Annotated in this window: 84 protein-coding genes and 1 pseudogene; 46 read left to right on the forward strand and 39 right to left on the reverse strand. The window is 70.8% G+C overall.

What is annotated here, in order from left to right:
- A partial coding sequence (locus JNK30_RS19135) for a hypothetical protein (RefSeq protein WP_293484715.1) occupies positions 1-298 on the forward strand: 298 nt, incomplete at its 5' end.
- Between the two features lie 69 nt (positions 299-367).
- Here the strand turns inward: JNK30_RS19135 and JNK30_RS19140 are convergent.
- The 4 genes from JNK30_RS19140 to JNK30_RS19155 form a co-directional block, all read right to left on the reverse strand.
- On the reverse strand, positions 368-1480 hold the full coding sequence (locus JNK30_RS19140; protein ID WP_293484717.1) for a serine hydrolase: 1113 nt from the start codon (positions 1478-1480) through the stop codon (positions 368-370).
- 16 nt (positions 1481-1496) lie between these two features.
- Positions 1497-2465, reverse strand: coding sequence for a cation diffusion facilitator family transporter (locus JNK30_RS19145; protein ID WP_293484719.1), 969 nt, complete (start codon positions 2463-2465; stop codon positions 1497-1499).
- A gap of 177 nt (positions 2466-2642) precedes the next feature.
- The gene (locus tag JNK30_RS19150) at positions 2643-4025 is read right to left on the reverse strand and encodes a bifunctional diguanylate cyclase/phosphodiesterase (RefSeq protein ID WP_293484720.1); all 1383 of its coding nucleotides are present in this window, start codon (positions 4023-4025) and stop codon (positions 2643-2645) included.
- An 87-nt stretch (positions 4026-4112) separates the two neighbouring features.
- Positions 4113-5360 carry a dicarboxylate/amino acid:cation symporter gene (locus tag JNK30_RS19155; RefSeq protein WP_293484722.1) on the reverse strand — a complete coding sequence of 416 codons (1248 nt, stop codon included), beginning with the start codon at positions 5358-5360 and terminating at the stop codon, positions 4113-4115.
- 102 nt (positions 5361-5462) lie between these two features.
- Between JNK30_RS19155 and JNK30_RS19160 the strand changes: the two genes are divergently transcribed.
- From JNK30_RS19160 to JNK30_RS19190, 7 genes are all read left to right on the forward strand, one after another.
- Positions 5463-6908, forward strand: a complete 1446-nt coding sequence (locus JNK30_RS19160; RefSeq protein ID WP_293484724.1) for an AMP nucleosidase — start codon at positions 5463-5465, stop codon at positions 6906-6908.
- 394 nt (positions 6909-7302) lie between these two features.
- Complete coding sequence (locus JNK30_RS19165) at positions 7303-8076, forward strand: tyrosine-protein phosphatase (RefSeq protein ID WP_293484726.1); 774 nt, start codon at positions 7303-7305, stop codon at positions 8074-8076.
- 80 nt (positions 8077-8156) lie between these two features.
- Positions 8157-9614: an MFS transporter gene (locus tag JNK30_RS19170; RefSeq protein ID WP_293484728.1), complete on the forward strand. Its 1458-nt coding sequence runs from the start codon at positions 8157-8159 to the stop codon at positions 9612-9614.
- Positions 9615-9790: 176 nt separating this feature from the next.
- The gene (locus JNK30_RS19175; protein ID WP_293484862.1) at positions 9791-9967 is read left to right on the forward strand and encodes a Flp family type IVb pilin; all 177 of its coding nucleotides are present in this window, start codon (positions 9791-9793) and stop codon (positions 9965-9967) included.
- A gap of 122 nt (positions 9968-10089) precedes the next feature.
- The gene (locus JNK30_RS19180) at positions 10090-10620 is read left to right on the forward strand and encodes a prepilin peptidase (RefSeq protein ID WP_293484730.1); all 531 of its coding nucleotides are present in this window, start codon (positions 10090-10092) and stop codon (positions 10618-10620) included.
- Positions 10621-10659: 39 nt separating this feature from the next.
- The gene (locus JNK30_RS19185; RefSeq protein ID WP_293484732.1) at positions 10660-12036 is read left to right on the forward strand and encodes a M17 family metallopeptidase; all 1377 of its coding nucleotides are present in this window, start codon (positions 10660-10662) and stop codon (positions 12034-12036) included.
- Positions 12033-12866, forward strand: coding sequence for an NlpC/P60 family protein (locus tag JNK30_RS19190; protein ID WP_293484733.1), 834 nt, complete (start codon positions 12033-12035; stop codon positions 12864-12866). Before JNK30_RS19185 ends, JNK30_RS19190 begins: the two co-directional genes overlap by 4 nt.
- Before the next feature lie 233 nt (positions 12867-13099).
- Here JNK30_RS19190 and JNK30_RS19195 read toward each other — a convergent pair whose 3' ends face one another.
- Entirely contained in the window at positions 13100-13852 is a 753-nt protein-coding gene (locus JNK30_RS19195) for a cytochrome c family protein (protein WP_293484735.1), read from the reverse strand.
- A 126-nt stretch (positions 13853-13978) separates the two neighbouring features.
- Here JNK30_RS19195 and JNK30_RS19200 point away from each other — a divergent pair, with 126 nt between their 5' ends.
- Genes JNK30_RS19200 through JNK30_RS19210 form a run of 3 tightly spaced genes read left to right on the forward strand, consistent with a single transcriptional unit; the run spans position 13979 to position 16352 of the window.
- Entirely contained in the window at positions 13979-14716 is a 738-nt protein-coding gene (locus JNK30_RS19200) for a 3-deoxy-manno-octulosonate cytidylyltransferase (RefSeq protein ID WP_293484737.1), read from the forward strand.
- A complete protein-coding gene (locus JNK30_RS19205) occupies positions 14713-15555 on the forward strand; it encodes a prephenate dehydratase (protein WP_293484739.1) in 843 nt (280 codons plus the stop codon). The genes JNK30_RS19200 and JNK30_RS19205 overlap by 4 nt, the downstream gene beginning before the upstream one ends.
- 41 nt (positions 15556-15596) lie before the next feature.
- Entirely contained in the window at positions 15597-16352 is a 756-nt protein-coding gene (locus JNK30_RS19210) for an enoyl-CoA hydratase (protein ID WP_293484741.1), read from the forward strand.
- 4 nt (positions 16353-16356) lie between these two features.
- Here JNK30_RS19210 and nudC read toward each other — a convergent pair whose 3' ends face one another.
- Positions 16357-17286, reverse strand: a complete 930-nt coding sequence (nudC, locus tag JNK30_RS19215) for an NAD(+) diphosphatase (RefSeq protein WP_293484743.1) — start codon at positions 17284-17286, stop codon at positions 16357-16359.
- 89 nt (positions 17287-17375) lie between these two features.
- Between nudC and yghU the strand changes: the two genes are divergently transcribed.
- Entirely contained in the window at positions 17376-18257 is an 882-nt protein-coding gene (gene yghU / locus JNK30_RS19220) for a glutathione-dependent disulfide-bond oxidoreductase (protein WP_293484745.1), read from the forward strand.
- 189 nt (positions 18258-18446) lie between these two features.
- A complete protein-coding gene (locus JNK30_RS19225) occupies positions 18447-19211 on the forward strand; it encodes an SDR family oxidoreductase (RefSeq protein ID WP_293484747.1) in 765 nt (254 codons plus the stop codon).
- A gap of 65 nt (positions 19212-19276) precedes the next feature.
- Here the strand turns inward: JNK30_RS19225 and JNK30_RS19230 are convergent, their stop codons facing one another.
- From JNK30_RS19230 to JNK30_RS19245, 4 genes and pseudogenes are all read right to left on the reverse strand, one after another.
- Positions 19277-20431 (reverse strand): hypothetical protein, encoded by a 1155-nt coding sequence (locus tag JNK30_RS19230; RefSeq protein ID WP_293484749.1) that lies wholly within the window; start codon positions 20429-20431, stop codon positions 19277-19279.
- A gap of 99 nt (positions 20432-20530) precedes the next feature.
- Positions 20531-22141 (reverse strand): annotated as a pseudogene (locus JNK30_RS19235) (ATP-binding protein); the annotation flags it as partial.
- A gap of 236 nt (positions 22142-22377) precedes the next feature.
- Positions 22378-22698 carry a 2Fe-2S iron-sulfur cluster-binding protein gene (locus tag JNK30_RS19240; RefSeq protein ID WP_293484751.1) on the reverse strand — a complete coding sequence of 107 codons (321 nt, stop codon included), beginning with the start codon at positions 22696-22698 and terminating at the stop codon, positions 22378-22380.
- Positions 22699-22721: 23 nt separating this feature from the next.
- Positions 22722-23948 (reverse strand): FAD-dependent oxidoreductase, encoded by a 1227-nt coding sequence (locus JNK30_RS19245; protein ID WP_293484753.1) that lies wholly within the window; start codon positions 23946-23948, stop codon positions 22722-22724.
- 137 nt (positions 23949-24085) lie between these two features.
- On the opposite strand from JNK30_RS19245, the gene JNK30_RS19250 reads away from it, so the two are divergent.
- The 3 genes from JNK30_RS19250 (at position 24086) to JNK30_RS19260 (ending at position 26948) form a co-directional block, all read left to right on the forward strand.
- Positions 24086-25360, forward strand: coding sequence for a cytochrome P450 (locus JNK30_RS19250; protein ID WP_293484755.1), 1275 nt, complete (start codon positions 24086-24088; stop codon positions 25358-25360).
- A 228-nt stretch (positions 25361-25588) separates the two neighbouring features.
- Entirely contained in the window at positions 25589-26161 is a 573-nt protein-coding gene (locus JNK30_RS19255; protein ID WP_293484757.1) for a TetR/AcrR family transcriptional regulator, read from the forward strand.
- 106 nt (positions 26162-26267) lie between these two features.
- Entirely contained in the window at positions 26268-26948 is a 681-nt protein-coding gene (locus tag JNK30_RS19260) for a PEPxxWA-CTERM sorting domain-containing protein (RefSeq protein WP_293484759.1), read from the forward strand.
- 81 nt (positions 26949-27029) lie between these two features.
- Here JNK30_RS19260 and JNK30_RS19265 read toward each other — a convergent pair whose 3' ends face one another.
- Genes JNK30_RS19265 through sdhC form a run of 5 tightly spaced genes read right to left on the reverse strand, consistent with a single transcriptional unit; the run spans position 27030 to position 31321 of the window.
- Positions 27030-27938: a tetratricopeptide repeat protein gene (locus JNK30_RS19265; RefSeq protein ID WP_293484760.1), complete on the reverse strand. Its 909-nt coding sequence runs from the start codon at positions 27936-27938 to the stop codon at positions 27030-27032.
- Positions 27938-28723 (reverse strand): succinate dehydrogenase iron-sulfur subunit, encoded by a 786-nt coding sequence (locus JNK30_RS19270; RefSeq protein WP_293484761.1) that lies wholly within the window; start codon positions 28721-28723, stop codon positions 27938-27940. Before JNK30_RS19270 ends, JNK30_RS19265 begins: the two co-directional genes overlap by 1 nt.
- Before the next feature lie 15 nt (positions 28724-28738).
- Positions 28739-30526, reverse strand: coding sequence for a succinate dehydrogenase flavoprotein subunit (gene sdhA / locus JNK30_RS19275; protein WP_293484762.1), 1788 nt, complete (start codon positions 30524-30526; stop codon positions 28739-28741).
- Between the two features lie 4 nt (positions 30527-30530).
- Positions 30531-30914: a succinate dehydrogenase, hydrophobic membrane anchor protein gene (gene sdhD / locus JNK30_RS19280; RefSeq protein ID WP_293484764.1), complete on the reverse strand. Its 384-nt coding sequence runs from the start codon at positions 30912-30914 to the stop codon at positions 30531-30533.
- Positions 30911-31321 carry a succinate dehydrogenase, cytochrome b556 subunit gene (sdhC, locus tag JNK30_RS19285; RefSeq protein ID WP_293484766.1) on the reverse strand — a complete coding sequence of 137 codons (411 nt, stop codon included), beginning with the start codon at positions 31319-31321 and terminating at the stop codon, positions 30911-30913. The genes sdhD and sdhC overlap by 4 nt, the downstream gene beginning before the upstream one ends.
- A 350-nt stretch (positions 31322-31671) precedes the next feature.
- Here sdhC and JNK30_RS19290 point away from each other — a divergent pair, with 350 nt between their 5' ends.
- Positions 31672-32553, forward strand: a complete 882-nt coding sequence (locus JNK30_RS19290) for a LysR substrate-binding domain-containing protein (RefSeq protein ID WP_293484768.1) — start codon at positions 31672-31674, stop codon at positions 32551-32553.
- 13 nt (positions 32554-32566) lie between these two features.
- Here the strand turns inward: JNK30_RS19290 and JNK30_RS19295 are convergent, their stop codons facing one another.
- Positions 32567-32770, reverse strand: a complete 204-nt coding sequence (locus JNK30_RS19295) for a hypothetical protein (RefSeq protein WP_293484770.1) — start codon at positions 32768-32770, stop codon at positions 32567-32569.
- A gap of 86 nt (positions 32771-32856) precedes the next feature.
- On the opposite strand from JNK30_RS19295, the gene JNK30_RS19300 reads away from it, so the two are divergent.
- Positions 32857-33069, forward strand: a complete 213-nt coding sequence (locus JNK30_RS19300; protein ID WP_293484772.1) for a DUF2945 domain-containing protein — start codon at positions 32857-32859, stop codon at positions 33067-33069.
- 3 nt (positions 33070-33072) lie between these two features.
- Here JNK30_RS19300 and JNK30_RS19305 read toward each other — a convergent pair whose 3' ends face one another.
- The 3 genes from JNK30_RS19305 to htpX form a co-directional block, all read right to left on the reverse strand.
- Positions 33073-33498: an SRPBCC domain-containing protein gene (locus JNK30_RS19305; RefSeq protein WP_293484774.1), complete on the reverse strand. Its 426-nt coding sequence runs from the start codon at positions 33496-33498 to the stop codon at positions 33073-33075.
- Positions 33499-33735: 237 nt separating this feature from the next.
- A complete protein-coding gene (locus tag JNK30_RS19310; RefSeq protein WP_293484776.1) occupies positions 33736-34107 on the reverse strand; it encodes a hypothetical protein in 372 nt (123 codons plus the stop codon).
- Positions 34108-34134: 27 nt separating this feature from the next.
- Positions 34135-35061 (reverse strand): zinc metalloprotease HtpX, encoded by a 927-nt coding sequence (gene htpX / locus JNK30_RS19315; protein ID WP_293484778.1) that lies wholly within the window; start codon positions 35059-35061, stop codon positions 34135-34137.
- A gap of 172 nt (positions 35062-35233) precedes the next feature.
- Here htpX and JNK30_RS19320 point away from each other — a divergent pair, with 172 nt between their 5' ends.
- Positions 35234-36334, forward strand: a complete 1101-nt coding sequence (locus JNK30_RS19320) for a GTP-binding protein (protein ID WP_293484780.1) — start codon at positions 35234-35236, stop codon at positions 36332-36334.
- Positions 36335-36353: 19 nt separating this feature from the next.
- Here the strand turns inward: JNK30_RS19320 and JNK30_RS19325 are convergent, their stop codons facing one another.
- The 3 genes from JNK30_RS19325 to JNK30_RS19335 all read right to left on the reverse strand — a co-directional run bounded on the left by JNK30_RS19325 (position 36354) and on the right by JNK30_RS19335 (position 37657).
- Positions 36354-36539, reverse strand: coding sequence for a hypothetical protein (locus JNK30_RS19325; RefSeq protein WP_293484782.1), 186 nt, complete (start codon positions 36537-36539; stop codon positions 36354-36356).
- 107 nt (positions 36540-36646) lie between these two features.
- Positions 36647-37072, reverse strand: coding sequence for a biopolymer transporter ExbD (locus tag JNK30_RS19330; RefSeq protein WP_293484784.1), 426 nt, complete (start codon positions 37070-37072; stop codon positions 36647-36649).
- Positions 37073-37213: 141 nt separating this feature from the next.
- Positions 37214-37657, reverse strand: a complete 444-nt coding sequence (locus JNK30_RS19335; RefSeq protein WP_293484786.1) for a biopolymer transporter ExbD — start codon at positions 37655-37657, stop codon at positions 37214-37216.
- Between the two features lie 151 nt (positions 37658-37808).
- Here JNK30_RS19335 and JNK30_RS19340 point away from each other — a divergent pair, with 151 nt between their 5' ends.
- Both JNK30_RS19340 and JNK30_RS19345 read left to right on the forward strand, forming a co-directional pair.
- A complete protein-coding gene (locus tag JNK30_RS19340) occupies positions 37809-38780 on the forward strand; it encodes a WD40 repeat domain-containing protein (RefSeq protein WP_293484788.1) in 972 nt (323 codons plus the stop codon).
- A gap of 50 nt (positions 38781-38830) precedes the next feature.
- Complete coding sequence (locus JNK30_RS19345) at positions 38831-39133, forward strand: putative quinol monooxygenase (protein ID WP_293484790.1); 303 nt, start codon at positions 38831-38833, stop codon at positions 39131-39133.
- A gap of 22 nt (positions 39134-39155) precedes the next feature.
- Here JNK30_RS19345 and ald read toward each other — a convergent pair whose 3' ends face one another.
- Together ald and JNK30_RS19355 are read right to left on the reverse strand one after the other, a co-directional pair.
- Positions 39156-40268, reverse strand: coding sequence for an alanine dehydrogenase (gene ald, locus JNK30_RS19350; RefSeq protein ID WP_293484792.1), 1113 nt, complete (start codon positions 40266-40268; stop codon positions 39156-39158).
- A 110-nt stretch (positions 40269-40378) separates the two neighbouring features.
- A complete protein-coding gene (locus JNK30_RS19355) occupies positions 40379-42160 on the reverse strand; it encodes an adenylate/guanylate cyclase domain-containing protein (RefSeq protein ID WP_293484794.1) in 1782 nt (593 codons plus the stop codon).
- Between the two features lie 265 nt (positions 42161-42425).
- Here JNK30_RS19355 and JNK30_RS19360 point away from each other — a divergent pair, with 265 nt between their 5' ends.
- The 3 genes from JNK30_RS19360 (at position 42426) to JNK30_RS19370 (ending at position 46433) form a co-directional block, all read left to right on the forward strand.
- Positions 42426-42968, forward strand: a complete 543-nt coding sequence (locus tag JNK30_RS19360; RefSeq protein WP_293484795.1) for an RNA polymerase sigma factor — start codon at positions 42426-42428, stop codon at positions 42966-42968.
- A gap of 94 nt (positions 42969-43062) precedes the next feature.
- Positions 43063-44019, forward strand: coding sequence for a FecR domain-containing protein (locus tag JNK30_RS19365; protein ID WP_293484797.1), 957 nt, complete (start codon positions 43063-43065; stop codon positions 44017-44019).
- Positions 44020-44051: 32 nt separating this feature from the next.
- On the forward strand, positions 44052-46433 hold the full coding sequence (locus tag JNK30_RS19370) for a TonB-dependent receptor (protein WP_293484799.1): 2382 nt from the start codon (positions 44052-44054) through the stop codon (positions 46431-46433).
- A 433-nt stretch (positions 46434-46866) separates the two neighbouring features.
- On the opposite strand, the gene JNK30_RS19375 is transcribed toward JNK30_RS19370, so the two are convergent.
- Both JNK30_RS19375 and JNK30_RS19380 read right to left on the reverse strand, forming a co-directional pair.
- Complete coding sequence (locus JNK30_RS19375; protein ID WP_293484801.1) at positions 46867-47775, reverse strand: alpha/beta hydrolase; 909 nt, start codon at positions 47773-47775, stop codon at positions 46867-46869.
- On the reverse strand, positions 47772-49388 hold the full coding sequence (locus JNK30_RS19380) for an NAD(P)/FAD-dependent oxidoreductase (protein ID WP_293484803.1): 1617 nt from the start codon (positions 49386-49388) through the stop codon (positions 47772-47774). Before JNK30_RS19380 ends, JNK30_RS19375 begins: the two co-directional genes overlap by 4 nt.
- A 105-nt stretch (positions 49389-49493) precedes the next feature.
- Between JNK30_RS19380 and JNK30_RS19385 the strand changes: the two genes are divergently transcribed.
- The 6 genes from JNK30_RS19385 (at position 49494) to JNK30_RS19410 (ending at position 56436) form a co-directional block, all read left to right on the forward strand.
- Complete coding sequence (locus JNK30_RS19385; RefSeq protein ID WP_293484805.1) at positions 49494-50297, forward strand: SDR family oxidoreductase; 804 nt, start codon at positions 49494-49496, stop codon at positions 50295-50297.
- A gap of 79 nt (positions 50298-50376) precedes the next feature.
- Positions 50377-51009: a TetR family transcriptional regulator C-terminal domain-containing protein gene (locus JNK30_RS19390; protein ID WP_293484807.1), complete on the forward strand. Its 633-nt coding sequence runs from the start codon at positions 50377-50379 to the stop codon at positions 51007-51009.
- A 178-nt stretch (positions 51010-51187) separates the two neighbouring features.
- Entirely contained in the window at positions 51188-51709 is a 522-nt protein-coding gene (locus tag JNK30_RS19395) for a VOC family protein (RefSeq protein ID WP_293484809.1), read from the forward strand.
- A gap of 57 nt (positions 51710-51766) precedes the next feature.
- Positions 51767-54058 carry a TonB-dependent receptor gene (locus JNK30_RS19400; RefSeq protein ID WP_293484810.1) on the forward strand — a complete coding sequence of 764 codons (2292 nt, stop codon included), beginning with the start codon at positions 51767-51769 and terminating at the stop codon, positions 54056-54058.
- A 47-nt stretch (positions 54059-54105) separates the two neighbouring features.
- Positions 54106-55143 carry an amidohydrolase gene (locus tag JNK30_RS19405; protein ID WP_293484811.1) on the forward strand — a complete coding sequence of 346 codons (1038 nt, stop codon included), beginning with the start codon at positions 54106-54108 and terminating at the stop codon, positions 55141-55143.
- Between the two features lie 102 nt (positions 55144-55245).
- Entirely contained in the window at positions 55246-56436 is a 1191-nt protein-coding gene (locus JNK30_RS19410) for an LLM class flavin-dependent oxidoreductase (protein WP_293484812.1), read from the forward strand.
- Between the two features lie 15 nt (positions 56437-56451).
- Here JNK30_RS19410 and JNK30_RS19415 read toward each other — a convergent pair whose 3' ends face one another.
- Positions 56452-58092, reverse strand: coding sequence for an acyl-CoA dehydrogenase family protein (locus JNK30_RS19415; protein WP_293484814.1), 1641 nt, complete (start codon positions 58090-58092; stop codon positions 56452-56454).
- An 85-nt stretch (positions 58093-58177) separates the two neighbouring features.
- Here JNK30_RS19415 and JNK30_RS19420 point away from each other — a divergent pair, with 85 nt between their 5' ends.
- Positions 58178-58804 (forward strand): glutathione S-transferase, encoded by a 627-nt coding sequence (locus JNK30_RS19420; protein ID WP_293484815.1) that lies wholly within the window; start codon positions 58178-58180, stop codon positions 58802-58804.
- Here JNK30_RS19420 and JNK30_RS19425 read toward each other — a convergent pair whose 3' ends face one another.
- Positions 58805-59602: an alpha/beta hydrolase gene (locus JNK30_RS19425; protein ID WP_293484817.1), complete on the reverse strand. Its 798-nt coding sequence runs from the start codon at positions 59600-59602 to the stop codon at positions 58805-58807.
- Positions 59603-59618: 16 nt separating this feature from the next.
- On the reverse strand, positions 59619-60533 hold the full coding sequence (locus tag JNK30_RS19430) for a D-alanyl-D-alanine carboxypeptidase family protein (protein WP_293484819.1): 915 nt from the start codon (positions 60531-60533) through the stop codon (positions 59619-59621).
- A gap of 46 nt (positions 60534-60579) precedes the next feature.
- Between JNK30_RS19430 and JNK30_RS19435 the strand changes: the two genes are divergently transcribed.
- On the forward strand, positions 60580-61680 hold the full coding sequence (locus JNK30_RS19435; RefSeq protein WP_293484820.1) for a L,D-transpeptidase: 1101 nt from the start codon (positions 60580-60582) through the stop codon (positions 61678-61680).
- Here the strand turns inward: JNK30_RS19435 and JNK30_RS19440 are convergent.
- Complete coding sequence (locus tag JNK30_RS19440) at positions 61677-62768, reverse strand: aromatic ring-hydroxylating dioxygenase subunit alpha (protein ID WP_293484821.1); 1092 nt, start codon at positions 62766-62768, stop codon at positions 61677-61679. The genes JNK30_RS19435 and JNK30_RS19440 overlap by 4 nt on opposite strands.
- Positions 62769-62906: 138 nt before the next feature.
- Between JNK30_RS19440 and JNK30_RS19445 the strand changes: the two genes are divergently transcribed.
- On the forward strand, positions 62907-63395 hold the full coding sequence (locus tag JNK30_RS19445; protein WP_293484823.1) for a nuclear transport factor 2 family protein: 489 nt from the start codon (positions 62907-62909) through the stop codon (positions 63393-63395).
- Here JNK30_RS19445 and JNK30_RS19450 read toward each other — a convergent pair.
- The 3 genes from JNK30_RS19450 to JNK30_RS19460 all read right to left on the reverse strand — a co-directional run bounded on the left by JNK30_RS19450 (position 63373) and on the right by JNK30_RS19460 (position 67340).
- Positions 63373-65010 (reverse strand): alpha-glucosidase, encoded by a 1638-nt coding sequence (locus JNK30_RS19450; protein WP_293484824.1) that lies wholly within the window; start codon positions 65008-65010, stop codon positions 63373-63375. The two genes, JNK30_RS19445 and JNK30_RS19450, sit on opposite strands and share 23 nt — an antisense overlap.
- A 133-nt stretch (positions 65011-65143) precedes the next feature.
- Positions 65144-65761 (reverse strand): ATP-dependent Clp protease proteolytic subunit, encoded by a 618-nt coding sequence (locus JNK30_RS19455; RefSeq protein WP_293484825.1) that lies wholly within the window; start codon positions 65759-65761, stop codon positions 65144-65146.
- 103 nt (positions 65762-65864) lie between these two features.
- On the reverse strand, positions 65865-67340 hold the full coding sequence (locus JNK30_RS19460; RefSeq protein ID WP_293484864.1) for a M20 family peptidase: 1476 nt from the start codon (positions 67338-67340) through the stop codon (positions 65865-65867).
- Positions 67341-67420: 80 nt separating this feature from the next.
- Between JNK30_RS19460 and JNK30_RS19465 the strand changes: the two genes are divergently transcribed.
- Positions 67421-68149, forward strand: a complete 729-nt coding sequence (locus JNK30_RS19465) for an extensin family protein (protein ID WP_293484827.1) — start codon at positions 67421-67423, stop codon at positions 68147-68149.
- 1 nt (position 68150) lies between these two features.
- Here the strand turns inward: JNK30_RS19465 and JNK30_RS19470 are convergent, their stop codons facing one another.
- The gene (locus tag JNK30_RS19470; protein ID WP_293484828.1) at positions 68151-70055 is read right to left on the reverse strand and encodes a PQQ-binding-like beta-propeller repeat protein; all 1905 of its coding nucleotides are present in this window, start codon (positions 70053-70055) and stop codon (positions 68151-68153) included.
- Between the two features lie 158 nt (positions 70056-70213).
- Between JNK30_RS19470 and JNK30_RS19475 the strand changes: the two genes are divergently transcribed.
- A complete protein-coding gene (locus JNK30_RS19475; protein WP_293484829.1) occupies positions 70214-71008 on the forward strand; it encodes an SDR family oxidoreductase in 795 nt (264 codons plus the stop codon).
- A 127-nt stretch (positions 71009-71135) separates the two neighbouring features.
- Positions 71136-71453, forward strand: coding sequence for a hypothetical protein (locus JNK30_RS19480; RefSeq protein ID WP_293484831.1), 318 nt, complete (start codon positions 71136-71138; stop codon positions 71451-71453).
- A gap of 46 nt (positions 71454-71499) precedes the next feature.
- Here the strand turns inward: JNK30_RS19480 and JNK30_RS19485 are convergent, their stop codons facing one another.
- Complete coding sequence (locus JNK30_RS19485; RefSeq protein ID WP_293484833.1) at positions 71500-72120, reverse strand: hypothetical protein; 621 nt, start codon at positions 72118-72120, stop codon at positions 71500-71502.
- 150 nt (positions 72121-72270) lie between these two features.
- On the opposite strand from JNK30_RS19485, the gene JNK30_RS19490 reads away from it, so the two are divergent.
- Positions 72271-73116, forward strand: a complete 846-nt coding sequence (locus tag JNK30_RS19490; protein WP_293484835.1) for an SDR family NAD(P)-dependent oxidoreductase — start codon at positions 72271-72273, stop codon at positions 73114-73116.
- Here the strand turns inward: JNK30_RS19490 and JNK30_RS19495 are convergent.
- Positions 73113-75434, reverse strand: coding sequence for a PAS domain-containing sensor histidine kinase (locus JNK30_RS19495; protein ID WP_293484837.1), 2322 nt, complete (start codon positions 75432-75434; stop codon positions 73113-73115). The two genes, JNK30_RS19490 and JNK30_RS19495, sit on opposite strands and share 4 nt — an antisense overlap.
- Positions 75435-75535: 101 nt before the next feature.
- On the opposite strand from JNK30_RS19495, the gene JNK30_RS19500 reads away from it, so the two are divergent.
- The 6 genes from JNK30_RS19500 to JNK30_RS19525 all read left to right on the forward strand — a co-directional run bounded on the left by JNK30_RS19500 (position 75536) and on the right by JNK30_RS19525 (position 79454).
- On the forward strand, positions 75536-76102 hold the full coding sequence (locus JNK30_RS19500) for a hypothetical protein (protein WP_293484839.1): 567 nt from the start codon (positions 75536-75538) through the stop codon (positions 76100-76102).
- Positions 76095-76505 carry a metallopeptidase family protein gene (locus tag JNK30_RS19505; protein ID WP_293484841.1) on the forward strand — a complete coding sequence of 137 codons (411 nt, stop codon included), beginning with the start codon at positions 76095-76097 and terminating at the stop codon, positions 76503-76505. The genes JNK30_RS19500 and JNK30_RS19505 overlap by 8 nt, the downstream gene beginning before the upstream one ends.
- A 106-nt stretch (positions 76506-76611) precedes the next feature.
- The gene (locus tag JNK30_RS19510; RefSeq protein WP_293484843.1) at positions 76612-77739 is read left to right on the forward strand and encodes a ferritin-like domain-containing protein; all 1128 of its coding nucleotides are present in this window, start codon (positions 76612-76614) and stop codon (positions 77737-77739) included.
- A gap of 178 nt (positions 77740-77917) precedes the next feature.
- Positions 77918-78448: a lipocalin family protein gene (locus JNK30_RS19515; protein WP_293484845.1), complete on the forward strand. Its 531-nt coding sequence runs from the start codon at positions 77918-77920 to the stop codon at positions 78446-78448.
- A 47-nt stretch (positions 78449-78495) separates the two neighbouring features.
- Complete coding sequence (gene mmcB / locus JNK30_RS19520) at positions 78496-78942, forward strand: DNA repair putative endonuclease MmcB (RefSeq protein WP_293484847.1); 447 nt, start codon at positions 78496-78498, stop codon at positions 78940-78942.
- 56 nt (positions 78943-78998) lie between these two features.
- Entirely contained in the window at positions 78999-79454 is a 456-nt protein-coding gene (locus JNK30_RS19525) for a PA2169 family four-helix-bundle protein (protein WP_293484849.1), read from the forward strand.
- Positions 79455-79499: 45 nt separating this feature from the next.
- Here the strand turns inward: JNK30_RS19525 and JNK30_RS19530 are convergent, their stop codons facing one another.
- Both JNK30_RS19530 and JNK30_RS19535 read right to left on the reverse strand, forming a co-directional pair.
- Positions 79500-80057: an ActR/PrrA/RegA family redox response regulator transcription factor gene (locus JNK30_RS19530; RefSeq protein ID WP_293484851.1), complete on the reverse strand. Its 558-nt coding sequence runs from the start codon at positions 80055-80057 to the stop codon at positions 79500-79502.
- A 76-nt stretch (positions 80058-80133) separates the two neighbouring features.
- On the reverse strand, positions 80134-81474 hold the full coding sequence (locus JNK30_RS19535) for an ActS/PrrB/RegB family redox-sensitive histidine kinase (RefSeq protein WP_293484853.1): 1341 nt from the start codon (positions 81472-81474) through the stop codon (positions 80134-80136).
- 39 nt (positions 81475-81513) lie between these two features.
- On the opposite strand from JNK30_RS19535, the gene JNK30_RS19540 reads away from it, so the two are divergent.
- From JNK30_RS19540 to JNK30_RS19550, 3 genes are all read left to right on the forward strand, one after another.
- Positions 81514-82125, forward strand: a complete 612-nt coding sequence (locus tag JNK30_RS19540; RefSeq protein WP_293484855.1) for an SCO family protein — start codon at positions 81514-81516, stop codon at positions 82123-82125.
- A gap of 145 nt (positions 82126-82270) precedes the next feature.
- Positions 82271-83602: a polyhydroxyalkanoate depolymerase gene (locus tag JNK30_RS19545; protein WP_293484857.1), complete on the forward strand. Its 1332-nt coding sequence runs from the start codon at positions 82271-82273 to the stop codon at positions 83600-83602.
- Positions 83603-83629: 27 nt separating this feature from the next.
- A complete protein-coding gene (locus JNK30_RS19550) occupies positions 83630-84373 on the forward strand; it encodes a M48 family metallopeptidase (protein WP_293484859.1) in 744 nt (247 codons plus the stop codon).
- 35 nt (positions 84374-84408) lie between these two features.
- On the opposite strand, the gene JNK30_RS19555 is transcribed toward JNK30_RS19550, so the two are convergent.
- On the reverse strand, positions 84409-86077 hold a 1669-nt coding region (locus tag JNK30_RS19555), incomplete at its 5' end, for a transglycosylase domain-containing protein (RefSeq protein ID WP_293484861.1).

Raw genomic sequence — 86077 nt, forward strand, 5'->3', positions numbered from 1 at the left:
CGCGCCCGCCTTCGGAAACACCGTGAAGGCGCTCTATCCGGACGGCCGGGCGCAGCGCCTTTGGTTCAAGGCGGACGGCACCTGGGAAGCCATCGGGCGGCGCGGCAAGTGGTCGGCCGGGAAATGGAGCCTGAAGGACGACAAGGTCTGCCTGAAGCAGTCCAAGCCGTTCCCGGCGCCGTTCAAGTACTGCACGGTCTTCCCCGCCAAGGGCGGCCCGGGCGTCGTCTGGACGTCCCGCGACATGAACGGCGAACCGATCCGGCTCACGCTGGTTAAGGGCATCGAACGACCCTAGGTGGAACCGGGCGCCGGCATTGCCGACCGGAAGCTGTTGAAATCGGTGCTGTCGGATCGAGGCCGGGCCCTAGTCGGCCGATCGTGCGTCCCCGTTCCACTCCTCGGCGACGGCGCGCGTGACCGCCTGCATGAGCGCGAGCCGCGCCGGCACAGCCTGTCGGGTGTGCCGCAGCATCACCGCCACGGCATAGGTGCGGCCGTCGGGCGCCGTGATCAGGCCGACGTCGTTGATGCCGACCGATGCGCCGCGGAAGTCCTGCCCGGTTCCGGTCTTGTGGGCGATGGTCCAGCCGGGGGGAAGGCCGCCCTTGAGCCGCCGCGGTCCGGTCCTGGCCTGGGTCATCAGACCGATGACGTACTGCGTGGACGCGGGCGAGAGCAGTTCGCCGCGGTGCAGGGCGGCCAGGGCGGCCGTGATCGCCGCGGGCGAGGCGCCGTCGGGAGGGTCGGCCAGGTAGGCGTCCATGGCGGCCTGCCGGGTCTCCAGCGGCAACGCCTGCCGCGCCGCCTGGAAGTTCCAGCCGAAGCCGTACGAGGCCTGCCACACGAGGCCCGCAGTGCGCGCCTGCAGGTCGCGCTCGTAGGCGCCCACCTTCACCTGGGTGAGGCCCATATCCTCCAGCACGGCCGACACGGCGTCGGGCCCGCCCAGCTCCCGCATCAGCCGGTCGTTGGCGGCGTTGTCGCTCTCGACCAGCGCCCGGCGCAGGAGCCCGGCCAGCTGGGTCTGGTAGCCCGACGCGCCGATATTGTAGGCGACCGGCTGGAAGAAGACCGAGCGGTCCTCGTCGGTGAGCGTCACCCACGCCTCGGTGTCCAGCCGCCCCTCGTCGACCGCCTTCATGATGGCGATGGCGACCCAGAGCTTGGACACGCTCTGCTGCGGGTAGGGTCTGTCCTGGTCGACGCCGGCGGTCCAGCCCGCCTGCACGTCGGTCACGGACACGCCGACCTCTTCCCCGTAGGCCGCCACGAGCTCGCCGAGGCGGGCCTGGAGCGCCGCGGGCGCAGGCGGGGCCTTGGTCTTCAGGATGTCGAAGCGGGTCTCGGTCAGCGCCCCGGAGGCCAGCCGCGCCGCCTTGTCCGCCGAGACGAGTCCGCCCGCGAGCCCGGCGGCGATGACGGCCGCGGCGACGGCCAGGCCGCGGCCGCCCCGCAAATGACGCCTCCAGCCGGCCATCCAAGCTCCTGCCTACTCAGTGGACATGACCATGGTGATGGTCGTCCGGTTCCCCGCTCGTCCGCACCTCGACCGTCACATGCGAGATCCCCGCAAGTCCAGCCAGTCGGGCGCGGTATGTCGCCACGGGCCGCGGTTCGCGGGCGGCGATGACCGCGATCACCGCATGATGCCCCGGTCCGAGGCGCCAGAGATGCAGGTCGATCACCCGTTCGCCCTCATGCGAGAGCCGGCGCCGGACCTCGTCGGTGAGTTCGCGCGAGGGATTCACGTCGAGCAGGGCGGCGCCGGCGCGGCGCACCAGCGTCCAGGCGAACCGGGCCACGAGCACCGCGGCGAGCACCCCGGCCAGGGGATCGGCGAAGCGCCAGTCCAGCCACTGCCCGGCCAGCACCGCGGCCAGCGCCAGCAGCGAGACGGCGGCGTCGGCGGTCAGGTGGAGGTGCGCGGCCGAGAGGTTCAGGTCGCCCTGGGGATCGTTGCGCGCCGCCGCGGCGCCCGTGGGCCGCAGCAGCCAGATGCAGACCAGGTTCACCAAAAGGCCGCCGACCGCGATGGGCAGGGCGTCGCCGAAGGCCACCGCTTCCGGCTCGAGCAGCCGGCCCGCGCTCTCCAGTCCGATGAGCGCCGCGGTCACCGCCAGGACCACGCCGTTGGCGAAGCCGGCCAGGTATCCCACCTTGCCGGTGCCGAAGCTGAAGGCCGGGTTCGTGGCGTGGCGGCGCGCCAGGGCGTAGGCGCCTGCGGCGACCAGCAGCGCCACCACGTGGGCGCCCATGTGCAGGCCGCTCGCCACCAGCGCCATGGATCGCGTGGCCGCGCCGCCCACCACCAGCACGGCCAGCGTCGCCGCGCAGATGGCCGTGACGATCCACGTGCGGCGTTCGTTCCGCCGGTGGTCCGCGCCCAGGTAGATGCGGTCCGCCCGGAACGCGTCCAGGGCGTCCTGCGGTTCCGTCCGGTCCGGGCTGGCGGTTGAGCTCAAGGGTCGTCCTGTGTCCGAAGGCCGCGCGTTATCTTGTAACATATGGGGGTGGTCAAGCGTCTGCGCCGGGCGTCGGCGTGCGCCGATTCACCCTGGACGGCGGAGCTTGTCGAGTCGAGGCCGGGCTGAAACCGGGGTCGGTCGGTCGGTCGGTCGGTCGGTCGGGGGCGGCGCGTGTCAGCTCGCGACGGCGAGGCGCAGCTCGGGCGTATTCATCTCCCGCAGGAGCGCCTCCATCTCCCTGGCCGGCATCGGCCTGGCGAAGAAGTAGCCCTGCATCCGGTCGCAACCGGCGGAGCGCAGGAACAGCGCCTGCCCCTCGTCCTCCACGCCCTCGGCGGTGATGCACACCCCGAGCGCCCGGGCGGCGTGAAGCATCGAGGCCACCAGCTTGGACACGCGCGGATCGCGCCCGACGTCGTCGATCAGCGAGCGGTCGAGCTTCACCGTCTGGATGGGCAGGTGCATCAGCGCGCGCAGGTTCGAGTAGCCGGTGCCGAAGTCGTCCAGCGCGACCCGCACGCCCTTCGACGCGAGCCGCTCGATGTGCCGCCGGGCGAGGCTGAGGTCCGACACCAGGAACGTCTCGGTGATCTCGACGCAGAGCGCCGTGGCCGGCAGCGCCGTCCTGGAGAGCCGTCCGATGAGCTTGCGCGAAAAGCCCGGGTCCAGCAGGTCGCGGGGACTGACGTTGCAGGCCACCAGCTCGATCAGGCCCTCGGCCACCCACGGCGCCGTACGGGCGCAGGCCGCCTCGAAGACCGCCTCGTCGATGGCGCGGATCAGGCCCAGCTCTTCGGCCATGGGGACGAAGGACGCCGGGCTCAGCAGCCCCTGGGTCGGATGCCGCCAGCGCGCCAGGACCTCGACGCCCACCATGCGGCCGGTCATCGCGTCCACGATCGGCTGGAACCAGGGTTCGATCTCGCCCGCGGGGATCGCCCGCCGGAGTTCGGCCTCGAGGTTGCGGCGCCGTTCGCTCTCGGCGCGGAGTTCCGCGTCGAAGGCCGACCAGACGCGGCCGCCGCGCGACTTGGCGCGGTAGAGGGCCATGTCGGCGAACCGCTGCAGGTCGGCGGCGTCCTGGGCGTCGCGCGGGAAGACCGCCACGCCGACGGAGCCGCCCGGGCTGACCTGGCGGCCGTAGATGGTCTGCTGCTGGCTGAGCGTCGCCACCAGCCGTTCGGCCCGCGTCGCGACCTCGGCGGTGTCGGAAACGACGGCGAACTCGTCGCCGCCCAGGCGCGCCACGAGTTCGCCGGGCAGGGCGTCCTCGTGCAGCCGCCGTCCCAGCTCGGCCAGGAGGATGTCGCCGGCATGGTGGCCGAGGCTGTCGTTGAGGTTCTTGAACCGGTCGAGGTCGATGACGAAGAGCGAGACGGTCCCGCCGGCGTCCCGCGCCGCGTCCAGCCGCTCGCACAGGCCCGAGGTGAAGGCGCCGCGGTTCACGAGCCCCGTCAGCGAGTCCGTCTGCGCCAGGCGCAGCGTCATCTCGCGCTCGGCCTCGAGCTCGGCCACGCGCGCGGCGAGCTGGTCCAAGGTGGGGCTGGGGTCCTTCACGGAGCGGCGGCTTCGGGGGTTCCTGGTGAAGCCGCCAGCTTGTCGGGGTGCGCCTAACGCCGCGTTGAGCGACGTGGTTTACGCCCCTTAAGCCCTGGCGGGCTCGGCCTGTGGCTCCTGGATCTCCTTCTCCCATTTGGCGACCACCGCGCTGGCGATGGAGTTGCCCACCACGTTGGTGGCCGAGCGGCCCATGTCGAGCAGGTGGTCCACCGCCAGGATCAGCGCGATCCCGGCCTCGGGCAGATCGAAGTAGGCGAGGGTGGCGGCGATCACCACGAGCGAGGCGCGCGGCACCCCGGCCATGCCCTTCGACGTGACCATCAGCAGGCCCAGCATGGTCACCTGCTGGGCGAGCGAGAGTTCGATCCCGTAGACCTGCGCGATGAAGAGGGTCGCGAAGGTGCAGTACATCATCGAGCCGTCGAGGTTGAACGAGTACCCCAGCGGCAGGACGAAGCTGGCGACCTTGCGGCTCACGCCCCACCTCTGCAGCTCCTCGAGCGTGCGGGGATAGGCGGCCTCGGACGAGGCCGTGGAGAAGGCCAGGAGGGTGGGGGCGCGGATCTGCGCGACCAGCTTGAGCACCCGCGGGCCGATGATCACCACGCCGGCGACGATGAGCAGGCCCCAGAGGATCCCCAGGGACAGGTAGAAGCCGCCGACGAACTTGGCGTAGGTGAAGATCACCTCGATGCCGCGCGTGCCGATCGAGGCGGCCAGGGCGGCGAAGATGGCGAAGGGCGCCGTCTTCATGACGTAGCCCGTCACCTTCAGCATGATCTGCGCGCCCTGCTCGACGGCCGCGAGCACCGCCGGCGCCCGGTCGTCGATCGCCGAGACGGCCACGCCCACGAACACCGAGAACACCACGATCTGCAGGATCTCGTTGCGCGCCATGGCGTCGAAGATCGAGCTCGGCACCAGGTGGGTCACGAACTCGCGGAGGGTGAACTTCGACATGTCGACGGCCGTCGCCGCCGCCGCCTCGCCGGGGGCCAGGTTCATGCCGACGCCGGGCTGCAGCAGGTGGACCATGACGAGGCCCAGCGTCAGCGAGACGATCGAGGCCACGATGAACCAGGAGATGGTCTTCACGCCGACGCGGCCGACCTCGGAGGCGTCGCCCATGTGCGCGATGCCGGCCACCAGCGTGGTGAAGACGAGGGGCGCGATGATCATCTTGATCAGCCGCAGGAAGATGTCGGTGATGATCGTGAGGTTGTCCGCGACCGCCTTCGCCTCGTCGGCCGGAAGGTTCACGTTGATCAGCCAGCCAACGAGGACGCCGAGCACCATCGCGCCCACGACAAGCCAGGTGAAGAGACGGTTCATGCGCACCTCAGGTCAATCCGGGGGTCTTTGTCGCCGGGTTGGGCGCGTCCGTAAAGCGAAGCGGATTCGCAAGCGTCACAAGCGGGCGCTATATACGGGCCGATGAAGAAGACAGAAGCAGCCGGCATCGTCGATCGGCTGGAGACCGAATACCGCAAGAGCGTCGAGAGTCTCCGCACCGCCCTCAGGACATTCCTCACCGGCGGACCGCCGCCCGACCCGGCCGTTCGCCGTTCGGGGGCCTACGTCTACCCCGAGCTCCGGCTCACCTGGCCGCCGGGCCTGCCGTACCCGCGCACCAGCCGCGCCTACGCGCGCATCCCGTCGCCCGGCCGCTACGCGGTGACCGTGACGCGGCCCGAACTCTACCGCGACTACCTGGTGGAGCAGCTCAGCCTGCTGCAGGAGGACTTCGAGATCGAGCTGGAGGTGGGCCGCTCGCAGCAGGAGATCCCGTTCCCCTACGTGCTGGACGCCGCCGACCTGGCGATGGCCGACGTCAGCTCGGTCGAGATCGCCCGCCACTTCCCGACCACCGAGCTCGCCTACATCGGCGACGAGATCACCGACGGCGCCTGGGTGGGCCTGGAGGACGAGCCGCGCCCGCTGGCGCTGTTCGACGGCCTGCGCACCGACTTCTCGCTGGCCCGCCTCAGCCACTACTCGGGCACGCCGGCCGAGCATACCCAGCAGTACATCCTCTTCACCAACTACCACCGCTACGTGGACGAGTTCGTGGCCTGGGGCTGCTCGCAGCTGAAGGCCGGCGGGCCCTACACCGCGCTGTCGGCCGCCGGGCACGTCTATGTGACCGCCGAGACGCCCGACCCCGTGGCGGCGGTGGCCGCCGGGACATGGCGCAAGCACCAGATGCCGGCCTACCACCTGATGGCCCCCGGCCGGACGGGCATCACCCTGGTCAACATCGGGGTGGGGCCGTCGAACGCCAAGACGGTCTGCGACCACCTCGCGGTGCTGCGCCCCCAGGCGTGGCTGATGATCGGCCACTGCGGCGGGCTGCGGGGCAGCCAGAAGATCGGCGACTATGTGCTCGCGCACGCGTACCTGCGCGACGACCACGTGCTGGACAGGGTCCTGCCCCCCGAGATCCCGATCCCGCCGCTCGCCGAGGTGCAGGTGGCCCTGAACGGCGCCGCCGAGCGGGTCACGGGCGAGACGGGCGACGTGCTGAAGCGGCGCCTGCGCACGGGCACGGTGGTGTCCACCGACGACCGCAACTGGGAGCTCAAGTACTCGTCGAGCGCGCTGCGGTTCAACCAGAGCCGTGCGGTCGCCATCGACATGGAAAGCGCCACCATCGCCGCCCAGGGCTATCGCTTCCGGGTGCCCTACGGGACGCTGCTCTGCATCTCGGACAAGCCGCTGCACGGCGAGATCAAGCTGCCGGGCCAGGCCAACGCCTTCTACGACCGCGCCATCGCCCAGCACCTGCAGATCGGGATCGCCGCGGTCGACTTGCTGCGGCAGGAGGGGAGCCGGCTCCACTCCCGCAAGCTGCGCAGCTTCGACGAGCCCCCGTTCCGGTAGGCCGCGTCTCGCGGGAGCGGGAGCCTCGCGCCGCCTTGCCCTGTCATCCCGGTTGCCACGCAGCGGAACACCGGGGCCCATAGACTCCGCCTTTCCGGATGAAGCGCGCCGCCGCCGCTCGGGGCCCGGGCCCACATCGGGCGCGTATGGGTCCGGTCTTCGCCTGCGGCGAAGCCGCGATGACAGCCGAGGCCGTGTGTAGGCCGATGGCCGCAGCAGGCGCTCGATTGAACCGCGGAAGACGCAGAGAAAACGCAGAGCGCGCGGAGATCTACGCGCCCTGCGCACCTCCCGCCGCAACCCGACCGGCTTGATGTCAGCCGGGGGGCTTGCGCAGTCCCTGACGTAGGGACCGCCTCGAATTCGTTGCGGAAGGCGGTTAGAAAGACGCCCCATGACCCGGCGCATCGTCTTCGAAGGCATCGACAACTTCCGCGACTTCGGCGACTACGCCGCCGGCCACCGGCGGCTGCGCCCGGGGCTGCTCTACCGCTCGGCCGGCCATGGGGCCGCCACCGACGCCGACCTCGAGCGACTCGCCGCCATGAACCTGCGGGTCATCGTCGACCTGCGGCGCGCCAACGAGCGCGAGCGCCAGCCCAGCCGCCGCTGGCAGGGCTTCGCCGCCGAGGTGATCGAGAACGACATCGGCCAGGACTCCGCCGACGAGTGGACGAGCTTCATCCAGAGCTCGGACCTGACCGTGGCCGCGTTCCACGACTACATGCTCGACTACTACCGCAAGGCCCCGCACCAGGCGCGGCACATCGACCTCTACACCCGCTACTTCCGGGCGCTCGCGGCGACGGACGGCCCGATCCTCGTCCACTGCTCGGCGGGCAAGGACCGCACGGGCATCGCCTGCGCCCTGACCCACCATGTGGCGGGGGTCCACGACGACGACGTCATCGACGACTACATGCTCACCAACGATCCCGAGCGCCTGGAGCGCCGCCTGCCGATGATGCGCGAGGTGATCCGCGAGGCGACCGGGCGCACGGCCGACGACGCGGCGCTGATGGTGGCGATGCGGGTCGAGCCCGAGTACCTCGCCCAGGCCTTCCAGGTGATGCGCGAGGCGCACGGGTCGCTCGACGGCTACCTGGACGAGGTTCTCGGCCTGAGCCCGGCCACCCGCGAGCGCATCCACGACCGCCTGCTGGCGTAGCGTCACCATCGACAACAGGCCTTTGCCCGCTACGGTGTGGCCGAAGGCCGACGAGAGAGCGGCGCCGGGGGAGTCGTCGCGTGCAGGACCCAGTCGCCGCCGAGATCCAAGGCGCCGCCGCCGTCGTCGACCCGCCCCTGGAGGCGGACGTCGTCGGGGACGGAAAGCTCGATCGCGGCGCGGTCTCCTGGGCCGTCTTCGAGGGCGGCCGCGACCCGCAGGTGATCCTGATCACCATCTACATCTTCATGCCCTACGTGGCCGCCGTGATGGTGGGCGACGCCGTGCGCGGGCAGGAGGTGATCAGCCAGTGGAACCAGTGGGCCGGCTGGGCGGTGATGGCCACCGCGCCGTTCATCGGGGCGTCGATCGACAAGCTGGGCGGGCGGAAGATCTGGCTCGCGCTCATCGTCGGCCTGATGATCCCGCTGACCGCCGCGCTCTGGTGGGCCAAGCCCGACGGGACCGGGCTCTCCATCGCGACGACCATGCTGTTCGCCATGACGGTGCAGGTGCTGTTCGCCTACTCCGAGATCCTGCACAACTCGCTGCTGGTCCGCGCCGCGGGCCTGGAGGGGGCGCACAAGGCCTCGGGGCTGGCCCTGTCGCTGGGCAACCTTTTCTCGGTGCTGGCCCTGGCGTTCACGGCCTGGGCCTTCGCCCTGCCGGGGCAGGTGGACTGGTCCTGGGTTCCGTCGACGCCGCTCTTCGGCCTCGACACGGCCATGCACGAGCACGAGCGGGTGGTCGCCTGGATGGCGGCGGGCCTGCTGCTGGTGGGGTCGATCCCGCTGTTCCTGTTCACCCCCGACGCGCCCCGGACGGGCATCCCCGTGGCGCGCGCCTTCGCGCAGGGGGCCGCCGAACTCGGCCGCATGCTGAAGACGATCACCCACTATAAGGATGCAGCGGTCTACGTGGGCTCGCGCATGTTCTTCGTCGACGGCATGAACGGCGTGCTCGTCTACGCGGGCGTCTATGCGGTGGGCGTGATGAAGTGGGGCGCGCTGGAGATGCTGGCGTACGGCATCCTGCTCTCGATGTTCGCCGTCCTCGGCGGGTTCGTGGCCCGCTGGCTCGACGCGGGCCTCGGGCCCAAGAACGCGCTGCGCATCGAGATCCTGATGTCGATGGTGGGCCTGGTGGCGTTCCTCGGGATGCGCCCGGACATGATCCTCTTCTTCTGGCCCTACGACGCGGCGGCCCACGCGCCGCTGTGGAACGGCCCGGTGTTCCAGCACCTGCCGGACGTGGTCTTCGTGATCGTGGGCTTTTCGAACGCCGTCTTCATCACGGCGCAGTACGCCACCAGCCGCACGCTGCTGACCCGGCTCACCCCGCCCGACCAGACGGGCACGTTCTTCGGCGTCTATGCGCTCTCGGGCGTCGCGACGGCGTGGCTCGCGCCCACGATGGTCAACCGCGGCACGGCCTGGACGGGGACGCAGCAGGGGGGCTTCGCGATGCTGCTGATCCTGCTGGCGATCGGGCTCGTCGGCCTAGCCTTCGTCCGGGGCGGCGGGCCTCGGCGCGCCTGAGCCGCCCAGGGTTTACCGGCGTAAACCCTTAATTTCCGTAGAGAATGAACTTGAGTTAGGCATTCGGATTCAGCGCTCCTTAAAGGCGGCGGCCCACTCTCGCTCCTGTGCTTAGGGGCGAGCAGGCGATGAGCTTGAAGCCCCGTCAAAGTCTGCTCGCCAAAGGAGAAAACACCATGTCGAAGTTCGTGACCCGCTTCCTGAAGGACGAATCCGGCGCCACCGCCATCGAGTATGGCCTGATCGCCGCGCTGATCGCCGTCGTGCTCGTCGGCGCCCTGCAAGCTGTCGGCGGCAGCCTCGGCGGCGCGTTCGACACGATCTCGAGCGAAGTCGACGGCGCGGTGTCGTAAGCCGGCTCGCATCGCGAAATCAGGGCCCCCGGCGGCGACGCCGGGGGCCCTTTCGATTCCAGCTTGGCTGCAACGATGTGTTCACGCGCGGGCGGGCATAACGCCCGGCAGGAAGGACTCCGATGTTTCCGCCGATCGCCGCCGCCGCTGCCGCCTTCGCCTTTCCGGCGCTGATGCTCGTGGCCGCCGCCAAGGATGCGACGTCCTTCACCATTCCGAACCGGATCTCGGTCGCGCTGCTTGGACTGTTCCCGCTCGCGGCCTTTGCGGCCGGCCTGCCGCTGGAGACGATGGCCGTGCACCTTGCCGTCGGTTTCGCCGGGCTTGTGGCGGGCATGGTCATGTTCTCGCTCCGGTGGGTGGGCGGCGGCGACGCCAAGCTCTTCGCCGCGGCGGCTCTCTGGCTCGGCTGGCCCGCCGTCATGACCTTCGTCCTGGCCGCCGCGGTCGCCGGCGGCGCCCTGGCGATGGCGCTGCTCACCGCGCGCTCGACCCTGGTGCGCCCGATCATGCTCATGGGGCCCAGCTGGGTCGCCCGCCTGGCGGAGCCGGGCGAGAGCGTGCCCTATGGGGTGGCGATCGCCGCGGGAGCCCTGTGGGCGCTCCAGGCCTCGCCGTTCGCCGCCGTGCTCGCGCGGGCTGGAGGCCTCTAGCTTGCGGCCGCGTCCCACATGGGCGACAGGAGAGGTCGCATGTCGGACGTGATCCTCGACGCCTGGGACGGCCCGTCCGTCCCGGTCCACGCCTTCACCGAGGCCGAAACCGCCGCGGCCCTGGAGGCCGACTCCTTCGCCGCGGCCCTCGCCCGCATCTCCGACTTCAAGGGCAAGGCCGGGCAGCTGCTGCTGGTCCCCGACGCGAAGGGCGACCTGGACCGGGTGCTGCTCGGCCTGGGCGAGGCCGAGCCCGAGGCGGCGTTCCGCGCCCTGGCGGCCCGGCTGCCGGCGGGCGTCTATCGCCTCGCCCGGGCGCCGCAAGGCGCGTCGCCCGACCGCGTCGCCCTGGCCTTCGCGCTCGGCGGCTACCGGTTCGATCGATACAAGAAGCCCGGCGGAGAGCGGCCCCGGTTGCTGGTCGAGGGCTGCGACGCTGCGGAGGTCCGTCAGGTCGCCCAGGCCTGCGCGCTCGCCCGCGACATGATCAACACGCCGGCCAACGACATGGGCCCGCTGCAGATCGAGACCATCGCCCGCGAGATCGCCGAACAGCATGGCGCGCAGATCACCGTCATCGAGGGCGAGGGCCTGCTCGAGGCCAACTACCCGGCGGTCCATGCCGTGGGCCGCGCGGCCGACCCCTCGCGCGCGCCGCGCTTCATCGAGATGCGCTGGGGCGAGGCGGGCAAGCCGCTGATCTGCGTGATCGGCAAGGGCGTGGTCTTCGACACCGGCGGCCTCGACATCAAGCCGTCGGCCGGCATGCGGCTGATGAAGAAGGACATGGGCGGCGCGGCGCACGCCCTGGCCCTCGGGCGGATGATCATGGCCGGTCGGCTGCCGGTCAGCCTAGCGGTGCTCGTGCCCGTGGTCGAGAACGCGATCTCGGGCGACGCCATGCGTCCCGGCGACGTGCTCGCCTCGCGCAAGGGCCTCTCGATCGAGGTGGGCAATACCGACGCCGAGGGGCGCCTCATCCTCGCCGACGCGCTGACCCGCGCCTGCGAGCTCGAGCCGGCGCTCACCATCGACCTCGCCACCCTGACCGGCGCCGCCCGCATCGCCCTGGGTCCGCAGCTTCCGCCGTTCTTCACGGAGGACGACGAACTCGCCGCGCAGATCGAGGCTGCGGCCCGGGCGGAATCGGACCCCCTTTGGCGCATGCCGCTCTGGAAGCCCTACGCCGACGCGCTCGACAGCGACGTGGCGGACATCAAGAACGACCCCGACGGCTGGGCCCAGGCGGGCTCGGTGACCGCCGCGCTGTTCCTGCAGCGGTTCGCGCCGCCGTCGCCCTGGGTCCATCTCGACATCTTCGCGTGGAACCCCCGGAATCGTCCGGGATTCCCTGCTGGCGGAGAGGCGCAGGCCGTCCGTGGCCTCTACCGCATGATCCGTGAGCGTTTCGCATGAAGCACGATCCGCGCATCACGCCCTGGCGCGACGGGATCGCCGCGCGCAGCCTGGAGGGCGTGGTCGAGGCCGAGGTCTACCTGGACCCGCGCGCCATGAGCTGCGGCGTCGCGGCCGCGGCCATCCGCTCGGCGCCCGACGCCGAGGCCGAGCAGGTCGATCAGCTGCTGTTCGGCGAGCGGTTCGAAGTCATCGAGGAAGAGGGCGACTGGCTCTGGGGCCAGGCGGCCCGCGACGGATACGTCGGGTTCGTGCAGGCCACGGCGCTCGCTCCGGCCGGCGCTGCGCCGACCCACCGCATCTCCGCGCTGCGGACCTATGCGTTCGCCGGACCCAGCATCAAGTCGCGCGCGAGCGGTCCATACTCGATCAACAGCCTGGTGACCGTCGAGGCCACCGAGGGGCGGCTCGCCAAGGTGACAGGCGCCGGCTGGATGACGGCCGATCACCTGTCGCCGATCGGGGTCTTCGAGGACGACTGGGCGGACGTGGCGCAGCGCTTCCTCGGCGCCCCCTACCTGTGGGGCGGCCGCGAGAGCCTCGGCGCCGACTGCTCGGGGCTCGTGCAGCAGGCCCTCTTCGCGTGCGGCCGCGCTTGCCCGCGCGACACGGACCAGCAGCAGGCGCTCGGCGCCCCGATCGAGGCCGCCGACTTCGGCCGCGGCGACCTGGTGTTCTGGAAGGGCCATGTGGCCATGGGCGTGGGCGAGGGCCGCATCGTCCACGCCAACGGCTTCCACATGGCCACGGTGGTGGAGCCCCTGGCCGACGCCGTCGCGCGCATCGCGGCGGCCGGATCCGGCGAGCCCACGGCCTACCGGCGGCCCTAGCGCCTTAGCCGCGAAGAGCCACCCTGAGCTGTCATCCCGGCTTCGGCGAAGCCGAAAGCCGGGATCCATACGCGCCGGCTGGCGGGGGCGGCCCGCGGGGGCGGCGCTGCGCCTCTTCCGGAACCGCGAAGTCTATGGGTCCCGGTGTTCGCCTTTGGCGAAACCGGGATGACAGCCAAAACGCAAATGGCCGGGACGAGCCCGGCCACTGCAGTCCGATGTTCAGAGACGTCTCAGCGCTTGGGCTGGGAGTCCGCGCCGGCCGTCGTCGGGGCGCCGGCGGTGGCGCCCTTCTGGACGGGCGCGGCGCCCGGGCCCTGCCCGGCGGCGCCTTGCGTCGCGGGCGCGGCCGTGACGCCGGTGGGTTCGCCAGCCGCGGCCGGAGCCGCCGCGTCCGCCGCCGCGGGAGCCGCGGCTGCGGCCGCGCCCGGCTGGCGGGTCGGATCGGGCGCCGGGATCGGCAGGGTGCCGCCCTGGGCGCGCAGGTAGGCGATCACGGCGACGCGCTCTTCCTGCTTCTTCAGGCCCACGAACGTCATCTTCGTGCCCTGGATGTGCTTCTGCGGGGCCTTCAGGAAGGCGTCGAGCTCATCGTAGGTCCAGACCGGATGGGCGCCGGCGTAGGCGGTCATCGCGGGCGAATAGGCGAAGCCGGCGTGGCTGGCGGGCTTGCGGCCGACCACCGCGTGCAGACCCGGGCCGGTGCCGTTCGCGTTCGACGCATCGGCCACGTGGCACGACTTGCACTTGGCGAAGGCGGCCTCGCCGGCGGCGACGTCGGCCGTCGGCAGCAGCGTGCCCCAATCCGGCGGGAGCTCGGCTTCGCCGCCGCCGCCGCCCGCCTCTTCGGCGACTTCCACGGCATAGCCGGCCTTGGTCGGCTTGCTCGGCTCGAACACCCCGATCGAGAGCTCGCGAAGGCCAACGATGGCGAGCCCGGTCGCCAGCACTGCGCCGAAGATCTTGTTCAACGTCAGGTCGCTCATAGTCCCCTGGTCACGCCTCTCAAACGGCCACGGGTCGAAGCCCCGCGCGCGCGCGGGAATCCCGCCCCTTGTTGCGTGCGGCTCTCTTACACGCTACCGGCGCTCGCGCAACCTGCCACGACACCCATGAACCCGATCGTCCTCATCCCGGCGCGCATGGCCGCGACCCGCTTGCCGGGCAAGCCGCTCGCCGACATCGGCGGCACGCCCATGATCGTGCGTGTCCTGCGCCAGGCGCTGGCCGCGGACATGGGTCCCGTGGTCGTGGCCGCGGGCGATCCCGAGATCGTCGCGGCGGTGGAGGACGCCGGCGGCCGGGCGGTGCTCACCGATCCCGGGCTGCCATCCGGGAGCGACCGGATCCTCGCCGCCCTGGCAGAGGTCGATCCGGCCGCACGCCATGACGTGGTCATCAACCTGCAGGGCGACATGCCCTTCGTGGGGGCCTCGGTGCTGCTGGACTGCGGCGCACTCCTGGCCACCCACGCCAGCTGCGACATCGCGACACTGGTCGCGCCCGAGACGTCGGCGGCCGACCGCGCCAACCCCGATGTCGTGAAGGCCGTCCTGGCCATGGAGCCCGACGGCCGCAGCGGCCGGGCGCTCTACTTCACCCGCTCGACCCTCTATGGCGAGGGCCCGGTCTGGCGGCACATCGGGATCTACGGCTACCGCCGCGGCGCGCTGCAGCGGTTCAACGCCGCCCCGCCGTCGCCCCTGGAGCGGCGCGAGAAGCTGGAGCAGCTCCGCGCCATGGAGCTGGGCCTCACCATCTGGGCGGCCGTGGCCGACGCGGCGCCCATCTCCGTCGACAGCCCCGCCGATCTCGAGCGGGCGCGGGAATTCGCAAGGACCGTGGCATGAGCAAGCAACGCATCGCCTTCCAGGGCGAGCTGGGCGCCAACAGCCATGAGGCCTGCGTGGCGGCGTTTCCCGACATGGAGCCCGTGCCGCACGCCACCTTCGAGGAGGCGTTCGAAGCCGTCCGCGGCGGCGACTGCCAGCTGGGCATGATCCCGGTGGAGAACTCGATCGCCGGCCGCGTCGCCGACGTGCACCACCTGCTGCCCTCGTCGGGGCTGAAGATCATCGGCGAGCGGTTCAAGCCGATCCACTTCCACCTCATGGCCAACCCCGGGGTGACGCTGGACCAGGTGACCACCGCCGTCTCCATGCCCATCGCGCTCGGCCAGTGCCGCCGCACGCTGCGTCGCATGGGGCTGAAGACTGAGGCCGCCGGCGACACGGCCGGCGCCGCGAAGCGTCTGGCCGAGCAGCCGGACCCGACCCGCGCGGCGGTTTCTCCGGCCCTCTGCGCCGAGATCTACGGGCTGGATATCCTCGCGCGCGACATCGAGGACGAGCACCACAACACCACGCGCTTCCTGGTGATGACGGCCGACGCCAACCCGCCGCCGCCGCCGTTCACCCAGCCCTGCGTCACCAGCTTCATCTTCCGGGTGAAGAACCTGCCGGCGGCGCTCTACAAGGCCCTCGGCGGGTTCGCGACCAACGGCGTCAACATGACCAAGCTCGAGAGCTACATGGAGAACGGCGCCTTCACGGCCACCTTCTTCTACGCCGAGGTGGACGGGCGGCCCGAGGACATCGGCCTGGCCCGGGCGTTCGAGGAACTGTCGTTCTTCTCCGAGCGGTTCGAGATCCTGGGCGTCTATCCCGCCGACCCGTTCCGCAGCCGCTGAGCGGCTTGCCTGCCGCCCCGGCAGGGGCGGAGCATGCCGCCATGTCCGAACCCGTCCTTCTCTCCGAGCGCCGCGGCAAGGTGGCGCTCATCACCCTGAACCGGCCCGAGAAGCGCAACGCGCTGAACGCCGAGCTCTCGCAGGCGCTGTGCGACGCGGTCGCCGCCGCCCAGGACGCGGGCTGCATCGTCATCACCGGCGCCGGCCCCGCCTTCTGCGCCGGACTGGACCTCAGGAACCTGGGCGCCGAGCGGCTCGCCGACTTCCCGTCCTACACGCACGCCATGGCGGCCTCGCAGATCCCGATGATCGCGGCAGTGAACGGGGCGGCGGTGACGGGCGGATTCGAGGTGGCGCTGCTGTGCGACTTCATGATCGCCTCCGAGCGCGCGGTCTTCGCGGACACCCACCTGCGGGTGGGCGTCTATCCGGGTCCGGTGGTCGTCGACCTGCCGCGCCGGGTGGGCGAGGCGTGGGCGCGGCAGATTTCGCTGTCCGGGAACTTCGTCGACGCCCAGACCGCGCTGCGCATCGGCCTTGTCAACCAGCTCGTCCCGCACGACCAGCTCATGGCGGAGGTGATGAAGGTCGCCGACGCCATCGCCGAGCAGCCGCGCGACATGGTCGTGGCCCTGAGGGCGGACTGGAACGAGAGCATGGGCGTGCCCGTGGCCGAGGGCCGTCGGGTGCACGCGCGCCACGCCGTCTCCGGCGGTTTCGGGGGCAACCGGGGCGAGGAGATCGCCGCGCGCCGCGAGGCCGTGCTGGCGCGCTCGCGCGAGCAGCGGAGCGGCTGAACCCTCAGCTCTCCCCGAACGCCCAGGCCTTGATGAGCTGGTGGGCGATGGCCATCGGCTGCGGGCAGAAGGTGTCGGGGATCTCGCCGCGGATCAGGGCGCGGGCCTCGTCGCGGCTGAACCAGCGCACCTCCGACAGCTCGGTCTGGTCGGGCCGGGCGTCCTCGTCCTCCACTTCGGCGATGAGGCCGATCATCAGCGACGACGGGTAGGGCCACGGCTGGGTGGAGTGGTAGCGGACGGAGACGGTCTTCAGCCCCGCCTCCTCGGCCAGCTCGCGCGCGCAGGCCTCCTCGATGGATTCGCCGGGCTCCAGGAACCCCGCCAGCGCCGAGAACATCCCCTTGGGCCAGATCTCCTGGCGGCCGACCATGCACCGGTCGCCGTGCACCGCCAGCATGATCACGACCGGGTCGGTGCGCGGGAAGTGCTCGGCCTCGCACGCGGGGCACTGCCGCTTCCAGCCGCCCTCGCGCGGCTCCGAAGGCTGGCCGCAGGCGGCGCAGTACTGGTGGCGGCGGCGCCACTCGAACATGGACTTGGCGGTGGCCAGGATGGCGGCGTCGGTGTCGGGCAGCCGCAGCGCCACCTGCCGCAGGTCGGCGAACTCCCCCAGCCCCTGCAGCGGCCCGAGCGCCGGGTCGGACGTGCCCTCGAGGTCGACGGCGAAGACCGCCGTCTCCTTCCACAGGCCCATGAAGAGGAGCCGCTCGGGACCACCAGCCAACTCGCCGGCGAGCTTCGCCGGCAGATAGGCGATCTGGACGCCGCCCTCCTTGGTCTTCTCCACGAACGGCTTGCCGTTCCAGAGCGCCAGCCCGAGCGACTCGGACGACGCCAGGCGCGACGCCAGCCAGTCGGCGTCGCCGCGGCGGTCGGACGCGCGGTCCAGGGGGTTTCCGGCGAAGGTGTTCTGGAAGAAGGAGAGAGCCATGGCCGTGTTCTAAGCGCCAAGCTGCGGACTCGCCAAACCCGTCGTTCTGCCCCACATCGTCGGATGAAGAGGAAACGGGAGCGCCCACCATGGCCGACGACGCCGCACCGCCGCAGAACCACCCCGCCGACTACGTCCCGCCCAAGGTCTGGCAATGGAACAAGGGCAGCGGCGGACGCTTCGCCAACATCAACCGGCCGATCGCCGGGCCCACGCACGAGAAGGTCCTGCCGGTCGGCGAGCACCCGTTCCAGCTCTACTCGCTGGGGACGCCCAACGGGGTGAAGGTGACGGTGATGCTCGAGGAACTGCTGGCCGCCGGACACAAGGGCGCCGAGTACGACGCCTGGATGATCAACATCGGCCAGGGCGACCAGTTCGGCTCGGGCTTCGTCGAGATCAACCCGAACTCCAAGATCCCCGCGCTGCTCGACCGCTCCAACCCGGACAAGCCGTTCCGCGTGTTCGAGTCGGGCGCGATCCTGCTGCACCTGGCCGAGAAGTTCGGCGCCTTCCTGCCCACCGAGCCGGCGGCGCGGGCCGAGGTGATGTCGTGGGTGATGTGGCTGATGGGCTCGGCGCCCTACCTGGGCGGCGGCTTCGGCCACTTCTACGCCTACGCGCCGTTCAAGATCGAGTACGCCATCGACCGCTTCGCCATGGAGGCCAAGCGCCAGCTCGACGTGCTGGACCGGCGGCTGGCCGAGGTCGAGTACCTGGGCGGGTCGGACTACACCATCGCCGACATGATGGTCTGGCCCTGGTATGGCCTGCTGGCCAAGGGCGGCGCCTACGAGGCCGGCGAGTTCCTGGACACCCAGAGCTACAAGAACGTCCAGCGCTGGACCGACCAGATCGGCGCCCGCCCGGCGGTGAAGCGCGGCCGGGTCATCAACCGCGCGCTGCCCGAGCGCCACTCCGCCGCCGACATCGACAAGTTCCTCGCCGATCAGGACGCGGCGAAGAAGTAGGCGTCATCGGGAGCGCCGGGTCCGAAGCCGCGGAGCGGCGCTTCCCTTCAACCAACCGTGGAACACGCGGAACTTCGCGGAAGGATGCCCGGGCCGGCGTTCCGCGTGGTTCCGCGCATTCCGCGGTTCAAGACCGACTGAGCCTCCGCCCGTGCGAGGGCTCGAAGAATCCTCCGGGGAGAGAACGCCGTGGAACTCAAGGACAAGATCGTCGTCGTCACCGGCGCGGCGAGCGGGATCGGGCGGGCGCTGTGCGTGCGCTTCAAGGCCGAGGGGGCGAAGGCCATCGTCTGCGCCGACCGTGACGAGCCCGGCGCCAAGGCCACCGCCGAGATGGTGGGCGGCCGGGCTTTCAGGACCGACGTCTCGAAGGAAGCCGACATCAAGGCGCTGATCGACACGGTCGAGGCCGAGGTCGGGCCCATCGACCTCTTCTGCTCCAACGCCGGCATCGGCGTGGGCGGCGGCGCCGAGGCCCCGAACGACGACTGGCAGCGCATCTGGGACATCAATGTGATGGCCCACGTCTGGGCCGCGCGCCACCTCGTGCCGCTGATGGCCGCACGGGGCGGGGGCTACCTGCTCAACACCGCCTCGGCGGCGGGCCTGCTCTCACAGATCGGCTCGGCCCCCTATGCGGTCACCAAGCACGCGGCGGTGGGCCTGGCCGAATGGCTGGCCATCACCCACGGCGACCAGGGCATCAAGGTCTCGGTGCTGTGCCCGCAGGCCGTGCGCACGGCGATGACCGCGGGCAATCCCGACGGCGTGGCTTCGATCGACGGCATGATGGAGCCCGAGGTGCTGGCCGAGAGCGTGGTCCGCAGCCTGGAGAAGGAGGAGTTCCTGATCCTGCCGCATGCCGAGGTGCTGCAGTACATGCGCAACAAGACCAACGACTACGATCGCTGGATCGGCGGCATGCGCAAGCTGAACCGGCGGTTCGCTGGCTGACCTGCGGGCGCGCCGGCCGGGGAACCGACCGGCGCGCGCGAGGCTGGCGACCCTGCCCGCGCCGCTCAGTCCGCTCCGGACTTGGCCTTGCCCTTGCCGGCCGGCGCCGCCTTGGCGGCGGCTGCGGCGGCGTCGGCGGCGGCCTTCGCGGCGGCCTCGGCGGCTTCCTTCTCCTTCACCCGCGCGCCGGCGAGGATGCCGGGCAGCGCGTAGTTCCCCTCGTGGCAGGCGTACTCGTAGACGCGGCCGTTCAGGGTGTTGAAGGTGTATTCGCCGCCCCAGGGCGCGTCCCAGAGCTCGGGATCCTCGAGCTGGAACCGGTAGAGGATCTTGTCGGGCGCGACCCGGGTGAACCACTCGGTGATCTTGAGGGTCTTCCACGAGCCCATGAACTGCTGCGACTCGGGCAGGTTGGTGGTTTCGACCACCAGGGTGTCGCCCTCGTAGCGGCCGATGGAGTCGCCCATGTACGGCCGCAGGCCGTCGGTCCGGTGCTGCCCGCCCAGGCGGATGATCCGCGCGTCGTGGATCAGCTCGACCTCGATCACCACGGCGTCGGGCGTCTGAATGATCTGGTAGTTGTTGTTGTAATAGCCGTTCGGCAGCATGGGCGGGCCGGTGTTGCGGCCGAACCCCGTGATGCAGCGCTCGCCCAGCGAGCGGGTCTCGTAGCTGGTGTAGTCGTCGCGGAACGACCGCGGCGCCGCCGGCGGCGCCCCGGCCTTGCGGGCGGGCGGCATGCCGTTCGCGGTGGTCAGGATCGAGGTCCGGTACTGGCCGTCGATCTGCACCAGCTTGGTGCCCGGGTCGATCCAGAAGGTGTTGTAGCCGCCGGTGTCGCCGCCCGCGGCGGCGAAGTCGGGCCGGATCTCGAGGAGCTTTGCGAAGGCGGCCGTCTGCTCGACCGTCGCCGGCCCGGCGTTCTCCTTGGTGGGCTCGTTGGCCGCGGCCAGGGCGGTCGTCCAGATCTTCTCGAAGGCCTGGGCCTCCTCGGGCGTCAGCGTCGGCTTGTTCGAGATCCGCGGGTTGCGGAAGAGCGGCGTGAGCGTGGCGTTCGACCAGAACCCGGAAAGGTCCGGCTGGCCCATGGCGTTGCGCGGCGCCTTGTAGGCCTTGGCCGCCGCGGCCGCCTTCGCGGCCGGCTCGGCCGACTGCGCCGTCAGGGGCAGGCTGGTGATGGCGAGCGCTGTTCCCAGCGCCAGGACGGTCAATCGACGCATGGCGGCCTCCCAATTCGCGAGTCTCTGAAGGACCCTCGCGCGGAGGATACTACGAGCGGGCGGGTGACGTCAGGGCAAGGTTGCAGCCGGCCGGGCGGCTCAGGCGTCGGCCAGCATCCGGGTGACCCGGGACGTCAGTTCCTCCATCGGGAAGGGTTTCGTCAGCAGCTCCATGCCGTGGGCGATGTGGCCGTGGTTGAAGGCGGCGTTCTCGGCGTAGCCGGTGATGAACAGCACCCGCAGGTCGGGCCGGCGCGCACGGGCGGCGTCGGCGACCTGGCGGCCGTTGAGCCCGCCCGGCAGCCCGACGTCGGTGACCAGCAGGTCGATCTCCTGGCCGGCCGGCGATTCCAGGATCTTCAGGGCCGTCGGGCCGTCCGCGGCCTCCAGTCCGGTGCAGCCGATCTCGGCCAGGGCGTCGAGCACCACCATGCGCAGCGTCGGCTCGTCGTCCACCACCAGCACCGTCCATCGGCCCGACGTCGCCGGCCGGACCGGGGGCGGCGCGACGAAGTCGATGTCCTCCTCGCCGAGGTGCCGGGGCAGGTAGAGGCAGACCATCGTGCCCTCGCCCACCTCCGAATAGATCCGGACGTGCCCGTTCGACTGGCGCGCGAAGCCGTAGACCATCGACAGGCCGAGGCCGGTCCCCTGGCCGATCGGCTTGGTGGTGAAGAAGGGGTCGAACACCCGGGCGAGGGTCGCCTTGTCGATGCCCGTCCCGGTGTCCGACACGCAGACCGTCACGTACTGGCCGGGGTCGAAGCCGTGCTGGGCGGCCGCGTGCGCGTCGAGCCAGCGGTTGGCGGTCTCTATGGTGATCCGGCCGCCGTCGGGCATCGCGTCGCGCGCGTTGATGCAGAGGTTCAGGAGGGCGCTCTCGAGCTGGTTGGCGTCCACCAGGGTGCGCCACAGCCCCGAGGCGGCGACGGTCTCGAGGTGGATGCCCGGGCCCACCGTGCGCCGGACCAGTTCCACGAAGTCGGGCAGCAGCCGGTTCACGTTCAGGGATCGTGGGGAGAGCGTCTGGCGGCGGGAGAACGCCAGCAGGCGGTGGGTCAGCGCCGCAGCCCGCCGCGCCGCGCCCTGGCCCGCGGCGAGGTAGCGCTCGACGTCGCCGTGGCGGCCCTGGGCCAGCCGCGCCTCGATCATCTCGAAGGCGCCGGAGATCCCGGCCAGCAGGTTGTTGAAGTCGTGGGCGAGGCCGCCGGTCAGCTGGCCCACCGCCTCCATCTTCTGGGCGTGGCGCAGCGCCTCCTCGGTTTCGCGGAACCGCTCCTGCTCGCGCCGCTGCTCCTCAAGCGCCGCCTGGATCCGGGCCTCCAGCGTCTCGTTGAGCTGGCGCAGCGCCTCCTCCGCGCGATTGCGGGCGGTGATGTCCTGGAAGAGCACCGCCACCTGCTTCAGGTCCGGCGGCTCGATGCGGAAGGCGGAGAGCTCGAGGAAGCGCCCGGTGGCCACCAGTTCACGCTGGAAGCGGATCGGCTCGCCCGTGCGCAACACGCCGCCGTACAGTTCGACCCAACCGTCAGCCTCGTCCGGGACCATTTCGCGGACCTTCTGGCCCACCACGTTCGAAATGCCCGCGTGGCGCTCGTAGGCGGGGTTCGCCTCCACATGGATGTAGTCGGACAGGGGACCGTGTGGTCCGTCGAAGAACTCGATGACGCAGAAGCCCTCGTCCATCGAGTCGAAGAGCGCGCGGTAGCGCACAAGGTCCTGAGTGACCTGCGCCTGATCCAGGCCTTGTGTCGTTCCGCGCATCGCGTCCCCCGAAGCCAGGACAGGCTTCCGCCTTCCGGAAATGCGCAGCTTGGCAATTGGATGCATGGCGCGCGCACGAACGCGCGGTCGCCGCCAAGGGCGGGCGGCGGGTCGGGGGATCGAAGAGATGGACCGCGGTCAGCGGCCGGCGGCGAGCCGGCCGTCCGGGCGGGCGGCAGCCGTCAGTGCTGGCTTTCCGGCATCGTCACGACGAGGCCGTCCAGCGCGTCCGTGACCTTGATCTGGCACGACAGGCGGCTGTTGTCCTGGACGCCCTCGGCGAAGTCGAGCATCGACTCCTCCATGGCCGAGCGGGTCCCGGTCTTCTCCAGCCAGGCCTCGTTCACATAGACGTGGCACGTGGCGCAGGCGCAGGCGCCGCCGCAGTCGGCGTCGATGCCCGGGATGTTGTTCTTCACGGCGCCTTCCATGACGGAGAGGCCCGGCTTCACGTCGATCGTGTGCTCGGTGCCGTTGTGCTCGACGTAGGTGATCTTGGCCATGGACGCCCCTGACTTACCGCCGTTTAGGCGGCGACCTCTTTCATGGAAATGGACGGGTCCGCAAGCTTCGCCTTGTTCACGGGCTTGCGGGAAAGGATGAGCTGCTTGCCCATCATGAACTCGGGCGGCGCGTTGATCGCCTCCACGGACTGAACCTGGTCGCCCTTCAGGTGGAAGACGGCGAACCGGGCCGTGGCGGGGTCGCCGCGCACGACGATCTCGTCCACGTCGAAGGCGTAGCCCGCGATCTGGAGCTTCAGGTCGTACTGGTCCGACCACTGCCACGGGCATTCGCCCGGCGGCCGCGGGCGGCCGGTTATGGCGCAGGCGGCCTGCTTGGCCTGTTCCAGCGCGTTCGGGACGCTCTCCATCCGGAACATGCGGTCGTAGATCGGCATCGGCCGGTGGGCCACGTCGCCGATGGCGAACACGGCCGGGTCGGTGACGCTGCGGGCGTCCAGATCGACCACCACGCCGCGGGCGCATTCCAGGCCGGCGTCCTTCGCGAGTTCGTCGTTGGGCGTCGCGCCCACGCCCACCACCACCGCGTCGCAGGCGATCGTGCGGCCGTCGGCCAGCGTCACGCCGGTGACGCGGCCGTCCCGGCCCTCGAAGGCGGTGACGCTGCAGCCCAGCTCGAACGTGACGCCGTGCGCCTCGTGTTGGCCGGTGAAGAAATCGGAGAGCGCCTTGCAGGCGACCCGGGCCAGGATGCGGTCCTCCCGCTCCAGCACCACCACGTCCGCGCCCAGAGCGCGGCCCGAGGCGGCCACTTCCAGCCCGATGTAGCCCCCGCCCACCACGGCCAGCCGCTTGCCCGGTCCGACCGCGGCCTTGAGGGCCTCGGCGTCTGCGGCGGTCCGCAGGAAGAGGATGCCCTCGAGGTCCTTGCCCGCGATCGGCAGCGCGATCGCCCGCGCCCCCGTCGCCAGGATCAGATGGTCGTAGGGCAGGGTCGAGCCGTCGGACAGCGTCACGGTCTTCGCGCCGCGGTTCAGCGCCGACACGCTGGTCCCGGGGCGGAAGTCGATCCCCGCCTCGGCGTAGAACTCGGTGGGCTTCAGGGCGAGCGAGTCGGCGTCTGCCTCCCCCTTCAGCCAGGCCTTGGACAGGGGCGGGCGCTGGTAGGGCGGAATGGGCTCGTCGCCGATCAGGGCGATGGGACCTTCATGGCCGTACTGGCGAAGCAGCGCCGCGGCGGTTCCCCCCGCGTGTCCGGCGCCCACGATCACCACCCTGGCTTCGCTCATGGTTCTCCGATGCCCAAAAGTGACACTGGCGTCAACTTGCGCCGCGGGTTCACGCCCCGTGCGGCGCGCAAGAGCGCTTGCGAAACAGCGTTTGGATAGGCCCCATCCTCATCGGGAAACGCCGATGGAGAGCGCTCATGGACGACGGATCGCTGGATTTCAAGCAGGCCGCCGAAGCTGAGGCCTGGTCGACGCCCATCGAGGCCCTGAACCCGGCGCAGGCCGACCTGTTCGCCCATGACGCCATGTGGCCGATCTTCGATCGGCTGCGGAAGGAGGCGCCCGTCCACTGGAGCGCGCCGAACGAGGAGTTCGACGGCTACTGGTCGGTCAGCCGATACCAGGACATCATGGCCGTGGACACGAACCACGAGGTCTTCTCCTCGGCCGACGGCATCGTCCTGCAGACCCGCGAAGCCAAGATCGAGGCCGACAAGCGGCCGCGCGGCAACAGCTTCATCGGCATGGACCCGCCGGGCCACGACGTTCAGCGCAAGACCGTCAGCCCCGCCGTGGCGCCGGCCAACCTCCAGGCGCTGGCGCCGCTGATCCGCGAGCGCGCCGGCAAGATCCTGGACGGACTGCCGATCGGCGAGGAGTTCGACTGGGTCGACCTCGTCTCCAAGGAGCTCACGGCCATGACCCTGGCCACGCTCTTCGACTATCCGCAGGCGCGGCGGCGGGACCTGACCTTCTGGTCCGACATGTTCACCAACGCCCCGGGCTTCGGGCCGGCCAAGAGCTGGGAGCACAAGCGGGAGCAGGCCGACGCCTGCTTCGCCGCCTTCGACGACCTGTGGGCCGAGCGGGTGAACGCGGCGCCGAAGTTCGACCTGGTCTCGATGATGGCCCACGCCGAGGCCACCCGGAACCTCTCGGCCACCGACTATCACTCCAACGTCGTGCTGCTGATCATCGGCGGCAACGACACGACCCGGAACACCATCTCGGGTTCGGTCTACGCGCTCAACAAGAACCCCGACCAGTACGACAAGCTGCGGGCGAACCCGTCGCTGATCCCGTCGATGGTGTCCGAGACCATCCGCTGGCAGACGCCGCTGGCGCACATGGCGCGCACCGCGACGCGCGACTTCGAGCTCCAGGGCAGGACCATCCGCAAGGGCGACCGTGTCGTCATGTGGTACGTCTCGGGCAACCGCGACGACGCCCAGATCGAGAACCCCAACGCCTACGACATCGAACGCGCGCGGCCCCGCAACCACCTCTCGTTCGGCTTCGGCATCCACCGCTGCGTGGGCAATCGCCTGGCCGAGCTGCAGCTCACGATCATCTGGGAAGAGATCCTCGCCCGCTTCCCCGAGATCCGCCTGGTCCGCGAGCCCCTGCGCACCCACTCGGTGTTCGTGAAGGGCTACGAGACCCTCCCGGTGGTGATCCCGACGCGGAACTGAAAAATCCTCTCCCCCGCGCGCCGCCAGGCGCGACGAGAGGGAGAGGGTCGGGAGAGGGCGGCTGGGCGACGCTGTCGGTCCGGCGAGGGCCCGCCTGTGCTGCGGAGTTCGGGCCGCCGCCCTGCGGCCGCCTCGACAGCGCCGCCCTCACCCTTCCCTCTCCCTCTCCGCTTCGCGGGGGGAGAGGAGAATTGCGCGGCGCGCGTCAGCCTGACCTATAGTCGCCGCATGGAAGCGGGTCGGAAGTACCACGTGGGGGAGGTGAAGAGCCGGCTGCTGCGCGAGGCGCGGGGCATGCTCGAGGAGGGCCAGCCGCTGCACCTACGCGCCCTGGCGGCGCGGGCCGGGATCACCGCCGGGTCCATGTACCACCACTACGAGAACAAGACCGAGCTCCTGGGCGAACTGGCGGCCGGCGGGTTCAGGGAGCTGCGCCGCGATCTGGAGGCCGCCGAGCGCGCCGCGGTGGACGGCCAGCGCCTGCGCGCCTGGGCGACCGGCTATTTCCGCTACGCCCGCGCGGAGCCCGCGCTCTTCGCGCTGATGTTCGATCCCGAGGTGGCCGAGCTGGAGCCTGTGGCCGAGGCGCGGGCGGCCATGCTGGCCAGCCTCCACGCCCTCGTCGCCGACGTCGCCGCCGCCCTGGATCGTCCCGGCGCCCCGCTCGACAAGATTACGCTGGCCGTCTGGGCCGCCTCGCATGGGGCCGCCTCGCTGAGCCCGGCCGCCCGCGCCCAGTCCGACCTCATCGACGACGTCATCGCCGGCCTCGACGCCCTGTTCAGGCCGGAACGGGGATGACCGTAGAGCAGTTGAGCCTTCATTCGCCCAGGGGGCGAAGCTTGTTGTCGGCGCTCCGCGTTCGATCAAGGGTGGCCCGGAAACACGCATTGAGTGGGGATGACCTATGCGCAAATTCGGGTTCGCCGCGGTGGCGATCGCGGCATCACTGCTGGGCGCGGCTCCGGCCGGCGCGGCGGCGCTTCTGACGTCAGACGCCGGTTACACGGGGCCGATCCTGGACTTCGGCGCCTACAGCGGCCAGTTCTACGTCTTCACCGCCGGCCCGCTCTCGCTGCCGGGCGGCATCACCTATTCCTCCGAGAGCCCTGGTTCCGTTCTGGGGATCGGCGGCTACGGACTCAACGGCAACGGGAGCAGCGAGACGACCAACATCATCGGCACGAACGATCCGGGCGCGTTCGTGACCCTGGAGTTCGACACCGCCGTGGCGATGTTCGGGGGCGGCTTCAACTACGCCGCGGATGGCAACGGCACGCCCCTGTACGACGCCGTCATCATGCGGGCCTTCGACGACGCCGACGTGCTGATCGCCGAGTATGACATCGGCGATCTGGCGCCCATCTCGACGCCCGGCGCGGTCGACGCCTTCGCCTTCCGCGGGATCGACGGCGGTGGCCGACTGATCAAGCGCTTCGAATTCGGCGGCTCGTACGCGATCCTGGCGGCCCAAGCCACGGAAACGGGCGGGGTGCCCGAGCCGGGGACCTGGGTGCTCATGATCCTGGGCTTCGGCGCCGCGGGCGCCATGCTGCGCCGCCGCCGCCTGGCGCCGACCGCCGCCTGATCCGGTCCGGACGCGGCGGGCCAGCCTGCCGCGTCCGTCGCGATCCGCCCGGCCTCGACGCGCTGCTCAGGCCGACCGCGGCTAGCGTCGCTTGCGCATCACCCCGGCCAGCTGCCGGGCAAGGTCGCGGCGTTCGGCGGCTTCCTTGCGCTCGCTCGGGGCGCCCGCCTCGGCCGCCTTCGCATACCACTCCGCCGCCTCGTCCAGGCCCGACGGATCCCAGGCCTTCTCGCCGCGCTGGCTCAGCACCCACGCCGCGTTTCCGAGATGGAAGGTCGCATCCGCCCGCCCGCCTTCGTAGGCCAGCAGCCAGAGCTCCCTGGCCCTGCGCACGTCGCGGGGCACGCCGTCGGCGTTCCAGTAGATCTGGCCGAGCACGAAGGCCGCGTTGACCTGGCGCTGGGCGGCGGCCTTCTCGTACCAGGACCGCGCCAACGCCACGTCCTGCGCCACGACCTCGCCCATCAGATAGAAGTTGCCGAGGTCGGTCTGGGCGTCGCGGTCGCCGGCCTCCGCCCCCTCACGGCACAGCTGGACGGCCCGAGCCTTGTCGCCGCCGGTCTCCAGCAGAAGGTTGCCCTCGGCGCAGCGGGACTTGGGGATGCCCATGTCGCCGGCCTTGCGAAACGTCGCGATCGCCTTCTGGAGATCCTTCGGCCCACACTTGCCGTACTGATAGGCCTCGCCCAGGAAGTGCATGGCGTCGCCCCGCTGCTGTGCGGCGGTCTCGAGCCAGGCGCAGCCGCGGGCGGCTTCCGCCGCCGGGCGCGGCTCGAACGCCATGCGCAGGCCGGCGAACATCTGCGCCTCCGCCGCGCCGCCTTCGGCCAGCCGCAGCAGGCTGGACTCGTCGCCCGCCCGCGCGCGCGCCAACGCGGCGTCGACCTCGGCGCTGACGGGGCGTGCGCCGGCCATCAGAGACGTCTGCGCCGCCGCCGGCGCGGCCGCGACCCAGAGCGCGAGGGCGAGGATCGCGGCGGCCGGCCGCATCAGACCACCCGGTCGACCAGCATCTTCTTGATCTCGGCGATGGCCTTCGCCGGGTTCAGGCCCTTCGGGCACACCTGCGCGCAGTTCATGATGGTGTGGCAGCGGTAGAGCTTGAAGGGGTCCTCCAGCTCGTCCAGCCGCTCGCCGGTGGCCTCGTCGCGCGAGTCGATGATCCAGCGGTAGGCGTGCAGCAGCGCGGCCGGCCCCAGGTACTTCTCCTGGTTCCACCAGTAGCTCGGGCAGCTGGTCGAGCAGCAGGCGCAGAGGATGCACTCGTAGAGGCCGTCGAGCTTCTCGCGGTCCTCGGGAGACTGCTTCCACTCCTTCTGCGGCTCGGGCGTCTCGGTCTGCAGCCAGGGCTCGACCGACGCGTACTGCGCGTAGAACAGCGTCAGGTCCGGGACCAGGTCCTTCACCACCGGCATGTGGGGCAGGGGGCTGATCTGGATCTTCTCGCCGGGGCACTCCTCGTGGCCGTGGGTGCAGGCCAGCGTGTTGCGGCCGGCGATGTTCATGGCGCACGAGCCGCAGATCCCCTCGCGGCACGAGCGGCGGAACGTCAGCGTCGGATCGACGGTGTTCTTGATGTGGATGAGGATGTCGAGGACCATCGGGCCGCACTGGCTGGTGTCGACCTCGTAGGTGTCCCAGCGCGGGTTCTCGCCGGAGTCCGGATCGTAGCGGTAGATCCTGAAGGTCTTGACCTTCGAGGCGCCCGCCGGCGCCGGGTAGTGCTTACCCGTCGGCTTGATCTTCGAGTTCTTGGGAAGGGTGAGCTGGACCATTCGTCTATCCCTTCCTCAGTAGACCCGCGCCTTGGGCGGGAACGGCGCGATCTCGTTGGTCATGGTGTAGTCGTGCACCGGCCGGTAATCGATCTTCACCTTGCCGGTGGGGTCGTCGAACCAGGCCAGGGTGTGCTTCATCCAGGCCTTGTCGTCGCGGTCGGGGAAGTCCTCGTGCGCGTGGGCGCCGCGGCTTTCCTTGCGGTTCTCGGCGCCCACCACCGTGACGACCGCCTGGCCGATCAGGTTGTCGAGCTCGAGGGTCTCCATCAGATCCGAGTTCCAGACCATGGAGCGGTCGGTCACGCCGAGGTCCTTGCGCTTGGCTTCGACCGCGGCCATCCGCTTGACCCCGCTCGAGAGCGCCTCGCTGGTGCGGTAGACCGCCGCGTCCTCCTGCATGGCCATCTGCATCTCGAGGCGCAGCGCCGCGGTGGGCACCGGGCCCGACGCGTTGCGGAAGCGGTCGAGGCGGGCGAGGTGGCCCTCGGTGTGGTGCGGCTTCAGCTCGGGCTGGGTCGCGCCGGCCTTGAGCGTGTCGGCCGCGCGCAGCGCCGCCGAGCGCCCGAACACCACCAGATCGATCAGGCTGTTGGAGCCCAGGCGGTTGGCGCCGTGCACGCTGACGCACGCCGCTTCGCCCACGGCCATCAGGCCGGGCACCACCTGGTCGGGGTTCTTGCCGGCCTTGGTGACGACCTCCGAGTAGAAGTTCGTGGGGATGCCGCCCATGTTGTAGTGCACCGTGGGCAGCACCGGGATCGGCTCCTTCGTCACGTCGACGCCGGCGAAGATCTTGGCGCTCTCCGAGATGCCCGGGAGGCGCTCGGCCAGGATCTTCGGATCCAGGTGGTCGAGGTGCAGGAAGATGTGGTCCTTCTTAGGACCCACGCCGCGGCCCTCGCGGATCTCCATGGTCATGGCGCGGCTCACCATGTCGCGCGGGGCCAGGTCCTTCACGGTGGGCGCGTAGCGCTCCATGAACCGCTCGCCCTGCGAGTTGGTCAGGTAGCCGCCCTCGCCGCGGGCGCCCTCGGTGATCAGGCAGCCCGAACCGTAGATGCCGGTCGGGTGGAACTGCACGAACTCCATGTCCTGCAGGGGCAGGCCGGCCCGCAGCGCCATGCCGCCGCCGTCGCCGGTGCAGGTGTGGGCGCTGGTGGCCGAGAAATAGGCGCGGCCGTAGCCGCCGGTGGCCAGGATCACGAGCTGGGCCTGGAAGCGGTGCAGGCTGCCGTCGTCCAGCTTCCACGCCGTGACGCCGCGGCAGACGCCCTCGTCCATGATCAGGTCGAGGGCGAAGTACTCGATGAAGAACTCGGTGTCGTGCGCCAGCGACTGCCCGTACATGGTGTGCAGCATTGCGTGGCCGGTGCGGTCGGCCGCCGCGCAGGTGCGCTGGATCGGAGCCTCGCCGTAGTTCTTGGTCATGCCGCCGAAGGCGCGCTGGTAGATCTTGCCGTCCGCCGTGCGGCTGAAGGGCACGCCCCAGTGTTCCAGTTCATAGACGGCGGCCGGCGCGTTGCGGCACAGGTACTCGATGGCGTCCTGGTCGCCCAGCCAGTCCGACCCCTTGACGGTGTCGTACATGTGCCAGCGCCAGTCGTCCTCGCCCATGTTGCCCAGGCTGGCCGAGATGCCGCCCTGCGCCGCCACCGTGTGCGACCGCGTGGGGAACACCTTGGTGATGCAGGCGGTCTTCAGCCCCGCCTGGGCGCAGCCCAGCGCCGCGCGCAGGCCCGAGCCGCCGGCGCCGACGACGACGACATCGAACTTGTGATCGGTGAATTCGTAAGCCGCCATGGGATCAGGCGCCCCCCAGCGCGACCTTGAGGACCGAGAAGATGGCCAGCGCCCCGGCCAGCCATCCGACGAAGAGGTTGAGGAGCAGGCAGGCCGCCTTGTTCAGGTGGCTGTAGACATAGTCCTCGATGACCACCCGCAGCCCCGAGATCATGTGCGTGGTCGAGATGAAGATGGTCAGGATCACCAGGGTGGCGTTCACCGGCGAGCCGATCCACTCGACGGCGCTGTAGTAGTCCATCCCGGCCAGCAGGATGACGCTGTAGACGCCCCAGAGGACCAGCGGAACGAGCGCGATCGCGCCGACGCGTTCGCCCACCCAGTGCCCGACGCCGTGCTTGGCCGAGCCGAGCCCGCGGGCGCGGGAAAGCGGAGTGCGGTAGCTCATGCCAGGGCTCCCGTCATGAAGGCGATCGCCCAGGCCGCCGCCGTGGCCGCGATGGTGAAGCCGAAGACCGTCCAGGCCGAGCCGTTGGCGCTCTTGATGTCCAGGCCGTGGCCGAAATCCCAGACCAGGTGCCGGACGCCGTTGGCGAGGTGGTAGAAGACCGACGCGGTCATCCCCAGCATGACGAGCTTGCCCAGCGGCGAGCCCAGCAGGCCCATGAAGGCCTGGTAGGCCTCGGGCCCCATCGCCAGCGAAACCGCCCAGGCCGACACGATCAGGCCGGCCAGGTAGAGCCCGACCCCGGTGACCCTGTGCAGGATCGAGGTGAGCATGGTGACGTGCCAGCGCCAGATCTGCAGATGCGGCGACATGGGGCGGTCGGCGGGACCGCGTGGAACGCTTGTCATGGCTTTAGCCGTGCCTCCCCAAAAGCCGTCGGCGAACCTGTTCTTAAGCGCCCGACGAAGGGTGTCAACGAACGGCGGCGCTTGGAGGCCGCCTGGGCATGTCGATCCGACCCTGCGGGGGCGGCGGGCGCCCGATAGTGCGCCACCACGGGCGGGCGGCGCCTGCCGCAGACACAGGCCGCCTGCGGCCGGCGGCCTCGCCCGCCGCCAGCGGCGGCGTCACCTCGCATCGGTGCGGCGTGCATGGGAAACGGCAGGGCTCCACGCTTCGGATGACGCGAAGTTCTGCCGAGCCCTGGCGCTGACGACAATGCGTTCTTGCTGTAGCCTTCCTTCGCGAAAGGCGAAGGATGCGTTTCGATCTGACGGACCTCAGGCTGTTCTGCGACGTGCTCGACGAAGGCTCGATCACGGCCGGCGCCGCCAAGAGCGCGCTGGCGCTGGCGGCCGCCTCGACGCGGATCCGCAACATGGAGGCCGCCCTCGGCGCCGAACTCCTGACGCGGTCGCGCCACGGGGTCACGCCGACGGCCGCCGGACGCATGCTGCTCAAGCACGCGCGGACGATGCTCTCCCAGGCGGCGCGGATGCGGGAGGACCTGTCGGCCTTCGCGGGCGCGCTCTCGGGCGAGGTGCGGCTGCTCGCCAACACCAACGCCCTCACGGAGTTCCTCCCCGAGGCCCTGGCCTCGTTCCTCGCGGCCCATCCGCACGTGAGCGTCGATCTCGAGGAACGGCTTTCGGACGAGATCGTGGGGCTCATCGCCGAAGGCGTGGGCGACGTGGGCATCGTCGCCGGCACGGTGGAGGTGGGCGCGCTCGAGACCTATCCGTTCCGGCAGGACCGTTTCGTCGTCGTGGCGGCGCGCGGGCATCCGCTGTCGCGGCGCACGCGCGTCGCCTTCGCCGAGGTGCTGGACTACGACCTGATCGGCCTGGAGCGCTCGGCCTCGCTGCAGCGGTTCCTGACGGGGAAGGCGGCGCGCCTCGGCGTGCCGCTGCGGCTGCGCGTGCAGCTTCGCAGCTTCGACGCCGTCTGCCGGATGGTCGAGGCGGGCGTCGGCGTGGGCGTGGTGCCCCAGACGACGGCCGCGCGGGCGGCCAGGACCATGAACCTGGCGGTCATCGACCTGGCCGACGACTGGGCCCTGCGCGAGCTCACCATCGTTGTCCGCGCCGCGGCGGACCTGCGCCCCTACGCCCGCGAACTGGTCGAGAGCCTCAGGGCGTGACCCCGGACGGGCGCTAGGAGCTGCGCCGCATCGAGGAATCGCCGCGCCGGGACTGGGCGTTCAGGACGCTGGCCATGTGCCGCGCGTCCTCCTCGGAAAGGCCGCTCTGCGGCACGCCGCCGACCACGGCAGGCTCGCCGGTGAAGATCAGGAAGGTGGTGTAGCCCGCGGGGTCCCTGCGGACGGCGTAGCGGTCGGTCTTGCGTTCGTCAGGCATGTCGGGGGCGAGATTGCCCGAACCCGGACGCGTGTCCAACCGGAACAAGGACACCGGCGGCTCGCTTTGCGTCTCACGGAGCGATCATGACCGACAAGTCCTTCAAGCCGGGCGACGCCGTCGCCTGGGACCACAGCCAGGGAACCACGCAGGGCAAGGTCGTGCGCAAGCAGACGTCGCCCACCCGGATCAAGGGTCACAAGGTGGCGGCCTCGCCGGACAATCCGGAATACATCGTCAAGTCCGACAAGACGGGCGCGATCGCGGCCCACAAGCCGGGAGAGCTGCGCAGGCGCTGAGCCTCAGCGCAGGCCGTGGATCTGCGCCGACTCCTCGGCCAGGCTCTTGATCTCCCGGATCGCTTCGTCATGCGCGCCGCTGAGCGCGTTGGCGTGCTCCGGGGGGAGGGGACCCGTCGTGAACGCCAGCCGCGTCCTGTCGTCGATGGACTCGATCTCGAAGACCTCGGCGAACGGGCCCCGCGGGTCGTCGGCGTAGTCGAACCGGAGGAGCCGCTCGGGCCGGAAGGCCGTGACGGTGCCGCAGGCGCGGGTCGCCCCGTCCGGGGCCTTCCACGCGATGGGCTCGCCTTCGCGGAACGTCGTGCGCACCGAGATTCCTTCCAGGTAGGCCGCCGCCCACTCCTGGATCAGCTCTGGCGTGGTCAGCACGCGCCAGACCTCCGCGGGCGGGGCGTCGATCTCGAGGCTGCTTTTGATCAGGGGCATGAAAGGCTCGACTGGATGGGAATTTCACCGTTGCGATCAGCAGCCTCGCGAGACCGGATGCGTCGCGTCTGATCGCTATGGTTGAGTTCGAACGCTGAGACTTCGACCAGAGCCGACCCGGTCCCGCAATTCGATTCAACCCTGGGGTAGTCTCGTCCCGGAACAGGGCGACTTTTGGGAGAAGCTCGGCCGTACAGCGGGCTGCCAGAGGACGAAACGCTGCGGCCCGGCGTCGCGCTAGGGTCTGGCGGATGGCGCGCCGTAGCGCCGGCGGGCCAGGGCTATGGGGGCCAGCGCCGCGGCGACGCCCCCGACGTTCGCGGCGACGTCCTTCCACTGGAACGTGCCCGAGACCAGACCAAAGACCTGCATGAGCTCGAAGGTCATGGCGACGCCCAGGAAGCCCGCCCCGATCAGCCAGGGGCTCACCCGGGGCAGCGATACCGCGGTAAGCAGCGTCAGCAGGTAGCCGAAGGCGACATGCTCCACCACGTCCGGGGGCGGGGCCATCGCCGCGGCGCTGTGGTGCGGGTCGAGCGCCCCTTTCACCGCGACCGCGAGGACGACGAGGAGGGCGGCGCGTCCGACCCAGGTCAGAAGGCTTTGCATCGTCGCGTCTTAGGCGACATCGGCGGCCTATGACCAGGGCCCGACCCGGCGCGTGGCGCCGGTGAGCGGAACGGCCGTCTCGCGGCGTCCGCCCAGTCGCGCGGCGTGCTCCATCAGGGCCGCCACGCGGTTCTCGGTCGAGGGGTGGGTCGAGAACAGATTGTCCGCGCCGCCTCCGGCGAGCGGGTTGATGATGAACATGTGCGCCGTCGCCGGATTGCGCTCGGCATCCGGATTGTAGACCCCGCCGCGGGCATAGGCGTCGATGCGGCGGAGCGCGGAGGCGAGCGCCTCCGGGTCGCCGGAAAGCGCGGCGCCCTCGCGGTCGGCCTCGTATTCGCGGCCGCGGCTGATCGCCATCTGCACCAGGGCGGCGGCCATCGGGGCGACGATCATCATCACCAGCATGCCGACGACGCCGGTCGGCCGGCCGTCCTCATCGCGCCCGCCGAACAGGAAGGCGAAGTTGGCCAGCATGCCGATGGCGCCCGCGATCGTGGCGGTGACGGTCATGGTCAGGGTGTCGCGATGCTTCACGTGCGCGAGCTCGTGGGCCATGACGCCGCGGATCTCGCGGCGGGACAGCATCTGCAGCAGGCCGCGCGTGGCGGCGACCGCGGCATGGCTCGGGTCGCGGCCGGTGGCGAAGGCGTTCGGCTGGTCCTGGTCGATGATGTAGATCTTCGGAGCCGGCATCCCGGCGCGCTGGGCAAGCTCCAGCGTGTCGGTCACATAGTTGCGGATCAGCGGCTCGGGGTGAGAGTCGTCCACCTCCTGCGCCCGGTACATGGACAGGACGATCTTGTCCGCGTTCCAGTAGCTGACCAGGTTCATCACGCCGGCCAGGGCGAAGGCCACGACCATGCCGGTCGGCCCCCCGATCAGGTAGCCGATGCCCACGAACAGCGCCGTCAGCGCCGCGAGCAGCATGAAGGTGCGAAGGTGGTTGCGCATGGTCTCCGTCAAGCCGTCAGAACTTGCCGAGAGATATGGTGCGCATCATACGCGTATGCAACCGCGTACGAGCGGCCGAGAATGCGGGCCTCGCGTCCGGGAGGCGGATCCGCCGCAGGGCTGATGCAACGCGGAGCGTTTGCCCGTTCCTATCCCGCGTTCTTGGCACTACATGACCGGCATGAGCGAAGCCGCGACCAAGACCCCCGTCACCGTCCTCACCGGCTATCTCGGCGCGGGCAAGACCACGCTCCTGAACCGTATCCTGTCGGAGGACCACGGCCGGAAGTACGCCGTGATCGTGAACGAGTTCGGCGAGATCGGGATCGACAACGACCTCATCGTCGGGGCCGACGAGGAAGTCTTCGAGATGAACAACGGGTGCGTCTGCTGCACGGTGCGCGGCGACCTGATCCGGGTCCTCTCGGGGCTCATGAAGCGCAAGGGCCGGTTCGACGGCATCATCGTCGAGACCACGGGCCTCGCCGACCCGGCGCCCGTGGCGCAGACCTTCTTCGTGGACGACGACGTGCGCGCGCGCACCGAGCTCGACAGCGTCACCACGGTGGTCGACGCAAAGCACCTGCCGCTCCGGCTCAAGGACTCCCGCGAGGCGGCCGAGCAGATCGCCTTCGCCGACCAGATCATCCTGAACAAGACCGACCTGGTCTCCGAGGCGGAACTGGCCGAGGTGGAGAAGGCCATCCGGACGCTGAACCCCATGGCGCCGATCCGGCGCGCGCAGCGCTCGAACGTGCCGCTCGACGCCATCCTCGGGCGGCACGCCTTCGACCTGGCTCGGGTGACCGAACTCCAGCCCGACTTCCTGAACCCCGCCCATGGCGAGCCGGGGCACGTGCATGACGAGCACTGCGATCACGATCACGGGCACGAGCACCATCATCATGACCATGAGCACCACGACCATGGTCACGCGCACGATCACGGCCACATCCACGACCACGTGGCCGAGAGCGGGATCCGCTCGGTCTCGCTGAGATCGGACAAGCCCATCGACGCCAATCGCGTCACCGCGTGGCTCAACAACGTGTTGCAGACCCAGGGCGTCGACATCCTGCGCGCCAAGGGCATCCTGGACATCAAGGGCGAGGAGCGGCGGCTGGTCTTCCAGGCGGTGCACATGATCCTGGAGGGCGACTTCCAGGGCGAGTGGAGGCCGGGCGACCAGCGCTACTCCCGTCTGGTCTTCATCGGCCGCAAGCTCGACGAGGCCGCGCTGAAGGCCGGGTTCGAGAGCTGCATCGCCGCCTGAGGCGGCCGCGCGGCCTGGCTCAGGCCGCGATCGGCTCGCTGACGAGGCGCCGCAGGCAGTTGGCCGCGACGACGTCCGGCTTCAGCTGCCCGCACCAGGCGAAGCTGCGGCCGCCGCGCCATTCCAGTTCCAGCCGGCGCCCTTCGATCCGGTAGCGCCCGCGGTGGGTCCGGGGCCCCACCGACACCTCGATCAACTGCCACATGTCCGTGTGCGCCTTCGCGCTCTTTTCGAGGTCGTTCTGACCCCACCTGAGCCGACAGGACTAAACGAAGGCGGTTACATGGCTGTTAATGCTGAATCTTCGGGTAGCTATAGCGCCTCGCCCACGAGGGCGACCTTGTGGTAGCCGGCCGCCTGCAGCGCGTTCATCACCGCGATGACCTTGCCGTAGGCCACGCCCTCGTCCCCGCGCAGGTAGATGCGGCCGGACGTGGGGTTCGGTCCGCCGATCGCGGCGCCCACGGCCGCCGGAAGATCTCCGAGCGTCGTCGCGCGGTCGCCCACGAAGGCGCGGCCGTCGAGGGTCACCGATACGACCACCGGCGGCGCCGAGACGGCGTTCGTGGATCCCACCGGCGGAAGGTCGACCCGCACCGACACGGTCGAGACGGGAAGCGCCACCATGAAGATGATCAGCAGCACCAGCATCACGTCCACGAAGGGCGTGACGTTGATCTCGGCGTTCTGGCGGATCGCGTAGGCGCCGTGGCTGTGGGAAGCGAGGGACGCGGCCATGAGGACCTCCTGTCGTAGACTACGACAGTAATATATTACATCCATAACTTTTCGCAAGCCGACTCTGGCTTCCGGCGCCCCGGGCACGAAAAAGCCCGCCGGGGGCGACCCCGGCGGGCGTGTTCGAAGCGATCCGAAGGCCTAGAGCTCTTCGTTGATCAGGGCCACCTGATAGAAGCCGTTGCCCTGCAGCGTGTTCATCACGGCCATGAAGTCGCCGTAGAGGACGTCCCGGTCGGCGCGGATGTAGACGCGCTGTTCGGTCGGCGGGATCGCCGGATCGTCCTTCTGCAGCTGGACCGTCAGGTCGCCGGTCAGGCGGTCGAGGTTCGTCGGCGCTTCGCCGATGAAGACGCGGCCGCCGCGCTGGACGTTGATCAGCGTCGGCTCCTTCACCTTCGTGCCCGGAGGCGGCGGGATGGCCGGCGGCAGGTCGAGCTTGATCGACACCGTCGCGGCGGGGATCGACACCATGAAGATGATCAGGAGCACCAGCATGACGTCCACGAAGGGCGTCACGTTCATGTCCGAGTTCTGGCCGAGGTCGAACTTGCTGCCGCCCCCTCCGCCAACCTTAGCGCCCATAAGTCCTGGTTCCTTACCCTGTGCGCGCGCGCACCCGCGCTTGTCGTCCGACCATTGGCAAGCCGCCGGGGGCTTGTAAAGCGCGAATGCGCCGAACGCCGGTCCGAGCCGACGCTTGCCCCGCGGGCGCCCAAAGCACTAGGGGAAGCGCATGCTTTCCGCCTTCGACGCCTACGTCACCGCCGCCTTCTTCGACCGCGCCGGCCGCGGCGTCTTCGCCCTGGGCGACGGCACGGTCCGCTTCGAGGGCGGCGAGGTCGTGGAGGCCCATCCCGACGGCGCGGCGCTGTCGGCCTGCCTTCCTCCGGCGGGCGAAGGCGTCCTCACGGGCGGCGACGACGGCCGGGTCGTCCTCTCGACGCCCTCGGAGGCGCGCGAGCTCGCCGCCGTCCCCGGCCGCTGGATCGAGGCGGTGGCGGCGAGCCCCGAGTCGGGCCTCGTCGCCTTCTCCGCCGCCCGCGACCTGCACGTGCGCGACCCGGCGGACGCCGCGTTCTCGCGCACCTTCACCCACGAGAAGTCGGTCGCCGGGGTGGCCTTCGACCCCAAGGGCCGGCGCCTCGCGGTGGCGACCTACGGCGGCGTCGCGCTCTGGTACGCCCGCATCGCCGACCAGAAGCCGGTCTTCTTCAAGTGGGCGGGCAGCCACATCGCCGTCTGCTGGAGCCCCGACGGCAAGTTCCTGGTGTCGTCGATGCAGGAGAACCAGTTGCACGGCTGGCGCGTGGCCGATGAGAAGAACATGCGCATGGGCGGCTACCCCTCGAAGGTCCGCAGCCTGGCGTTCCTGTCCAAGGGGCGGCTCATGGCGACCTCGGGGGCCAACGGCGCCGTCTGCTGGCCGTTCGCCGGACCGGCCGGGCCCATGGGCCAGCAGGCCGCCGAGATCGGCTACGACGAGGCGGCGCTCACCACCCGCATCGCCACCGCCCCCGACGCCACCTGGCTCGCGGCCGGGCTGGACGACGGCCGTGTCTGGGCTGCGGACGTCACGGGCCAGCGTCTCGTGCCGATCAAGTCCGAGAAGGGCGCCCCCATCTCGGCGCTGGCGATCTCGGCCGACGCCAGGCGGGTCGCCTGGGGCGACGAAGACGGCAACGCGGGCGTCGCGGACGTCGGCTAGGCGCCCGAGGCGGTCTGTCCGCGTCGGGCAATGGGAACGGAGGGGCGTTCATGACGGTAGTGGTGATTGGCTCCATGCGGTTTCCCGCCGACGCCATGGCGAACGTGCGGCCTCACCTCGCGACGCTCGTCGCGGAGACCCGGACGCACGACGGCTGCGTGGAGTACAACGCCGCCGAGGATATCGGCGACCCGGGGCTGGTGCGCTTCTCGGAAATCTGGCCCAGCCATGATCTGCTGACGGCTCATCTCCAGGCGCCGCATATCGCGCCGTGGCGAGCCGTGGCGGCGCGCTACGGCGTTTCCGACCGCACGTTCACCGCCTTCGACGCCTCGAACCCGCGCGAGGTTTAAGGCCGCAGCCGCCGGCGCGAGGCTAGGCCCAAGCGCCGTAGGGGTCCTTGAAGGGCTTGCCCAGCGCTTCGGCGACGGCCGGATGGGTGAGGTGGCCGTCCAGCACGTTCAGGCCCCGCGCCAGGTGCTTGTTGGTCTTCAGCGCGTCCAGGCCCTTGTCGGCGAGCAGCAGGCCGAAGGGGAGGGTGGCGTGGCCCAGGGCCTCGGACGACGTCCGGGGCGCGGCGCCGGGCATGTTGGCGACGCAATAGTGCACCACGCCGTCCACGGTGTAGGTCGGGTTCTTGTGGGTGGTGGGCCTGCTGGTCTCGAAGCAGCCGCCCTGGTCGATGGAGACGTCCACCAGCACCGAACCCGGCTTCATCCGCGACAGGTGCTCGCGCCGCACCATCTTGGGCGCCGCGGCGCCGGCGGTCAGCACGGCGCCGATCACCACGTCGGCCTTCAGGATCTCCTCCTCCACCGCGTCGATGGTGGAGTAGCGGGTGATCACCCGCCCGGCGAAGATGTCGTCGATGTAGCGCATGCGCGGGATCGATCGCTCGAGGATCACCACCTCGGCCCCCAGGCCCGCCGCCATCACCGCGGCGTTCGCGCCGACGACGCCCCCGCCCAGGATGCACACCCGCGCCGGCGGCACGCCGGGCACGCCGCAGATCAGGAGCCCCATGCCCCCGTTGTGCTTCAGCAGGGTCTCGGCCGCCGAGAAGACCGCGATCCGCCCGGCCACTTCCGACATCGGCGCCAGCAGCGGCAGGCCGCCGTTGACGTCGGTGACGGTCTCGTAGGCCACCGCCGCGCAGCCGCTGGCCAGCAGGCCCTCGGTCTGCGCCGGATCGGGCGCCAGGTGAAGGTAGGTGAAAAGGATGTGGTCCCTTGTGAGCTTCACCCACTCGACCGCCTGGGGCTCCTTCACCTTCACGATCATCTGCGCGCCCGAGAAGACCGCGTCGGCGTCGGCCACGACCCGTGCGCCGGCCCGCTCGTAAAGGGCGTCCGCATAGCCCGCGCCCTCGCCGGCGCCCCGCTCGACGATCACCTCGTGGCCGTGGGCCACGTATTCCCGGACCGCTGTGGGCGTCAGGCCCACCCGGTATTCGTCAGGCTTGATCTCGCGAGGCACGCCGACGCGCATGACAAGTTCCTCCGGGGCAGGTTATTGCCGTTACGGCAGCCTTTGGGGGAATGGCGTTGCGGGGTCAAGGGTTTCGCCCGGCCGGCCAGGCGTCGAGCGGGGGGCCCGCGCTAGGCGCGCTGGCGACGCCGGGTCTCGGCCTGGACCTTGGCGGCGGCGGGCCGGGCCAGACGGTAGAGGGGATAGACGCCGTAGCCCTTCGCCAGCGGGGTCTTGCCCACGTAGTTGCAGTCGAACGGGTGGTCAGCCTCCATCTCGAGCACCGCGGCGAAGGGCTCGGTGACGTAGACGCTTCCCGAGGGCGTGACCGGCTCGATCCGCGCCGTCCGCGAGACCTCCGTGCCGTAGTAGGTGGTGCGGCGGCTGACCGGGTCGTAGCCGGCGTAGGTGGCGCCGTAGTGCAGCGCGATGCGCATGCCCGTGCCCTCGGGCACGCCCAGGGCCTTGCAGTCCACCTTCGCGAACTGCTCCGAAAGGTCGAGCGCGCAGGCGGCCGCCGAGCGCGCGTCCTCGAAGACGACATAGAGGGCGTCGCCCCAGGTGTTGCCCACGCGGATGACGTCGGAATAGTCCTCGAGCGTCACGGCGGCGCGGTGCATGACCTCGTCCCAGAAGACCGGCAGCACGCGCTCGTCCAGCGTCGTGAAGCCCGGGAAGTCGGTGAACATGATCCCGAAGGTCCCGCGTTCGACCTTCGACCGCGGCGGCGGCGGCGGCATCACCGGCCGCTTGAGCGGGCCGTCACGCACCACGTGGGAACGCCCGCCGGCCGCCTGCCAGGCCGAGATGTCGGAACCGGACAGCGTGCCCGCCCCGCCGGACTCCAGGACCGCGATCTGCACCGCCTCGCCGTTCAGGTGCCGCGCCCGGAGCCGCGCCATGCCCATGGTCACCTTGGAGCCGTAGGCGAACTGCATCATCTCGCCGACGTAGCTCATGTTGCTGGCGATGGTGAGAGACGTGGCGCGCTGGCGGCAGCTCACGTAGCGCCGCACCCAGTCGTCCCCGGCCGGCGCCACCGACTGGGCGATGAAGTCGGCTTCGGTGAAGGGCAGCACGACGTCCAGCTCGCAGCCGGCGGCCAGGAGTTCCTCGGCGATGAGGATGTCGCTGCCCGACGCGAGCGCGCCATAGGCGAAGCCCACCTTCTCGCGCTGGATGATCTCGCGGACCTGGGCGGCGACGCGAGCTTCAAGCTCGGGGTCGGCCACGAAGATGTTGCCGCAGAACATGGCCACCTTGGGCGGGCGCACATGGTGCAGCAGGCCCTCGATCCCCGCGGCGTCGCGGCTCACGGCCTTCAGGCGCTGCAGCTGCAGGAAGGTGGTCGAACGCGAGCCGACGTCGGCGTCCGGCGCCTCGGTGGCCCGCTGCAGCACCTTGTCGGCGCCTTCCACGTCGCCAAGCACCACCATCGCCTCGGCCAGGGTGGCGAGCGTGTAGTAGTCCTGCCCGCCCCCGGCGAGGACCTGCTGGACCACGATGCGGGCGAGCCGCTGGGCGGTGGCGGGACGTCCGGCGATCTGCGCCAGCGTGGCCGCGTTGATGGCGGGATAGCTGGACCGTGTCCGACGATAGACGGCCGAATAGAGCCGGCAGGCCTGGAGCAGCTTGCCGCGGTTGGGCTCCGCACCGGCGGCGAACGCCTGATCCTTGAGCAGCCGCGCCTTCAGCGACAGCGCGTCGACGTCGCCCTTCGCCTCGAGCTGGTACTCGTCGTAGAGACGCAGGCCGCGCTCGGTGTCGCCGAGCCGGGCGAGGGTCAGGACCTCGAGGTAGCCCAGCCCCTGATGGCCCATCTTCTTGCCGCGCGTGACTTCGTCGTAGGCCGCGAGAAGGTCTCCGCGCGCGAGTGCGGACCGGATCGAGTCGATAGTCTCGTCGCCGACCATTCCCGCGGCCCCGTGACGTCGGGCCCGGTCTGCGGCCCTGTCCCCCATGTTCGGGGTAGCCGCGTCCGTGGATGCAGGCAAGTTCTCTCGCCTCCTGCGGGATGGCCCCGTCGCCGCAACCACGAGCAAACCGCGACGCGACACGACTCGTCGGCTCGGCTAGAGCGGGCAGGGCGGAGCGGGTGGGTTGCGTCCGGTTCGGTGCGGGTCGCGCCCACCCGAGCTTCGACGAGCACGGCGCGGGCCGCCGGAGAGGAGAACGACGTTGGCCCCTGATGGGCGGTCCGGGCGGCCGGGCGAGGAGAGTCCGCTGATCCGCGCCTTCTTCGAGAAGCGCGAGAACCTCGTCCTGTTCCTCGCCGCGCGCACGCGCGACCTCGCGACCGCCGAAGATCTGGTCCAGGACCTCTACCTCAAGATCGCCGCCCAGCCCTCGGAGGAAGTGAAGGCGCCGTCGGCGCTCCTCTACCGCATGGCCGGCAACCTCCTGATCGACCACGTCCGGAGCCGCCAGCGGGCCTCGCGGCGCGAAGGCCAGTGGCGGATGGACACGCGCGTGGCCGGCGGCGCGGAGGAACTGGCGCAGGAGCCCGCCGCCGACGAAGTGGTGATCGGCCGCGAGCGCGCCCGCCAGCTGGCGGAGGCCGTCGAGGCCCTGCCGCCCAAGATGGGCCAGGCCTTCCGACTGCATAAGATCGAGGGAAAGAGCCAGGCCGAGACCGCCCAGGCCATGGGGGTGTCGGTGAAGATGATCGAACAACACATCGCGGCGGCGCTGAAGCACCTGACCCAGAGGCTGCGCGGATGATGTGTGAAATGTCGGCTCGGCGACCTAGGGGCGTCCCGGCGCGGCGCCGTCTTACCAGCGGTTCGGCGCAATGGGCGTCGTTCGAGGCGGGCCTATGACCAGCTTGGCGATGGACAGGGACGGGCAGGCGGCGCAAGCCAGCGCCTGGCTCGTGCGCCTTTCCGCCGGCGACGGCGGAGAGTCCGAGGCGCTGGCGTTCGACGCCTGGCTGGACGAGACGCCCGGCAACCGCGAGGCCTACGCCGCCGCGCTGGCGACCTGGCACGAGTATTCCGCAGGCGCGGACGCGGTGGGCGTGGAGATCGCCCGGCCGGCGCGCCGGCCCGTTTCGCTGTCCCGCCGGTGGATGGCGGGCGCCGGCGGCCTCGCCATCGCGGCGACGGTGGCCCTGGCGGTCCTGCCGGCTCTCACGACCACGACAGCGACCTATGCGACCACCAAGGGCGAGCACCGGCAGGTGGCCCTGGCGGACGGCTCGAAGATCGACCTGAACGCCGAGACGCGCCTCTCGGTGAAGTACGGCCTGCTCCGGCGCGAGGTCACCCTGACCGACGGCGAAGCGCTCTTCGACGTGGCGCACGACACGCGCCGGCCGTTCACGGTGGCGGCCGCGGGGCGGATGGTCCGGGTGCTGGGGACCCAGTTCGATGTCCGCAGCCGCTCGGGCGACGTCGTCGTGACAGTGGCCCGCGGACGGGTCGAGGTGCGGCCCAACGCCACGTCCACCCAGGCGTTCACGCTCGTGCGGGGCCAGCGGCTCGAGGTCGAACGCACCGGCCGGGCGCAGCTGCACACGGTCGACCCGCAGGAAGCCTACAGCTGGCGCGCCGGCCGCCTGGTGTACCGCAACCAGCCGCTCGCCGAGGTGGTGGCCGACCTGAACCGGCAGTTCGTCCAGCAGGTCGAGATCGGCGATCCGGCCCTGGCGCAGACTCCGATCACCGGCGTGATCGTCCTCGACGATCCGCAGTCCGTGGTGGCGCGTCTGAGCTTGATGCTCCCCATAAGATCGGTACCTTCCGACCGGGGGCTGCTTCTGCTTCGGAAGTAAGGCCGAAGGACAAGTCGGAGCTAACCATCCGCGTGCGTCGGGACCTGGTGGCCGCCACCACGTGCGTCGTGTTGGCGATGAGCGGCGGCGACCCCGCCCAGGCCGCAGGCGCGCGGGTCCAGTTCAAGGTCGCGCCCAAGTCCTACTCCGAAGCGCTGCTGGACATGGCCCAGCAGGCGAACGTCACCCTGATCGGCGCGGGCGCCTGCATCGGACAGTCGCCGGGCGTGTCCGGGGTGCTGACGATCGAACAGGCGCTCGATCAGCTCCTGGCGGGGGCGCCCTGCACGGCGCGGCTGGTGGCCGCCGGCACTGTGGAGGTGGCGCCGATCCTGCGGCCCGAGGCCCCGCGCCCCTCACCGCCCGTGACCGTCTCGGAACTGCTCGTGACCGCGACGAAGCGGGTGCGCGACCCCCGGCAGATCGCCGTGGCGGTGACGGCGATCCCGCGCGGGCAGCTGCTGTCCACCGGCGCCACCGACGCCGGCGAAGCGGCCGGACAGCTCGCGGGCGTCCTCGCCACCAACCTCGGCCCGGGCCGCAACAAGCTGCTGCTGCGCGGGCTCTCGGACGGGGCCTACACGGGTCGCGCCCGCTCGATCGTGGCGACGTTCCTCGACGACATACCGGTCAACTACAACGCCCCCGATCCCGACCTGCGGCTGACGGATGTCGAGCGCGTGGAGGTCGCAAGGGGCCCCCAGGGCGCGCTCTACGGCGCCGGGTCGCTCTCGGGCCTCTACCGGATCGTCGCGCGCAAGCCCGACCTCGAAGCCTTCCACGCCGAGCTGCGCGGGACCGCGGCGATCACCGAGAGCGGGGATCCGAGCTACGCCGTCGAGGGCTACGCCAACTACCCGCTGACGCTGTTCGGCCAGACCATCGGCCTGCGCCTCGCCGCCTACCAGGAGGAACAGGGCGGCTACCTCGAGAACGTGCGGCTGATGCGCAGCAACGTCGACCGCACCGTGCGGCGGGGCGCGCGGCTCATCATGCTCTACGAGCCGACGGACGACCTGACGTTCACCGTCACGTTGGCGGGCCAGCACCTGCGTTCGGACGACACCCACTACACGACGCCCGGCATGAAGCTGACGCGGGACACGCGTTCGCCCGAGCCGCACGTCAACGACATCGAGCTCGCCACCGCCACGGTGCGGCGCTCGTGGGGGTGGGGCGAACTGACCTCGGCGACGGGCGTGGTCCGTCACCGCTACGGCAGCCTGTTCGACTCGACGGCCAGCAAGGACCTCTACACACGCTTCGCCGAGACCGCGGCCTATGCCGAGCGCACGCGCACCACCATGCTGGTGGAGGATCTGGTGCTCACCTCGCGCGGCGCCGGCCGCCTCGAGTGGCTCGCGGGCGTCTACGGCTCGTACACGCGCGTGCATACGCCCACCGAGTTCCTGGCGCAGCTCTCGTTCTCGCCGGTGCTGATCCCGGTCTACGGCGACGACCGGCGCGATCGGATCCGCGAGCTGGCCGCCTATGGCGAGGTTTCCTACGAGGTGCTGCCCGGCTGGACCGTTGCGGTCGGCGCGCGCGCCTTCCAGATCGAGACCCGGACCCGCTCGTCGGTGGTGTCCGAACGCTTCCAGCCCCGCAGTTTTGACCGCGAGGTCAAGTTCAGCGGCGTCTCGCCCAAGCTCTCGCTCCAGAAGACCTTCGGCGGGGGAAACCTGGCCTATGTGGTGATGTCCGAAGGCTACCGGTCCGGCGGCATAAACTCGGGCGGCGCCGTGCCTCTGCTGCCCGAACGCGAGGTCTTCGGCCCGGACCGGCTCACCAACTTCGAGGCCGGCCTGAAGCTCGAGGCGTTCCGCCGGCGTCTGGGCGTGAACACGGCCCTCTTCTACGACCTTTGGGACGACATCCAGACGGACCAGTTCCGGGACTCGGGAATTCCCTTCACCACCAATGCGGGCGACGCCCAGGTCATCGGCGTCGAGACCGAGGTCACCTGGCGCACCGACTTCGGTCTCACGGCGCAGCTGAACGCCCGGATCAGCCGCACCCGGACGGGCCGGCCGAACCCCGCCTTCATCCGCACGCCCCTCGCCGACGGCCTGCCGGGGGCGCCCCCCATCTCCGCTGGGGCCGTGCTCAGCTACGACACCGCGATCGGCGACGACTGGACGCTGCGGCTGATCGGCCAGGCCAGCTACGTCGGCCGCTCCCGGGTCAGCTTCGAGGCGGCGCAGCCGCGCACCCGCGAGTACGGCCGCGCGAAGCTGTCTGCGGAACTGACCAACGGCGCCTGGGGCGCGCAGCTCTTCGTGATCAATCCGCTGAACGACTACAGCGACACCTTCGCCTTCGGGAACCCGTTCACACAGAACCAGGCCAAGATCCGTCAGGTGACGCCGCAGCGGCCGCGGACCATCGGCATCACCGTGTCGCGCGGGCTGTAGAAAAATTCTATCGGCGACCTGGGGGTTCCACCGTGCGGCGCCGTCTCCACCGCGACCTTCGATTTATGGAGAGCGTAGGTCGAACAGCAGGCGCGTGTGACGAAGCGCCTCAGTCCGTGTGGCGTGTGATCCCGAGCCCAAGATCGCGCCACGCCTTGGCTCGGCGCGGTTTCGGCCCCTGATGGCGGCCGGGACCGCGCCTCCCCGCTCGCGCCTCGCGAGAACAGATTTGGCCGATCGAAGCTCTGGTGCTACCTTCTGCACGTTGACCGCGGTCGGCTCGGGCCGCGATCCACACGCGTCGGCTCTCCAGTCGCTGACACGAGACCACCGCCCCGGTCCGAGGACGTCACACCTCGGCCGGGGCTCCTCGTTTCTGGGCCCCCCTTTCCGAGACCCCTTTCCTTGACGCTCGAGACCCGCCGGCGCGCCGCTACGGCGGCGGCCAGGCGCGCGCCAGGAAGGCGGCGATGCGGGCGACCGCCTCGTCCGCCTCGGGCAGGGCGCCGCCGAACATCTGCCAGACGTGGATCATGTCGGGCCAGACCTCGAGCTCGACCGAGACGCCCGCGGCCTCGGCGCGCTGCGCCAGGGTGACGGCGTCGTCGAGCAGGACCTCGTCCGACCCGGCCTGGACGAGGAGCCGCGGCAGGCCCGAAAGGTCGGCGGCCAGGGGCGAGGCCAGCGGGGCGGCCGGATCCTGGCCCTGGAGGTACTGGTCGGCCATCTCCAGCAGGATACGGCGCGTGAGCAGCGGATCGGCGCCGGCCCGGGTCTCGTACGAGCCGCCGGTGCAGGCGAGGTCGACCCACGGGCTCAGCGCGACCGCGGCGGCCGGCGCGGGCAGGCCGGCGTCCCGGATGGCGATCAGCGCCGCGATGGCCAGCCCGCCGCCGGCCGACTCCCCGCCGATGGCGATGCGCGCGGGCTCCGCTCCGTCCGCCAGCAGCGCGCGATACGCCGCCACCGCGTCCTCCACGGCGGCCGGGAACGGGTGGTCGGGCGCGAGGCGGTAGTCCAGGCTCACCACACGGGCGGCGGTGGCGAGGGCGAGCGCGGTGGTCAGGCCGCGGCTGCCGGCCGGGTCGCCCATCACGTAGCCGCCGCCGTGCAGGTGCAGGAAGACGTTCGGACCGCCGCCCGGCTCCCGTTCGAGGGTCTCGACCGGCCGTCCGGCCAGCGCGCCGGCGGCGACCCGTAGCCCCGGCGGCGGCGGCGGCTGCCCGGCGGCGAAGACCGCCGCCTGCGCGCGGCGGTGTGCGATGGAGGCGTCGGGGCCGCCCAGCAGCGACAGGAGCATCGCGCGCACGCCATCGATGGGGCGCTCGGGGCGCGCGCTCATCCGTTCGGCCCTGCGCCCAGCCGGAAGCCCTCGTACCCGCGCTGCGCCACCTCCAGGCAGCGCTCGCGGTAGGCCGCGAACCCGCCCACGTACACGCCGAAGCGGCGCGGCTTTCCGGGGATGTTGGCGCCGAAGTACCAGGACCCGTCCGCCTTCGGGTACAGCGTATGGGCGACCGCGGCGTCGGATTCGGCCACCCAGGCCGCCTCGGCGGTCTCGGTGGCCTCGACGGTGGCGACGCCGCGCGTGCGCATGTGCTCCAGGCAGTCGGCGATCCAGTCCACATGCTGCTCGACGGCCGTCGGCATGTTCGCCAGGACCGACGGGCTGAGGGGGCCCGTGACGGTGAACAGGTTGGGGAAGCCCGCGATGCCGAGGCCGAGGTAGCTCTTCGGCCCTTCGGCCCATCGGTCGGCCAGCCGGACGCCGCCGCGGCCCCTCACGTCGATGGCGAGCAGGGCCCCGGTGATGGCGTCGAAGCCCGTGGCGACGACCAGGTCGTCCAGGTCGTACGCCGCGTCCGCCGTGCGCAGGACGTGGCCCGCAACCTCGCGGATCGGCGCGCTGCGCACGTCGACCAGCGTCACGTTGGGACGGTTGAAGGTCTCGTAGTAGTCGTCGTCCAGCGGCGGGCGTTTCACGCCGATCGGATGGTCGTTGGGGATCAGCCGCTGCGCGGTCGCCGGGTCGCGCACCGTGCGCAGGATGTGGGCGCGCACGAAGTCCTGCGCCGTGCGGTTGGCGCGCTCGTCGCTGAAGAGGTCGGTGAAGGCGCTGAAGAACCGCATGCCGCCCTGGTCCCAGAAGGCCTGGTAGGCCGCTTCCCGCGCCGCGTCGCTGACCTCCAGCGCCGACTGCTCCGGCGGGTCGAACGGCACCGCCCCGCCCGAGGCCAGGCAGCGGGCGCGGATCTCGGCGTAGTTGGCCTTCACCCAGGCGTCGAAGTCCGGGTCGGTCGGGCGGTTCCAGGCCGGCAGCACCCAGTTGGCCGTGCGCTGGAACACCGTCAGATGCTCGGCCTGCTCGGCGATGCGCGGGATCGCCTGCACCGCAGAGGCGCCGGTGCCGATCACGCCGACGCGGCGGCCTCGGAAGTCGACGGGGTCATGCGGCCACTGGGCGGTGTGGAACAGCCGCCCCTGGAAGTCGCGAAGGCCCGGGATGTCCGGCCAGTTCACCTGCGACAGGCAGCCCATCGCCGTCACCAGGGACCGCGTGGTCGTCTCGAACCCGTCCGTCGTGCGCAGCCGCCAACCGCCCAGGGACTCGTCGAAATGCGCCGCCGCCACCCTGGCGCCGAAGCGATAGCGCCGGCGCAGATCGAAGCGGTCGGCGACGTGCTTCAGGTAGCTGAGGATCTCGGGCTGCTCGGAGTAGCGCAGGCTCCAGTTCCAGTCCTGCTGCAGGCCGTCGTCGAAGGCGTAGCTGTAGTAGTAGCTCTCGCAGTCGCACCGCGCGCCCGGATAGCGGTTCCAGTACCAGACGCCCCCGACGTCGTCGGCCTGTTCCAGGCCCAGGACGTCGAGGCCCTGCTCGCCGAAGCGATGGACGGCGTAGAGCCCCCCGAAGCCCGCGCCGATGACGACCACGTCGTACTGCGGTTCCGCGCCCATGGGCCCTCGCTCGTTCGATAGCATAACGGACGTTACGCAGACGCTATCGGCTTCTTCGGGCCTGTGTAAAGGTGCGGGCCGACACGAGGGGGTCGGAGCGGGAGGATGTCCGTGGGGCGGATGGCAGGCAAGGTGGCGCTGGTGACCGGCGCGGCGGGCGGCATCGGCCGGGCCTGCGCGCTGCTCCTGGCCCGCGAGGGCGCCCGGGTCTTCGCCGGGGATGTGGACATGGAGGGGCTCGCGGGCACCGCCGCGCTGGCCCGGGACGGCGACGCCGTCGAGACCGTGCGGCTGGACGTCACCTCCGAGGACGATTGGGCCGAGGTCGTGGGCCGGATCAGCGCCGCCGCGGGGGCGCTGCACGTGCTGGTCAACAACGCGGGCCTCTGCATCAGCGCCCAGCTGCTCGAGACGACGAACGATGTCTGGCGCCGGCAGATGTCGGTGAACCTGGACGGGGTGTTCTTCGGCACGCGGGCGGCCATGCCGCTCCTGGCGCGGGCCGGCGGCGCGGCGGTCGTCAACGTCTCGTCCGTGGCCGGCCTGGACGGCCTGCCGGGGCTCTCGGCCTACTGCGCCACCAAGGGGGGCGTGCGGCTGTTCACCAAGGCCGTGGCGCTCGAATGCGCGCAGGCGCGCAACGGCGTGCGGGTGAACTCGGTCCACCCCGGGGCCATCGAGACGCCGATCTGGGTGAAGATGCAGAACGACGGTCGGCTGGACCCCGGCTCGAATTCGGCCGAGGCGCTGATGGACGCCACACGCCAGGCGGCCGCGGAGGCCACGCCGCTCGGCTTCGCCGGTCTGCCCGAGGACATCGCCGAGGGCGTGCTCTACCTGTGCTCGGACGCCGCCCGTTTCGTCACGGGCGCCGAACTGGTGATCGACGGCGGCGTACACGCGGGCTGACGGCGCGGCGACCGTATTCGGCGCGGCGGCGCTGTGCTAACGCGCCAGTCGCGCAGGTTGCGCGAAGCGTGAGGACGTCATGGCCCGGCAGGCTGACCACGAGCAGAGGAGGCGCCAGTTCGCCGCGGCGGCCCTGGCGGTGATCTCGCGCGACGGCCTGGAAGGCCTGACCATGCGCAACGTGGCCAAGGAGGCCGGCTTCACGACCGGCGCGCTGACCCACTACTTCCAGTCCAAGGACGAGGTGCTGATCGCGGTGTCCGAACACGGCGCCGAGATCGTGCGGCCGATGATGGACGAGGCGGCCACCGGCGTGTCAGCGCGCGAAGCGCTTCGCGACCTGCTGCACACGATCCTGCCCGCCTCGGCCGCCATGAAGGCCCAGTGGCGGTTCTGGGTCGCGTTCTGGGAGCGCGGCGCCCACAGCCCCCAGGTGCAGCGCGTGATGCGCGAGCGGTACTTCGAGTACATGAACCGCGTGGCCAGCGTGATCCGCCGGGCCCAGGAGCAGGGCGAGGCGCCCCGCGACCTGGACGTCGACCAGGTGGCGCGGGAGATCGTGGCGACGATCGACGGGCTTGCGGTCCAGGTGCTGCTCGGCGCGGCGAAGTTCACCGGCGCGGCCCAGCGCCAGTTCGTGGACACGATGCTCGACGCGCGGCTCGGCGCCGTCGCGGCCTCGCCGCCGAAGGCGTCCCGCGCCGCCGGCTGAGCGACGCCTGACGACCGGTCGGTCGGACGCGCCTCCGGCTTCATGCCATTGCAGAACAAGCGTTATACGATCGCTTGCCCATTTTGCAGAACGAGCGTTATGCTCGGCTCCAGAAGACGAGCGCCGGGGCGATCGCGCAGAGCGTGAGGCCGCCGCGCCACATGGGGAGTGTGCGGTCATGTCCGACGCGGAATGGGCGCTGTCGCGCCTCTATCACACCGTCATCAACTGCCGCGATCTGGACGAGTCCGTCGCGTTCTACCGAAAGCTCGGCTTCGAGGTCCTCAACGACCGCCGCAACGTCGACTGGCCCGACTTCGTGGCCGGGATCTTCGGCCTGTCGAAGGCGAAGGGGCGGGGCGTCCTGATGGTCCTGCCCTCGGACCCGGACGGTCCCATGATGGACCTCATCGAATGGATGGAGCCCAAGGCCGCCTTCCCGGATCCTGCGGCGCGCAAGACCCAGGTGCCGCGGATCATCGCCTTCAGGACCCAGAACGTGCATGCCGCCTACGAGGCGCTCAGCAAGTCGGGCGTGGTGTTCACCCAGGCCCCGCACGTGCCGGACGCGGCGCTCGGGATCGTGGGCACGGCCTGCTGCTACGATCCGAACGGCAACATCATCGAGATGATCGAACTCCAGCCGGGCGTCCGGCACTCACGAGCCAACGAGGCGCTGGGCAACAAGGCGTCGAACTGAACTTCGGCCCGCGCGGGGCCGCAGATGACCAACGATAAATCGGGGAGGGATCGGCAGATGGCCAGGATGTTCGGGCGCCAGGCGCGCCTTCTGGGCAGCGTGGCGGCGCTTGCGCTCGCGGGTGGAGCGGCGCAGGCCGCGGACCAGGCGGAAACCGCGATCAGCGAAGTGGTGGTCACGGCGCAGTTCCGCGAGGAGAACGTCCAGAAGGTCCCGATCCCGATCACCGCCGTAGGCGGCGAGGACCTCGAGAAGCAGGGGGTCGTCGGCTTCAAGGAACTGGGCATGCGGGTGCCGTCGCTGCGCTTCGGCGCGGGCGTCACGGGCGGTGAGAACGTGATCACCATGCGGGGCCTGGGCAGCCAGAACACCACCCCCGGCGGCGACTCGCCCGTCGCGTACAACATCGACGGCGTCTACGTGCAGCGCACCACCTCGATCGATCCCGAATTCTACGACATCGCCCGGGTCGAGGTGCTGCGGGGGCCCCAGGGCACCCTCTACGGCCGCAACTCGGTGGGCGGCTCGATCAATGTGATCACCAACAAGCCCACCGGCCAGTTCGGCGCCGGCTTCGACGCCATGGTCGGGAACTACGACGCACGCACCTTCCGCGGCTTCTTGAACGTGCCGCTGGTGACCGAGGGCGACATGCAGATCGCCGCGCGCCTGACGGCGGTGTCGGCCGAGCACGATCCCTACACCAAGAACCTCTCGGCCAAGCCGACCGCCACGAACGAGCTGGACCGGCTCGACTACCAGATGATCCGGGCCCAGATCGCCATCGACTTCACCCCGCAGGCGCGCCTCCTTCTCGCGGCGCATCGCACGTGGGGCGAAGGCGTGGCCGCCACCGCGACGGCCTGGTGGCAGACGCCGGCGCGCTACACGCGGCCGCCGCTCGGGATTCCCGCCGGATCGGCGTGCGACTTCAGCACCGCGGCCAGGTTCGATCCCCGCCGGGTCTGCCACGACTACCCCGACGTCGGCAGCAACGACACCGAGCTCTACTCCGGCACGTTCGACGTCGAGCTTCCGTTTGCGAACCTGACGACCGTGACGGCCTACGGGACCAGCCACGTCGACCAGATCAGCGACGGCGACGGCTCGGACCTCCCGATCTCGGTCGGCGAGGCGTGGCGCCTGGATGCGAAGCAGTTCTCCCAGGAGGTCCGCTTCGCGTCCAACCAGGAAAGCGCCCTGACCTGGGTGGTCGGCGGCATCTACTTCTACGGCAAGAACTTCCAGGACTTCGTCTACCGCGACCTGGGCTTCAACGACTTCGGCCCGACCGCGCCCTTCAACCGCTTCAACTTTCTGAGCGAGGGCACGAGCAAGACGCGCTCCTGGGCCGCGTTCGGGCAGTTCGACTATGACTTCGGCAAGAACGGCGGGCCGCCGGTGATCCTGACCGCGGGTCTGCGCTACACCCACGACAAGAAGTCCGGCTTCAACCAGCTCGACTACCAGCTGCCGATCGCCTGCGGCGGCAGCTGCGGGGTCTTCTCGGGCCCCTTCAGCAAGACGTGGAACCGCATCACCGGCAAGGTCGGCCTGAGCTACCAGGCCAGCGAGGACACCATGTTCTTCGTCTCGGTGGCGCGCGGCTATCTGGCCGGCGGCAACATCACCGGCCTGGGCAACATCTACGATCCGGAGACGCTGACGTCGTTCGACGCGGGCGTGAAGTCCCGCTTCCTCGACGACCGGGTGCAGCTGAACATCGCCGCCTACCATCAGCGCATCAAGAATCTGCAGGTGTTCATCCAGAGCGCCACGCAGTCGGGCATCAACAACGTCGACGGCGCCACCAACGTGAACGGCGTCGAGGCCGAGCTCACGGCCGTGCCCGTGGACAACCTGCGGCTCAACGCGACCGTCACGCTGACCGACGCGGAGTACGGCCGCTACATCACCCGCGCCGCCCGCTTCGGCGGACCGGGGCCGGGGTGCGATGCGGTGACCCTGCTCTGCAACTTCAAGGGCAACAACCTCAACCAGACGCCGGACTACACGGTGAACCTGGGCGCGGAGTACCGGTTCGAGACGGAGATGGGCGCGATCACGCCGCGGATCGACGTCTATTTCTCGGGTCGGGTGGACTTCCTGGCGGACAACTTCATCACCTCGCGCCAGAAGGCCTACCACACCACCAATGCGCGGGTGACCTGGGAAAGCCCCGACAACCGCTACCGGGTCGAGGCGTTCGTCGCCAACATCGAGGACGACGACATCATCTCGAACGACGGCCTGCAGTCGATCTCGCTGGGCCAGCAGGCCCTGCAGCCCGACAACTTCGTCTACTATCCGCCCCGGACCTACGGGATCCGGATCGGCGCGAGCTTCTAGGAGAGGGGGTCGGGCCCCTCGGGTCCGGCCCCGCGACGCCCATGTCGATGGAGTGGCCCGTACGCGCCGACTGGCTGGCCCAGGTGCGAGAAGCGCCCCTGGAGCCCGGGCTGCCGATCATCGACGCGCATCATCATCTCTGGAAGCTGCCGCACGACACCTATCTGCTCGACGAGTTCCTGGACGACGCAGACCCGCAGCGCGGCGGTCACAACGTGGTCGCCAGCGTCTTCGCCGAGTGCGCGGCCATGTACCGGCCGGACGGCCCTGCGCATCTTCGGTCGATCGGAGAGGTCGAGTTCGCCAACGGGGTGGGCGCGCAGGCCGCCAGCGGCGCCTTCGGCCCGGTCCTGGCCTGCGCCGCGATGTTCGGCTCGGCCGACCTCATGCTGGGCGAGCGCGTGGGCGAGGTGCTGGACATCCATCTGGCGCGGGCGCCCGAGCGCTACCGCGGGATCCGGCCTATCGTGTGCGCCGATCCCCATGGCGTGCTGGATCCGTGGCCCAGTTCGCCCTCGGACATGATGGAGAGCGCCGCGTTCCGGGCGGGCGCGCGGGAGCTGCAGCGGCGCAACCTCTCGCTCGACATCTGGGTGTTTCACCACCAGCTGGACCAGGTGGCCGGCCTCGCGGCCGCCCTGCCGGGGCTGACCGTGATCCTGGATCACATCGGCACCCCGCTCGGCATGGGCTGGTACGCCGGGCGGCGCGAGGAGGTGTGGGCGCGATGGCGCGCGGGGATGGCCGCCGTGGCGGCCTGTCCGAACGTCCTGCTGAAGCTGGGCGGCCTGAACATGCACTTCAACGGCTTCGACTGGCACACGCGGCCGAAGCCGCCGTCCTCCGACGAGCTCGCCGCCGCCAACGGGCCCTACTATGCGGCCGCCATCGAGCTTTTCGGGCCGGACCGCTGCATGTTCGAGAGCAACTTCCCGATGGACAAGCGGGCGTGCAGCTACGGGGTCCTGTGGAACGCGCACAAGAAGATGGCCGCCGGCTTCAGCGCCGACGAGAAGCGCCTGATGTTCCACGATGTCGCGGCGCGCGCCTACCGGATCGAAGGTCTCCCGGAGCCGGCGACATGACCTGACCACGCGGCATCACCTGACCGCGCCGGCGCGATTGACTCGGCTCGGAATGCCCGATTACGTAACGGTCGTTATATAATGAACGGAAGGACGCCCAGAGTGAAGTTCGACATCTTCTGTGAGATCCAGCGGGCCTTCCCCTGGGAGGGCGGGCAGAACGAGGCCAGCCTGTTCCAGGAGATCCTGGAGCAGGCGCGCGCGGCGGACGCGGCGGGCTTCACCACCTGGTGGCAGGTCGAGCACCACGGCGCCCCCGAGTTCAGCTACTCGGCTGCTCCCGAGGTCGTCCTGACGGCGATCGCCATGTCGACGCGGCGGCTGCGGGTCGGGCACGCGGGCGTCCTTGCCCCCTTCGCCATCAACTCGCCGCTGCGCGTCGCCGAGCGCGGCGCCACGCTGGACGTGCTGTCGGGCGGACGCTTCGACATGGGCCTCGCCAAGTCGGGCGGGAAGGAGTGGGAGACGTTCGGCGTCGATCCGGAAAAGGCGCGCGACCAGACGCGCGACGCCATGCACATCCTGCCCCGCATCTGGACCGAGCCCGAGTTCTCGTGGGACGGGCCGGACTACAAGGTCCCGCCGCGCGAGATCGTGCCGAAGCCGGTGCAGTCGCCGCACCCGCCGCTGTGGCAGACCTGCGGGTCGCCGGAGAGCTTCTACATGGCCGGCGAAATGGGCGTCGGCGCGCTGGGCACCACGCTGCTGAGCCCCGTGAAGTTCCTGGGCGAGATGCTGCGCGAGCACGACCGCGGGCTGGCGGCGTGCAAGACCCCGGCCGGGAAGTTCGTCAACGGCGAGAAGGGCTGCTTCACCTTCGTCCACATCGCCGAGACGCGGGCGCAGGCCATCGCCAACGGCGCCGCCTGGTCGGCCCTCTGGTACGTCAACGCCGCGCCGCGGGTGTTCAAGGTGCCGCGCCGGGTCTGGTACGACGTGATCAAGGCGGGTCTCCACCCGAACTCCGCGCGCGACACCGCCGCCCTCGCCAAGCTCGATCCGAACGAGACGGTGATCCACGACGACGACCCGCCGGTGGTGGTGCTGCTCAAGCGGATGGCCCAGGGCGAGGACATCAGCCACGAGGAGGCGCACGAGGTGCTGGAGCCCCTCGACTGCGTGGTCATCGGCGATCCCGACCACTGCGCCGAGAAGCTGAAGGGCTACGAGGCCATCGGGGCGGACCGGATGATGTGCATGATGCAGTACGGCTCGATCCCGCACGCGGCGGTGCTGAAGAGCATCGAGCTGGCCGGCCGCCTGCTGTTGCCCGCCTTCGCCCGCGCAGCCTGAGGCGCGGGCCCGCCGTCAGTTGGCGCCTTCGAGCAGGCGGCGGGCGATGACCTGCGCCTGGATCTCGCCGGCGCCCTCGAAGATGTTCAGGATCCGGGCGTCGGCCAGCACGCGGCTCACCTGGCTCTCGAGCGCGAAGCCGTTGCCGCCGTGGATCTGCACGGCGTTGTCGGCCGCCGCCCAGGCGACCCGCGCGGCGACCAGCTTGGCCATGCCGGCCTCGAGGTCGCAGCGCCGGCCGGCGTCCTTCGACCGCGCCGCGAACCACGTCAGCTGGCGCGCGCCCAGGAGCTCGGCGGCCATCATCGCCAGCTTGTTGGCCACGCGGGGGAATTCGGCGATCGGCTGGCCGAACTGCTTGCGCGTCAGGGCGTAGTCGAGGGCCAGGTCGAGGGCGTTCTGGCCGACCCCGATGGCGCGCGCCGCGGTCTGGATCCGGGCGCTCTCGAAGGTCGCCATGAGCTGGGCGAAGCCCTGGCCCTCCTGGCCGCCCAGGAGGTTCTCGTGCGGCACCTCGAAACCGTCGAAGCCGATCTCGTACTCCTTCATCCCGCGGTAGCCGATGACCCCGATCTCGCCGCCGCTCATCCCGGGGGCCGGGAACGGGTTGCCGGGTTCGCCCCGCGGCTTCTCGGCGAGCAGCATCGACAGGCCGCGGTGGTCCTTCTTGCTCGCGTCGGTGCGCACGAGGAGCGTCATCAGGTCGGCGCGCGCGGCGTGGGTGATCCAGGTCTTGGCGCCGTAGATCCGCCAGCCCTTGTCCCACCGCAGGCCGCGGGTCTTGAGGCTGCCCAGGTCGGACCCCGTGTCCGGCTCGGTGAAGACCGCCGTGGGGATGATGGCGCCCGAGACGACCCCCGGCAGGAAGCGCGCCTTCTGCTCCTCGGTCCCGTGCGCCAGGAGCAGTTCGGTGGCGATCTCCGACCGGGTCGCCAGCGAGCCGGCGCCGATCCAGCCCCGGGAGAGGGATTCGGTGACGACGCACATGGCCACCTTGTCGAGCCCGGAACCGCCCCAGGCCTCGGGCGCGGTCAGGCCGAACACCCCGAGGTCGCCCAGTTCCTGCAGCAGCTCCAGCGGGATCAGCTCGTCCTTCAGGTGCCACTGGTGGGCGAAGGGCGCGATCTTCTCCTGGGCGAAGGCGTGGAACTGGTCGCGCACCAAGAGCAGCGTCTCGTCCAGGCCGCCGTCCTCCAGGGCGGGACGCCCCCGCGCCTCGGCCAGAAGCTGTACGATGCGGCTCTTGGCGGCCTGCGAAACGCCGGGCCGAAGCCGCCCCAGGATATGTGTCAGGCGCTCGGCGGGGGCGAACACGTCCGCGGGGCGAAAGGTCTCGCCCTGGCTCATCGGGATGCCGCCCACGAGCTGGCTCAGATACTCGTGCGCGAGAAGCTGCGCGGGCAGCGCCTCGGCCTCGGTCATCCGCGGGCCCAGGTCGCGCGCCCAGGCCGCCACCTGCCGCAGGGTCTCGGCGTAGGACGCCGCCCACGCCAGCCCGTGCGCCACGTGCTGTTCGGCGTCCAGCAGCTGCCGGTCCAGGCGGTCGTCCCTGCGGACGCGGCTCGAGACGGCGGCGCCCACGGCGGACACCAGCGCGGCCGCCTCGTCGGAAGCCTGTTCCAGAAGTTCGGGAAGATTCGGCAGCGCTGGGCTCATGAGTCCAATATGACAGGCTTGCGGTGCATCGGGCGAGGCGGCCCTGCTGTACCCGGTTCGTCAAGCTCTACAAGGGAGACGCCGCATGCTGATCGTCCATCACCTCAACGACAGCCGCTCGCAACGCATCCTCTGGCTCCTGGAGGAACTGGGCGTTCCGTACGAGATCAAGCGCTACGAGCGCGACGCCACGACCCGGCTGGCGCCGGCGGCGCTGACGGCGGTCCACCCGCTGGGCAAGAGCCCCGTGATCAGCGACGGCGACAGGGTCGTCCACGAGTCCGGCGCCATCATCGACTACATCATCCGCCGCCACGGCGGGGGCCGCCTGGCGCCGCCCGTCGGCAGCGACGCCTACGAGACCTACAACCAGTGGCTCCACTACGCCGAAGGCTCGGCGATGCTGCCGCTGATGCTCAGCATGTACGTCGCGCGCCTCGGCGAGGCCGGCGCGCCCTTGCATCCACGCATCGAAAGCGAGCTGGACAACCACCTGGGCTATGTCGAGCAGAGCCTCGCCGGCCGCGAGTGGCTGCTGGACCAGGGGCTGACCGGCGCCGACATCAACATGTCGTTCGTGGGCGAAGTGGCCGGCGTGTTCGGCCGCTTCCCCAAGTACCCCGCCATCCAGGCCTGGGTGGAGCGCTTCCAGGCGCGCCCGGCCTACAAGGCGGCGCTGGAGAAGGGCGGGGCCTACAGCTTCGCGCGGTGACTACTCGAACGGCGGGAACTCGTCCTCGAGCAACCCGTCCAGGAAGTCGAGCACCGTCGCCTTGAACGCGGCGTGCGGGATCGCCGAGAAGTGGTCGCAGCCCGGCAGGGTGACGGCCTTGCCATAGGGGAACACCCGCGCCAGCGCCTCCGGGTCGCCGGCCAGGTCGTCGCCGACGCCGGCGACGACCAGCACCGGCATGTCCAGGCGGCCCAGGGTCTCGCGCGTCAGGGGCGGGCTCTGGGCCTGGGAGAAGGCGGCCAGCGCCTGGCGGTCCTCGCCCTGCTCGTCGGCGAACTGGCGGAAGCTGCGCAGGAACTCGGTCTTGATCGTGGACGGGTCCTCGGCGGTCATGGCGGAGACGATCGTCTCGCCGTTCTCGGGCGCCCGCGGCGGATCGAACAGCTTCCCGCCCACGCCGCCCAGCATCAGGTTGTTCACGCGGTCGGGATGGTCCAGGGCCATCTGCATCGCCGTGCGCGTCCCCATCGAGTAGCCCAGCACCTCGGGCTGGCGGACGCCCAGGTGATCCAGCAGGGCGATGGCGTCGCGGGCCAAGGTCTCGCGGCCGTAGGCGGCCGGATCGTGGCTCTTCTCGCTTTCGCCGTGGCCGCGCTGGTCCATCGCGATCACGCGGAATCCGCGTCGGCCCAGCGCCGCGTACCAGCCGGTCCGCTTCCAGCCCTCGTTCCGGTTCGAGGCGAAGCCGTGCAGCAGCAGGATCGTGCGCTCGGCCGGGCCGGGCGGGGCGATGTCGTCGTAGGCGATCTGGACGCCGTTCAGGGTCGCGGTGGGCATGGCGCGAACCGTACGGTCAGGGCGGCTCCCCCGTCCACTCCCAGTGCCACGGTTCGAAGGGGTAGTTCACGAAGCCGAAGCGCCGCGCATTGGCCACCAGCCAGCGGTAGGTCGGCGTGCGGCTCATGTGCAGCCGGTTTGCATCGGCGCTGGAGTCGGGGCCGAAGCCGGGCGCCTGGCCCACGTACATGTCCGCGGCGAGGCCGGTGCGGTGGGCCGAACAGCGGGCGCGCACGATGCCGTCGCAGTTGCCCTCGGCCTGGCAGCGGGCGGCGTCGGCCGCCGGGCTCCGGTAGCCGGAGAAGATCTTCAGGCTGTTCGGATCCTCGGCGATCGCGGGAACCTCGGCCTTGGCCGCCGCCACCATCTCGCGATAGGCCGCCAGCGCGCCGGGGCGCAGCCAGACCTGCTTGCCGCCGTAGCCTTCCTCGGGCCGTGCGGCGGTGATCCGGTCGGGCGTGTCCGGGCAGCCGCCGAACGAGGTGAAGCGCACGAACTCGCGCCGGGTCTGGACCGTCCCCTTCATGGCCACGAAGGTCGGCTCGCTCAGGACCCCGTCCGCGGCGGCCTGGGCGTTGTCCTCCTGCCAGGCCGCGAGCGCCGCGGCGAAGCCCTCGGAGTTCGCCGGGCAGGTCGTCCGGATCTCCTGCTGGATGAGCGGGACGTAGATTTCCCAGCCCGTCTCCGCGCGGCCGAACGGCGCCCAGGCCAGCGTCGTGAGCGAATTCGCGTTCGCCTGGGCGGCGTTGCGCCAGCCCGGGTGGCGGCAGTCCGCGCTGACCGGCCCGGCGACGTCCGCGGCGCCGAGGGGCGCTTGCCGTCCGGGGGGATGCGCGGGCGCGCACGAGGTGACGCGCAGGACGAGGAGCCCCAGCAGCAGCAGGGCCGCCGCCGAGGCGCCCAGGAACCGCATGACGTCTCGAACCTTCATCCACATCTCGCCGCCAGGAAGTCGCGGCGTAACGCGGAGGTCCAGCATGAAGTTCGCCACTGTCCTGCTCGCCGGCCTGTCAACGACCGCCCTCGGCGCGTGCGACCTGCGCATCACGCCGAAGCCCGAGACGGAGACGGCGGCCGCGGCCGCCCCCGCCGCCCCCGCGCCGGCTCCCGTCACTGAGGCGCCGCCCCCGCCGGCGCAGAGGTCCGCCTCACCCCTGGCGACGGCCATCGACGAGGCGGTGTTCAGCGCCCAGCTTTCGGATCCGAAGGGCAGGCGCGACCTGCTGGTCCGGGCCCAGGTGCTGCTCGACCGCGCCCATTTCTCGCCCGGCGTCATCGACGGGCGCGACGGCGAGAACATGCGCAATGCGATCGCCGCCTACGAACGGGCGAACGACCTTCCCGAGGACGGCGTGCTCGATGTCCAGGTCTGGGATCGGCTGACCGCCGATGCAGGCCCCGTGCTCACCGACTATGTGATCACGGACGCCGACGTGAAGGGGCCCTTCACCCCGCGCATCCCCGAGGACTACGCCGAGATGGCTAAGCTCGAGCGCCTGGCCTACTCGGGGCCTCTGGAGGCGCTGGCCGAGCGGTTCCACATGGACGCGGCGCTGCTCCAGGCGCTGAACCCCGACGTCGACTTCCGCCGGGCGGATTCGACGATCGTGGTGGCCTACCCGGCGCGCGAGGCGCTGCCGGGCCGGGTGGCGACGATCGAGGTGGACAAGGCGCGCAAGCAGCTTCGCGCCTTCGACTCGGCCGGCAAGCTGCTCGCCGCCTACCCGGCGACGGTCGGCTCGAGCGAGCTCCCGACCCCGTCAGGCGAGCTGGTGGTGACCACCGTCGCGCCGGCGCCCACCTGGACCTACGACCCGACAAAGCTGAGCTTCGGGGACCGCAAGGCCGGCAAGCAGACCATCGCGGCGGGCCCCAACAACCCGGTCGGCGCGGTCTGGATCGACCTGTCGAAGGATACCTACGGTATCCACGGAGCGCCCGATCCGCGCCTGGTCGGCAAGGTGGCGAGCCACGGCTGCGTTCGCCTGACCAACTGGGATGCGGTGCAGCTCTCCAAGGCGGTGACGCGGGGCACGCGCGTGGTCTTCACCGGGGAGGCGGCGCCGGCGAGCGCCTAGCTGCGCCAGCGCAGGAGGGCGGGCTCCACCGGGTTGACGAAGGGCCGGCCCTCGCGCCGGCTGGCGGACCACTCGCGCTTCAGGGCCTGGTACCACTTGGCCTGCCGGTCGGCGTCGTCCACCCAGAGCAGGCTGGGATCCTGGCGCAGGCCGCGGTTCTGCAGGCGCACCATGTCGGCGTCCTGTCGCAGGAAGGTGCGGGCCATCGCGCCGATGACCGGCTTCAGGAGCGTGAAGGCCGGGTGATCCGACCAGACGATCTGCGTCACCTCGGTGCGCGTTTCGTCCAGTGGCGTGAGGCAGGTCAGCGACAGCACCTGGCGGCGGCCCACGACCACATGCTCCCAGCGCAGGCCCGGCAGCCGGAACGTGATCTCCGTCAGCGGCTGGCCGCCCAGGATGGCGTAGGCCCGGCTGTTGCGGCTGGGCTCATGACGGACCATGGCGAACCCCTGCTCGCGCGGCTCGAAGCGCTTCTGCTTGTCGTGCTCGCTGCCGGCCGTGCGCCACCACCACTGGCGGTGCACATAGGGACCGTGCGCCGGGTCCATCAGCCCCACCACCGCCTGGTCGATGTGGGCCTCGAAGACCATGCGGTCCACCAGCTTCGGCTGACCTCCGACGACGCCGGGGAACGTCGGCGGCGGCCCGTCGGGCTCGGAGCCGGGCGTGGCGCCCACCCAGAGGAAGACCAGCCCCTGACTCTCCGCGACGGGGTAGCGTCGCACGCGGATTCGGCCCACGTCCATCGCCTGGTCGGCGGTGAGGGACGGGATCGCGGTGCAGGCGCCGTCCGCTCCGAAGCGCCAGCCGTGGTAGGGGCAGGCCACCGTCTCCGCGCCCGAAGCGTCGCGGTGGAAGCGGCCGGCCGACAGCGGGGCGGCGCGGTGCGGGCACACGTCGTGCAGCGCGAACAGGCGGCCGCCGGGGCTGCGGCCCAGGACCACCGGCTCGCCGAGCAGCTCCCGGTGGACCAGCCTGCCCGGTCGCAGCTCGCTCGAAACGGCGGCCAGGTACCAGACGTCCGTCAGGTATCCCCGCCCGAAACGGCCGTCCGCTCGGGCCGCGCGGGTCTCGCCGTCAGCCATGGTCGGGTGCGCTCATGCTGAGTCCCAAGTACCCGCCGCGCGCGGGCTGCGTCCACCGTAACACCTGCGGACGAGCTTTCTTTCCGCCGGGGAGGGCGCCTCAGACTGCCGGCGTTGCGGCGGAAAGGGAGAAGACCGATGGCGCGCAAGACGATCGGCGACGCGTTCGGCGGCAAGGTCACGACCCTCGAGGAACAGCGCGCCATCTGGGCCGAGGCGCTGCACGAGGACGCCATCTGGGAGAGCCCGGTCTTCGAGCGCCCGATCCAGGTGATCGGCCGCCAGGCGACCGGCCGCTTCTTCGAGCTCCTGCTCAGCGTGGTTCCGCAGTTCTCGACCACCCTGGTCGCGGCCTATCCGACCCGCGATCCCGACACGACGATCATCGAGAGCCACGGCGGCGGGCCCACCGTCGATGGCGGGCGCTACACCCAGCGCTACTTCTCGCTGATCACCCAGAAGGACGGCCTAGCCTTCCGGATGCGCGAGTACTGCAACCCGTTCCAGACCTACAAGGCCTACGGCAAGGCCCGGTGGGAGGCCGCGGTCGACGAGATCATGCGCGGCAATGCGCCGTGGCCGGCCTCGCAGGCGCCCGATCCGATCAGCCTGCCGCCGACCGTCTGAGGAAGCACGCGGCGTAGGGAGACAGGCCCACGGACTCGCCGCGCAGGTCGGCCTCGCCCGCGCGAAGGGGCAGCAGGTCGACCTCGCTCAGCGTCGGATGGGCGAACACCTGCGGCGCGCCCGAGAAGTTGAAGACGCAGAGCACGTCGCCGCTCTCATGGCGCCTGACGAAGGCCACGAGCGGCTCCGCGACGCCCAGGAACTCGATGTCGCCGACGCCGAGGGCCGGCGTGGCCTTCCGGAGCGCGATCATCTCCCGGGCGAAGCTGAGGACCGAATCGGGGTCGGCGGCCTGCGCCTCGACCGAGAGCTCCCGGTGCTCGGCGGCGAGCGGCAGCCACGGCTCGCCGGTGGTGAACCCCATCTGTTCGCCGGTGGTCCACGGCATGGGCGTGCGGCACCCATCACGGCCGCCGTCGTACGGCCAGTAGAGGTCGCCCACCGGATCGCGCAGCTGGTCGCGGGTCAGCGACGCCTGCGGCAGGCCCAGCTCCTCGCCCTGGTAGATCAGGGTCGTGCCCTTGAGCGCCACGAGCAGGGCGAACAGCATCTTCGCCAGCTCGGGCGAGGCGTCCCGGCCGCCGAAGCGGCTGACCGTGCGCGGCACGTCGTGGTTCGAGAAGCTGATGGTGGGCCAGTGGTCCGGGAACCGCGACAGCGTCTCGTAGTGGCGCGTGACGAAGCCCGACTCCAGCTTGCGCGCCAGCAGCATCACGAAGGTGTAGCCCGAGTGCAGCCCATCGGTCGGGGTGCAGTACGCGCCGCAGCGCTCCTCCTCCTCGGAGAACTCGCCGAAGACGAAGCGGTCGCCGCCGTTGCGCCCGTCGTGCGCCTCCACCCGCCGGCGGATGACGTCGAGCATCGCCACGTTCTCCTCGAGGTTGGAGTCGTAGAGATGCCGCTGCAGGTTGCCCGCGTGGCTCCAGTGCAGGCCGCGCCGCTCGTCCATCGGCACGGCCGGGTTGGGCGTGAGGTCGGCGTCGTGCAGGTAGGTGCCGGCGACGTCGAGACGGAAGCCGTCGACGCCCTTCGAGAGCCAGAAGTCCAGCACCGAGAGCGCGGCCTCCCGGGCGGCGTCGTCCCGCCAGTTCAGCTTGGGCTGCTGGCGCAGGAACTTGTGGTGGTAGTGCTGCCGCCGCGCCGGCTGGTAGGCCCAGGCCGGACCGCCGAACACGCTGAGCCAGTTGTTGGGCGCGGTCCCGTCCGGCTGCGGGTCGGCCCAGACGTACCAGTTCGCCTTCGGGCCCTCGCGGCCCCCGGTGAGGCTTTCCACGAACCAGGGGTGGACGTCGGAGGTGTGGGACAGGACCTCGTCCAGCACCACCTTCAGCCCCCGCGCATGCGCCTCGTCCAGCAGCGCCTGGAAATCCTCGTGCGTGCCGTAGTCGGCCTGGATCCCCTCGAAGTCGGCGATGTCGTAGCCCCAGTCGCGGTTGGGCGACGGGTGGATGGGCGAGAGCCAGACGCCGTCCACGCCCAGGCCCTGGATGTAGTCCAGCTTCGACATCAGCCCCGGCAGATCGCCGTGCCCGTCCCCATCGGAGTCGCAGAAGCTGCGGACGTAGACGTGATAGAGGATCGCGCCCTTCCACCACGGATCGGTTGCGGCGCTCATGGGTGCTTCCCCTCTGGGGCGCTCCTTGCGAAGCGGGAGAGGGGGCTGGCCCGCCGGTCCCTCCGCCCCGGCTGGAACCCCCTCCGTCCTGCGCCGGCGGCGCGATCCGCCTCCCCCGCGGGGGAGGACCTGGTCAGACCTCGGACGCGTCGGTGATGATCTTGCCGACCAGACCGTAGTCGACCGCCTGCTCGGCGCTCATCCAGAAGTTCCGCTGGGTGTCCTTGACCACGCGCTCGTAGGTCTGGCCGGTCTCGCGGGCGATCATCCGGTTGACGCGTTCCTGCATCTTGATGATCTCCTCGGCCTCGATCTGGATGTCCGAGGCCTGGCCGCGCACGCCGCCGGCGGGCTGGTGCAGCAGGAAGCGGGTGTTCGGCAGGCAGAGGCGGTTTTCCTTGGTGGCGCCCAGGAAGATGTGCGCGCCGGCCGAGGCCACCCAGCCGGTGCCGATCACCTTCACCTGCGCCCCGCAGAAGCGGATCATGTCGTGGATCGTGTCGCCGCTCTCCACGTGGCCGCCCGGCGAATTGATGAACACGCGGATCGGCTTGTCGCTCTCGGCGGCGAGGGCGGTGATCTGGGCGGTGACGCGCTCGGCCAGGCGCATGTCGATCTCGCCGAAGATCAGCACGGTGCGCGACTTGAAGAGCGCGTTCTGCACCGGCCCGGACGTCATCGGCATGTCGGGCAGGCGGCCCTTGTCCTCGTCGTCGCCGTCTTCGTCGAGGTAGGAGATCCACTTCAGCATCGGTCGCGCGTCCTTCGCCGCCACTGCGGCTCTTGTCTGGTCCCCTGGAGTTATTGGTCCGCGGCGGTTCCGGCAAGTGCGCAGGTCGTCCGGCCGCCGCGGGCTATCCCGCGCTGGTCACGATCAGCCGCGCGTAGAACTGGATCATCTTCTCCAGGTTGCTGAGCGTCAGGTGCTCGTTGGTGCCGTGGATCATCTGAACGTCGGCCATCGAGAACTCCACCGGCTGGAAGCGGTACACGTCCTTGGCGACCGGCGTCAGGAACCGGCTGTCGGTGCCCGCGGTCACCAGGCTGGGCGCCACCGGGGCCTCGGCCACCGCGCCGGCGGTGGCGGCGATCATCTTCCAGCCCCAGGACCGGGTGGACGAGACCGGCGAGGGCTCGTTCGGCGGCGAGGCCCACTCCAGCCTGACCGGAAGATCGCCCACGGCGCTCCGGGCCCGCGCCATGACCGTGGCCGAGGTGTCGCCGGGCGCGATGCGGTAGTTGATCCACGCGGTGGCGTCCTGCGGCAGAACGTTCTCCTTGGGACTGCCCTTCAGCATCGTGGGCGCGATGGTGGTGTGCAGCAGCGCCGCCCCGGCGGGCGTGGCGGCCGCCTGGTCGACCAGCAGCCGCCCGAACAGCCATTCGTTCGCCACCGCCATGCGCACCGGGAACGACGCCTGGGGCGCCACGGTGCGGATCATCGCCGCGCCCGGCCCGCGGAACTCCAGGGGGAACGGATTGCCGTTGATGGCGGTCACCGCGCGGGCCAGGGTCGCCACGCCCCCGCCGTCCGCAGGCGGGGCCGACGAGTGACCCCCCGGCGCGGGCGCCGTCACCTTCAAGGTGCCGTAGCCCTTCTCGGCCGTGCCGACGACCGCCAGCTTGCCGCCGGTCAGCGGATTGTCGAGGAGCACCGCGAGGCCTTCGTCCAGCACGAACTCGGCCGTGACGCCCCGGGCCTTCAGGTAGTCGGCCGCAGCCCGGGCGCCCTGCCCGATCACCTCCTCGTCGCCGCCGAAGACCAGGATCACGGTGCGCTTCGGCCGGAACCCCTGGCGGGCCAGGGTCTCCACCGCCTCGAGGATCCCGATCAGGGATCCCTTGTCGTCGACCGCGCCGCGCCCCCAGACCGCGCCGTCCGCCACCGCGCCGCCGAACGGCGGGTGCTTCCAGTCGCCCTCGGTCCCCGGCGTGACCGGCACCACGTCCTGGTGCGCCATCAGGATGATCGGCGGGAGCGCCGGATCGCTGCCCGCCCAGGTGTAGAGCAGCGTCCGGCTGGCCAGCTCGACGCGGCTCATTGCGCCGTGCGCGACCGGATAGGCGGTGCGCAGGAACCCGTGGAGCCGGGTCCACTCGGCGTCCACGTCCTCGGCGCGGTCCTGATGGCGCACGGTGGGGATCTGGATGGCGAGGCTCAGGTGCTCCGCCGCCCGGGCCACGTCGATGGCGACCGGCGCCGCGACCTGCACGCCCGAGACGTCGGCCGCGTCCGAGGGTTTCAGGGCCAGGGTCCGTGCGACGACCACGACGACCAGCACCAGGGCCGCGGCCAGGACGCCCAGGGCGATCCGCCCGAGAACACGCATCATCGAGAGTCCTCCCGACCCCGACCGAGCTTTGACGCCGGCGCCATTGAACCGCAAGCCGGCTGGGCCATTCCGCCGGGGTGATCCGCCTCAAGCCCGCGTCGCCGGAAGCCCTGGCCCTCGCCGGGTTGCTCGGCGGTCACCTGGATGTCGCCATCGTCGCGATCCTCCTCGGCGTCGCCGTGGCGCGCTGGGCTCCGCCCGAGGATCTCCCCTGGACGCCGCTGGAGCTCGCGGCCCCCGTCGGCCTCGCCACGGTCGGCAAGTTCGAGCGCGCGGCGGGCGACCCCGCGCAATGCCGCGCCATCCTGCGCGAGGGCGGCGTCGCGTTCGCCGAGCACCCTGACCGAGTCTCCGGCAGTTGCTCGACGCGCAATGCGCTGCGGCCGGCCGGGCCCGTGCCGCTGGCCCCGGCGGCGCCGGTGATGACCTGCCCGCAGGCGCTCGCCTACGCGTTCTGGGCGCGCCACACGGTGCAGCCCGCGGCCGAGGCCGAGCTCGGCGTCCGCATCGCGCGGATCGAGCACTACGGGACCTACGCCTGCCGCAACGTCTACGGCCGCGCGACCGGGGCCAGGAGCCAGCATGCCTACGCCAACGCGCTCGATGTCGCCGCCTTTAGGACCGAGGGCGGAAAGCGCGTCAGCGTGCTGAACGACTTCGCGGACCCCGGCCCCGAGGGCCGGTTCCTCCGGCGGGCGCGCGACGGCGCCTGCCGCTGGTTCCGCGCCGTGCTGAGCCCCGACTACAACGCCGCGCACCGCGACCACCTTCACCTGGACCGCGGGCGGTTCGACGCGTGCCGCTGAACTACCTGGGCCGGAAGGCGAGCAGCACGTTCCCGGGCGCCTGGCCGAACATGCCGTAGCCGGACCCCACGAGCACCAGCCCGTTGACGCCCACGATCGAGGCCGCGTCGATCGAGCCGCCCTTGCCGGGCACGCCGTTGAGGGTCGGGAAGTCGCGCAGGGTGTCGTAGGACCACAGCGCCTTGCCCGTGCGCGTGTCGATGGCGAAGAGACGCCCGTCGAGGCTGCCCTGGATCGCCACGCCGTCGATGACCGTCGGCGCGCCGGAGAAGCCGTACAGGCGCTCGCACCGCGGCGCCTTCTTGCCCCGCTCACCGGCGCAGTCGGGGCCGACCGAGTACTGCCACCTGATCGCGCCCGTATTGGCGTCGACGCCGTAGAGCCCCGGGGTCAGCTTCGCGTCGATCGGCGGGCCGCCGGGAAGCTGGCGGCCGACCGCGGCCACCGGCACGATCACGGTGTCGTCCAGGAAGGCGATGCCCCAGTGGATGCCGCCGTTCGGCGCGCCCGTGCCGATGTCGGTCCGCCACACGACCTTGCCGGTGTCCGGATCCAGGGCCCAGACCGTTCCGGACTTCTGGCCCGCCAGCACGAGTTCGCGGCCGCTGCGGAGCTTCACCGACATGAAGGAGGCGCCGAAGTCGACGTCGCGATAGACGGTCTCGGGCGCCTTCACGCAGTTGAGCCGGCCCGCGGGCGGGCTCAGGCCGCAGCCCACGTTGAAGATGTCGTCCGCCGTCGCCTGGTGGCTCCAGGCCTCGGTTCCGTCCTTCAGGCGGATGGCGATCAGGGCGTCGGTGTTGCGGTGGGCGGGCGGCGAGTTGGACTCCCCGGTCCCGAAGAAGATCAGCCCGCGCTTCTCGTCCACCACGGGCGAGTTCCAGATCGGCGCGCCGGACGGACCCAGAAGCGGCTTGCCGTCACCGCGGTCCCGCACCGGCTGCGCGTCCGGCATGGTGTCGTATCGCCACTGCTGCGCGCCGGTCTTCGGGTCCAGCGACAGCACGTAGCCGTGGTTGGTGCAGCAGGCGACGCTGTTGTTGGCCGCCACCATGATCTCGAACTGGCTGACCGGGACGATGATGCGGTCCTTCAGCACGCGCGGCGTGCCCGTGGTCATCGAGTAGGCGTACGAGCCCACGTGCTTCGTCCAGAGCGCCTTGCCGGTGCGCGCGTCGACGACATGGACCGTGGTGTCCAGGCCGGCGAACGCCAGTACCGGGACGCCGTCGGCGAGGACGCCGTAGGCGGCGCTGGTCCGCAGCGGCGCGCCCGGGGCCCGGTACACCCACTTCACGCAGGGCTTCGCCGGGTCGCTGACGTCGAAGGCGTACATGGCCGAGGACTCGGCCACGGGGAGGAACACCATGTCGCCCACCACGGCCGGCTGCGCGCGGATCATGGTCGTCTCGGGGAAGCCGATGGCCCACGCCAGGTCGAGCCGCGAGAGCGAGGCCCTGCTGAGACCGGTCTGGCGGGCCGACAGGGTCCGGGTCTGCCGCGCGTCGAAGCCGAAGGTGGTGACGGTGGGGGCGCCCTTCAGGTCCACGTTCCGGCCCGGGCAGGCCATCGCCTGGCTCCAGGTCTCGACCGAGGCCTGCGAGCGGCCGGTCAGGTAGTTGATCAGCTGGCCCCGTTCCTCTGGCGACAGCCCCTCGGCCATCGCCTTCATCTTGCCCTGGGACATGGCGAACTCGAGCGTCTGGACGCTCATGCCTTCCAGCGCGGCCTTCGCGGGGGACCGCGTGGCCTCGGGATTGTCGTGGCAGGACGCGCACTTGAGCCGGTAGAGCGCCTGGCCGGGATGCGGCATCTGGCTCGCCGTCTGCGCCGACAGCGACGACCCGGCCGCCCACACGCCGGCCGCCGCCAGCATCCCCGCGGCGATGCCCCAAAGACCCCGCATGCGCTTCCCCCGACATTCCGGGCGGCTCTGACGCGGCCGCCTCGTTTTTCGAAGATACGGCATCCCGGCCGCGCGTCCAGCCGACGCCGGCTTGACCTCACGGCGCCCGGCGTCGCAAATGCGCGCTCAAATCAAACAAATGTTTGGAGGAGCCCGCGATGGCCGTTCTGGAAGCCCCCAAGGTGAGCGCCAAGGGTCTGTTCGACCTCACCGGCAAGGTGGCCGTGATCACCGGATCCTCCCGCGGCATCGGCCGCGCCATCGCCGAGCGCTTCGCGCAGCAGGGCGCCAAGGTGGCGATCTCGTCGCGCAAGGCCGGTCCCTGCGAGGAAGTCGCCGCCGCGATCAACGCCGAGTATCCCGGCCACGCCATCGCCGTGCCGGCCAACATCTCCTCGAAGGAGGATCTCCAGCGGCTGATGGACGAGACCCGCAAGGCGTTCGGCCAGATCGACATCCTGGTCTGCAACGCCGCGTCGAACCCGTTCTACGGCAGCCAGCTCGACATCAGCGACGACGCCTTCAACAAGATCCTCTCGAACAACATCGTGGCCAACAACTGGATGGTCCAGATGGTCGCGCCCGAGATGAAGGCCCGCATGGACGGGTCGATCATCATCATCTCGTCCATCGGCGGCCTGCGCGGCAGCCAGGTGATCGGCGCCTACTGCATCTCCAAGGCCGCCGACATGCAGCTCGCCCGCAACCTCGCCGGCGAGCTGGGCCCCTACAACATCCGCGTCAACTGCGTCGCGCCCGGCCTGGTGAAGACCGACTTCGCCAAGGCGCTGTGGGACACGCCGGCCGGCGAGGAGCGCGCCAGCTCGGGCACGCCGCTGCGCCGCCTGGGGGAGCCGGACGACATCGCCGGCGCCGCCGTCTACCTGGCGTCGCGCGCGGGGGCCTGGACCACGGGCCAGACGATCGTGGTGGACGGCGGCTCCACCTCCTGACCTTGACCCGTCCCGATTGGCGTGAGTCAGGCCGATCGGAGGATTCCTGCGGCTGACTGATCTCGGGCGGTCGGCTGCAACCGGAACGGAGTCGCGCCCGACGAAGAGTTCTGCTTTTGTTCTGTTCATGGACAACAAGCGGATGCGCGCCATTCCCCTGGGCGCCGAGGCGTCGGTGGGCGACTTCCAGCGGTACCCCGGCTGCCGATTCACGATCACCTGCAGCCTGTGCGGCTGGACGAAGGCCTACAACCCGGAACGGGTGGTGCGCCGCCTGCGCGAACTCCGTGCCGGCGGCTACGCCACGCCGCTGAGCCGGGTCGGCGCCCGCGTCCAGTGGCCCTGCCCGGGTTGCGGGCGGCTGAAGTGGCGCGCAGGCCTGGCCTGGCCCGCGGGCCTGCAGCCCGACGAAGTGCGGCGGATGACCAACCGGTACCGCAACTAGCCTCCCGGCCGTGCATTCGCCTCGTGGCGCACCGGCGTTTGACGGCCTATCGCAGGGATCCCAGCGCCACGGCGGCCGAAGCCTCCTCGAGCCGGGCGCGCTCGGGGCCCCAGGCGGTCTCGGCCGCCTGGTAGCTCTTCCCGAGCGCCTCGATCGTCGCGGTCATGGACGCCTGCTCGGCCGAAAGCGCGGCGCAGCCCTCGTAGGCGGCAAGCTCGGGCGTCGTCCCGCACAGGGTCAGCGCCGCCTCCAGGGCGGTGGTCTGGCTGGCGGCCGAGGTCCGGAGGGCGCTGAGTCCCTCGGCGAGCCCCTTGCGCACCTTCTCTGCTTCCGCGCGGGCGCTCGTGACGCCCCGGGCGTCGCCTCGGGCCGCCGCGGCCGAGGCCTGGCCGGCGAGCGTGCGGATGCGCGCCTGCGCCTTGTCGATCCCCGCGAGTTCGGCCGTGGCCGCCGCGCCGTAGTCCTGAGCCGCCTTGAGGGCCGCATCCACGGCGTCGGCGCCCTCGGGCCGCAGGGGCGCGGCGGGCAGGGCCGGCGCCGCGGGCGCAGCGGCCGTCTTCGGCGCGGGCGTCTCCGTGCTGGCCGTCGGCGCCCCCGGTGAACAGCCCGCCAGCGCCAGGGCGCCCGCCGTCATCATCGCCGCCGTCATCACAACGCTACGCATCACCGTGAACTCCCGTCGGCCCTGCGCGATAGCGGGCTTGCGACGCTTCCATGTCAAGCGCCCCAGGTCGTGGCGAGGCTGACGCGACGTCCGCCTTGTCTCCCCGTCGTCCCGGTCGTCTGATGTCGCCGTCAGGGAACAGCGGGAAGCGCCATGTACGATCTCTCGGGCAAGGTGGCCGTCATCACCGGCGCGGCCAGCGGCATGGGGCGGGCGGCCGCCATCCTGTTCGCGCAGCAGGGCGCCCACGTCGTCCTCGCCGACCTCAACGCCGCCGGGGGCGAGGAGACCGCCGCCGAGGCCTCGCGGGCCGGGCCGAAGTGCGTCTTCCAGCGCACCGACGTGTCGCAGGAAGCGGACGTCGCGTCCATGGTCGGGCGCGCCGTCTCGGAGTTCGGCAAGCTCGACATCCTGTTCAACAACGCGGGCATCGGCGGCGCCGTCGGGCCGCTGGAGAACATCGCCGTGGAAGACTGGGACCGGACCCAGGCGGTCTGCCTGCGGGGCGTCTTCCTCGGCATCAAGCACGCGATCGGCCCGATGCGGGCGAACGGCAAGGGCGCCATCGTCTCCACCGCCTCCACCGCGGGCATCGACGGCTATTCGGGCCTGCATGCCTACTGCGCGGCCAAGGCCGGCGTCGTGAACCTCACCCGTTCGGCCGCCCTGCAGCTCGCCTGCGACTTCATCCGCGTGAACTGCATCGCGCCGGGCGGCGTCTCGACGCCGATCGTCTGGAACGGCACGGCGAACCGGGATGCGGTCGAGGGCATGCTGCTTAACGCCCAGCCCCTGCCGCAGGTGGGCCAGCCGATCGACATCGCCAACGCCGCGCTGTTCCTCGCCAGCGACGCCGCCCAGTTCATCACCGGTCACACGCTGGTGGTGGACGGCGGGGCCACGGCGGGCGCCCTCGTCACGGCGCCGAAACGGGGCGGTCAGCCCACCGGCTACGGCGCCCAGCGGACCTTCGCCGGTCCCAGCTACGAGCTGGGCTAGCTCGCGAACCCGAGTTCCGGCTGGGTGATCGCCTGCGCTTCCTCGGGAAGGTGGCAGGTGAAGGTGGCTCCGGCGCCCGGCTCGCTCTCCAGCGCCACCCAGCCCCCGTGCAGCTCCGTGAGCGCCTTGACCAGGGCGAGGCCCAGCCCGGGACCGCCCCGCTCGCGGCCGATGAAGCGGTCGAAGATGTGCGCCTGGACGTGGAACGGGATGCCGCGCCCGGTGTCCGAAACCTGCAGCTGGACCTCGCCCAGGGCCTTGCGGGCCGCGAGCGTGACCGTGCCCCCCGGCGGCGTCTGCCCGATGGCGTTCTCCATCAGGTGGTCGAGGATCTGGCTCAGCCGCCGGCGGTCGCCGCGGATGACGCCGACGTCTCCGGGGCGTTCCAGGACGATCGAGACCTTCCCGGGCTCGGCCTCGGACCGCCAGCGCGCGGCGACCTCGATCAGCAGGTCGGCCACGTTCACCGGCCCCAGGTCGAGCGCCATCTCGTCGGCGTCGATCTCCGCCATGTCGAGCACGTCGTCGATCGAGCGCGCCAGCTGCGTAGCCGCCGACTTCACCGCCGCCGCATAGCCGCGGGCGCGCTCCGACAGCCCGTCGCCCGAATGCTCGAGCAGCTCGGAGTAGCCGATGATGGTGGTGAGCGGGGTGCGCAGCTCGTAGCTGACATTGCCGACGAAATCGCGCTTCAGGCGCTCGGTCTCGGTGAGGGCCTGCTCGCGGTCGGCCAGCGCGCTCTCCAGGCGCCGCGCATCCGTGACGTCGGTGAAGGCGATCAGCGTGGCGCCGTCGGGGAGCGGGCGGGTCCGGTACTCGATGACCCGGTCGTCCGACGTCTGGGACTCGCCCGTGATCGGCATCCGTGCGGCGGGGTCGGGGTCGGTGACCCGGCCCTTCAGCTCCTTCCAGAACGCCATGTCGTGCAGCTTGTGGACGCAGAGCTCGACCACGCCCTCGAAGCCGCCGGCCGCCTCGAGCTGCAGCGGCGTGATGTTCCAGAAGCGCTCGAAGCTCTCGTTGTGCAGGCGCAGCCGCCCGTCCGACCCGAACACCGCGACGGCGTCCGAAAGCTTGTCCAGCGTGGCCTGCTGCACCTGCACCAGGGCGCTGAACTGGGCCTTCATGCGCAGCTCGCCGGTGATGTCGGAGAACAGCAGCAGGATGCCGCCGAGGGGGTGGGGCTGGCGCGAGACGCGCAGCGTCCGTCCGTCGGGCGTCGACCACATCTCGTCGGGCGTGGCGTCGAGCCGCTCGTAGCGGTCGAGCTCGGCGGCCTTCCACCTGGCGTAGTCGGCCGTCTCGGGCAGCCGGCGACGCTGGCGCAGCCGGTCCAGCACCTCGCCGTGCGTGGGCCGCTCGCTCAGCCAGGCCGGCTCCAGGCCCCACAGCTCGGCGAAGGCCGTGTTGTGGAAGCTGAGGCGCTTGGCCTTGTCGAAGATCACGACGGCGTCGTCGATCCGGTTCAGGGTCTCGTCGTGGGCCTCGATGTTGCGCTTGATGTCCTCGCGCGCCTCCTCGAGCTCGGTCTGGTCGTCCGTCCACACGCCCACGCCGCCGCCGTCGAGCGGCTGGGCGGTGATGTGGAAGGCGCGGCGGCGCCCGTTCAGCGACAGCCAGCGCAGGCTCTCGCGACGCTGGCCCAGGTTCGCCGCCTCGCTGGCGATGGCGTCGGCGCCGCGGTCGAAGGTCGCGCCGCGCTGCGCCGCCTCGTCGAGCGAGCCGGCGTCCACCGCCTTCAGCCAGGCGCCGTTCACCCACACCGGCGACCCGTCGGCCGCGGCGATCCAGGCGGGTTCGCTGCGCGAGTTCAGGAAGGCGGCGAAGCGGGGCGCGGTGGGCAGGCCCTGGTCTTCGCCCAGCACGCCGGATACGCGCAGCCAGGCCAGGGCCCCGGCGGCGCGCCCCTCGACGGTGACCACGCCCGCGGGCCCCTTCACCTCGAACGCGCAGGCCTCGCCACGCTCGAACAGCGCGCGAAGCCTCCGGGCGTGGTCGGGATCCGCCCGCATCAGAGCGTTCAGCACCACCTGCGGGTCGCACCCGCTGAGGCCCAGCGCCTCGCAGCAGACGCCGAGGCTCTCCTCGCCCGAGGCCAGCAGCGCCTGGCCGTCCTCCACGGCGAGCAGGGCGGAGTCGAAGGCCTCGGCCGAGGCCTGGGCGGTCTCGGCGCGCGCCTCCAGCTGGCGGATCCTGCCCGCGAGCTCGGCCACGCGGCGATCCGCGGCGCGGCGCTGGGCGAACGCCCAGAGCACCGCGGACAGCGCCAGGCTGACCGCGCCCGCAGCGGCCGCGAGGATCAGGTCTTGCGCGCTCATCACGCCCCGAATCAGTTCCTGCGCAGCTTAGGCCCCGCTTGGCCCCCGGGCACGCGCTACCCACGTTCTAATCCGGCAGATAATCGTCGAGAATGCGCCCGATGACCGCGATCCTCTACCCGGTGGCGACCAATGCGGAGCAGGCCCTGAGCCGCCCGCTGGGCCGCGCCGCGCGCGAAAGCGAGGCGGTGCGCCGCGCGGGCGAGGCCGTGGTCTTCACCAGCGACGCCGTCGGGCCGGCGTTCGCCACGCGCGAGGCGGCGCTCGACGCCTACCGCGGCCGGGTCGAGGACGAACGCACGGGCGCGTCGCCCGAAGCCGTGGACCGCTACTGCCGGCTCGTCGAGCAGGTCGCCGACGGCGCGCCGCGGCCCAGGCCCGTGGAGCCGGTCTATGCCGACGGGCGGCGCTGGCCCGATCCGCCCAGGGCGGCCCGGACGGTCTGGCGGCTCTCCGTCTCGTACTGGCGGGTGGGGACGGCTGAGCGGCCCCTGGAGACGCCGCAGGCGCGGCAGGCGCGCAAGTCGAAACAGGCGCTCGACCCCGACACCCTGCGCGCCATCGCCCGGGCGCCGCTCCGGCCCACCCGGCCGCAGCAGCCGCTCGACATCGGCCTGTTCGAGGTCCGGCCCCCGGAGGCCCCCCACATCGTGATGCCGGATGAGTGAGCCGACCCCCTGGGGCCGCGCCCCTTCCCTGGACGACCTCGCCGAACTCGCCGAGCGCGCCTTCGCCGGGCTGCCCGAGGGCTTCCGCACGCTGGCCGGCGACGTGGTCTTCCGCGTGGACGACTTCCCGCCCGACGACGTCCTTGAGGACCTGGGGATCGAGGACAGCTTCGGCCTCACGGGCCTGTACTCGGGCGTGAGCCTCGCCGAACGCAGCGTCTTCGGGCCCGAGCCCGAGCCCTCGCGCGTCTTCCTCTACCGCCGCCCGATCCTCGACGAGTGGGCGGAACACGGGGAGATCTCGCTGGAGGAGCTGGTGACCCACGTCCTCGTGCACGAGATCGGCCACCACTTCGGGCTGTCCGACGCGCAGATCGACGCGATCGAGGCGGCGGTGGAATAGGCCGCCGGCGCGCGCGCCCCCAGAACCTGACGCGCGCGTCACTTTCCTTGACTGAACGGTGTTAAGACCGCATTTTCTCCGGCCGGACCCCAGCGAGGATTTTGGCATGGCCGCCGACGGCAACATCACCAAGGACGTGATCTACGACGCGGTGTCTCCCGACGACTTCGAGTCGATGCTCGAGCTCGACCGCTACAACGCCCGCTCGACCGCCTTCGACAAGATCATCTCGGCCACCCACGACCACTTCTGGGACCCGCTCGACAAGAAGTACATCGACTTCGACGAGCCCTTCGACATGGAAAACACCATGATCCTCCCCGAGGAGATGGTGATCTCGCTGCAGACCGACTACGTGTCGAACGCGCTGAAGACGCAGAAGGACCGGGTCCGCTTCGTCAACCAGTTCACCCTGCGCACCTTCTCCTCGATCCTGCATGGCGAACAGGGCGCGCTGAACCTGTCGGCCAGCCTCTGCCACGTGCTGAAGGACCAGGGCGCACAGGAGTACGCCGCCAACCAGACGCGCGAGGAAGCCCGCCACGTCACAGCCTTCGCCAAGTACATCAAGGCCCGCTGGGGCCGTCCGGTGGAGTGCGGTCCGACGCTGAAGGCGCTGCTGGTCGACATCATCCACTCGCCCGAGGTCTACAAGAAGATCATCGGCATGCAGATGCTGGTCGAAGGCCTGGCCATGGGCGCCTTCGCCACGATCTTCAAGCTGACCAACGACCCGCTGGCCCGCAAGCTGACCCAGCTGGTGATGACCGACGAGGCATTCCACCACAAGTTCGGGAAGATCTGGGCCGACCGCACGATCCCGCACCTGACGGAGAAGGAGCACGAGATCATCGAGCTCTGGGCCGCCCAGTGCTTCCAGACCCTGCTCTTCAACCTCGTGGGCCCGACGCAGCAGCGCAGCCTCTACGAGGAGTTCGGCCTGGATCCCGAGATCGTCATCGCCGAACTGGGCAAGCTGATCACGGACGACACCCGCCGCGAGGGCATGAAGGAGCAGACCAACATATTCCGCGTGCTGGTGAAGACCTTGCTCAACGCCGGCATCATCACCGACCGGACCAAGGCGTTCTACGGCATGTACGTCGACATGGACGAGCTGAAGGCCGAGGGCGACAAGATGGTCGGCGACGACATCGCCGAGGAGGGCATCCGCTTCCTCCAGGAGATCAACTTCGCCGACAAGGCCAAGCAGGTCCTGATCGCCGCCGAATAGATGGCCGCCGCACGGACCCGGTTTCGAAGAGGCTCCGCGAAGGCGGAGCCTCTTTTCCTTTGGCTTTGCCGCCGCTTGCCGCGAGGCGACCGTTCATCCTCCGGTCACCAAAGCTGCGTCCCAATGGCGCGGCGCCGGGATTGGCGTTTGGCCCTCGTTTCGTATATTGCACTGCAACATGCCCCGATCGTTGCTCCCGACGGCGCTTGGCGCCGCCCTGTTGCTCGCTCCCTTCGCCCCGGCCCAGGCCGCGGTCGAGCCCACGGGGCGCATCGAGATCTCCAAGATGATGGGCCGCTGGTACGAGGTGGCCCGCACGCCGAACGCGCTGCAGCGCGGCTGCGTCGCCGGCGCCTCCGACTGGAAGCCGGCCCCGAACGGGTTCGCGGTCGTCCAGTCCTGCCACAAGGGCGGGTCCAACGGCCCGCTCTCGGTCTGGAAGGCGAAGGCCACCGTGTCCGACCCCCGGACGAACGCCAAGCTGAAGATGAGCTTCTTCGGCGGCGTGGTGAGCCAGAACTACGTCGTGCTCGAGCACCGGCCCGACCAGGGCTGGCTCGCGCTCGCCACCGCCGACGGCAAGTACTTCTGGCTGATGGCCCAGCGGCCGGTCCTGCCCGCGGCCGCCCGGAGCCAGGCGCTGGCCCGCTTCCGCCAGCTCGGCTTCGACGTGGGCCGCCTGGAGTTTCCGCTGCCGATGGGCAGCTGAGCGCCGGATTCTGTTGACTCGGAACGAAGGCGGAACAAGGTGATCGCATGGACGTCACCGTCGTCGTCACCCGGCCCGAGACCACCGCCACCGTCACGCGCGGCGCGGCGCGCCTGCTGAGCGCCCTGGGCTATGCGCCGCTCGCGGAAGTGACCCTGCCGAACGGCCGGCGCGCCGACCTGATGGCGCTGGGGCCCAAGGGCGAGATCTTCATCGTCGAGGTGAAGTCGGGGGTCGAGGACTTCCGGGTCGACCTGAAGTGGCCCGAGTACCTGCCCTACTGCGACGCCTTCGCCTTCGCCGTCGCCCCGGAGTTCCCGCGCGAGATCCTGCCCGATGAGCCGGGCCTCATCGTCGCCGACGGCTTCGGCGGCGCGATTCTCCGCGAAGCGCCCGCTGCCCCGCTCGCGGGCGCCCGGCGCAAGGCCCTGACGCTGGCCTTCGCGCGCCTCGCCGCCATGCGCGCCGCCGGCGTGGCGGCGACCGAGCTCTAAAGGAACACCTCCGCGCCGACCGGGGTTGTGCTGCCGCTCAACCCATGGAGTCGCAGATGCACAACGAACGCGAACACGCGGTCAAGGTCCTGAACAGCCTGATCGAAACCACCCTCGACAGCGCCAACGGCTACCGGGAGGCGGCCGAGAACGCCTCCGAAGGGCAGCTCAGGACCATGTTCGCCGAGCGCGCCGCGCGCCGGATGGAGCTGACGCGCCAGCTGCAGCAGGAGGTGCGGAGTTTCGGCGGGGAGCCCGAAGACGATCAGTCGTTGCTCGGCAAGGCGCACAACAAGTTCGTCGACCTGAAGAACGCCATCCTGGGCGGGCGCGACGACACCGCCGTGATCGACGAAGTGGAGCGCGGCGAGGACTTCATCAAGGGCAAGTTCGAGGCCGCGCTGGACGACGGGGACCTGCCCATGGAGGCGCGCCAGGTGGTGACGCGCGCGTGCGAGCAGATCCGCCTCGAGCACGACGAAGTCAGCGCCATGAAGCGGGCGCGCCACTGACGCCCGACGGCCGGTCCTTTCCCGACCGCGGGGGAGGGCCGGCGCCTACTTCGGGGCGCGCTTGGCGAGAATCCGCTGCAGCGTGCGGCGGTGCATGTTGAGGCGGCGCGCGGTTTCCGAGACGTTGTGATTGCACAGCTCGTAGACGCGCTGGATGTGCTCCCACCGCACGCGGTCGGCGCTCATCGGGTTGTCGGGCGGCGCCGGGGCTTGGTCCCCCCGCGCCAGCAGCGCGCGCACCACGTCGTCGGCGTCCGCAGGCTTCGACAGGTAGTCCACGGCGCCCGCCTTCACCGCCTGGACGGCCGTGGCGATGTTGCCGTAGCCGGTCAGCATGATGATCCGCGCGTCGGGCCGCGCATCCCGGACAGCCTCGACCACCTTCAGGCCCGAGCCGTCTTCCAGGCGCATGTCGAGCACGGCGTACGCCGGCGCGCGTTGACGCACCGCCTGCATCGCCTCCTGGACGCTGCCCACCAGCGTCGGCTCGAAGCCCCGCTGCTCCAGCGCGCGGCCGAGGCGCGTCCGCAGCGGCGCGTCGTCGTCCAGCACGAGCAGACTGCGATCGGCGAGGCCCGCGACTTCAGCGGAAAGGTCGGTCATGCGTCGTCCCTCCGGAAGGATGCGTCAGACTGTCGCACCTTGATGGCTTCGTGCAAGCGCTGCCGTGTCTCCAGCATCAAGACGCCTCCACCCGCGACCTGGGCCAGCGCACCGCCACCACGGCGCCGCGCGGCTTCGCATTGTGAAACGTCACTTCCGCCCCAGTTCGTTCCAAGAGCGTCTTGGCGATGAAGAATCCGAGACCCATACCGACGTGGCCGGTCCGTGATCCCTCGGCGCCCGGGCGGCTCGTGACATAGGGCTCGCCCAGCTTCGCCAGGATGTCGGGCGCGAACCCCGGGCCGTCGTCGCGCACCTCGATCGTGATCGTGTCCGCGTCGAAGCGGGCGGACACCAGGATCTCGGACCGGGCGAAGTCCACGGCGTTCTCCAGGAAGGTCGTGAACGCGTGGGTGATCTCCGGCAGGCGGCGGACATCGGGCGCCTTCAGGTCCTTGGCGCCGGTGACGATGGCCTCGACCCGCACCTCCTTGCTCGCATTGGCGTGAGGCTCGATCACCTCCTGCACCAGCTGGCGCAGCGAGAGGCGTTCGTGCACGGCGTCGGAGGCCCGGTCAGGCGTGGCGGTCAGGCGCTTCAGGATCTCGCGGCACCGCTCGGCCTGGGCGATCAGCAGCTCGGCGTCCTCCTTGACGGTCGCCGTCTGCGCCTCGCGCGCCATCTCCTTGGCGACGATGGCGATGGTCGCCAGCGGCGTGCCCAGCTCGTGGGCGGCGGCGGCGGCCAGCGCGCCCAGCGCCGAGAGCCGTTGCTCGCGCGCCAGGACCGTCTGGGTCACATCGAGCGCGAGCGAGATGCGGGCGGCCTCCACCACGGACTGCCGGACGTAGCCGGCGACGAGCGCGATGCCGGCGATGTTCGCGACGCCGGCGATGACCCGGAACTCCAGGCTGAACCGCTCGGAGCCGGGATAGGGCAGGTAGACGATCGCCAGCAGCATCGAGGCCGCCGAGGCCAGCCCCGCCACGAAGAGCAGCGGACGCAGGGGCAGGGTCGCCGCCGCCAGCGTGACGGGCGCGATCAGGAGCAGCACGAACGGGTTGGCCGTGCCGCCCACGAGGCTCACCACGGCGGAGAGCTGGAGCACGTCGATCGACAGCTGTCCGATCGCCTCGCGGTCGGCCATCACCCGCTGCATCGGGCCGGACACGCGGGTGGCGAGGTTGATCGCGGCGCCCGCCGCGATCACGCCCGCGCACGCCAGGTAGGGCGCGTCGTACCGCAGCAGGAACGCCATGGCGGCCACCAGCACGGCCTCGCCGACGATCACCATCCAGCGGACGTTCACCAGGGTCCGCACCCGCAGGTGGCCCCGGCGGATGTCGGCGGTGTCCCACACGTCTTGCGGCGCGTTGGGCGCCGCCGTATCGAGGCTGCTGACCGGGGCGTGGGTCATTCCGCGGCCCCCCGCGGCGGCCCCGGCGAAGGAGTGCGCATGTCCAGGCGGATCCTGGCGGTCATTGCGGTCTTGGCTGTCGCGTTGGCCATACTCACCGCTCTCGCCGTCCGCAGGGGCGTACTCGGCCCCACCGACCAGAGCGCGGCCGTGGGCGGACCGTTCCAACTGGTCGACACATCCGGACGTACGGTCGATCAGGACGTCCTGAAGGGCAAGTGGAGCGTGGTGTTCTTCGGCTTCACCCACTGTCCGGACATCTGCCCGACGACCCTGTTCGAGATGGGCCAGGTGGAGCCGCTGCTCGGCGCAGAGGCCGCAAAGGTCCAGACCGTGCTGATCTCGGTGGACCCCCAGCGCGACACGGTGGAGCAGATGCGCGCCTATGTGGCGAACCCGGCGTTTCCCAAGCGGCTGATCGGCCTCACCGGCACGCTGGCCCAGGTGGACGTCGCCGCCAAGGCCTACCGGGTGTTCTACCAGAAGTCCGGCGAGGGCCCCGACTACCAGGTGAACCACGCGGCCTACAGCTACCTGATGAACCCGAAGGGCCGCCTGGCGTGCGTCCTGCCCTACGAACTGACGCCCGAGCAGACGGCGGCGAAGATCAGGACCGCCATGCAGGCGGGCCCCGCCGCGGACCATTGCTGACGCTCGCAGAGACCGCCTTGTTCTGCGGCGCCGCATAGCTGTGCTGTTTCGCCGCTTGCGGGATTCGTCTCGCGGCGCGCATCCTTCGCCTTGCGCAAGCCGTTAACACCCGACAGGGTATGTTGCGGCGCACAAGGTTCAGACGATGCTCTACACGCTCTATGAGGCCGGCTACTACGCAGCTTCGCCGCTCCGCTGGGCGGCGCTGGCGGCGCGTGACTTCTGGAGTTCGCCGCTCAACCCCGCGTCCGACACCGAGGTGGGCAAGCGCCTCTACGCCACGTCGGACCTGTTCGCGAACCTGACGCGCCGCTACGGCAAGCCGGACTGGAACATCGGCTCGGTCGCCATCAACGGCAGCCGGGTTCGGGTGCGCACGCAGGAGGTCTGGTCCAGCCCCTGGTGCAAGCTCACGCACTTCGCGCGCGACATGAGCGACCTGCGCCGCGCCGGAAAGACCGAGCTGGAGCCGGCGGTCCTGATCGCGGCGCCGCTGTCCGGCCACTATGCGACCCTGCTTCGCGGCACGGTGGAGGCCTTCCTCCAGGACCACGAGGTCTTCATCACCGAGTGGACGAACGCGCGCGACGTGCCGCTCGTCGAGGGCCGTTTCGACTTCCACGACTACATCGACCACGTCCGGGAGATGCTGCGCCAGTTGGGCCCGCGCCCGCATGTGGTCGCCGTCTGCCAGCCCGGGCCGCCGGTGCTCGCGGCGGTCTCGCTCATGGCCGAGGACAACGAGGAGTGCCGTCCCGCCTCGATGACCTTCATGGGCTCGCCGATCGATGCGCGCCTCTCGCCCACGGTGACCAACAAGCTGGCCGAGGAGCGGCCGTTCGCTTGGTTCGAGTCCAACATGATCTACAACGTACCGCCGCCCCACCTGGGCGCGGGCCGGCGCGTCTATCCGGGCTTCGTGCAGCTGGCGAGCTTCATGTCGATGAACCTCGACAAGCACCAGGAGGCGCACCGGCGCTACCTGTCCCACCTGATGGAAGGCGACGGGGACTCGGCCGACAAGCACCTGGAGTTCTACGACGAGTACCTCTCGGTGCTCGATCTCACCGAAGAGTTCTACCTGCAGACCGTGGACGTGGTCTTCCAGCGCTACCTGCTGCCCAAGGGCGAGCTGGAGCATCGCGGCCGGCGGGTGAAGCCCGAGCGGATCACCGACGTGGGCCTGCTCACCGTCGAGGGCGAGAACGACGACATCTCGGGCATCGGCCAGACGCAGGCGGCGCACAGGCTCTGCCTCGGCCTCCCGGTCGAGATGAAGGAAGACTACATCCAGCCGCACGTCGGCCACTACGGCGTGTTCAACGGCAAGCGCTTCCGCGAGGAGATCTACCCCCGGGTGCGCGACTTCGTGCGCCGGATGGAGAAGGACGTGAAGCGGCGCCCGGCGGCGGCCGCCGCGCGGGCCACCGAGGCCGACGGCGTCGTGCAGATCCGTCCGCGGGCCGCCAAGACCTAGCCGCGTCTGTCGCCTAACCTGGGCGCGATGAACTTCCTGAGTCGCCCCTCGAGCCTGTCCGACGGCGATCATCTCGAGATCGCGGGGGCCCGCGTGCGCCTCAAGGTCAATGTGCGGGCCCGGCGGGTCTCGCTCCGGCTCGACCGCACGCGACGGGAGGTCGTGGCCACGGCGCCCTCCGTGCGCCGGCTGCCGGAAGCCGCCGCCTTCGCCCGAGAGCGCGCCGGCTGGATCGCCGAGCGGATGGCCGAACTGCCCGCAGCAGCGACGCTGGCGCCCGGGATGCTGATCGAGGTCTTCGGCCGGCCCGTGCGGCTGGAGTCCGGCGCGGGGCGTGCGCGCTGGATCGAACCCGTCGACGGCTCGACGGCCCGCATCGCCGCCATGGGCGAAGGCGAGGGGTTTTCCCGCGCCGTCATGCTCGTCCTCAAGAGGAAGGCCGCCGAGGTGCTCACGGCGCGCACCGCGCACTACGCAGCCCGGCTGGGCGCGCCGATGCCGAAGGTGACGGTGGCGGACGCGAAGTCGCGCTGGGGGTCGTGCCGGCCCGGCCCGCGCGGCGGGCCCGGGTCGATCCGCTACTCCTGGCGGCTGGCCCTGGCGCCGTTCGAGGTGGCCGACTACGTCGCGGCCCACGAGTGCGCGCACCTCCTCGAGCTGAACCACGGCCCGCGCTTCTGGGCCCACGTCCGCAGCCTGGTCGGCGACGAACGCCGCCATCGCGCCTGGCTGCGGGCTGAGGGGGCCAGGCTGCACGCCTTCGGGCGCTGACCGGCCGTCCGCCGGGCCGGGGTCCCTGCTGCGTCCTAGAAGGGCGGCTCCTGCTGGCGGCGCTCGCGGTCGCGGGCCCGCGGCGGCGGCGGCGCATCCTCGAACTCGGACGGGGGCGCCTCCTCGCGGTCGCCGCGGAAGAAGTCGGTCACCCCTTCCAGGATCTGATCGATCGGCCCCTCGTCCTCGGGCGGCGGAGCGAGGTCGCCGCCCGGGATCGGGGCGACCTTCAGGCGGGGCAGGGCGGCGGTCATGTAGTCGCGCCAGATCCCGGCCGGCGCGCCGCCGCCGGTCACCCGGCGCATGGGCTTGTTGTCGTCCTTGCCCACCCAGACGGCGGTCACGAAGCCGCCTGTGTACCCCACGAACCAGGCGTCCCTGTAGTCGGACGTGGTGCCGGTCTTGCCGGCCAGGTCGTAGCCGCGGACGCTGGCGCGGGTACCGGTCCCGCCGGTGATCGTCCCGCGCATCATCGTGACCATGTAGGCGAGCGCGGGCTGGCCGATCACCTGGGCGCGGGGCGCCTTGTCCATGTTGTGGTCGTAGAGCACGCGCCCGCCGGCCGTGCGGATCCGTTCGATGCCGTATCCGCGGGCCAGGAAGCCGCCGTTGGCGAACGGCGCATAGGCCTGGGCCATCTCGAGCGGCGAGACTTCCACGGCGCCCAGCGCCATCGAGGGGTCGAGCTGGATGGGCGAGGAGATCCCCAGCCGCCGGGCGGTCGCCGCCACGTTCGCCGTGCCCACCTCGTTGGCGAGCCTCGCCGCGACCGTGTTCACCGACTGCGCGAACGCCGTGCGGATCGTGATCGGCCCCAGGAACTCGCCGGTGTAGTTGCGCGGCTCCCACTCGCCGATCTTGATCGGCTCGTCCACGACCGGCGTCTCGGGCGTGCGGCCGGCCTCCATGGCGGTGAGGTAGACGAAGGGCTTGAAGGCCGAGCCCGCCTGCCGACGCGCCATCGTGGCGCGGTCGAACTGCGTCTGCAGGTAGCTGGTGCCGCCGACGTAGGCGCGGATCCGGCCTTCCCCGTCGATGGAGACCAGCGCGGCCTGCTCGACGCCCTGGCCCTTGGCGGCGTTCACCCCGGCCAGCACCGACTGCTCGGCGCTCGCCTGCAGCGGCAGGTCGAGGGTGGTCTCCACGACGAGATCCTCGGTCGGCTCGCCCACGAGCGTGCGCACCTGGTCGTCGACCCAGTCCGTGAAGTACTGCGCCCGCTGGTTGGCCAGCACGGGGTTCACGCGGACCTTTGTGCGGATCGCCGCCTCGCGCTCGGCGGGCGTGATGAAGCCGTACTCGACCATCTCGTCGAGCACGATGGTGGCCCGGCGCGCCGCCCGGTCCGTGGAGGCCACGGGCGAGTAGCGCGAGGGCCCCTTCATGAGTCCGGCCAGCAGGGCGCTCTCGCCCAGGGACAGCTGGGCGGCCGGCTTGCCGAAGTAGCGCTGCGAGGCCGCCTCGATGCCGTAGGCGCCGGCGCCGAAGTAGACGCGGTTGAGATACAGCTCGAGGATCTGCTTCTTCGAGAACTTGGCCTCGAGCCAGACGGCCAGGATCAGCTCCTGGGCCTTGCGGCGATAGTTCTGGTTGGGCGTCAGGAACAGGTTGCGGGCGAGCTGCTGGGTGATCGTCGACCCGCCGCGCAGGGGCCCGCCGCTGTCCTTGTTGCGCATGTTGTAGATCTGGCTTCGGACGATGCCC

Origin of the sequence: Phenylobacterium sp. (assembly GCF_016793225.1) — a bacterium.
Taxonomy (GTDB): domain Bacteria; phylum Pseudomonadota; class Alphaproteobacteria; order Caulobacterales; family Caulobacteraceae; genus Phenylobacterium.

Bases quoted from the DNA above. Each gene is read 5' to 3' on its own strand.
- JNK30_RS19475 (WP_293484829.1), top strand. From the start codon at position 70,214: ATGGCCGTTCTGGAAGCCCCCAAGGTGAGCGCCAAGGGTCTGTTCGAC.
- JNK30_RS19420 (WP_293484815.1), top strand. From the start codon at position 58,178: ATGCTGATCGTCCATCACCTCAACGACAGCCGCTCGCAACGCATCCTC.
- JNK30_RS19140 (WP_293484717.1), bottom strand. From the start codon at position 1,480: ATGGCCGGCTGGAGGCGTCATTTGCGGGGCGGCCGCGGCCTGGCCGTC.
- JNK30_RS19255 (WP_293484757.1), top strand. From the start codon at position 25,589: ATGGAAGCGGGTCGGAAGTACCACGTGGGGGAGGTGAAGAGCCGGCTG.
- JNK30_RS19165 (WP_293484726.1), top strand. From the start codon at position 7,303: ATGACCCGGCGCATCGTCTTCGAAGGCATCGACAACTTCCGCGACTTC.
- JNK30_RS19245 (WP_293484753.1), bottom strand. From the start codon at position 23,948: ATGAGCGAAGCCAGGGTGGTGATCGTGGGCGCCGGACACGCGGGGGGA.
- JNK30_RS19305 (WP_293484774.1), bottom strand. From the start codon at position 33,498: ATGCCCCTGATCAAAAGCAGCCTCGAGATCGACGCCCCGCCCGCGGAG.
- sdhC (WP_293484766.1), bottom strand. From the start codon at position 31,321: ATGACAAGCGTTCCACGCGGTCCCGCCGACCGCCCCATGTCGCCGCAT.
- JNK30_RS19240 (WP_293484751.1), bottom strand. From the start codon at position 22,698: ATGGCCAAGATCACCTACGTCGAGCACAACGGCACCGAGCACACGATC.
- JNK30_RS19545 (WP_293484857.1), top strand. From the start codon at position 82,271: ATGCTCTACACGCTCTATGAGGCCGGCTACTACGCAGCTTCGCCGCTC.
- JNK30_RS19535 (WP_293484853.1), bottom strand. From the start codon at position 81,474: ATGACCCACGCCCCGGTCAGCAGCCTCGATACGGCGGCGCCCAACGCG.
- JNK30_RS19200 (WP_293484737.1), top strand. From the start codon at position 13,979: ATGAACCCGATCGTCCTCATCCCGGCGCGCATGGCCGCGACCCGCTTG.
- JNK30_RS19155 (WP_293484722.1), bottom strand. From the start codon at position 5,360: ATGAACCGTCTCTTCACCTGGCTTGTCGTGGGCGCGATGGTGCTCGGC.
- JNK30_RS19375 (WP_293484801.1), bottom strand. From the start codon at position 47,775: ATGAGCGCGCGCCCCGAGCGCCCCATCGATGGCGTGCGCGCGATGCTC.
- JNK30_RS19550 (WP_293484859.1), top strand. From the start codon at position 83,630: ATGAACTTCCTGAGTCGCCCCTCGAGCCTGTCCGACGGCGATCATCTC.
- JNK30_RS19480 (WP_293484831.1), top strand. From the start codon at position 71,136: ATGGACAACAAGCGGATGCGCGCCATTCCCCTGGGCGCCGAGGCGTCG.
- JNK30_RS19325 (WP_293484782.1), bottom strand. From the start codon at position 36,539: ATGTGGCAGTTGATCGAGGTGTCGGTGGGGCCCCGGACCCACCGCGGG.
- JNK30_RS19205 (WP_293484739.1), top strand. From the start codon at position 14,713: ATGAGCAAGCAACGCATCGCCTTCCAGGGCGAGCTGGGCGCCAACAGC.
- mmcB (WP_293484847.1), top strand. From the start codon at position 78,496: ATGGACGTCACCGTCGTCGTCACCCGGCCCGAGACCACCGCCACCGTC.
- JNK30_RS19250 (WP_293484755.1), top strand. From the start codon at position 24,086: ATGGACGACGGATCGCTGGATTTCAAGCAGGCCGCCGAAGCTGAGGCC.
- JNK30_RS19405 (WP_293484811.1), top strand. From the start codon at position 54,106: ATGGAGTGGCCCGTACGCGCCGACTGGCTGGCCCAGGTGCGAGAAGCG.
- JNK30_RS19175 (WP_293484862.1), top strand. From the start codon at position 9,791: ATGTCGAAGTTCGTGACCCGCTTCCTGAAGGACGAATCCGGCGCCACC.
- yghU (WP_293484745.1), top strand. From the start codon at position 17,376: ATGGCCGACGACGCCGCACCGCCGCAGAACCACCCCGCCGACTACGTC.
- JNK30_RS19195 (WP_293484735.1), bottom strand. From the start codon at position 13,852: ATGAGCGACCTGACGTTGAACAAGATCTTCGGCGCAGTGCTGGCGACC.
- JNK30_RS19310 (WP_293484776.1), bottom strand. From the start codon at position 34,107: ATGCAAAGCCTTCTGACCTGGGTCGGACGCGCCGCCCTCCTCGTCGTC.
- JNK30_RS19395 (WP_293484809.1), top strand. From the start codon at position 51,188: ATGTCCGACGCGGAATGGGCGCTGTCGCGCCTCTATCACACCGTCATC.
- JNK30_RS19190 (WP_293484733.1), top strand. From the start codon at position 12,033: ATGAAGCACGATCCGCGCATCACGCCCTGGCGCGACGGGATCGCCGCG.
- JNK30_RS19390 (WP_293484807.1), top strand. From the start codon at position 50,377: ATGGCCCGGCAGGCTGACCACGAGCAGAGGAGGCGCCAGTTCGCCGCG.
- JNK30_RS19505 (WP_293484841.1), top strand. From the start codon at position 76,095: ATGAGTGAGCCGACCCCCTGGGGCCGCGCCCCTTCCCTGGACGACCTC.
- JNK30_RS19400 (WP_293484810.1), top strand. From the start codon at position 51,767: ATGGCCAGGATGTTCGGGCGCCAGGCGCGCCTTCTGGGCAGCGTGGCG.
- JNK30_RS19300 (WP_293484772.1), top strand. From the start codon at position 32,857: ATGACCGACAAGTCCTTCAAGCCGGGCGACGCCGTCGCCTGGGACCAC.
- JNK30_RS19540 (WP_293484855.1), top strand. From the start codon at position 81,514: ATGTCCAGGCGGATCCTGGCGGTCATTGCGGTCTTGGCTGTCGCGTTG.
- JNK30_RS19180 (WP_293484730.1), top strand. From the start codon at position 10,090: ATGTTTCCGCCGATCGCCGCCGCCGCTGCCGCCTTCGCCTTTCCGGCG.
- JNK30_RS19455 (WP_293484825.1), bottom strand. From the start codon at position 65,761: ATGCTGAAGTGGATCTCCTACCTCGACGAAGACGGCGACGACGAGGAC.
- JNK30_RS19445 (WP_293484823.1), top strand. From the start codon at position 62,907: ATGGCGCGCAAGACGATCGGCGACGCGTTCGGCGGCAAGGTCACGACC.
- JNK30_RS19385 (WP_293484805.1), top strand. From the start codon at position 49,494: ATGTCCGTGGGGCGGATGGCAGGCAAGGTGGCGCTGGTGACCGGCGCG.
- JNK30_RS19320 (WP_293484780.1), top strand. From the start codon at position 35,234: ATGACCGGCATGAGCGAAGCCGCGACCAAGACCCCCGTCACCGTCCTC.
- JNK30_RS19495 (WP_293484837.1), bottom strand. From the start codon at position 75,434: ATGAGCGCGCAAGACCTGATCCTCGCGGCCGCTGCGGGCGCGGTCAGC.
- JNK30_RS19440 (WP_293484821.1), bottom strand. From the start codon at position 62,768: ATGGCTGACGGCGAGACCCGCGCGGCCCGAGCGGACGGCCGTTTCGGG.
- JNK30_RS19415 (WP_293484814.1), bottom strand. From the start codon at position 58,092: ATGAGCCCAGCGCTGCCGAATCTTCCCGAACTTCTGGAACAGGCTTCC.
- JNK30_RS19185 (WP_293484732.1), top strand. From the start codon at position 10,660: ATGTCGGACGTGATCCTCGACGCCTGGGACGGCCCGTCCGTCCCGGTC.
- JNK30_RS19500 (WP_293484839.1), top strand. From the start codon at position 75,536: ATGACCGCGATCCTCTACCCGGTGGCGACCAATGCGGAGCAGGCCCTG.
- JNK30_RS19260 (WP_293484759.1), top strand. From the start codon at position 26,268: ATGCGCAAATTCGGGTTCGCCGCGGTGGCGATCGCGGCATCACTGCTG.
- JNK30_RS19265 (WP_293484760.1), bottom strand. From the start codon at position 27,938: ATGCGGCCGGCCGCCGCGATCCTCGCCCTCGCGCTCTGGGTCGCGGCC.
- JNK30_RS19510 (WP_293484843.1), top strand. From the start codon at position 76,612: ATGGCCGCCGACGGCAACATCACCAAGGACGTGATCTACGACGCGGTG.
- JNK30_RS19460 (WP_293484864.1), bottom strand. From the start codon at position 67,340: ATGCGTGTTCTCGGGCGGATCGCCCTGGGCGTCCTGGCCGCGGCCCTG.
- JNK30_RS19290 (WP_293484768.1), top strand. From the start codon at position 31,672: ATGCGTTTCGATCTGACGGACCTCAGGCTGTTCTGCGACGTGCTCGAC.
- JNK30_RS19450 (WP_293484824.1), bottom strand. From the start codon at position 65,010: ATGAGCGCCGCAACCGATCCGTGGTGGAAGGGCGCGATCCTCTATCAC.
- sdhA (WP_293484762.1), bottom strand. From the start codon at position 30,526: ATGGCGGCTTACGAATTCACCGATCACAAGTTCGATGTCGTCGTCGTC.
- JNK30_RS19355 (WP_293484794.1), bottom strand. From the start codon at position 42,160: ATGGTCGGCGACGAGACTATCGACTCGATCCGGTCCGCACTCGCGCGC.
- ald (WP_293484792.1), bottom strand. From the start codon at position 40,268: ATGCGCGTCGGCGTGCCTCGCGAGATCAAGCCTGACGAATACCGGGTG.
- JNK30_RS19530 (WP_293484851.1), bottom strand. From the start codon at position 80,057: ATGACCGACCTTTCCGCTGAAGTCGCGGGCCTCGCCGATCGCAGTCTG.
- JNK30_RS19515 (WP_293484845.1), top strand. From the start codon at position 77,918: ATGCCCCGATCGTTGCTCCCGACGGCGCTTGGCGCCGCCCTGTTGCTC.
- nudC (WP_293484743.1), bottom strand. From the start codon at position 17,286: ATGGCTCTCTCCTTCTTCCAGAACACCTTCGCCGGAAACCCCCTGGAC.
- JNK30_RS19270 (WP_293484761.1), bottom strand. From the start codon at position 28,723: ATGGTCCAGCTCACCCTTCCCAAGAACTCGAAGATCAAGCCGACGGGT.
- JNK30_RS19490 (WP_293484835.1), top strand. From the start codon at position 72,271: ATGTACGATCTCTCGGGCAAGGTGGCCGTCATCACCGGCGCGGCCAGC.
- JNK30_RS19210 (WP_293484741.1), top strand. From the start codon at position 15,597: ATGTCCGAACCCGTCCTTCTCTCCGAGCGCCGCGGCAAGGTGGCGCTC.
- JNK30_RS19525 (WP_293484849.1), top strand. From the start codon at position 78,999: ATGCACAACGAACGCGAACACGCGGTCAAGGTCCTGAACAGCCTGATC.
- JNK30_RS19340 (WP_293484788.1), top strand. From the start codon at position 37,809: ATGCTTTCCGCCTTCGACGCCTACGTCACCGCCGCCTTCTTCGACCGC.
- JNK30_RS19425 (WP_293484817.1), bottom strand. From the start codon at position 59,602: ATGCCCACCGCGACCCTGAACGGCGTCCAGATCGCCTACGACGACATC.
- htpX (WP_293484778.1), bottom strand. From the start codon at position 35,061: ATGCGCAACCACCTTCGCACCTTCATGCTGCTCGCGGCGCTGACGGCG.
- JNK30_RS19160 (WP_293484724.1), top strand. From the start codon at position 5,463: ATGAAGAAGACAGAAGCAGCCGGCATCGTCGATCGGCTGGAGACCGAA.
- JNK30_RS19330 (WP_293484784.1), bottom strand. From the start codon at position 37,072: ATGGCCGCGTCCCTCGCTTCCCACAGCCACGGCGCCTACGCGATCCGC.
- JNK30_RS19335 (WP_293484786.1), bottom strand. From the start codon at position 37,657: ATGGGCGCTAAGGTTGGCGGAGGGGGCGGCAGCAAGTTCGACCTCGGC.
- JNK30_RS19365 (WP_293484797.1), top strand. From the start codon at position 43,063: ATGACCAGCTTGGCGATGGACAGGGACGGGCAGGCGGCGCAAGCCAGC.
- JNK30_RS19230 (WP_293484749.1), bottom strand. From the start codon at position 20,431: ATGCGTCGATTGACCGTCCTGGCGCTGGGAACAGCGCTCGCCATCACC.
- JNK30_RS19435 (WP_293484820.1), top strand. From the start codon at position 60,580: ATGAAGTTCGCCACTGTCCTGCTCGCCGGCCTGTCAACGACCGCCCTC.
- JNK30_RS19470 (WP_293484828.1), bottom strand. From the start codon at position 70,055: ATGCGGGGTCTTTGGGGCATCGCCGCGGGGATGCTGGCGGCGGCCGGC.
- sdhD (WP_293484764.1), bottom strand. From the start codon at position 30,914: ATGAGCTACCGCACTCCGCTTTCCCGCGCCCGCGGGCTCGGCTCGGCC.
- JNK30_RS19430 (WP_293484819.1), bottom strand. From the start codon at position 60,533: ATGAAGGTTCGAGACGTCATGCGGTTCCTGGGCGCCTCGGCGGCGGCC.
- JNK30_RS19295 (WP_293484770.1), bottom strand. From the start codon at position 32,770: ATGCCTGACGAACGCAAGACCGACCGCTACGCCGTCCGCAGGGACCCC.
- JNK30_RS19380 (WP_293484803.1), bottom strand. From the start codon at position 49,388: ATGGGCGCGGAACCGCAGTACGACGTGGTCGTCATCGGCGCGGGCTTC.
- JNK30_RS19345 (WP_293484790.1), top strand. From the start codon at position 38,831: ATGACGGTAGTGGTGATTGGCTCCATGCGGTTTCCCGCCGACGCCATG.